This window comes from Clostridium sp. Marseille-Q7071, from assembly GCF_965112025.1.
In genome coordinates, this window is the sequence record NZ_CBCOPR010000001.1 from 1,362,531 (window position 1) to 1,477,873 (window position 115,343).

The 115,343-nt window shown below is 28.5% G+C and carries 95 protein-coding genes, 1 pseudogene, 3 riboswitches and 2 other annotated features (2 of these 101 cut by a window edge); of the genes and pseudogenes, 64 read left to right on the forward strand and 32 right to left on the reverse strand.

What is annotated here, in order from left to right; genetic code table 11:
• Positions 1–1,756: the 5' portion of a threonine--tRNA ligase gene (gene thrS / locus ACWPW7_RS06440; RefSeq protein ID WP_454052840.1), read on the reverse strand. Its footprint begins 152 nt before the window's first position; the window shows 1,756 of its 1,908 coding nt (coding positions 1–1,756); the start codon lies at positions 1,754–1,756; the stop codon falls past the left edge of the window.
• A gap of 113 nt (positions 1,757–1,869) precedes the next feature.
• Positions 1,870–2,079 (reverse strand) — a binding site (T-box leader).
• Positions 2,080–2,253: 174 nt separating this feature from the next.
• Positions 2,254–2,463: a binding site (T-box leader), on the reverse strand.
• Between the two features lie 354 nt (positions 2,464–2,817).
• On the opposite strand from thrS, the gene ACWPW7_RS06445 reads away from it, so the two are divergent.
• The 10 genes from ACWPW7_RS06445 (at position 2,818) to ACWPW7_RS06490 (ending at position 14,198) form a co-directional block, all read left to right on the forward strand.
• Positions 2,818–4,149 carry an SH3 domain-containing protein gene (locus tag ACWPW7_RS06445; RefSeq protein WP_454052841.1) on the forward strand — a complete coding sequence of 444 codons (1,332 nt, stop codon included), beginning with the start codon at positions 2,818–2,820 and terminating at the stop codon, positions 4,147–4,149.
• A 247-nt stretch (positions 4,150–4,396) separates the two neighbouring features.
• Positions 4,397–4,936: a phosphatase PAP2 family protein gene (locus ACWPW7_RS06450; protein ID WP_454052842.1), complete on the forward strand. Its 540-nt coding sequence runs from the start codon at positions 4,397–4,399 to the stop codon at positions 4,934–4,936.
• 275 nt (positions 4,937–5,211) lie between these two features.
• Positions 5,212–6,993: a sigma 54-interacting transcriptional regulator gene (locus tag ACWPW7_RS06455; protein WP_454052843.1), complete on the forward strand. Its 1,782-nt coding sequence runs from the start codon at positions 5,212–5,214 to the stop codon at positions 6,991–6,993.
• Between the two features lie 260 nt (positions 6,994–7,253).
• On the forward strand, positions 7,254–8,546 hold the full coding sequence (gene prdC / locus ACWPW7_RS06460; RefSeq protein ID WP_454052844.1) for a proline reductase-associated electron transfer protein PrdC: 1,293 nt from the start codon (positions 7,254–7,256) through the stop codon (positions 8,544–8,546).
• A 101-nt stretch (positions 8,547–8,647) separates the two neighbouring features.
• Complete coding sequence (gene prdA, locus ACWPW7_RS06465) at positions 8,648–10,762, forward strand: D-proline reductase (dithiol) proprotein PrdA (RefSeq protein ID WP_454052845.1); 2,115 nt, start codon at positions 8,648–8,650, stop codon at positions 10,760–10,762.
• A 24-nt stretch (positions 10,763–10,786) separates the two neighbouring features.
• Entirely contained in the window at positions 10,787–11,038 is a 252-nt protein-coding gene (locus ACWPW7_RS06470; RefSeq protein ID WP_291565104.1) for a CBO2463/CBO2479 domain-containing protein, read from the forward strand.
• 1 nt (position 11,039) lies between these two features.
• Positions 11,040–11,765, forward strand: a complete 726-nt coding sequence (gene prdB / locus ACWPW7_RS06475) for a D-proline reductase (dithiol) protein PrdB (RefSeq protein ID WP_454052846.1) — start codon at positions 11,040–11,042, stop codon at positions 11,763–11,765.
• 172 nt (positions 11,766–11,937) lie between these two features.
• A complete protein-coding gene (gene prdD, locus ACWPW7_RS06480; protein WP_291565108.1) occupies positions 11,938–12,696 on the forward strand; it encodes a proline reductase cluster protein PrdD in 759 nt (252 codons plus the stop codon).
• 20 nt (positions 12,697–12,716) lie between these two features.
• Positions 12,717–13,187 carry a glycine/sarcosine/betaine reductase component B subunit gene (locus tag ACWPW7_RS06485; protein WP_291565110.1) on the forward strand — a complete coding sequence of 157 codons (471 nt, stop codon included), beginning with the start codon at positions 12,717–12,719 and terminating at the stop codon, positions 13,185–13,187.
• Between the two features lie 3 nt (positions 13,188–13,190).
• Positions 13,191–14,198, forward strand: a complete 1,008-nt coding sequence (locus ACWPW7_RS06490) for a proline racemase (protein WP_454052847.1) — start codon at positions 13,191–13,193, stop codon at positions 14,196–14,198.
• Positions 14,199–14,513: 315 nt separating this feature from the next.
• On the opposite strand, the gene ACWPW7_RS06495 is transcribed toward ACWPW7_RS06490, so the two are convergent.
• From ACWPW7_RS06495 to ACWPW7_RS06525, 7 genes are all read right to left on the reverse strand, one after another.
• Complete coding sequence (locus ACWPW7_RS06495; protein WP_454052848.1) at positions 14,514–19,403, reverse strand: hypothetical protein; 4,890 nt, start codon at positions 19,401–19,403, stop codon at positions 14,514–14,516.
• A gap of 142 nt (positions 19,404–19,545) precedes the next feature.
• On the reverse strand, positions 19,546–20,001 hold the full coding sequence (locus tag ACWPW7_RS06500; RefSeq protein WP_454052849.1) for a hypothetical protein: 456 nt from the start codon (positions 19,999–20,001) through the stop codon (positions 19,546–19,548).
• Positions 20,002–20,125: 124 nt separating this feature from the next.
• On the reverse strand, positions 20,126–20,575 hold the full coding sequence (locus ACWPW7_RS06505; RefSeq protein WP_454052850.1) for a hypothetical protein: 450 nt from the start codon (positions 20,573–20,575) through the stop codon (positions 20,126–20,128).
• A gap of 99 nt (positions 20,576–20,674) precedes the next feature.
• On the reverse strand, positions 20,675–21,250 hold the full coding sequence (locus ACWPW7_RS06510; protein WP_454052851.1) for a hypothetical protein: 576 nt from the start codon (positions 21,248–21,250) through the stop codon (positions 20,675–20,677).
• A gap of 69 nt (positions 21,251–21,319) precedes the next feature.
• Positions 21,320–21,670 (reverse strand): hypothetical protein, encoded by a 351-nt coding sequence (locus ACWPW7_RS06515; protein WP_454052852.1) that lies wholly within the window; start codon positions 21,668–21,670, stop codon positions 21,320–21,322.
• Between the two features lie 529 nt (positions 21,671–22,199).
• Complete coding sequence (locus ACWPW7_RS06520; protein ID WP_291559581.1) at positions 22,200–22,334, reverse strand: hypothetical protein; 135 nt, start codon at positions 22,332–22,334, stop codon at positions 22,200–22,202.
• A gap of 74 nt (positions 22,335–22,408) precedes the next feature.
• A complete protein-coding gene (locus ACWPW7_RS06525; RefSeq protein WP_454052853.1) occupies positions 22,409–22,576 on the reverse strand; it encodes a hypothetical protein in 168 nt (55 codons plus the stop codon).
• Between the two features lie 563 nt (positions 22,577–23,139).
• A riboswitch (cobalamin riboswitch) is annotated at positions 23,140–23,313 on the forward strand.
• Positions 23,314–23,609: 296 nt separating this feature from the next.
• Positions 23,610–23,785, forward strand: a riboswitch (cobalamin riboswitch).
• A 370-nt stretch (positions 23,786–24,155) separates the two neighbouring features.
• Here ACWPW7_RS06525 and ACWPW7_RS06530 point away from each other — a divergent pair.
• The 11 genes from ACWPW7_RS06530 (at position 24,156) to ACWPW7_RS06580 (ending at position 33,731) form a co-directional block, all read left to right on the forward strand.
• Positions 24,156–25,604 carry an ABC transporter substrate-binding protein gene (locus ACWPW7_RS06530; RefSeq protein ID WP_454052854.1) on the forward strand — a complete coding sequence of 483 codons (1,449 nt, stop codon included), beginning with the start codon at positions 24,156–24,158 and terminating at the stop codon, positions 25,602–25,604.
• A gap of 35 nt (positions 25,605–25,639) precedes the next feature.
• Positions 25,640–26,668 carry a FecCD family ABC transporter permease gene (locus ACWPW7_RS06535; protein ID WP_454052855.1) on the forward strand — a complete coding sequence of 343 codons (1,029 nt, stop codon included), beginning with the start codon at positions 25,640–25,642 and terminating at the stop codon, positions 26,666–26,668.
• Complete coding sequence (locus ACWPW7_RS06540) at positions 26,665–27,906, forward strand: ABC transporter ATP-binding protein (RefSeq protein ID WP_454052856.1); 1,242 nt, start codon at positions 26,665–26,667, stop codon at positions 27,904–27,906. Before ACWPW7_RS06535 ends, ACWPW7_RS06540 begins: the two co-directional genes overlap by 4 nt.
• Positions 27,906–29,054: an adenosylcobinamide amidohydrolase gene (locus ACWPW7_RS06545; RefSeq protein ID WP_454055476.1), complete on the forward strand. Its 1,149-nt coding sequence runs from the start codon at positions 27,906–27,908 to the stop codon at positions 29,052–29,054. Before ACWPW7_RS06540 ends, ACWPW7_RS06545 begins: the two co-directional genes overlap by 1 nt.
• The gene (locus ACWPW7_RS06550) at positions 29,047–29,436 is read left to right on the forward strand and encodes a hypothetical protein (protein WP_454052857.1); all 390 of its coding nucleotides are present in this window, start codon (positions 29,047–29,049) and stop codon (positions 29,434–29,436) included. Before ACWPW7_RS06545 ends, ACWPW7_RS06550 begins: the two co-directional genes overlap by 8 nt.
• Complete coding sequence (locus tag ACWPW7_RS06555; RefSeq protein ID WP_454055477.1) at positions 29,370–29,627, forward strand: cobaltochelatase subunit CobN; 258 nt, start codon at positions 29,370–29,372, stop codon at positions 29,625–29,627. The genes ACWPW7_RS06550 and ACWPW7_RS06555 overlap by 67 nt, the downstream gene beginning before the upstream one ends.
• The gene (locus ACWPW7_RS06560) at positions 29,567–30,697 is read left to right on the forward strand and encodes a cobaltochelatase subunit CobN (protein ID WP_454055478.1); all 1,131 of its coding nucleotides are present in this window, start codon (positions 29,567–29,569) and stop codon (positions 30,695–30,697) included. Before ACWPW7_RS06555 ends, ACWPW7_RS06560 begins: the two co-directional genes overlap by 61 nt.
• Before the next feature lie 20 nt (positions 30,698–30,717).
• Complete coding sequence (locus ACWPW7_RS06565) at positions 30,718–30,996, forward strand: cysteine-rich small domain-containing protein (protein ID WP_454052858.1); 279 nt, start codon at positions 30,718–30,720, stop codon at positions 30,994–30,996.
• A complete protein-coding gene (locus ACWPW7_RS06570; protein ID WP_454052859.1) occupies positions 30,990–31,955 on the forward strand; it encodes a TIM barrel protein in 966 nt (321 codons plus the stop codon). Before ACWPW7_RS06565 ends, ACWPW7_RS06570 begins: the two co-directional genes overlap by 7 nt.
• Positions 31,956–32,523: 568 nt before the next feature.
• Complete coding sequence (locus tag ACWPW7_RS06575) at positions 32,524–33,219, forward strand: DUF421 domain-containing protein (RefSeq protein ID WP_454052860.1); 696 nt, start codon at positions 32,524–32,526, stop codon at positions 33,217–33,219.
• 290 nt (positions 33,220–33,509) lie between these two features.
• Positions 33,510–33,731: a sulfurtransferase TusA family protein gene (locus tag ACWPW7_RS06580; protein WP_291579988.1), complete on the forward strand. Its 222-nt coding sequence runs from the start codon at positions 33,510–33,512 to the stop codon at positions 33,729–33,731.
• Between the two features lie 89 nt (positions 33,732–33,820).
• On the opposite strand, the gene ACWPW7_RS06585 is transcribed toward ACWPW7_RS06580, so the two are convergent.
• On the reverse strand, positions 33,821–34,723 hold the full coding sequence (locus tag ACWPW7_RS06585; RefSeq protein WP_454052861.1) for a LysR substrate-binding domain-containing protein: 903 nt from the start codon (positions 34,721–34,723) through the stop codon (positions 33,821–33,823).
• 810 nt (positions 34,724–35,533) lie between these two features.
• Between ACWPW7_RS06585 and ACWPW7_RS06590 the strand changes: the two genes are divergently transcribed.
• The 10 genes from ACWPW7_RS06590 (at position 35,534) to ACWPW7_RS06635 (ending at position 45,372) form a co-directional block, all read left to right on the forward strand.
• On the forward strand, positions 35,534–36,193 hold the full coding sequence (locus ACWPW7_RS06590) for a YeeE/YedE thiosulfate transporter family protein (RefSeq protein WP_454052862.1): 660 nt from the start codon (positions 35,534–35,536) through the stop codon (positions 36,191–36,193).
• 54 nt (positions 36,194–36,247) lie between these two features.
• Entirely contained in the window at positions 36,248–36,475 is a 228-nt protein-coding gene (locus ACWPW7_RS06595; RefSeq protein WP_454052863.1) for a sulfurtransferase TusA family protein, read from the forward strand.
• 33 nt (positions 36,476–36,508) lie between these two features.
• Complete coding sequence (locus ACWPW7_RS06600; RefSeq protein WP_291559617.1) at positions 36,509–37,042, forward strand: YeeE/YedE thiosulfate transporter family protein; 534 nt, start codon at positions 36,509–36,511, stop codon at positions 37,040–37,042.
• A gap of 84 nt (positions 37,043–37,126) precedes the next feature.
• Positions 37,127–38,353, forward strand: a complete 1,227-nt coding sequence (locus ACWPW7_RS06605) for an FAD-dependent oxidoreductase (RefSeq protein ID WP_454052864.1) — start codon at positions 37,127–37,129, stop codon at positions 38,351–38,353.
• 909 nt (positions 38,354–39,262) lie between these two features.
• Complete coding sequence (locus tag ACWPW7_RS06610) at positions 39,263–40,999, forward strand: peptide ABC transporter substrate-binding protein (protein WP_454052865.1); 1,737 nt, start codon at positions 39,263–39,265, stop codon at positions 40,997–40,999.
• Between the two features lie 60 nt (positions 41,000–41,059).
• Positions 41,060–42,016 carry an ABC transporter permease gene (locus tag ACWPW7_RS06615; protein WP_291559623.1) on the forward strand — a complete coding sequence of 319 codons (957 nt, stop codon included), beginning with the start codon at positions 41,060–41,062 and terminating at the stop codon, positions 42,014–42,016.
• A gap of 13 nt (positions 42,017–42,029) precedes the next feature.
• A complete protein-coding gene (locus tag ACWPW7_RS06620; RefSeq protein ID WP_454052866.1) occupies positions 42,030–42,947 on the forward strand; it encodes an ABC transporter permease in 918 nt (305 codons plus the stop codon).
• 14 nt (positions 42,948–42,961) lie between these two features.
• A complete protein-coding gene (locus ACWPW7_RS06625; RefSeq protein ID WP_291559625.1) occupies positions 42,962–43,993 on the forward strand; it encodes an ABC transporter ATP-binding protein in 1,032 nt (343 codons plus the stop codon).
• Positions 43,953–44,945, forward strand: a complete 993-nt coding sequence (locus tag ACWPW7_RS06630) for an ABC transporter ATP-binding protein (RefSeq protein WP_454052867.1) — start codon at positions 43,953–43,955, stop codon at positions 44,943–44,945. Before ACWPW7_RS06625 ends, ACWPW7_RS06630 begins: the two co-directional genes overlap by 41 nt.
• A 76-nt stretch (positions 44,946–45,021) precedes the next feature.
• Positions 45,022–45,372: a hypothetical protein gene (locus ACWPW7_RS06635; protein WP_454052868.1), complete on the forward strand. Its 351-nt coding sequence runs from the start codon at positions 45,022–45,024 to the stop codon at positions 45,370–45,372.
• Positions 45,373–45,590: 218 nt separating this feature from the next.
• On the opposite strand, the gene ACWPW7_RS06640 is transcribed toward ACWPW7_RS06635, so the two are convergent.
• Complete coding sequence (locus tag ACWPW7_RS06640) at positions 45,591–45,734, reverse strand: hypothetical protein (protein WP_454052869.1); 144 nt, start codon at positions 45,732–45,734, stop codon at positions 45,591–45,593.
• A gap of 239 nt (positions 45,735–45,973) precedes the next feature.
• Positions 45,974–46,657: a Bax inhibitor-1/YccA family protein gene (locus ACWPW7_RS06645; protein WP_454052870.1), complete on the reverse strand. Its 684-nt coding sequence runs from the start codon at positions 46,655–46,657 to the stop codon at positions 45,974–45,976.
• Between the two features lie 859 nt (positions 46,658–47,516).
• On the opposite strand from ACWPW7_RS06645, the gene ACWPW7_RS06650 reads away from it, so the two are divergent.
• Positions 47,517–49,025, forward strand: coding sequence for a Na+/H+ antiporter NhaC family protein (locus tag ACWPW7_RS06650; protein WP_454052871.1), 1,509 nt, complete (start codon positions 47,517–47,519; stop codon positions 49,023–49,025).
• Positions 49,026–49,175: 150 nt separating this feature from the next.
• Here the strand turns inward: ACWPW7_RS06650 and ACWPW7_RS06655 are convergent, their stop codons facing one another.
• The 6 genes from ACWPW7_RS06655 to ACWPW7_RS06680 form a co-directional block, all read right to left on the reverse strand.
• A complete protein-coding gene (locus ACWPW7_RS06655) occupies positions 49,176–49,949 on the reverse strand; it encodes an ABC transporter ATP-binding protein (protein WP_454052872.1) in 774 nt (257 codons plus the stop codon).
• On the reverse strand, positions 49,949–51,037 hold the full coding sequence (locus ACWPW7_RS06660) for a FecCD family ABC transporter permease (protein WP_454052873.1): 1,089 nt from the start codon (positions 51,035–51,037) through the stop codon (positions 49,949–49,951). The genes ACWPW7_RS06655 and ACWPW7_RS06660 overlap by 1 nt, the downstream gene beginning before the upstream one ends.
• A 1-nt stretch (position 51,038) precedes the next feature.
• Positions 51,039–52,052, reverse strand: a complete 1,014-nt coding sequence (locus ACWPW7_RS06665) for an ABC transporter substrate-binding protein (protein WP_454052874.1) — start codon at positions 52,050–52,052, stop codon at positions 51,039–51,041.
• 36 nt (positions 52,053–52,088) lie between these two features.
• Positions 52,089–52,409, reverse strand: coding sequence for a CGGC domain-containing protein (locus tag ACWPW7_RS06670; RefSeq protein WP_454052875.1), 321 nt, complete (start codon positions 52,407–52,409; stop codon positions 52,089–52,091).
• Between the two features lie 121 nt (positions 52,410–52,530).
• Positions 52,531–52,718: riboswitch (cobalamin riboswitch) on the reverse strand.
• Positions 52,719–53,219: 501 nt separating this feature from the next.
• Positions 53,220–54,032, reverse strand: coding sequence for a hypothetical protein (locus ACWPW7_RS06675; protein ID WP_454052876.1), 813 nt, complete (start codon positions 54,030–54,032; stop codon positions 53,220–53,222).
• On the reverse strand, positions 54,019–54,555 hold the full coding sequence (locus ACWPW7_RS06680) for an RNA polymerase sigma factor (protein ID WP_454052877.1): 537 nt from the start codon (positions 54,553–54,555) through the stop codon (positions 54,019–54,021). The genes ACWPW7_RS06675 and ACWPW7_RS06680 overlap by 14 nt, the downstream gene beginning before the upstream one ends.
• 524 nt (positions 54,556–55,079) lie before the next feature.
• On the opposite strand from ACWPW7_RS06680, the gene ACWPW7_RS06685 reads away from it, so the two are divergent.
• The gene (locus tag ACWPW7_RS06685) at positions 55,080–57,122 is read left to right on the forward strand and encodes a thioredoxin domain-containing protein (protein WP_454052878.1); all 2,043 of its coding nucleotides are present in this window, start codon (positions 55,080–55,082) and stop codon (positions 57,120–57,122) included.
• A 31-nt stretch (positions 57,123–57,153) separates the two neighbouring features.
• On the opposite strand, the gene ACWPW7_RS06690 is transcribed toward ACWPW7_RS06685, so the two are convergent.
• From ACWPW7_RS06690 to ACWPW7_RS06705, 4 genes are all read right to left on the reverse strand, one after another.
• Positions 57,154–58,044 (reverse strand): polysaccharide deacetylase family protein, encoded by an 891-nt coding sequence (locus ACWPW7_RS06690; protein ID WP_454052879.1) that lies wholly within the window; start codon positions 58,042–58,044, stop codon positions 57,154–57,156.
• A 19-nt stretch (positions 58,045–58,063) separates the two neighbouring features.
• A complete protein-coding gene (locus ACWPW7_RS06695; RefSeq protein ID WP_454052880.1) occupies positions 58,064–58,339 on the reverse strand; it encodes a hypothetical protein in 276 nt (91 codons plus the stop codon).
• 429 nt (positions 58,340–58,768) lie between these two features.
• The gene (locus tag ACWPW7_RS06700) at positions 58,769–58,930 is read right to left on the reverse strand and encodes a DUF1540 domain-containing protein (RefSeq protein ID WP_291568386.1); all 162 of its coding nucleotides are present in this window, start codon (positions 58,928–58,930) and stop codon (positions 58,769–58,771) included.
• Positions 58,931–58,982: 52 nt separating this feature from the next.
• Positions 58,983–59,141 (reverse strand): DUF1540 domain-containing protein, encoded by a 159-nt coding sequence (locus ACWPW7_RS06705; RefSeq protein ID WP_291568388.1) that lies wholly within the window; start codon positions 59,139–59,141, stop codon positions 58,983–58,985.
• A 176-nt stretch (positions 59,142–59,317) separates the two neighbouring features.
• Between ACWPW7_RS06705 and ACWPW7_RS06710 the strand changes: the two genes are divergently transcribed.
• From ACWPW7_RS06710 to ACWPW7_RS06730, 5 genes and pseudogenes are all read left to right on the forward strand, one after another.
• Positions 59,318–59,563, forward strand: coding sequence for a FeoA family protein (locus ACWPW7_RS06710; RefSeq protein ID WP_454052881.1), 246 nt, complete (start codon positions 59,318–59,320; stop codon positions 59,561–59,563).
• A 10-nt stretch (positions 59,564–59,573) separates the two neighbouring features.
• Entirely contained in the window at positions 59,574–61,700 is a 2,127-nt protein-coding gene (feoB, locus tag ACWPW7_RS06715; RefSeq protein WP_454052882.1) for a ferrous iron transport protein B, read from the forward strand.
• Between the two features lie 322 nt (positions 61,701–62,022).
• The gene (locus ACWPW7_RS06720) at positions 62,023–62,238 is read left to right on the forward strand and encodes a transposase (protein ID WP_454052883.1); all 216 of its coding nucleotides are present in this window, start codon (positions 62,023–62,025) and stop codon (positions 62,236–62,238) included.
• Positions 62,239–62,278: 40 nt separating this feature from the next.
• Positions 62,279–63,339: pseudogene (gene tnpB / locus ACWPW7_RS06725) on the forward strand (IS200/IS605 family element RNA-guided endonuclease TnpB).
• Between the two features lie 164 nt (positions 63,340–63,503).
• Positions 63,504–65,198, forward strand: coding sequence for a phospho-sugar mutase (locus tag ACWPW7_RS06730; RefSeq protein ID WP_454052884.1), 1,695 nt, complete (start codon positions 63,504–63,506; stop codon positions 65,196–65,198).
• 41 nt (positions 65,199–65,239) lie between these two features.
• On the opposite strand, the gene ACWPW7_RS06735 is transcribed toward ACWPW7_RS06730, so the two are convergent.
• The 3 genes from ACWPW7_RS06735 to atoD are packed head-to-tail and all read right to left on the reverse strand — an operon-like array spanning position 65,240 to position 66,852.
• Positions 65,240–65,515 (reverse strand): late competence development ComFB family protein, encoded by a 276-nt coding sequence (locus tag ACWPW7_RS06735; RefSeq protein WP_454052885.1) that lies wholly within the window; start codon positions 65,513–65,515, stop codon positions 65,240–65,242.
• A gap of 22 nt (positions 65,516–65,537) precedes the next feature.
• On the reverse strand, positions 65,538–66,197 hold the full coding sequence (locus tag ACWPW7_RS06740) for a CoA transferase subunit B (RefSeq protein ID WP_454052886.1): 660 nt from the start codon (positions 66,195–66,197) through the stop codon (positions 65,538–65,540).
• Between the two features lies 1 nt (position 66,198).
• On the reverse strand, positions 66,199–66,852 hold the full coding sequence (atoD, locus tag ACWPW7_RS06745; protein ID WP_291559745.1) for an acetate CoA-transferase subunit alpha: 654 nt from the start codon (positions 66,850–66,852) through the stop codon (positions 66,199–66,201).
• A 440-nt stretch (positions 66,853–67,292) separates the two neighbouring features.
• Between atoD and addB the strand changes: the two genes are divergently transcribed.
• The 7 genes from addB (at position 67,293) to ACWPW7_RS06780 (ending at position 85,223) form a co-directional block, all read left to right on the forward strand.
• Positions 67,293–70,739: a helicase-exonuclease AddAB subunit AddB gene (gene addB, locus ACWPW7_RS06750; protein ID WP_454052887.1), complete on the forward strand. Its 3,447-nt coding sequence runs from the start codon at positions 67,293–67,295 to the stop codon at positions 70,737–70,739.
• Positions 70,729–74,451, forward strand: a complete 3,723-nt coding sequence (gene addA, locus ACWPW7_RS06755) for a helicase-exonuclease AddAB subunit AddA (protein WP_454052888.1) — start codon at positions 70,729–70,731, stop codon at positions 74,449–74,451. The genes addB and addA overlap by 11 nt, the downstream gene beginning before the upstream one ends.
• A 252-nt stretch (positions 74,452–74,703) precedes the next feature.
• Entirely contained in the window at positions 74,704–75,069 is a 366-nt protein-coding gene (locus ACWPW7_RS06760; RefSeq protein WP_454052889.1) for a hypothetical protein, read from the forward strand.
• A gap of 138 nt (positions 75,070–75,207) precedes the next feature.
• Positions 75,208–75,444, forward strand: coding sequence for a hypothetical protein (locus tag ACWPW7_RS06765; RefSeq protein ID WP_454052890.1), 237 nt, complete (start codon positions 75,208–75,210; stop codon positions 75,442–75,444).
• Between the two features lie 308 nt (positions 75,445–75,752).
• The gene (locus tag ACWPW7_RS06770; RefSeq protein WP_454052891.1) at positions 75,753–76,916 is read left to right on the forward strand and encodes an exonuclease SbcCD subunit D; all 1,164 of its coding nucleotides are present in this window, start codon (positions 75,753–75,755) and stop codon (positions 76,914–76,916) included.
• Position 76,917: 1 nt separating this feature from the next.
• Entirely contained in the window at positions 76,918–80,067 is a 3,150-nt protein-coding gene (locus tag ACWPW7_RS06775) for an AAA family ATPase (protein ID WP_454052892.1), read from the forward strand.
• 1,067 nt (positions 80,068–81,134) lie between these two features.
• Entirely contained in the window at positions 81,135–85,223 is a 4,089-nt protein-coding gene (locus ACWPW7_RS06780; RefSeq protein ID WP_454052893.1) for a glycosyl hydrolase family 18 protein, read from the forward strand.
• Positions 85,224–85,292: 69 nt separating this feature from the next.
• On the opposite strand, the gene ACWPW7_RS06785 is transcribed toward ACWPW7_RS06780, so the two are convergent.
• Positions 85,293–86,135: a 4Fe-4S binding protein gene (locus ACWPW7_RS06785; RefSeq protein WP_454052894.1), complete on the reverse strand. Its 843-nt coding sequence runs from the start codon at positions 86,133–86,135 to the stop codon at positions 85,293–85,295.
• A gap of 181 nt (positions 86,136–86,316) precedes the next feature.
• Between ACWPW7_RS06785 and ACWPW7_RS06790 the strand changes: the two genes are divergently transcribed.
• From ACWPW7_RS06790 to ACWPW7_RS06815, 6 genes are all read left to right on the forward strand, one after another.
• Positions 86,317–86,970 (forward strand): DUF2628 domain-containing protein, encoded by a 654-nt coding sequence (locus ACWPW7_RS06790; RefSeq protein WP_454052895.1) that lies wholly within the window; start codon positions 86,317–86,319, stop codon positions 86,968–86,970.
• Positions 86,971–87,316: 346 nt separating this feature from the next.
• Entirely contained in the window at positions 87,317–87,952 is a 636-nt protein-coding gene (locus ACWPW7_RS06795; RefSeq protein ID WP_454052896.1) for a zinc-ribbon domain-containing protein, read from the forward strand.
• Between the two features lie 111 nt (positions 87,953–88,063).
• Entirely contained in the window at positions 88,064–89,104 is a 1,041-nt protein-coding gene (locus ACWPW7_RS06800; protein ID WP_454052897.1) for a M42 family metallopeptidase, read from the forward strand.
• Complete coding sequence (locus tag ACWPW7_RS06805; RefSeq protein WP_454052898.1) at positions 89,095–90,126, forward strand: M42 family metallopeptidase; 1,032 nt, start codon at positions 89,095–89,097, stop codon at positions 90,124–90,126. The genes ACWPW7_RS06800 and ACWPW7_RS06805 overlap by 10 nt, the downstream gene beginning before the upstream one ends.
• A gap of 13 nt (positions 90,127–90,139) precedes the next feature.
• Positions 90,140–91,132: a M42 family peptidase gene (locus tag ACWPW7_RS06810; RefSeq protein ID WP_291567885.1), complete on the forward strand. Its 993-nt coding sequence runs from the start codon at positions 90,140–90,142 to the stop codon at positions 91,130–91,132.
• A 452-nt stretch (positions 91,133–91,584) separates the two neighbouring features.
• Positions 91,585–91,794: a hypothetical protein gene (locus ACWPW7_RS06815; protein WP_454052899.1), complete on the forward strand. Its 210-nt coding sequence runs from the start codon at positions 91,585–91,587 to the stop codon at positions 91,792–91,794.
• A 73-nt stretch (positions 91,795–91,867) separates the two neighbouring features.
• Here ACWPW7_RS06815 and ACWPW7_RS06820 read toward each other — a convergent pair whose 3' ends face one another.
• Entirely contained in the window at positions 91,868–92,725 is an 858-nt protein-coding gene (locus ACWPW7_RS06820; RefSeq protein ID WP_454052900.1) for a 4Fe-4S binding protein, read from the reverse strand.
• Positions 92,726–93,055: 330 nt separating this feature from the next.
• Here ACWPW7_RS06820 and ACWPW7_RS06825 point away from each other — a divergent pair, with 330 nt between their 5' ends.
• The 4 genes from ACWPW7_RS06825 (at position 93,056) to ACWPW7_RS06840 (ending at position 95,286) form a co-directional block, all read left to right on the forward strand.
• The gene (locus tag ACWPW7_RS06825; RefSeq protein ID WP_454055479.1) at positions 93,056–93,454 is read left to right on the forward strand and encodes a GntR family transcriptional regulator; all 399 of its coding nucleotides are present in this window, start codon (positions 93,056–93,058) and stop codon (positions 93,452–93,454) included.
• Positions 93,438–93,929 carry an ATP-binding cassette domain-containing protein gene (locus ACWPW7_RS06830; protein WP_454052901.1) on the forward strand — a complete coding sequence of 164 codons (492 nt, stop codon included), beginning with the start codon at positions 93,438–93,440 and terminating at the stop codon, positions 93,927–93,929. The genes ACWPW7_RS06825 and ACWPW7_RS06830 overlap by 17 nt, the downstream gene beginning before the upstream one ends.
• Positions 93,930–94,076: 147 nt before the next feature.
• Positions 94,077–94,322, forward strand: coding sequence for a hypothetical protein (locus ACWPW7_RS06835; RefSeq protein WP_454052902.1), 246 nt, complete (start codon positions 94,077–94,079; stop codon positions 94,320–94,322).
• Positions 94,312–95,286, forward strand: coding sequence for a hypothetical protein (locus ACWPW7_RS06840; protein ID WP_454052903.1), 975 nt, complete (start codon positions 94,312–94,314; stop codon positions 95,284–95,286). The genes ACWPW7_RS06835 and ACWPW7_RS06840 overlap by 11 nt, the downstream gene beginning before the upstream one ends.
• A 167-nt stretch (positions 95,287–95,453) precedes the next feature.
• Here the strand turns inward: ACWPW7_RS06840 and ACWPW7_RS06845 are convergent, their stop codons facing one another.
• From ACWPW7_RS06845 to ACWPW7_RS06860, 4 genes are all read right to left on the reverse strand, one after another.
• Positions 95,454–96,449: a phage lytic cycle repressor MrpR family protein gene (locus ACWPW7_RS06845; RefSeq protein ID WP_454052904.1), complete on the reverse strand. Its 996-nt coding sequence runs from the start codon at positions 96,447–96,449 to the stop codon at positions 95,454–95,456.
• Positions 96,450–96,740: 291 nt separating this feature from the next.
• Entirely contained in the window at positions 96,741–96,917 is a 177-nt protein-coding gene (locus tag ACWPW7_RS06850; protein WP_454052905.1) for an HTH domain-containing protein, read from the reverse strand.
• Positions 96,918–97,433: 516 nt separating this feature from the next.
• Positions 97,434–98,819: a radical SAM protein gene (locus tag ACWPW7_RS06855; protein ID WP_454052906.1), complete on the reverse strand. Its 1,386-nt coding sequence runs from the start codon at positions 98,817–98,819 to the stop codon at positions 97,434–97,436.
• A gap of 270 nt (positions 98,820–99,089) precedes the next feature.
• Complete coding sequence (locus ACWPW7_RS06860; RefSeq protein WP_454052907.1) at positions 99,090–99,896, reverse strand: nitrilase-related carbon-nitrogen hydrolase; 807 nt, start codon at positions 99,894–99,896, stop codon at positions 99,090–99,092.
• A gap of 559 nt (positions 99,897–100,455) precedes the next feature.
• On the opposite strand from ACWPW7_RS06860, the gene ACWPW7_RS06865 reads away from it, so the two are divergent.
• The 4 genes from ACWPW7_RS06865 (at position 100,456) to ACWPW7_RS06880 (ending at position 103,536) form a co-directional block, all read left to right on the forward strand.
• A complete protein-coding gene (locus tag ACWPW7_RS06865; RefSeq protein WP_291567867.1) occupies positions 100,456–101,292 on the forward strand; it encodes a YihY/virulence factor BrkB family protein in 837 nt (278 codons plus the stop codon).
• A 161-nt stretch (positions 101,293–101,453) separates the two neighbouring features.
• Complete coding sequence (locus ACWPW7_RS06870; RefSeq protein ID WP_291567865.1) at positions 101,454–102,389, forward strand: type I phosphomannose isomerase catalytic subunit; 936 nt, start codon at positions 101,454–101,456, stop codon at positions 102,387–102,389.
• Between the two features lie 18 nt (positions 102,390–102,407).
• A complete protein-coding gene (gene galU / locus ACWPW7_RS06875; RefSeq protein ID WP_291567863.1) occupies positions 102,408–103,274 on the forward strand; it encodes a UTP--glucose-1-phosphate uridylyltransferase GalU in 867 nt (288 codons plus the stop codon).
• Positions 103,275–103,350: 76 nt separating this feature from the next.
• Positions 103,351–103,536 (forward strand): hypothetical protein, encoded by a 186-nt coding sequence (locus ACWPW7_RS06880; RefSeq protein ID WP_291567861.1) that lies wholly within the window; start codon positions 103,351–103,353, stop codon positions 103,534–103,536.
• Between the two features lie 178 nt (positions 103,537–103,714).
• Here the strand turns inward: ACWPW7_RS06880 and ACWPW7_RS06885 are convergent, their stop codons facing one another.
• Complete coding sequence (locus ACWPW7_RS06885; protein ID WP_454052908.1) at positions 103,715–104,731, reverse strand: LCP family protein; 1,017 nt, start codon at positions 104,729–104,731, stop codon at positions 103,715–103,717.
• A 248-nt stretch (positions 104,732–104,979) separates the two neighbouring features.
• Between ACWPW7_RS06885 and ACWPW7_RS06890 the strand changes: the two genes are divergently transcribed.
• Complete coding sequence (locus ACWPW7_RS06890; RefSeq protein ID WP_454052909.1) at positions 104,980–107,037, forward strand: PAS domain-containing sensor histidine kinase; 2,058 nt, start codon at positions 104,980–104,982, stop codon at positions 107,035–107,037.
• 1,240 nt (positions 107,038–108,277) lie between these two features.
• Positions 108,278–108,619: a single-stranded DNA-binding protein gene (locus ACWPW7_RS06895; protein WP_291567856.1), complete on the forward strand. Its 342-nt coding sequence runs from the start codon at positions 108,278–108,280 to the stop codon at positions 108,617–108,619.
• A 215-nt stretch (positions 108,620–108,834) separates the two neighbouring features.
• On the opposite strand, the gene ACWPW7_RS06900 is transcribed toward ACWPW7_RS06895, so the two are convergent.
• Positions 108,835–111,387, reverse strand: a complete 2,553-nt coding sequence (locus ACWPW7_RS06900) for an FAD-dependent oxidoreductase (protein WP_454052910.1) — start codon at positions 111,385–111,387, stop codon at positions 108,835–108,837.
• A 341-nt stretch (positions 111,388–111,728) separates the two neighbouring features.
• Here ACWPW7_RS06900 and ACWPW7_RS06905 point away from each other — a divergent pair, with 341 nt between their 5' ends.
• The 3 genes from ACWPW7_RS06905 to ACWPW7_RS06915 all read left to right on the forward strand — a co-directional run.
• Entirely contained in the window at positions 111,729–112,982 is a 1,254-nt protein-coding gene (locus ACWPW7_RS06905; protein ID WP_291567853.1) for a GntP family permease, read from the forward strand.
• Positions 112,983–112,999: 17 nt separating this feature from the next.
• The gene (locus ACWPW7_RS06910) at positions 113,000–114,148 is read left to right on the forward strand and encodes a glycerate kinase family protein (protein WP_454052911.1); all 1,149 of its coding nucleotides are present in this window, start codon (positions 113,000–113,002) and stop codon (positions 114,146–114,148) included.
• Positions 114,149–114,440: 292 nt separating this feature from the next.
• A protein-coding gene (locus ACWPW7_RS06915) for an AAA family ATPase (protein ID WP_291567896.1) crosses the window boundary here: on the forward strand, positions 114,441–115,343 show its 5' portion. 48 nt of this gene lie beyond the right edge of the window; the window shows 903 of its 951 coding nt (coding positions 1–903); the start codon lies at positions 114,441–114,443; its stop codon lies off the right edge, out of view.

Below are 115,343 nucleotides of genomic sequence, written 5' to 3' on the forward strand. Positions count from 1 at the left end.
CATTACGTGCTTCTCTAATTTTATACCCTATTTTTTCAGTGCGTTCGTCTATTTCCACCTTTATACCAAAACTTTTTAATTTATTTACTATCTCTTCACCATAATTATTGTATTTTTCAGAAATAGGAAGTACTTTTACTTGTATAGGTGAAAGCCAAGTAGGGAAAGCACCAGCAAAGTGTTCAGTTAAAATTCCTATAAAACGTTCTATACTTCCAAAGACTACACGATGTATCATAACTGGTCTGTGTTTTTCACCATCTGAGCCTATATAATGAAGACCAAATCTTTCTGGAAGCTGGAAATCTAGTTGTATTGTACCACATTGCCATGTACGTCCTAAACAATCTTCTAGGTGAAAATCTATCTTAGGACCATAAAATGCACCATCGCCTTCATTAACTTTATAGTCATATTCAAGTTCTACAAGAGCCTCTCTAAGCGCTTCAGTTGCTCTATTCCATTCTTCATCGCTGCCCATACTATTTTCTGGTCTTGTAGACAATTCAACATGATATTTGAAGCCAAATACGCTGTAAACTTCATCTATTAGTCTTATTACTCCTTTAATCTCATCTTTAATTTGCTCAGGAAGCATAAATATATGAGCATCATCTTGAGTAAAGTTACGAACACGCATTAATCCATGTAGTGCACCGGATAATTCATGACGATGTACAAGGCCTAATTCACCAATACGAAGAGGTAAATCCTTATAGGAATGGAGACTTGTTTTATATACTAACATTCCTCCAGGACAGTTCATTGGTTTTATTGCATAATCCATTTCATCTATTTCAGTTGTATACATGTTTTCTCTATAATGTTCCCAATGACCACTTCTAATCCATAAATTCTTATTTAATATAACTGGAGTAGAGATTTCTTTATAGTCAGCTTTTTTATGGACTTCTCTCCAAAAATCTATAAGAGTATTTTTAAGCTCCATTCCTTTAGGCAAAAAGAAAGGAAAGCCAGGACCTTCATCAAGCAATGTGAAAAGCTCTAGTTCTTTACCAAGTTTGCGATGGTCACGTTTTTTAGCTTCTTCAATTCTTTCTAAATACTCATCTAAATCAGATTTTTTAGTGAAAGAAGTTCCGTATATACGAGAAAGCATTTTATTTTTTTCATTTCCTCTCCAATATGCACCAGCTAATTTAGTTAATTTTATAGCTTTAATATATTTTGTAGACATTAGATGAGGACCTGCACATAGATCTACAAATTCACCTTGTTTGTAAAATGAAATTATAGAATCCTCAGGTAAGTCATTAATTAATTCAACTTTATAAGGTTCATTCATTTCATTCATTAATTTAAGTGCTTCTTCTCTAGGAAGCTCAAATCTTTCAATTTTTAAATCTTCCTTAACAATTTTTTTCATCTCAGCTTCAATTTTTTCTATATCTTCAGAAGTAAATGGTTTTTCTAGATCAAAATCATAATAGAAACCATCTTCAATTGAAGGACCTATAGCAAGCTGAGCATTAGGATATAATCTCTTAGCAGCTTGAGCTAATATATGTGCCGTTGTATGTCTAAAAGCATTTCTCCCTTCTTCATCATTAAAAGTAAGAATGCTTAATTCACAATCTTTATCAACTATATAACGTAAATCTACAGTTTTATCATCAACAAATCCAGCGGTTGCTACTCTTGCAAGCCCTTCAGAAATATCCTTAGCAATATCTAAAACTGATAATGAGTTTTCATATTCTTTTATTGAGCCATCTTTTAATGTAACTTTAATCATTTTTGTTTACCTCCTTAAAACTATTGACAATTATAGATAATTCTCAGTAAAGCATGAGAATTATTAATTTATTTTTTAAATAAAAAACTCGCCTCTTTTCTATAAATAATTAGAAAAGGGACGAGATACTATACCCGCGGTTCCACCCAAATTGTATATCAAAATTATGATATACCACTTTAAAAATTTTAACGGATTTATCCGGACTTTATTAGAGTCACTCAGAGGCGGTCTTCAACTGGTTCTATTTAAGAATACTTTCAGCTAATGTATCCTCTCTCTGTAAATATAAGGCAGTTTACTCTTCTCTTCACAGCTTTATACTATTATTACTATATTTAAATAAACTTATTACTACTAAAATTATATAATATAAAAATAAATTTAAGAGAAGTATTCTAAAGTATTATATAATTTTTTATAGTTATTTACTTTTTATTTCTTTAAGAATTTTTTCAATAAAATAAAAAAACTCATCTCTTTTCCAAAATAATTAGAAAAGGGACGAGATAATTACCCGTGGTTCCACCCAAATTGTATATCAAAATTATGATATACCACTTTAAAAAAATTTAACGGATTTATCCGGACTTTATTAAAGTCACTCAGAGGTGGTTTTCAACTGATTCTATTTAAGAATACTTTCAGCTAATGTATTCTCTCTCTGTAAATGTAAGGCAGCTTACTCTTCTCTTCATTGCATTTATTATTTATTTAATAATAGCATATGCATATTATTAAAATTTGTATATTACAAATATATATTTATAATATTATATCACTTATAAATTTGATGTCAATAATAATTTCAATGAGAGATATAATCAGCAAGTATGTTATAACTATAGGATTCCACAGTAAAAATTTAATTTATACAATAATTCGACTTCTAAAATAAAAAATTGTACATAGTAATTAAGCATTAAAAAATAATACTTTTTGTATAAATTTAATCTTAAAAATATACTTATTTTTAAGATTAGTAAATATTAATCTACCATTAATGGTTTTATAATCCATGAAAAATTAATACAATATATAATAATATTGTATATAAAGAGGTGAGTGTACTGTTTACTCAATTTTCTTCAAAAGTTGCTAGGGTAAAAACAGAGATGTTATATCCTGAATTTTGGATAAATAATAGCAATACTTCAAAGAGGATAATAATATGTGATGATGAGATAAAGAGATATAATGAAAGATCTATGAAAGGTAATATAGTAGAGGATATATTTTTATTACAAAATTTTCTTGGTGGACAGGAATTACGGAACTTGATTTTATCTATAAGTAAACCTCATTCTACAATTAGATATAAAAATAGTCTTATTTTAGAAAAAGAATATTTTCTAAAATTAAGTAAAAATTTAAATTTAGAAGCTATAAAAGAAAAAAACTTAATACGGTATGGAATGGTTACAAGAAGATCACATATAAAATCTTATCCTACAGAGGATAGAATTTTTAAAAATCCAAAGGATTATGACTTAGATAGATTACTGGAAACGGCGATTAATATTTGCGATCCTTGTGTAATTTTACATGAAAGCAAGGATAAAGAATGGTATTTTATAAAAGCATATGCGTATAAAGGATGGATTAAAAGAAAAGATATTGCTATAGGAGAAAAGGAACCTATATTAAAATATACAAAAGCTAAGGAATTTTTAGTAGTTACAGGTAGAAGAATTTATACTGGATATAATCCTTTTGATGAAAGCATATCTATGATTCCTATAGATATGGGAGTAAAACTTCCATTAGTAAAAGAAGAAGATATTTTAGAAACTATTTATGATATGTATCCTTGTGGAAGTTATGTGGTATGGCTTCCAGTAAGGTGTTATGATGAAAGTTTAAAGTTTACACAAATATTAATTTCGAGAAGTGAAGATGTATGTTATGGATATTTACCTTATACAGAAGAGAATATTATAAGGCAAAGCTTTAAATGCTTAGGAGAAAGGTATGGATGGGGAGGAGAATTTTTTGGAAGAGACTGTTCCAGTTTAGTAGTAGATGTATTTAAGACTATGGGACTAATGCTTCCTAGAAATTCATCTCAGCAAGAGAAGAAGGCCATAGGAATAACTAAGTGTATAGAAAATATGACTATTGAAGAAAAGAAAAAAGTATTGGATACGATGACTCCAGGATGTCTTATGTATCTAGATGGTCATGTTGTAATTTATTTAGGTAAATATTATGATGAATACTTTATAATACATGATACTATAGGTTTTTATATCTCTAGAATATGTAGTGAGAAAAAAGGAGATTTATACCATGTTTCAGCTAAAGGAGTCGCTGTAACGCCGTTAACTTTAATTTATACTTCTGATGGAGAAAGTTATTTAAGCGCTATCAAAACAATAAAAATTTTCGGTTAACATAGTTAAGAATTTATAGTAAAATAATAATAATATATTTTACTATAAATTATGTTAAAAATCTTAAAAAAATAACAAGCCAGTATGTTAGTATATTTTGAATCATATTCCGTTGTTAGCGTATGTTCATAGTACAACTATGAGTAGAATCTGACAGCTTGTCTGATATAAAATACAATATATCTTTAATTTGTTATTTTCTTTTAGATAACTTATATGAGAATTTAAATGGGAGAAAAGATTAAATATGCTTAAGAGTATTCATGCTATTGATAAAATACTAATTGATTTTATACACCATGGATTAAGAAATCCATTATTTGATAAACTAATGCCAATTATAACTCATTTAGGTGATGGAGGAGTTATATGGATAATTATATCTGTAATATGTTTATTTAAAAAAGATTATAGACATATAGGACTGCTTTGTCTTAGCTCCTTATTATTAAGTACTATTTTAACAGAGGGTATAATAAAAAATGTGGTGGAAAGAGTTAGACCAATTATTAGATATCCTATATCAGATCCATTGATACACATACCTAAATCTTTTTCTTTTCCATCAGGACACACTTCATCATCTTTTGCAGTAGCTACAATATTATTTATATTATTACCTCAATACAAAATAATTCCTATAGTGCTTGCTGTACTTATAGGTTTTTCAAGAATTTATTTATATGTTCATTATCCTAGTGATGTATTTGTAGGTATGTTAGTAGGAATTTTAAGTGCCTTTATTATACTTTTAGGGTATAATTTAATAAGAAAAGATAAAGTTTAAATAATTATTATGAATTTTAAAAGCTTAAATAAAATCGTGACTTTGTCACGATTTTATTTAAGTATATGAATTTATAAAATTTTATTTTTGATTCAATATAAAAATTAATTTTACTCAATTTTTTATTTTATATAAAACTAGCTTAAAGCTAGTTAAATTATTGTAATATTTTTAATTTTAATTTAAAAGCAATTAGTAGTATTCTATAGTAACTAAGGGATATAGATTTACTATATAAATGCTAATTGAATTTATAAGGGTGGTAGGAGAAGAAGATGAACATTGGGGAATTACTTTATAAAGTGAAAGATATAATGAATATAGAATTTAAAGAGGTTCTTTATAGTGACACTGTTAAACAGGTTTCAGATATGATGATAACACAGAATTTAGATGAAGTTATAGTGGTTAATGAAAAGCACAAGTTAATGGGGATTTTTACTAGAAAAGATTTAGCAAAAATAAGTACTGAGAGAGAAAATCTATTAGAAGATAAAATTATAAATTATGCTATAAAAGATGTAGTTACTATAAATCCTTATAAATTTGCAAGAGATGCAAGAGATATTATGATCTTAAATAATATTGGACGTCTTCCGGTAATGGAGAAAGATAAGATTATTGGAATAATAACAAACAATAATTTAAGAGATAGTTTTTATCTAAAAGTAGATGAGATATTTAATCTCCAAAATAATATTTTAGATAATATTCATGAAGCTGTATGTATTTGTGATATTAATGGAATAGTAACTTATTGGAATAAAAGTTCAGAAAAACTATATAAGGTTAAAGCTAAGGATATTGTTGGATTGAAAGTAACAGAACATTTTAATAATCCGCTAATACCTAAAGTGTTGAAAGAAGGAAAAGCTATAGAAAATATAAGACATGAGCCTATGAGAGGAAAGTCGGTAATTTTAAGTGTAATTCCAATATATAATCCCCAAAAAGAAATGGTGGCAGTAGTATCTACAGATAGAGATGTAACAGAAGTTGTATCACTATCAAGAAAATTAGAAAGCGCTAATGCTAAAGTAGAAATGTTAAGTAATGCCTATAATAAAGAAATTGCTAATAATTATAGTTTTTCTTATATAGGAGGAAAGAGTAAAAAGATAATTGAGGCTATTAATCTTTGTCAAAAGGTAGCACCAAGCTCAGCTTCTGTACTTATTACTGGAGAAAGTGGGACGGGAAAAGAAGTTTTTGCGAAAGCAATTCACGAAGCTAGTGGAAGAAATGGGCAATTTGTTGCAATAAACTGTAGTGCTATACCTGAAAATCTTTTAGAAAGTGAGCTTTTTGGGTATGTAGAAGGAGCTTTTACTGGTGCTACTAAAAAAGGAAAAATGGGAATGTTTGAATTTGCAAATAACGGAACTTTGTTTTTAGATGAAATTGGGGACATGCCTCTTGGTATGCAAAGTAAACTTTTAAGAGTACTTCAAGATGGCGTAATATATAAATTGGGTAGTGGCAAACCTGTTTATACTAATACAAGAATTATAGCAGCTACTAATAAAGATTTAAAAAAGTCTATTAAAGAAGAAACTTTTAGAAATGATTTATTTTATAGATTAGCAATTGTACAAGTTGAACTTCCTCCACTGAGAGAGCGGAGAGAAGATATTAAAGATTTAATCAATTTATTTATCAGTCAAGTGTCAAAGAATGAGAGAATAGAGATAAAGGAAATAGATAATAGAATCTATAACATATTATCATCCTATAAATGGGAAGGAAATATAAGAGAACTAAAAAATGTAATTCAAAGGATGGTTCTATTATCTAATGTGGAATGTATATCAGTAGATAGCATTCCAAAATATATATTAAGTTATGAAGAGGAAAAATATTTTATAAATAAAGATATTGATTCAGAGGACAAATACAACTTAGAAAAAATGGTTAAAACTTTGGAGTGTGAAATAATAAGGGAAGTTATGAATATTACTGGCGGCAATAAAGTTAAAGCAGCAGAAATTTTAAAAGTAAAAAGAAGCACACTATATTATAAATTAAAGCAATATAATATGTTAGACACCTGTCAATAAGTTGACAGGTGTGTTGATTTTTTGACATATATATAATGATTGAAAATCTTTATATAATGGGAGATTAAAAGTATTCTAATAAAATCGTAGTGAAAAAAATGTCAGTTTTTTGACTAAAAGGAAAAATAAATAAAATTTATTAATGAAGCGTTTTGTATTTATTAGGGCTATTTTCCAATGCTTAACTATAAATTTTCATAATATTAATGATATTGGCATGGTTTTTGCTGGTAAATAGAGTAAGAAAAGGAGGGGAATCTATGAGTAATATGTTTAATTTTCCTTTAAAAATGCATATAGGCGAAGCTTGTGAACCTATTGTGAAAGAAGGACAAAAAGTAAAAAGAGGAGAATGTATTGCAAATCCTACAAAGGGATTAGGTGCTAAAATTCACAGTAGTGTTAATGGTGAAATTTTTAAAATAACAAATAGAGAAATAATAATTTTATGTGATAAAAATCAAAACAAAGATTATGTAAAGATTAAAGAATGTAATAATATTGTTGATACTGTATTTGAAGCTGGTATAGTAGGGGCTGGTGGAGCAGGATTTCCCACCCATATAAAACTTAAAGCTGAAATACCAGATGGATATATAATAGCTAACTGTGTAGAATGTGAACCATTACTAGAACATAATATAAGACTTTTAGAGGAAAATCCTCAAATAGTTATAAAAGGAATAAAATATGCAATGGAAGCTACTAAAGCTAAAGGTGCATACATAGGAATAAAGGCTAAAAATGAAAAGGCTATTGCTTCTATTGAAAAAGAGATAAATGGAATTGATAATATAAAAATAAAAAAGCTTAAAGACATTTATCCTATGGGAGAAGAAAGAGCTTTAATTCATGGGATTTTTGGAAGATGGTTAGAACCAACGGAACTTCCATTAGCAGCTGAATGTGTTGTATTGAATACGGAAACATTAGCAAATATAACAAGAGCTGTAGAAGATAAAAAACCTGTTATAGATAAAGATATAACTATAGCTGGAAAAATTAAATGTGGTAAAGAATCTAAAGTGTTTTTTGATGTTCCTATAGGAACTCCTATAAAGGAGTTAATTGATCAGTGCGGTGGAATAGATGGGGAATATGGTGAGCTTGTAATAGGTGGACCATATACAGGAAAAGCAGAAGAACTTGAGGAAGCTACTGTAACAAAAATATCAGGAGGAGCTATAGTAACTATAGAATTGCCTGAATTTAAAGGCAATTTAGGATTGTTAGTCTGTGCTTGTGGAGCAAATGAAGAAAGATTAAGAGACTTAGCAGGTAAAATGAAATCAAATGTTGTTAAGGTAGTACAATGTAAAAATATAGTCAATGTTAAAGGCGCTAACAAATGTAAAACTCCTGGAGATTGTCCAGGACAGGTTGCTGTAATTTTAGACCTTAAAAAGGCTAAAGCAGAGAGAGTATTGATTTCTAATTGTAGTGATTGTTCAAACACTGTTATGAACTGTGGACCTAAGGCTGGTTTACCTGTATATCATCATACAGATCATATATTTAGAACTGTAGATCACAAATTAACTAGAAGACTTTAATTATGTATTTTTCACTTGTTATTTTATAAGGACTACATTTGTTGAATATTCATAATTGTAAAACTACATTAAAATAGTAGATTAAAAGGAGGCCTTTGATTATGTCAATGAGTAGGGAACATGCAGAAGCTTTAAAAGATGAAGTTGCGGTTGTATGTTGTAGAACAGAAGCTGGAACTATAATCTCAGCAGATAATTTAGAAGATCCAGAAATTTTCCCTGATATGGTTGATTCAGGATTATTAAATATACCAAAGGATTGTTTAAAAATAGGTGAAGTTTTAGGAGCTAGGTTAATTAAAACTATAGATTCGTTAACACCTTTAACTTTAGAATTATTAGAAGGGCTTAAAAGCTTATCTACAGATGCTGAAAGCAAAATGAAAGAAAGCATAGATGAAAATGCTAAAGCAGTACTTAAAGTTAATAAAAAGTTAGGTCAAATTATTTCAAGTGATGATTTAGAAAATCCAATGCATTTTGAACAATTAGAAGATTCATTACTTATAAAATTGGAAGAAGATGTATTAGCTATAGGAGAAGTTGTAGGAAAAAAATTAAAGGTTGATGCAGTTGCATTAACTTCAGTTACAGGAAACATGCTAGAGGGATATGATGAGGCGGCAGTAATACCAAATCAATCAGAAACCATTACAAGCTTTAACGGTGGAGTTCTCAAAATTAAAATAGCTGAAGGTAAAGGAATTGATATTGAAGTTCCACTAACAATGACATCAATGTCAGAATCTCCAGCAAAAATGACAACTACTAAGACTCAATTATCAAATATCAAAGCACAGGAAGTAAAAATAGAAGATAAATGTCAAGTAAAAGAAGTGATTTTAGAACCTAGAAAAGTAAGAAATCTAACTAAAAAACACTTTAAAATAGATGAAGTTAAGTTTGGAGAAGAAACTAAAATTGAAGGGACAACTCTTTATATAAGAGAAAATATTTGTGAAGATGCAGTAAATGAAAGTGAGTTAGTGAAATCAATAAAAGTAGATATAATAACTCCAGAAAAATATAATATCTATTCTGAAACCATAATGGACGTACAGCCAATAGCTACAAAAGAAGCAGAGTCAAAACTAGGTACAGGGATTACAAGGATATTAGATGGAGTAATTGTAATGGTTACTGGAACTGATGAAGATGGAGTACAAATAGGTGAATTTGGTTCATCAGAAGGTATATTAGAAGAAAATATAATGTGGGGAAGACCAGGTGCTCCAGATAAAGGTGAAATTTTTATAAAAACAGAAGTAGTTATAGCTAGAGGAACTAATATGGAAAGACCAGGACCGTTAGCAGCACATAAAGCAACAGATTTTATAACTCAAGAAATAAGAATGGCACTAAAAGATTTAGATGAAAGTTTAGTAGTTAATATTGAAGAATTAGTTCAATATAGAAGACCAGGAAAGAAAAAGTTGGTTATAGTTAAAGAAATAATGGGACAAGGTGCAATGCATGATAATTTAATTTTACCAGTGGAACCAGTTGGAGTTCTTGGAGGGAAACCAAATGTTGACCTTGGAAATGTTCCTGTAATGTTGTCACCATTGGAGGTATTAGATGGAGGTATACATGCATTAACTTGTATAGGGCCAGCATCTAAAGAGTGTTCAAGGCATTATTTTAGAGAACCATTAGTAATAGAAGCAATGAAAGATGAAGAAATAGATTTGGCAGGAGTTATTTTTGTAGGTTCTCCACAGATTAACTCTGAAAAATTCTATGTATCTGAAAGATTAGGAATGATAGTAGAGTCTATGGACGTAGATGGAGCTATAGTTACTACAGAAGGTTTTGGAAACAATCATATAGATTTTGCTTCTCATATAGAGCAAATTGGGATGAGAGGAGTAATTTGTGTCGGTATGTCTTTCTGTGCTGTACAAGGAGCACTAGTTGTTGGTAATAAATATATGAAATATATGGTTGATAATAACAAGTCAGAAGCAGGAATAGAAAATGAGGTTCTTTCCTGTAATACCCTTTGCAAAGAAGATGCCATAAGAGCATTAGCTATGGTTAAGTCTGCTATGTCAGGTGAGGAAGTTAAAGCTGCTGAAAGAAAATGGAATCCAAATGTTAAGGAATCTAATTTAGATGAAGTTGAAAAAGTTTCTGATATAAAAGTTGATAGAGTAGAAAATGAAACTTCAATACCTATGAGTCAAAAAAGACTAGAAAAATATGCTACAAAATAGTGATTTTATGTAATGAGGTAAAAGATGCGGTACGGAGATAAAATTATTGAAATGCAAGGAATAATAGTAGAAGTACAGGATGGAGCCGTTGGGATTGATTTAAAAGGTAGGCTTGGTTACATGAAGATACCTATGAGAATGCTTATAACAGATTACCCTCTTAAATTAGGACAAGAGGTTGGGTTTAAAATGAGTTTTCCAGAGGTTTTATCAGAAGAAGCAAATGAAAAATATGTAAGTAATATTGAGAAAAGAAATAGAAAGGCGGGAAAGTAATATGGATTATTCTATTGTTAAGAACTTACAATCAGAAATATTTGTACCTATAACACCACCACCAGTATGGTCACCTGTTACAAAAGAGCTTAAGGATATGAAGGTAGCTTTTGCAACTGCAGCAGGAGTCCACTTAAAAACGGATAAAAGATTTAACCTAGCAGGGGACTTTACTTATAGAATAATACCAGGAGATACACCATCATCTGAACTTATGGTATCACATGGTGGTTATGATAATGGGGATGTTAATAAAGATATAAACTGTATGTTTCCTATAGATAGATTAAAAGAATTAAAAGAAGAAGGATTCATAAAAGAAATTTCATCAATACACATTGGATTCATGGGTGGTGGTGGAAATCAAGAGAAGTTTTCTAATGAAACAGGACCAGCGATAGCAAAAATGTTAAAGGAAGAAGGAGTAGATGCTGTAGTATTGACTGCAGGTTGAGGAACTTGTCATCGTTCAGCTGTATTAGTACAGAGAGCGATAGAGGAATCAGGGATTCCTACAATTTGTATAGCTGCATTACCACCTGTTGTAAGGCAAACAGGAACACCAAGATCTGTAGCTCCACTTGTACCAATGGGAGCTAATGCTGGTGAACCAAATAATAAGGAGATGCAAAGAGATATATTAAAAGATACATTAAAACAGTTAATAGTTATAGATACTCCAGGAAAAATAGTAAGTCTTCCATATGAGTATATAGCTAAAGTTTAGAATATAAAATCCGACTTTCTTTTAAGGAAGTCGGTATTTATAGTTAATTAAGGTATCAAAGAAGAGTGATAAATTAAAAATTTCATTTAATTATGATTTTAGTTTAATAATATTTATTTTGTAATTTTAAAATATAATTAAAATTTAAGATTATTAAAAAATGGTGAGTTTTATGAGTGATTATAAAGAATTAAGAAAATTAATAATTAAAGCTTTTCATATTAAAGAAGTTAAATTTTCTACCAAAACTTATATAGAAGAAGGTATTTTATATTTAAGAGAAGATCTAGGGAATATATCCTTTAATAAAGAATACATTAAAGATATAAAATTAAATATAATCTTCCCACAGGATAGAGATATTTTTGTAAATTCTATTATGGATTTTTCTCCAATTGCCACCAAGGTGCTAGGTAATATAGGAGAAGGAATAACTCATGTGCTTACAGGAGCTATAGTTATGGTTAATGGTGTAGATGAAGAAGGTGTACAGGTTGCAGAGTTTGGATCATCAGAAGGTATACTTAATGAACAAGTTAAATTTAATAGAGCTGGTACGCCAAGAACAGAAGATATTATTATACAGATGGATTTTACCTTAAGATCTGGTATGGGTGTTTATAGGCAAGCTATAACTGAAGTTCATCGATGTTGTGATCTAGTAGTACAAGAGATAAGGGTAAACTTGAAAACACTCAATGGAAGACTTTCTACTGAAAGGTATGAATATTATGATAAAGTCAAGAAAGATAGAAAAAGGGTAGTAATTATAAAACAAGTTGCTGGACAAGGTGCAATGTATGACACTTGTTTATTTGGAAATGAACCCTGTGGAACAATTGGAGGTAGGTCAATAATTGATATGGGGAACATTCCTATAATTGTATCACCTAATGAATATAGAGATGGAGCTTTAAGGGCAATGCATTAATGTTTAGGAGGAATTTAATTATGGGAGTAGGACCATCAACAAAAGAGACTACGCTACATCATTTTAGAGATCCATTAATTGATGTAGTAGCTAATGATGAAGATGTAGATTTACTAGGAGTAATTATAGTTGGAACCCCACAGGCTAACGAAGATAAAGTATTTGTTGGACAAAGAGTGGCTACTTGGGTAGAAGCTATGAGAGTGGATGGAGCAATAATTTCTGTAGATGGCTGGGGGAATAGTCATGTTGATTTTGCTAATACCATTGAAGAAATAGGGAAAAGAAATATTCCTGTTGTAGGATTAAGTTTTATTGGAACTCAAGCTAAATTTGTAGTTACTAATAAATATATGGATACTATAGTTGATTTTAATAAGTCAAAAGAGGGAATAGAAACAGAAGTTGTAGGTGAAAACAATATTTCAACTTTAGACAGTAGAAAAGCACTGGCTTTTTTAAAATTAAAGATGAGAAAAATGGGGGAGTAAATCATGAAAATTATAAAGTCTATTCAAGCTATAGATTCTCATACTATGGGAGAACCAACCAGAATAGTTGTAGGTGGAGTTCCAGTAATAAAAGGGGATACTATGCCAGAGAAGAAAGCTTATTTAGAAAGGCACATGGATTACATAAGAACAGCTATAATGCTTGAACCGAGAGGACATAAAGATATGTTTGGCTCTATAATAACTCAGCCGGTATCTAAAGAAGCTGACCTTGGAATAATATTTATGGATGCTGGAGGATATTTAAACATGTGTGGTCATGGATCTATAGGTGCTGCAACTATGGCTGTTGAAACAGGTATGATTGATATTAAGGAACCATATACTGATATAGTTTTAGAAGCACCGGCAGGGTTAATTAAAGCAAGAGTAAAAGTTGAAGATGGTAAGGCCATTGAAACTTCCATAGTTAACGTTCCATCATTTCTATATAAAGAAGGAATAGAAATAGAAGTGCCAGAAATAGGGAAAGTAATAGTAGATATAGCTTTTGGAGGAAGTTTTTTTGCACTTGTTAAGGCAGAAGAACTAGGAATAGATATTAATCCTAATAATGCTACAAAGCTTAGTGCAGCGGGAGTAATTATAAGAGATATAATCAATAAAACAGTAGAAATAAAGCATCCAACCTTATCACATATAAATACAGTAGATTTAGTAGAGATATATGGATTACCTAAAAACCCTAATGCTACACTTCAAAATGTAGTTGTATTTGGCGAAGGTCAGTTAGATAGATCTCCTTGTGGAACAGGAACAAGTGCTAAAATGGCAACTTTATATGCAAAAGGAAAGCTCAAAATATCAGAGGAATTTATATATGAGAGCATTTTAGGAACTATGTTTAGAGGAAAAGTCATTGGAGAAACTAAGGTAGGGGAATACCCAGCTATAGTACCTGAAATAACCGCAAGTGCATATATTACAGGATTCAACCATTTTGTAATTGATGATAAAGATCCAGTAAAATTTGGATTTAAACTTTCTTAATATAAGGTATTTTATTAAGGTATATGAGTAAAGGATATCTAGTTTTGATAAAGTATGGATAAGAATTTTTTAAATGTAAAAGTAAAATATTAATTAGGATTTAATGTGATTATACTAGTATAATCATAAATATAGTCAATATTCCGCTCTACTTTATTATTTTACAATAATAATATTAGAACAAGAATATTGACTATTTTCATGTCTAAAATTATAAAATTAAAAAAATATTATGCCAAAAGTTTGGAAATGGAAATAGAAATAGAGGTTAAATATTAATGAATTTTTATAATAATTATTAGAGTATACTACTCTTTATTCTTTTTTGCGTTTTTTAAAGTGATTATATTCATCATATTCTTTATCAAACTCATCTTTAGACCATTCTGCTTCAATATCTTTGCCATTTATTTTAATAATAATTTTTGGTGAGAATACTGGATTAAAGGTAATATTACTATTGTTATCGTTAGTAACAGTAAAGTCATTGCTAATATCTATATCATTTTCGTTTTCGTTTTCGTTATCATTATCATTTTCGTTTTCATTGTCGTTATCATTTTCGTTTTTATTTTCATTGTCGTTATCGTTGTCGTTGTCGTTATCATTTTCATTATGGTTATCATTGTCGTTATCGTTATCGTTGTCGTTATCATTATCATTATGGTTATCATTGTCATTATCATTGTCATTATCGTTGTCGTTGTCATTGTCATTATCGTTGTCGTTATCATTTTCATTATGGTTGTCATTGTCATTATCGTTATCGTTGTCGTTGTCGTTATCATTTTCATTATGGTTATCATTATCATTATCATTATCGTTATCGTTGTCGTTATCATTATCATTATGGTTATCATTGTCATTATCGTTGTCGTTGTCATTGTCATTATCGTTGTCGTTATCATTTTCATTATGGTTGTCATTGTCATTATCGTTATCGTTGTCGTTATCATTGTCGTTGTCATTATCATTTTCATTATGGTTGTCATTGTCATTATCGTTATCGTTGTCGTTATCATTATCATTATGGTTATCATTGTCATTATCGTTATCGTTATCGTTGTCGTTATCATTTTCATTATGGTTATCATTATCATTATCGTTATCGTTGTCGTTATCATTATCATTATGGTTATCATTGTCATTATCGTTGTCGTTGTCATTGTCATTATCGTTGTCGTTATCATTTTCATTATGGTTGTCATTGTCATTATCGTTATCGTTGTCGTTGTCGTTATCATTTTCATTATGGTTATCATTATCATTATCGTTATCGTTGTCGTTATCATTATCATTATGGTTATCATTGTCATTATCGTTGTCGTTATCATTTTCATTATGGTTGTCATTGTCATTATCGTTATCGTTGTCGTTATCATTATCATTATGGTTATCATTGTCATTATCGTTATCGTTATCGTTGTCGTTATCATTTTCATTATGGTTATCATTATCATTATCGTTATCGTTGTCGTTATCATTATCATTATGGTTATCATTGTCATTATCGTTGTCGTTGTCATTGTCATTATCGTTGTCGTTATCATTTTCATTATGGTTGTCATTGTCATTATCGTTATCGTTGTCGTTGTCGTTATCATTTTCATTATGGTTATCATTATCATTATCGTTGTCGTTATCATTATCATTATGGTTATCATTGTCATTATCGTTGTCGTTATCATTTTCATTATGGTTGTCATTGTCATTATCGTTATCGTTGTCGTTATCATTGTCGTTGTCGTTATCATTTTCATTATGGTTATCATTGTCATTATCGTTATCGTTGTCGTTATCATTGTCGTTGTCATTATCATTTTCATTATGGTTGTCATTGTCGTTGTCGTTATCATTATCATTATGGTTATCATTGTCATTATCGTTGTCGTTATCATTTTCATTATGGTTGTCATTGTCATTATCGTTATCGTTGTCGTTATCATTGTCGTTGTCGTTATCATTTTCATTATGGTTATCATTGTCATTATCGTTATCGTTGTCGTTATCATTGTCGTTGTCATTATCATTTTCATTATGGTTGTCATTGTCGTTGTCGTTATCATTATCATTATGGTTATCATTGTCATTATCGTTGTCGTTATCATTTTCATTATGGTTATCATTGTCATTGTCATTATCGTTGTCGTTATCATTTTCATTATGGTTGTCATTGTCATTATCGTTATCGTTGTCGTTATCATTTTCATTATGGTTATCATTGTCATTATCGTTATCGTTGTCGTTGTCATTATCATTTTCATTATGGTTGTCGTTATCATTGTCGTTGTCGTTATCATTATCATTTTCATTATGGTTGTCATTGTCGTTGTCGTTATCATTGTCATTATGGTTATCATTGTCATTATCGTTATCGTTGTCGTTGTCATTATCATTGTCATTATCGTTATCATTATCATTATGGTTATCATTGTCGTTATCATTTTCATTATGGTTATCATTGTCATTGTCATTATCGTTGTCGTTATCATTATCATTATGGTTATCATTGTCATTGTCATTATCGTTGTCGTTATCATTTTCATTATGGTTATCATTGTCGTTGTCGTTATCATTGTCATTATCGTTGTCATTATCATTTTCATTATGGTTGTCGTTATCATTGTCGTTGTCGTTATCATTATCGTTGTCGTTATCATTTTCATTATGGTTATCATTGTCATTATCGTTATCGTTATCGTTGTCGTTATCATTGTCATTATCATTATGGTTGTCATTGTCGTTATCATTGTCATTATCGTTGTCGTTGTCATTATCATTATGGTTATCATTGTCATTGTCATTATCGTTGTCGTTATCATTGTCATTATCATTATGGTTGTCATTGTCATTATCGTTGTCATTGTCATTATCGTTGTCGTTATCATTATCATTATGGTTATCATTGTCATTATCATTGTCGTTATCATTTTCATTATGGTTATCATTGTCATTGTCGTTGTCGTTATCATTGTCATTATCGTTGTCATTATCGTTGTCGTTGTCGTTATCGTTATCATTGTCATTATCGTTGTCATTATGGTTATCATTGTCATTATCGTTGTCGTTATCATTGTCATTGTCGTTATCATTGTCATTGTGGTTATCATTGTCATTATCGTTGTCATTATCGTTGTCGTTATCATTGTCATTATCATTATGGTTATCATTGTCATTGTCGTTGTCGTTGTCGTTATCATTGTCATTATCGTTGTCATTATCATTATCATTATGGTTATCATTGTCATTGTCGTTGTCGTTGTCGTTATCATTGTCATTATCGTTGTCATTATCGTTGTCGTTGTCGTTATCATTGTCATTATCGTTATCATTATCGTTGTCATTGTCGTTGTCATTATGGTTATCATTGTCATTATCGTTGTCGTTATCATTGTCATTGTCGTTATCATTGTCATTATCGTTATCATTATCATTGTCATTATCGTTGTCATTATGGTTATCATTGTCATTATCGTTGTCATTATCATTGTCATTATGATTATCATTATCGTTGTCGTTATCATTATCATTATCATTATCATTTTCGTTGTGATTGTCATTATCGTTATCGTTGTCGTTATCATTTTCATTGTGGTTGTCATTATCATTATCGTTGTCATTGTCATTGTCATTATCGTTGTCGTTATCATTGTCATTATGATTGTCATTATCGTTATCGTTGTCGTTATCATTTTCATTATGGTTGTCATTATCATTTTCATTATGATTGTCATTATCGTTGTCGTTATCATTTTCATTATGATTGTCATTTTCGTTGTGGTTGTCATTATCATTGTCGTTATCATTATCGTTATCATTTTCGTTGTGATTGTCATTATCGTTATCGTTGTCGTTGTCGTTATCATTTTCATTATGGTTGTCATTATCATTGTCGTTGTCGTTATCATTTTCATTGTGGTTGTCATTATCATTATCGTTGTCGTTATCATTTTCATTATGATTGTCATTATCGTTATCATTGTCATTGTCATTATCATTTTCGTTGTGGTTGTCATTATCGTTATCGTTGTCGTTATCATTTTCATTATGGTTGTCATTATCATTGTCGTTGTCGTTATCATTTTCATTGTGGTTGTCATTATCATTATCGTTGTCATTGTCATTGTCATTATCGTTGTCGTTATCATTTTCATTATGATTGTCATTATCGTTATCATTGTCATTGTCATTATCATTTTCGTTGTGGTTGTCATTATCATTATCATTATCGTTGTCGTTATCATTTTCATTATGGTTGTCATTATCATTGTCATTGTCGTTATCATTGTCGTTATCATTTTCATTGTGGTTGTCATTATCATTGTCGTTATCGTTGTCGTTATCATTTTCATTATGGTTATCATTGTCATTATCATTGTCGTTGTCATTTTCATTATGGTTATCATTATCATTGTCGTTGTCGTTATCATTTTCATTATGATTGTCATTATCGTTATCGTTGTCGTTATCATTTTCGTTGTGGTTGTCATTATCGTTATCGTTGTCGTTATCATTTTCGTTATGGTTGTCATTATCGTTGTCATTGTCGTTATCATTTTCGTTGTGGTTGTCATTATCATTTTCGTTGTGGTTGTCATTATCGTTATCGTTGTCGTTGTCATTATCATTTTCGTTGTGGTTGTCATTATCGTTATCATTATCGTTGTCATTTTCATTATGGTTATCATTGTCGTTGTCATTATCGTTATCGTTGTCGTTATCATTTTCGTTGTGGTTATCGTTGTCATTGTCATTGTCGTTATCATTGTCGTTGTCATTGTCGTTATCATTTTCGTTGTGGTTGTCATTATCGTTATCATTTTCGTTGTGGTTGTCATTATCATTATCGTTGTCATTGTCGTTATCATTTTCATTGTGGTTGTCATTATCATTGTCGTTGTCGTTATCATTTTCGTTGTGGTTGTCATTATCGTTATCGTTGTCGTTGTCGTTATCATTTTCGTTGTGGTTATCGTTGTCGTTATCATTTTCGTTGTGGTTGTCATTATCGTTATCGTTGTCGTTGTCGTTATCATTTTCGTTGTGGTTATCATTATCATTGCGGTTGTCGTTATTATTGCCAGTGTCATTATCATTGGTATTATCCATACCACTATCTAAGGCTAAATAGCTATAAACATCGAAATCATTAATAAGATCTATAGCTAAATCGTCTTGTTTTATTTTCATTTTATTATTAGCCATATTATTATTTACCTCCTAATAAATTATTTGCGAAGCTTGAATTTAATACACTTTAAAGTGTATCACGCTTTATAATTGTCATCTTTATGATGGTTATTTTCTAAAGATGAATAGCTATAAGCATCAGAGTCATCAATAAGCTCTACTCTAAATCGTCTTGATTACTGTAGTGATGGTTATTATGAGAATAGTGAGATTGATGATTAGATGTCTTATTTCTATATGGGTTTGAATTAGCAGTTTGATTCGCAGTGTTATTTCCATCTTTAATTTCTTTATCTAGATTCATTTTTCTGTTCTTTAGTTCTTCTTCTTTTCTTTTTAGTTTCGCTAGTTTTTCTTCATTCTTTCTAGCTTGCTTTAACATTTTTTCATTTTCTTCTTTTTCTTTTAACTTCATTAATTTTTCTTCATTTTTTTTAGCTAGTTTTAACATTTTTTCTTTTAAATTTTCTTCTCTTCTTTCTAGTGTTTTTAGCATTTCTTCAGGAGTTATAGGAGTCTCATCTATTTCAGGATTTGTATTATTAACCGTATTCTTAGGATTTTTATTTTCATCAATATTTGTTTCTTTTGTTTTTATTTCATTGTTAGCCATAGTAATATTACCTCCTGATATTTAATACATTTTAAAGCTAGCGGCTACGTTTTATAATAGCCATTTTCATAATGGCTATTATCTAGAATTGGATAGTTATAAACGTTAGAATCATCAATAAGGTCTATTCTAAATCGTCTTGATTACTGTAATGATGATTATTATGAGAATAGTGAGAGTGGTAATTAGATGCTTTACTTCTATATGGGTTTGAATTAGCGATTTGATTTGCAGTGCCATTTCCATCTTTAATTGCTTTATCTAGATTCATTTTCATTTCCTTTACTTCTTCTTCTTTTCTTTTTAGCTTCGCTAATTTTTCTTCATTCTTTTTAGCTAGTTTTAACATTTTTTCATTTTCTTCTTTTCCTTGTAGTTTCATTAATTTTTCTTCATTTTTTCTAGCTAGTTTTAACATTTTTTCTTTTAATTTTTCTTCTTTTCTTTCTAATATTTTAAGCATTTCTTCAGGGGTTATAGGAATTTCATTTATTTCAGGATTTGCATTATTAACCATATCCTTAGAATTTTTATTTTCAACAATATTTATTTCTTTTATTTCATTATTAGCCATTTAATATTACCTCCTAATATTTAATACATTTTAAAGCTAGCTGTCGCGTTTTATATTATTTATAAATATTTTTTCATTTAATAATTTTTCTCATTTTTGTTATTTCATTGATTGTTCTTTAATTTTTTCGTTTGAGAGTTTTTCAGGTTTTTGCTCTTTAATTGGTTGTTCTTTAGTTTTTTCATTTGAGAGCTTTTCAGGCTTTTGTTCTTTAATTGGCTGTTCTTTAATTTTTTCGCTTGAGAGCTTTTCAGGTTTTTGCTCTTTAATTGGTTGTTCTTTAATTTTTTCGATTAAGAGTTTTTCAGGCTTTTGTTCTTTAATTGGTTGTTCTTTATCCTTTTCATTTAATAATTTTTCGTCTTCCTGTTCTTTTAGTAGCTGTTTTTTATTTTTTTCATTTAACTTAGCTTCTTTTTCATTTTTTTTCATTAGTTTCTTTTTATTTTTTTCATCTAGTTTCAGATTTTTTTCATTTAACTTTTCTTCTTTTCTTTGTTGTTTCATTATTTTATCTTCATTCTTTTTAGCCAATTTTAAATTTTTTTCATTTAGCTTATCTTCTTCTCTCTTTAATTTTCTTAGTTTTTCTTCAGTTTCTATAAGATCTTTTTCTATTTCAAGATTTGTTTTATCAATTATATTTTCAGAATTTTTTATTTGTTTATTAGCCATATTAATATTCCCTCCTAAAATTGTTTCACTAGTTTAAACTTCATATATTTTAAAAGTAATTAATGCATTTTAAATTATTTTTTCTACAGCATCCTTATCTGGTAAATTTTCCTTTTCTTGTTCTTTCATCAGTTTTTCTTCTCTTTTTTTATTTAATCTATCTTCTTTTTCGCTTTCTTTCATTAATTTCTTTTCGCTTTTTTCATCTAATTTTAGTTTTTTCTTATTTAACTTATCTTCTTTTATTTGTTGTTTCATTAGTTTATCTTCATTTTCTTTAGTTAATTTTGAATTTTCTTTATTTAAAGCGTCTTCTTTTCTTTTTAGCTCTGCTAGCTTTTCCTCAGTTTCTGCAAGTTCTTTTTCAAGTGCAAGTTTTTTATCAGTAAGTTTTTTCACAGAATCTTTTATCTCATTCATAATTATTTCATTTTCTTTATCTAATTTTAATTTTTTTCAGTTAGCTTAGCTTCTTTTCTTTCTTGATTACTTAATTTTTCCTGGTTTTTTTGGAAGCTTGTCCTATTTCTAGTTTTGTTTCATCAATTTTCATTTTTTCAGTACTCATAATATAATTTTCACTCCTCGTTATTTAAACAGTTTAAAATTTAGCACTTTAAAAGTAACTAACTCTACTGTAGTCTATTCAAATTCCTATTAAATGATAGTTAATTATAACCAGTAATTTACTGGAGATTATGTATTAATATATTAGTAAAAGAAAAAATAGCATTAATGAAAAACTATTAATGGATAATTATATAAATTAATAAAGATATATTAAAAAAACAATATTAAAATATAAAAACTTTATCTAAACTTATATAACTAAAATTATGATTTATGGATCAAACTCCAGGAATTAAAAAAGCCTCTATATTTAAAAAAATATAGAGACTTGGTAAATCAAAAAGATGTTTTCTAGATTTATATCTAAACATATTTCAATTTACTTACAACAACCAATATTAATATTTACTACATCAGTATAAATTTTTACTTTATCATTTTCTTTACAGAAAAAAGTATATTTTTTACTATTTTTATCCTTATCATTATCATGAGATTTATTTGAGTTACTCATTAAAATCACCACTATTAATTATATTAACAATTAATTTTAGAAGTAAAAATCTAATTATATAATAGTGTTTTTTACTAAGAGTTTCTACAACAATTAATATTAATATTTACTACATCAGTATAAACAACTATTTTACCACAATTGTCACTGCATTTTTTTTCAGGACGTTTATTGTTGCTATTGTTATTATTAGATTTTTTTTCAGTATTAACTTCTTGAGTATATTTATTATTTTCAGACATATTTAACACCTCGTATATCAGTTTTTTATTTTAATATAACTTTGAAATAATTATTTCAAATATATAAAGGCAAGAAATTAAGGTTATAAAGTTCAGTTAACAAAAGAAATGAAAGTTTTATATGAAATTCAAATCTATGGCAACTGTAAAGCTTAATTAGTATCTCTAATAATAATATAATAAAAATATTAAAAGATGTGATAGAAAAATTACATATTTGTCAATATATTTAAGGTATATGTAATTAATGCTATTATAAATATGTTTTTTTATTATTAAATATTGATTTATATTTAATAATAAAAAGTTTCTTGTAAAAAGTTAATAAGAAGAAAAAATTATATATAACTAATTTAATTTCAACATTTAGCAATGAAATTTTCTATGAAAACTATAAGTTAAAAAGTATAAAACAGCATACTTATAATATCCTTTTATATCAAAATATGTAGAAAATTAAATAGATATCACAAGAGATCATTTATGTACTAATATAATTTTATGGTGAAATTGTTGAAATATACAGAATAAACTGTTATAATGACTGAGGTAGTAAATATAAAATTAAATATTTCGTTTTGGGTACCTTAATAAGGTTTAATAGGGAAAGTGGTGAAAATCCACTGCAGCCCCCGCTACTGTAGACGGAGACAAAACCAAATCCACTGGAGCAATCTGGGAAGGATGGTGGAGAATGACCCGTGAGCCAGGAGACCTACCTAAATCAGTATATGGACTTCGGAGGGAAGTAAAACCATAGAATATAACAGATAAATAGTTGTAAATTTTATATTTTATAATTTTTACATGTTATGTTGTTTTTTATGTGATTACAATAGTATTATAAGCCTCCGTTTTACGGAGGCTTTATTTATTTACTAGGAAATTATACAAATCTTAGCCATCTTCAAAAATAATTAATTACTACTAAAATATGTTTTAAGTAATAAATAAAGGTCATAGTTTTCTTTTATTTAATAAAAATAATATGAAATAAAGTTTTAAATATTTATAAATTTACTTTGTTCTAAAATTTAATATTGTAACATTAGGTTTCTTAATAGAATTAATAGGGAAAGTGGTGAAAGCCCACTACAGCCCACGCTACTGTAAATAGGAAAAAGTCTTAATAACCACTGAAAGTATTTCGGGAAGGTAAGATGAAATAAATCTATAAGTCAGGAGACCTGCCTAATGGGTGACATAGTTTTCGATGGGAAAATATTTTGTTCTTCATAGTAAAGCATTTTAAATAAAATGTTTTACATTAAATTGCAAAAAACTCCTCTAGGAGTTTTTATTTATATATAAGATATCTTCAACAAAGTAACTAGTCATTATGTTGGAATATTTTACATTATATTGCACCCGCTAATTTTATTGTTAATATAAATAAACAATGAAATTGGTGCCCTTATATGATGGAAAATATTTACAATATCTTTGGCTAGTTATTTTCGTATGTTTTATGAAATTTTGCATTGAGGTAATCAATAAATGGGATGGTTATTTATTGAATTTTTAACTAGTTATTTTTTAAAGATATCTTAAAGAATTTTATATTATAGGGGGAAGACTTATGAATTTAAAATCTAAGAAAAAAAATAGTAAGTGCATTTTATTAATTATGCTAGTTACAGTTTTACTCGTAGTATTTACTGGATGCTCCAATAATACAGAGAAGGGTGATAAAGTTGAATTAATAATTGATAGTAATCATACTAAAAACACAGTTAGTACTAAAATTGAAAATGAAAAAGTTTACGTATCTTTGAAAGAAGCATTTGAATTTTTAGGTGGTAAATGCGACATAGAAGGAAATAATGCTAATATAACAAAGGATAAGGATACGGTAAAGGTGGATTCAACTAGTAAGGATGCTTATGTTAATTCAATTAAAGTAACAATGAGCGATATGCCTAAAGTTATAAATAAGGATATATATGTTCCAATTGATTTTTTAAATGAATCAATGGACGCCAGAGTTACTTACGATAAAGAGAATAAAACTTTAAACATAAGGACAGAAATGCCACTACTTTATACAAAATCATTTAGTGTACAATACCTTAAAGGTGGATTAAAAAAAGTAGTAGACGGAGATGAAAGAACTTTTATTTTAGTTCCAGATGGAAAAACTGTCCCAAAAGAGTATAAGAACGAAGTAGCAATAAAAACCCCAATAAAAAATGTTCTTACTGCATCCACAACCCAAGCTTGTCTATTAAGGCCGATAAATGAATTATCAAGTATATCTGGAGTTACAAGTGCTGCAGATCAATGGCAAATAGAAGAAGTGAAAAAAAATATAGAAAGTGGCAAAATAGCTTTTGTTGGTAATAGTAAGGCGCCAGATTATGAAAAGATTTCTTCATTAAAGCCTGAAATAGTGTTTGTATATTCAGGACCAGCTGGACAACAAGCTATGATGGAAAAACTTGATGAGTTAAAAATAAACTATGCTGTGGATAATGAATATCTTGAGGAAAGTCCTTTTGGTAGAGTTGAGTGGATGAAATTTCTTGCCGCATTCTATGATAAAGAAGAAGCAGCAGAAAAATACTTTAATAAGGCTATAGAGACAGTAAAAAAAGAAACAGAGAAAATTGCTAATATGGATAAACCTAAGATAGCATGGGGATTTATAAGTAAAGGAGAGGTGTATGTTCCAAAATCAGGCTCATATGTTGCAGAAATGATTAAAATGGCTGGTGGTGAATATATATTTGATGATTTAGGTGTAGGAAATGGCAAAATAAGTATTGAGGAATTTTATGCAAAATCAAAAGACGCAGATATACTTATCTATTCTTCAACGTCTCAGTGGAATCCAACTCTTAAATCTATAATTGAGCAAGCTCCAACTCTTGAAAAATTGGACGCAGTAAAAAATAAGAACGTTTGGTGCTTTCACCCAGATTATTGGCAGTCAACAGATAAGGTTGATGAGCTAATAATAGACCTTGTTAATATATTCCATAATCAAAAAGATAATAAGGAAATAAAACATTATATTAAATATGAATAGATAAATTTTTAATATTAGAAATGTGGGGAGGACTTATGGATTTTTTAAAAAAGATAAAAGCTAGGTATTATATAATTTTTTCCTTACTTATAATTAGTTTAATTTTAATTTTTGGATTTTGTATAGGATTTGGTTCTGTGAAAATAAAATTAGATGAAGTTTTTAATATATTATTTAATCATGCAGCTACTGACAGTACCTTTTATGATATTGTGTGGGATATAAGATTTCCTAGAGCTTTAGCGGCATTGATTAGTGGAGCAGCTCTTGCAGTATCTGGACTTTTACTTCAAATATTTTTTAAAAATCCAATAGTTGAACCATATGTGCTTGGAGTATCTTCAGGGGCTACTTTATGCGTAGGTCTTGTAATGTTAGGTGGAGTAAAATTTGGTTTTGAGAGTATATCTCCATTTTTATTATTTACTGCAGCACTTATAGGATCACTGCTAGTTATGCTAGTAGTGGTTCTATTTGCAGGTAGAGTAAAAAGTATAATAACTCTCCTTGTAATAGGATTGATGGTTGGATATCTTTGTAGTTCAGTTACAAGTATTTTAACTGCTTTTGCTGATAAAGAACGTCTTCAGGGCTTTACACTGTGGAGAATGGGGAGTTTTTCTGGCTTTACTTGGAGAAGTATAAAAGTATTAATGGCCATGGGAATTCCTACAATTCTATCTTCACTTTTTATAGTTAAACCTTTAAATGCTTTTTTATTAGGTGAAGAATATGCAAAAAGTATGGGAGTGAAAATAAAAGCATTTAGAATTACTATTGTTATTATATCAAGTATACTTGCATCAGTAGTAACCGCTTTTGCAGGCCCAGTGGCTTTCATTGGATTAGCAGTTCCACATATAACAAGACTTATTTTTAGAACATCTGATAATAAAGTTTTAATACCTGGAACAATTTTATTAGGCGGTGTTGTTACTTGTATTTGTGATCTTATAGCAAGAACAATATTCGCACCGGTAGAGCTTCCGATAAGTTCTGTAACATCAATTATTGGAGCTCCCATAGTTATATTCCTTATATTAAAAAGGAGGACATCACTATGACCATTTTAAAAACTGAAAATCTTTTTGCTGGTTATGGAAAGAAGTCAGTAGTTGAAAACATTAATATTAGTGGGATAAAAGGAGAGGTAGTGTGTTTTTTAGGTCCAAATGGTGCTGGTAAAACAACTATTTTAAGAACTTTATCAGGCTTGCTTGAGCCTGTTAAAGGAGAAGTATATATAAAAGAAGAAAAACTTTCAAATATAAGTAAAAAAGATTTATCAAAACAGTTAGCCGTTGTTTTGACAAAAAAATTTGAGGGTGGATTAATGACTTGTTATGAGGTTGTATCAATGGGAAGATATCCACATACTGGTTTTTTTGGGCGCTTGTCTGAAGCGGATACTGAAAAGGTTTTTGAGGCTTTAAAAACTGTAAATGCAGAAAAACTAGCAGAAAGATATTTTGATGAACTAAGTGATGGAGAAAAGCAAAAAATACTTGTTGCGAGGGCTTTAGTTCAAGAGCCGGAAGTTATTATTCTTGATGAACCTACCACTCATCTTGATATACGTCATAGATTAGAGCTCATTGATATTCTTAAGAAATTAAGCAAAGAAAAAGGAATTACCGTTATTTTATCATTACATGAAATTGATATTGCAATAAAGAGTTGTGATAAGGTAATTCTTGTAAAAGATAATAAAGTTTTAGCTTATGGTGTACCAGAGGATGTGGTAAATGAACATATAATTAAAAAATTATATGATATAAAAGATGCAAGCTTTAATAATTTACTTGGCTCAATAGAACTTTCGAATAAATTAAAACCACAAGTATTTGTTATTGGAGGAAGTGGATATGGTGCTCCTATATATAGAGCATTAACAAAACATAGTATTGGGGTATCAACAGGAATAATACATGAGAATGATATTGATTATGAAATAGCAAGAACCATAGGAGTTGACATACAAAGCGAAAAACCTTTTAAAGCTATAAATGACATTTCATTTGCAAAATCTTTAAGCATCATTGACAAAATAGATATAGTAATAGATTCGGGCTATCCAATAGGAGAGATAAATAAAAGAAATCTAGATTTAATTTATTATGCTTTAAATAAAGGGAAAAAAGTTTTTACACTAAGAGATAAATTTGAAAGTATTGAAATTTATGGAGATAAAAGCAAGAGATTAATACATTGTGACAATATAGCCAAAGTTATAGAGAACTTTTATAGCGTTAAGAAAGATAGATATTGCGAAAATGAAATTCCAAGGAGTGATTTATATTGATGATATACACATTATCTACAGGTGATAAAGTACATAAATATGATAAAAATATAGTTATTCAATTTAAAGATGATAGAAAGGTTCTAAGTACATCTCCTATAAATGGAGGATATAGAGAAGATCTAAAGACTGTTTTTAATCATGATGAGAATCCTGGAGCAGGTATAGCTTGCAAATTAAAGGCACCTACTTATAGTGAGCATATGTATTTAATAGTAGAACAATTGGGTTTGAATCCTAAAAAAACTGCAGGAATTTCTACTGCAGCGTCTATGGAAAATCTGTCTATTAAGAGTGAAAGCTTTGATGAGGTTACAGTAACAGCAATAGTTACAGGTGGGGTTGAAGTAAATGGTGGAAGAGTTGGAGATCCTGCTTCATATTATGAGAAAAATTGTAAAGTTGAAATGATAAAACATGGAACAATAAACATTATCTTAGTGATAGATGGAAATCTGCCACCTGAAACAATGACTAGAGCATTAGTAACCTGTACAGAAGCTAAAACTGCAGCACTTCAGGAACTGATGGCAGGAAGCAATTATTCAAGAGGAATTGCTACTGGATCTGGAACAGATGGAACTATTATTGTTTGTAATAGCAGATCAAAGATTAAATTAACAAATGCCGGCAAGCATTCCAAGTTAGGAGAATTAATTGGAGTTGCAGTAAAAAAGGCGGTAAAGGAAGCACTTTTTTTACAGACTGGATTATGTGCTGAAAGCCAACATAGTATGTTGAAAAGAGTGAAGAGATTTGGTATTGATGAAAACAAGATATGGAATAAGTATGAAGAAATATATTGTGAATATTTAAGTGAAGAAAACAAAGAACAGCTTGCAAAACCAGAATTCATACATAATCTTCACATAATAGATAGAAGAGAAGATTTAGTAATATTAACTTCATTATATGTACATATTATGGATCAATTAGACTGGGGACTGTTATCATCAAGTGAAGCTATAAATGGGGCAAATGAAATCTTAAATAGGATATTAGAAAAGTTTAACATAGAAAATAGCTTAATTAAAATATTTAAATTAGACTATAGTAAAGATAAATCTGTTGAAGAAGTAGTTGAGATTATTGTAGATAGATTTATATTAATAATGGTACAACTATCAGGAGGAATTAAAAATGTTTAGGCTTATTTTTATAATGTCAGGGTTTGATTCTACGTATAAATTAAAGGAAACCAATATATTTATTAAAAAACATTATAAAGAGAGTATTGGTATAGATTTCATAGGTAGCTATAAAATGGATAATAACATAGAAAAATATAAAATTTGCAGGGAAAAAATTGAAAAATCTGATATGGTTTTTATTTCAATGCATGGAGGAGTAACTCATTTTAAAAGCTTAGAAAAAATGATTGAGGATTGGGAAACACCATCTGGAAATTTAATGGTGCTTGAAGATAAAATGCCAGTACTAGGTATTATTAATGAAATATATTTATTGGTCTTCAACCTAGTAGAGGGGTACATGAAAATCCTGAAAAAGCTTATCATGATAAAGAATTGAGTCTTCATCATCAATATATTGCTTTTTATAAATATATAAGAGAAGAATTTAAAGCAGATGTAATAGTTCATTTTATCAATTTTATTCAAGAATTGTTCCTACAGTTTCAGCTTGTATGTAAGGAAAAAATATTGCAGAAAATACGATTCAATGTTATAAAGAGAAAAGTGGGATTTATCCTAAAAGTATAGCAGTTGTTTTATGGGGACTTGAGACTTCGAGAACTCAAGGTGAAACTATAGGACAAATACTAACTTACCTTGGTGTAAGAGTTAAAAGCAATAAAAATATTTTTATGCCAGAATATGAGATAATTCCAATAGAAGAATTAGGAAGACCAAGAATAGATGTGGTTATAAATATTTGTGGATTTTTTAGAGATATGTTCCCTAATCTAATCTATGACTTAAATAAAATTTTTAAAATTCTTTGGGAACTGAAAGAAAGTGATGAAGAAAATTATTTTAAAGCAAATTCTACGAAAATATATAAAGAATTGATTTCGAAAGGATATAGTAAAAAAGATGCAGAAGAACTATGTTATTCTAGAATATTTGGACCAGCAGAAGGTGCCTATGGAACAAATGTAACTAAACTTATTGAAACATCTAACTGGAAAGATGAAAATCAAATTGGACAAACGTATCTAAGCAGTCTTAAATATGTATATAATAACAGCTACAGTGGAAAGGAAGTTGAAGGTCTTTTGGAAAAAAGCCTTTCAGCAGTGGATGTAGTATCACAAATTAGAAGTAATCATGAATATGAAGTTACAGATCTTGACCATTATTATGAATTTTTCGGAGGGCTTTCAAAATCTGTAGAAATTGCAAAAGGAAGAAAAGTAGAGATTTATATAAGTGATACCACAGGAGAAAGAGTAGAGACAGGTAGTATTGATAAGTCAATTGAAAGAGGGGTAAGAACCAGGCTTTTAAATCCTAAATGGATTGCTGGAATGCTTCAGCATAAATATCATGGAGTTCAAAAAATTAGTGAAAGATTCGAAAATATACTAGGGTTAGCTGCTACCACTAATCGAGTAAACAATTGGATATTTAGTAGTATGCAAGAGACTTATATAAAGAATAGTGAAATGAAAAAAACTTTGATAGAAAATAATAGGTGGGCTTATTTAAGCATGGTAGAAACTTTAATGGAGTGTAGTAAAAGAGGTTATTATAATGCTACAAAAGAAGAATTAGAAGAATTAAAAAAGGTTTATTTAGAAATAGAAGGAAATATTGAAGAAGAAGTTTAAAACTGAAAGGGGATATATAAATGAGTGAAAATTATAAGTTTTTTCAACATAAAAAATGTGAGTTTTTTCCTTGCCATAAGGTAAAAGATGAGGAGAAGTTTAACTGTCTATTTTGCTATTGTCCACTTTATTTTCTTGAAGAATGTGGTGGAAATAACACTAATTTTAATGGAGTTAAGGACTGTAGTAATTGTATGATACCGCATTCACAAAACGGATATGACTATATATTTAATAAAATAGTAGAGAAGAATAGAGAAAAAACAGAAAAAAATAAAGGAGGCTCAGTTGATTGCTAAAGCTTATTAATTTCTCTACATATAAATATGATACTGAAAGATTCAATTGTGATTATAAAAGATTAGATGAATTCTTAGAAAAAAATGATATAGATGGAATTGAATTATTAAAGCCTATAATGTGGGAGAAAAAAACAATTTCTAAAGATGTTATTAAGGGAATTCACCTATCATATTATCCTAGCTGGATTGGTTTTTGGAACGAAAATGAAAAAGAGCTTTTAAAGCAGTTTGGAGATATAGATAGTATTAAAAAATATTATGGAGATATAAAAAAAGACATTATAGTAGAGAATTATAGAAAAGAAATGGAAATTGCAGATAGAGTTGGGGCAGAATATGTAGTTTTTCATGTTTCTCATGTAGAGTTAGAGCATGCTTATAGCTATAATTTTACTTATTCAGATTATGAAATTATAGAAGCTACAGCAGAATTAATAAATGAAATTTTTAAGGGATTAAACACAAACATAAAACTTTTATTTGAAAATTTATGGTGGCCGGGTCTTACTATGTTAGATAAAAACATGGCATTAACTTTATTAGAAAAGATTAATTATTCAAATAAAGGTTTTATGCTAGATACTGCACATTTAATGAACACTAACCATCATTTAGAAGATGAAGAGCAGGGAATTAAGTATTTATTAAAAGTAGTTAATGATCTTGGAGATTTAAAAAACTTTATTAAAGGTATACATCTTAATTGTTCATTGTCAGGGAAATATATTATAGAACAGATAGAAAAGAATAATAAAAATAAATTGACTTTAAAGGAAATGAATGAAAATATACATAGGCATATTATTAATATAGATAAACATGAACCTTTTTCAAATAAAGGTATAAAATCACTTGTTGAATTAATAAATCCTGAATATGTTATATATGAATTTATAACATCATCACTTAATGAGCTTGAAGAGTATATTAAAATTCAGCACAATGCTTTAAGTTAATTATTATCAATATGTAAATAAGTTAAGGAGTCACCTCTAATTATTAAGGTGGCTCCTTAATTTGTATTTTATTGTGAAGTATATAACTACATCTGATATCTTACTAAGATTTATAATTTCAAGTAAAGAGTTACATATTTAATTTTAGAATAGACATACTATTATTACAGATAAACTATCTTAAAAGTTAATGTATAGTTAATAACTATGCGATTAACTATTTTAATTTGTAACTTTAACCAATGGAGAACTGAGAATGGACAATTGACAATTATGGTGGAAATTAATTTCTTAAAATAGATTTTTCAATAAAAATGATTCTATCATTTTAAAAAGAAATAAATTCAAAACTTCTCTTATAAAAGAGAAGTTTAAATATTAATTAGATTTAACTTTTAAATATTATCTTAAACTATACTGCATCTTAGGGGGAGCCCAAAGGGATTTATTACTGTTTCTTAGAGGTGAAGAAACTAATAATTAGATTATTGGTAAAAAACAATTAACTTTTTATGTGGTTTATCTATATATAGAACTTATTAAAATTAAATTTTAGGTGGTGTCTAATATGGACGTTAGTTTTATGGAGATCTTAATATTACTTTTAAAAACAACTTTATCTTTTTTGTCTCTACTTATATTAGCTAGAATGCTTGGAAAAAAGCAAATGAGCCAACTATCATTTTTTAACTATGTTACAGGTATAACCATTGGTTCCATTGTAGCAAATATTATAACTGTAGATAATGAACCTTTTATTGATGAAATAATAGGATTAGCTTGGTGGTGTATTTTAGCAGAAGCAACTGCATATATTACTGTTAAATGTCATAAATTAGGAAGGATAATTGATGGGGAGCCAAGTATTGTTATTAAAGATGGTAAAATTATTAGAAAAGTAATGGTTGATTTGAGAATGAATGTGGAAGATTTAACTATGATGCTTAGAGAGCAAAGTATATTTTCTGTCAGTGAAGTTGATTATGCTATTCTAGAACCAAATGGAAAATTAAGTGTACTTAAAAAGCATGATTATCAAGAAGTTGCTAAAGAAGATATGAAAATAAAGCCTACACCTAAAAAGTATCTACCAACGCAGTTAATATCTGATGGCTCTATAGTAGAACACAATTTAAAAGAAGTAAATATTACTAAAAAGTGGTTAGAAAAACAATTAAAGAATTTTGGAGTAAAATCTATAGATGAAGTTTATTATGCAGAAATTCAAGATGATGGAACTTTATTTGTAAATAAGAAAGATTAGAGAAATAAATATTAAAGTTGAAAAAGGTTTATAATAAAATTTTATAATAAAAAACTCCTATCAATTTATTGAAATTCAATAAATTGATAGGAGTTTTTTACTTAATATATATGATATAATTATCTGTATTTTAATTAAGGTATAATAATATATTTTAATCTTGAAGAGGTAATGTTAAGATAAAAATATAGCACATAATTTATTATACTTTCAATATCATAATACTAGTAAGTTAATATTTAGTGGAAAAAATACATAGAAAAATTATAAAGAATGATGAGGTGGTATAATTGTCAGAATTTTTAGATTGTGTTGGTTATATCTGTCCTGTGCCAGTAGTAAAAGCACAAATTAAATATAAAAAAATAGGTATTGGAGAATGTGTAACTGTAATTTCAGATCATAGTTGTACACCTCAAGGACTTAAAGATGGCTTTAAAAAATACAATTGTGAAATAACCGTTGAAGAAGAGGATGGCATATGGGAAATAACTATTAAAAAATTAGGTTAATAAAAAGTTTTGCTATTATATTTTAATAAGTTGGATAGAACATAATAAAACTCATAGCTGTAAATTTCTACAGTTATGAGTTTTATATGTTAACAAAAAGTTTCTCTACCATATTTCATTATATATTGTATAAAGTTTTTTATATGCGGTTGTGAGGCTTTACTTTTTGAAGATATTAAGCATATCTTACATTTAGGTTTGGCATCTATTATAGGTAAAGTCCTTAAAATACCAGAATGGATTTCTTGTTTTACAGAAGTATTAGGAAGAATTGATACACCATGATTTGCTATCACAGAGGCTTTTATAGATTCTATTGTATCAAGCTCCATTTCAATATTTACCTTTTTTTTTGTTCCAGTAATATTTGAAAACATATCTTCAATAGAGTCTCTTATGCCACTTCCTTTTGAGCCTATTATGAGAGGGAGAGCAGCAATTTCATTTAAAGAGATAGAATCTTTTTCCATATCAATTTTACTTGAATGCACAAATAATAGATTATTATTGCATATGTTAAAGCATTCCACACCATCTATATTTATTTCACAATCTATAAATCCTATATCAGCACTGCAATCTAAGACATGCTCTATTACTCGCTTTGTATGTTCATTTTTTAAAACAAACCTAGCATCATCATGGCTCTTTTTATATAAATGTAAAGTACAAGGAAGGAGGTATTCTCCAACACTATTGCAGGTAGATATTTTTATATCTTGAATTAGTGAGTTCTTGCACTGATCTAATTCTTTTACCATATTTTCATATAGATTTACTAGGGTCTCAGCATAACTTAACACTATCTCACCTTCATCAGTTAAATCTACGCCTTTATTACTACGTATCAAAAGTTTTGAGTCAAGAGACTTTTCTAATGCTTGAAGCTGTTGACTTAAAGCTGATTGAGTCATATGAAGTTTTTTTGATGCCTTTGATATACTATCTTGTTTTACTGTTTCTATAAATGAGATAAAGTAGTTTATGTTCACTTTAAGTACCCACCTTTCTTTATTTTATATAAAGAAACCACTTTAATGTTTAAAAGAATGGCTTCTTGAAAAGAGATATACAAATTCTAATATTAATGTATAGATGAAATAACTATTATTCTTTAGTACTTTATAAATATCTATTAAATATATATCTAGATAATTATGAATACTTTTCTTTTATGGAAGAAGATTTAAATTGCACCTTAAATTTTGTTGATTCTTCGTTTATTAAAGTTTTGAATTGAAAAGTTTACGGGAACTATATTTAATTACACATTAACCTTTAAGATGGCGTATCTATATACAATCTTATTATAACTTTTATAGTGTCATATATAAAGCATAACTTGTTAATAAATTAACCTATCATTGTAAAAGCGAATTCTCTACATACACAAGAGATAGCGTATATAGATATTTCAAAGTCAATGAATATAATCATATAGTTATCTTACTTTTATTAGTTCAATTTATAGAATGAATATTTAGATTATACAAAGTGAATTTAATAGGCTATGAATTCAAAGAGTAAAAAAATAATAATCATTTTAATGAATTTGTTAATTTTTATAACTTCTATATCTATAATTATCATTGTTTAGTGAAATTTATAACTATTTAAATTATAAGTTGTAATAATATTTCTACATAAATATAAAAAATATTAATCATGTATTAGAAAAACTAATTACTAAATAGTAGATAATTGTTATAAAATTATAGTGTAAATATTTTAAATATTTTAATTAGTTAATTAATTATCGTTAAGTTTGTTAATTAACTAACTTAATTTAAGGGGGTGGAAAAATGGCTGAAATTAAAACGAATATAACTAGAAAACCAAAAAAGAAGAAGGTAAATCAAATTCCTTTTGGAGTAGCACTTTTAATTGCTATTGGAGGAGTAGGATTCTTTATGGCTAACAATTCACCTAAATCTGCTCTTATGTGGGTTTTTGGTGTTACAGCAGGATTTACACTTCAAAGATCAAGATTTTGTTTTACAGCTTCATTGAGAGATCCAGTTCTAACGGGAGGAACTTCGTTAACTAAGGCAGTTGTAATCGCAATTGCTACTGCTACAGTTGGATTTGCTGCTATACAATATGCAGCAGCTTCAAAAGGGACACCGGTGCCTGGAAATATATCACCCATAGGTGTACATGTAGCTGTTGGTGCTATTATGTTTGGGATAGGAGCAGTAATTGCAGGGGGATGTGCTTCAGGTACTCTAATGAGGGTTGGGGAAGGTTTTACAATGCAAATGTTATCTCTGGTATTTTTTATTATCGGATCACTATGGGGAGCAAAAAATTTTGGGTGGTGGTCAGAGACATTTATGCCTGAAAAAGGTGTATTTTTACCAGATGTAATGGGATGGCCATTAGCAATATTTTTACAATTTGCACTATTACTAGGAATTTATATATTTGCAGACTGGTTTGGAAATAGGAAATCAAATGAGTAATTAAAAATTACAATAAATTTTAAGTAAATTAATAATTAAAGGGAGGAATTTATTATGGCAGAATTAAGATTAGATTGTTTAGGTGAGGCTTGCCCAGTACCACTAATTAAAACTCAAAAGAAAATGGACAATATGAAAGTAGGAGAGGTTGTTATAGTTGAAATAGATCATAGTTGTGCTATGAAAAATATACCGGAGTGGGCGAGAAAAGAAGGACATAATGTTGATATAGAAGAAGTAGATGACGGTCAATGGGAAGTTTATATTGAAAAGGCAAAATAGTTTTCCCTTAAAAATTAATATGGGGTGAATTTTATGGATATTAAAAAGAATGTTTATTATAAGAAGTTTTTAAAAGACCCATGGTCATATACTGCTGGAGCAGTTGTTTTAGCACTTATAAATATTGCAATGTTTGCGTCTACTGGTAAGGCGTGGGGAGTAACAACTCCGCTTTCTTATTGGGGAGCTTGGTTATATCAATTAATAGGTGGTCATCCAGAAAAATGGTTTTACTTTCAGCAAAAAGGTCATGCTGCAGCTTTAAGTGCAGGTTTTTTAAATGATCCTCATTCTATTTCTAACATTGGAATTATAGTTGGTGCATTTTTAGCTACATTACTTGCATCTCAATTTAAAATAAAGAAAATAAAATCATGGAAACAAGTAATAGCAGCAGTACTAGGTGGACTTTTAATGGGATATGGTGCAAGGATTTCCTTCGGATGTAATATAGGAGCGCTATTTAGTGGAATTGCATCTATGTCTCTTCATGGCTGGATGTATTGGATATTTATATTTATTGGCGCATGGATTGGAAGTAAACTATTAGTTAAATATTTTATGTAACATATTATGGTGGCTTAATGCCACCATATGTTTTAACTATCTATATAATGAGTAGAATTTATAGGCAGTGGGGAGGAATTTATAGTGGAGAAAAAACATGAATATTATGATGTGGTAATTATTGGTGGAGGTGCCTCTGGTTTAACTTCAGCAATATATTGTGGAAGAGCTAGACTTAAAACTCTTTTAATAGAAAAATCCTTAGTTGGTGGACTAGCTACTTATACAAATGAAATGGCAAACTATCCAGGTTTTCCAGAAGGAACCACTGGAACAGAACTTATGAATCTTTTTCATAAACAAGCTAAAAATTTTGGAGTTAACTTTAAGCTAACAGATGTTAAAGCTGTTAATCTTCAAGGAAAAGACAAATTAGTAGAAACTTTTAGAGTAACTTATCATGCTAAAACTGTTATCATATCTACAGGAGGAAAGCCAAGACTAACCAATGCTGCTAATGAAGAAAAATTCCTATATGACAAAGGTATATCTTTCTGTGCTACTTGTGATGCAGCATATTATACAGATAAGACTGTTATGGTTATTGGAAGTGGCGATGCAGCGATAGAAGAGGGAATGTTTCTTACTAAATTTGCAAAAAAAGTTGTAGTTTCTGTAATTCATGATGAAGGTATTATGGATGCAAATAAAATAGCTCAAGAACAGGCTATGAAAAACCCAAAAATGGAATTTATGTGGAATACTGTAGTAAATTCTTTTGAAGGAGAAGATAGATTAAATAAAGTTGTTTTAAAGAATACTAAAACTGGATATTTATCAGATGTTTCAGTAGATGGATGTTTCTTATTTATAGGTTATCTACCTAACACTGAGATATTTAAAGAACAAATTACTTTAACTAAACAAGGATATATCACAACAAATGAGAAAATGGAAACAAATATTGAAGGTGTATTTGCAGTAGGGGATGTTAGAGATAAATTTCTAAAGCAAGTTGCTACAGCAGTTGGAGATGGTGCTATAGCAGGAGTTGGAGCAGAAAAATATATGGCAGAATCAGAAGTGTTTGAAAGTGAAATTATGCAGAGTGAAAAAATAGGATTAATATATCTATGGTCTCCAATTGATGAGGAAAGTCGAACATTGCTTACTGAGATAGAAGAAGTAGAAAAAGAAATGTCAGACATAGTTAAAGTAAGCAAAATTGACGTTTATAAAAATGCAAGTCTTGCTTCAAGGCTTGGTACTGTAGAAGCACCTCTTTTAATATATACTAAAAATGGTGAAGTTGTAGCACAGGATAAAAATATAAGTAAAGAAAATATTATTAATATAATAAAAAATATATAGCTTAAAATTAATTATTATAAATTAATGTGAAAACTTAAAAAAAGTTATTCTAAAAACTCTAAAGCCTTTAAGAATGGAGGTTTAAATATAATATTTCATTTTTTATCATTAATTTTTAATTCAAAGTAAAAAATGTTATCGAAATTAAATCATGTATAAGTTAAATCTTCATTATTGAACCATATAGTTATAGACTCATAATTATAAATTTTATAGTTATGAGTTTATTTTATTTCTATAAAGTTTTCAGAAAGAGTTATTAAAAAACTTTCTTATATGTAAGATTATGTTATATAAATTCGAATTAAATTTTAATTAAAAGCAGCTGTAAAGTCAAAAAAATAGATATATTTTCAATATAAATACATATAATAAAAATTTACTCGAATATATATTATTTGAATATAGAGAAAAATATGGTATTATAGTATTAAAGTTCAAAATATTATCAATTTTGTAAAAATAGATAAAAAATAGATTTTAATTTTCATTTATCATAATTATTTCTATTTTAATTTTTTAAAAGAATATCTGAATTAATATTTAGAAATTAAATTCATATTATTAAATTATTTGAGTTGGTAATTAGACATTTATTAACGAAGATAATGATTTTTAGGGATATATACTAATTTAAATACATATAATTGAATAAATTACAAAATGTATGGAAAATATTAATAAAAAATTCATTATGATAAACAATAAAATATAAGTTGAAATTATTGATCTTTAAATAGGTTTTGTAAATTGAAGATATTCAAATGCAATAAATTATTTATTATGTGGATAAAATTGCTAGTTTTATTAACCATCTAAAATTTTAAAGCTTTGTTTTAAACTCTGATAGAAATAGAGGATAAGTCTTCAGGGTTTAAATATATTTTATTTTAAAGAGGGGGTAAAAAAATGAAATCAAAAAAATGGCTTAGTATTTTATTAACAGCTATTGTGATGGCAGGATCTTTACTAGCATTTTCTGGTTGTAGTAAAGACTCTGATAGTGGGGAAAAAACAGAGCCAAAAAATACAACAGAAGTAACTGAAGGTAAAAAAGATGAGGAGCAATACTTAAAGACTATACTATTTGACCCTCAAACATTTGACCCTAATGAATGTCAAGACACATCTTCCCATACAATACTTGCGGCAACTCAAGAGGGATTAGTTAGGGCAAAGGTTGTAGATGGAAAGGATGTACTAGAACCTGCGGCGGCAGAAAACTGGTCCGTTTCTGATGATGGGCTTGTTTACACTTTTAAAATAAGAGACATGAAGTGGAGTGATGGAGTAAAGTTTACTGCTCAGCACTTTGTGGATTCTTATAGAAGAATATTAGATAAAAACAATGCATTTCCTTATGCGTATTTCTTATACGATATAAAAGGTGCAGAAGCATATAATAAGGGAACAGGAAAGGTGGAAGATGTAGGAGTTGAGGCTAAGGATGACAATACCTTAGTTATAACACTTGAAAGACCAACTGTTTACTTTGAAAAGAAATTAGTCCATTCATCTTTCTATCCAATTAGACTCGATATTATTGAAAAAGGCGGAGAAAATTGGAATACAGATTATACAAAACAAGTTTATTCTGGACCTTATAAAATAACAGATCTAATTAAAAATAATTCATTAGTTTTAGAGAAAAATCAAGATTATTGGGATGCAGAAAATGTATTTATAGAAAAAGTTGAAATGAACAAAATCGAGGAATTTTCAACTCAAGCTCAATTGTTTGAAGCTCACGAATTAGATGTCACAGGTTCTACACAAGAGTACATCAAAAAATGGACAGAAATGGCTGAAGAAGGTAAATTTCAAGCAGCAACAGGAGAAGCACCAGGTAATTGGTATTTTGGATTAAATGTTAAAGGCGGTCCAAGTGGAATAATGAGTAATAACAAAATAAGGCAAGCGGTATCATTATCAATAGATAGAGAAGATTATGTAAATACACTTAGTGGCAGATTTACTCCTGCTTATGCTTTTGTTCCAAAAGCTATAGATATAGGGGAAGATAACTATAGAGAAAAGGCTACAGAGTCATTAAAAGAAATGTCAGATGAATATAAAAATAATCCCGAAAAATTACAAGCATTATTTAAAGAAGGCCTTAAAGAATTAGGAAAAGACATTAATGATTTAAGTCAAATAAAACTTAAATATCTTGCTCGTGGAACTTCAACTGCTTCTAAGCAAGAACACGAATGGTATCAACAACAACTTGAAAAAAATTTAGGTGTAAAAGTAAATGTTGAAGTTGCCCCTGACTATGGAATTTGGAAGAAAGCAGTACTTGATTCAGATTATGATATTTCATTCTTTGGATGGAGCGCAGATTTTAATGATCCAATAAATTTCTTAGACCAGTTTGAAACTAATAATGGTAATAATGATATAAAATTCAGCAATGCAGAATACGATAAGATATGCAGAGAACTTTTAACAGAAACAGATCAAAATAAGAGACTAGAAAAACTTCAAAAGCTTGAAGATATATTAATAAAAGATGAAGCTGCAGTATCACCACTATATTATACTGATACAAGGAGATTTACACAAAATTATATTAAGAATTTTATGACTCCTAAATTTGGACCAGATTACGAGTGGAGATGGGCATATACTGAAGGTAGAAATTAATAATATATATGCACAGGGTATAAAAAGTCCTGTGCATTAATTAAATAAGGAGGGTGCTTTATGATTCGTTATACCATTAGAAGGTTTTTAGAAATGTTACTTATATTATTTATAATAGCAACAGCTACATTCTTCTTGCTTGAAGCAATTCCTGGAGATCCACTCATGCAAAAAGTTGAAAGATTGCCAGATAATATAAAAGAAGCAATGTATGAAAAATATGGATATAATAAGCCGGTTGGTGAGAGATATATGAAAACTATGAGTGGAATACTTCATGGAGATTTTGGACAATCAATAGTCTATCCAGGGCAGACTGTTAAATCTGTAATAAAAGAAAAACTTCCTGCATCTGCAAGACTTGGTATACAACAAGTTATAGTAGGACTTAGTTTAGGACTTATATTAGGAATTCTTGCTGCAATGAATAGGGGAACATGGATTGATCGTACCATAGTAACAGTAGCAATTTTATTTATATCTGTTCCAAGTTTTATTTTTGCTCTAGGGCTTCAAAAAATATTTGCAGGAAATTTAAAATGGTTTCCGATAATAGGTTGGCCTAGAGGTAAAGATTTATGGTTTGGAGGATGGAAATACACAATTTTACCTACACTTTCTGGATGCTTTGGATATATTGCATCCTATTCAAGACTTTTAAAGACATCTATGTTAGATGTAGTAAATCAAGACTATGTATTAACGGCTAGATCTAAGGGATTATCAAATACAAAAGTAGTAACAAGACATATACTTAGAAATTCTTTTATACCATTAGTTACCTATTTACCTATGACATTAGCTCTATGTATAACAGGTGCTTTCTTTATCGAAAGAGTATTTTCAATACCAGGATTAGGGCTTTACTATATAACTGCGGTACAAGCTCAGGATTTACCAATGGTTATGGGACATACCATAATCATCACAGCAATGTATATTATATGTATATTTATAACAGATATTTTATACACTGTGGTAGACCCAAGAATTAGAATTACTGGTGGAAAGAGATAGGGAGGGAAGCTGTATGGCTGAATTTAAGGCTGACGATTTTAAAGTAATTGGATGTGAAAATGCAGACAGTGATGTGATTAATAGACCTAATATAAGCTATTTTCAAGATGCCTGGAGAAGACTGAAAAAAAATCCTGTGGCAATGACTTCACTAGTGGTGTTAGTACTTTTAATGATTATGGTTATAGTAGGACCATATATCAATGGAAAAGAATTCATACAAATGAATAGTGAATTAGGAGACATGCCTCCTTCTGCAGAACATTGGTTTGGTACAGATAGAACTGGAAGAGATTTATTTTCAAGAGTTTGGTTTGCTGGCAGAATATCTATTGCCATAGGAGTTGTAGCAACTATAATACAGGTAATTTTAGGATCATTATATGGCGGCGTAATGGCATATTTTGGAGGATGGATTGATGAAGTTATGATGAGAGTCATAGAGGTAATCACAAGTGTTCCAGAGCTATTATTAATAATTCTTATGACGATGGTGTTCGGTAATGGTTATGTACCATTAACTATTGCTTTAACCATTACTTCATGGTGCGGTACAGCTAGGCTAATAAGAGGACAGTTAATGCAGCTAAGGGAAAGTGAATATGTTTTAGCAGCACAGGTTTTAGGAGCATCTCCTAAGAGGATTATAATAAAACACTTTATTCCTAATACCATAGGAGTATTAATATTAAATATAGCATCTAGTATACCATCATATATTTTTGCAGAGGCAGGTCTTAGTTTCCTTGGTATAGGACTTCAAGCTCCAAATACAAGCTGGGGTTCACTTATAGCTTATGGAAGAGATGTTATGGCATTTTATCCAACACAGCTTTTATTTCCATCACTTGCACTATGTATTACAGTACTTGCTTTTAACTTGCTTGGTGACGGCCTTAGAGACGCACTTGATCCAAGACTTCGTCAATAATAGGAGGGGAAATTATGAAAAAACAATTGGAAGTTAGGAACTTAAGAGTATCATACCACACCTATGCTGGGGAAGTTCAATCAGTTAGAGGTATGTCCTTTGATGTAGACAAAGGGGAATGTATTGCAATAGTTGGAGAGTCAGGATGCGGTAAAACAGTTACAGCAAAATCTATAATGGGCTTAATTCAATCTCCTCCAGGAGAAATAAAAGAGGGAAGCGAAATTATTTATAAAGGTGAAAATATATTAAATTTTTCAGAGAAGCAATGGCAGGATTTTAGAGGAGAAGAATGCAGCATGATTTTTCAGGATGCATTGACGGCTCTAAATCCAACCATGAAAGTGGGAAAACAAATTGCTGAAAATTTGATGATTCATAGAAAATTGAGTAAGGCAGAAGCATTAAATGAAGCCCAAAAAATGTTAGAGTTAGTAGGTATACCTAATGCAGATAAGAGAATTAATCAATATCCCCATGAGTTTTCTGGAGGTATGAGACAAAGGGCTATGATTGCAATAGCACTTGCCTGCAGTCCTAGCATACTTATAGCAGATGAACCAACCACTGCATTAGACGTTACTATACAAGCTCAAATAATAGATATTTTAAAAAATCTGCAAGAAAAATTAGGAATGTCTATTATATTAATTACTCATGATCTTGGGGTAGTGGCAAATTTAGTTGATAGGATATTTGTTATGTATGCTGGTAAATTAGTAGAAAAAGGAAGTTATGAGGAGATATTTTATAATCCTAAGCATCCTTATACTTGGGCGTTACTTAAAGCGGTACCAAGGCTTGATAGTGAAGGGAATGAAGAACTAGTATCAATACAAGGTACACCACCAGACTTAATTAAACCTCCTAAGGGATGTGGATTTGCGTCAAGGTGCAAATATTGCATGAATATATGCTTAAGGGAAGAACCACCATTAACAGAATTTGAGGAAGAACATACTGCTTCATGTTGGATTTATCATCCAATGGCTCCTAAAATAGAGAATGGTTTTAAAGCGGAGGTGTCTATTAGTGGAAGCAAATAATAATCTAATAATGGAGGTTAAAAACCTTAAGAAATATTTTAAAGTAGGTAAGAATGCTGTTTTAAAAGCAGTAGATGATGTAAGTTTTGATATATATGAAGGTGAAACTATAGGACTTGTTGGAGAGTCTGGATGTGGAAAAACCACCTGCGGAAGAACCTGCACAGGAATGTATAACAAAACTGATGGAAGTGTTATCTATAAAGGAAGGGATGTACACAAGCTATCAGGAAAGGAAAAGAGGCTTTTTGCTAAAGAAGTACAAATAATTTTCCAAGATCCATATGCTTCTTTAAATCCAAGGATGACAGTAGGAGATATAATAGCTGAAGGTATAGATATACATGGATTAGCATCAAATTCCAGTGAAAGAACAGAGAGGGTAAACGAACTATTAAAATTAGTTGGACTTAATAAAGAACATGCTAATAGATTTGTTCATGAGTTTTCAGGAGGACAAAGACAAAGAATAGGTATAGCAAGAGCCTTAGCAGTAGAACCTAAGTTTATAATGTGTGATGAACCAATATCTGCTTTAGATGTATCTATACAGGCACAAGTTGTAAATCTTTTAAAAAGATTACAAAGGGATATGGGACTTACCTATTTGTTTATTGCTCACGATTTAGCTATGGTTAAGCATATATCAAATAGAGTTGCAGTTATGTATCTTGGAGCTGTTGTGGAATTTACAGATAGTAAAGAACTATATAAAAATCCAGTTCATCCGTATACTCAAGCACTTCTATCTGCAATACCAATACCGGATCCTTTAGTTGAAAGAGCAAGAGAGAGAATTATGCTTGAAGGAGATGTACCTAGTCCCATAAATCCTCCACAAGGATGTAAGTTCATGAAAAGATGTAAATATGTGAAGGATATATGCAAAAAAGAAGCGCCAAAACTTAAGGAAGTAGCTCCCAATCATTTAGTTGCATGTCATTTATATTAGCTATAAGCAAATAAATAATTAACTAGTGAATATTTTTTTGTATTTTATATACAAAGGATGGGGATAAGATTTTATTATGAGTAAAGTTATGAGTTATTTTAAAGATATAATTAAATCGATTTTAGTAGGTATGATTGTTTCTTTAGTATTAATAATAATATCCGGCTTAGGCTCTATTTTAGTAAATGGGATTGATATTAAAGGTACCTTAGATATTATGAAAAGTACCTTATTTATTATAGGAGCATTTGGATTATTAATATTTTCAGGACTTATACTAAAACGGGATTCTAGGAGACCGTTAATATATGAGAAACAATGGAAAGAAAAGTTTAAGGTAATTAAATTTCAAAATGTATTAATGTTCATAGCTATAATGATTTTATGCTTTGGAATAATATTAGATAGAATTAGTTACTATTTTTAATCTTATAGTTTAATTCATGTGAAGCCCATAACTAGTCAACATGCTGATTAGTTATGGGTTTTACATGAATTATTATAAATAGGACTATTAAATTATTTATAATTTAGCAGTGTAGCAAATTTAAGTGATTACGATCATAAACTTATAATTAAATGAAAAATTAAATTATATATCAATTGAAACTATGTAAATTCATTGAGTCTTAAGGCTGAGAAGAATTATTTTCTTAGAATTCTAGGAAGTTCTTCTAATAATTTTTCCCTTGTAAAAGCATCTTCAGAATTCCATTTCATATTATCAACAAGATATACATATCCATTTTTAACAGCAGGTAAATTGTACCACAGAGTACTATTCAGCAATTCTTGCTATGGTTTTACAGATTCAACACTATTAAGTATTAATATGAAAATTCAATTTCCTAAAATTGTGAATATAGTTGATTATTCAGATACTAGTTTTAGTAAATATATGATTGTAATTTCTTATCTTAAAAAATTATAGAGCATCCCTTAGTTTAAAAAATAAATAATATTTAATACTATTTTATCTATTCAATAAAAAAATGTCCTAAATTCAAAAATTTAGGACATTTTTTATCTTATCTTCGTTTTCCTATTAATCTTAAAAGATAAATAAATAAGTTTATTAAATCAAGGTAAAGTTCTAGAGCAGCAACTATAGCAAATTTATTTAAATTTTCTTTATCAAATTCATAAGAATCTTGATGTATAAGTTTAATTTTTTGCATATCATATGCTGTTAAGCCACAGAATAAGAATAATCCTATATAACTTATTGAATTATAAAGTCCAGTTGAACCTATAAAAAAATTTGCAATACTTGCTACAATAATTCCTACAAGTGCCATAATACAAATTCTTCCTACAGTTGATAAATCTCTTTTTGATGTTAAACCAATCATACTACAACAGAAAAACATTATCGCAGCTATAATAAACACCGTTATAATAGAACTTAAGTCATAAAGAGCAAATATTGTTGCAAAAGTTATTCCACTAACAGCTGAATATAATAAAAACAATGCAAGCGCTGTATTAGTAGAAATATTTTCTAACTGTTTGTTTATTATTACAACTAATCCGATCTCTATAGCACATACTACAAAAAGTGAAGCACCACTAGAATATATTAAATTCATACAAGCTTCACTACTTGATACTAAATATGCAATAGCAAAAGTTATAACTAATCCCATAGTCATATAAAGAAATGTTTTACTAATAAATTTGTTTTCACTTTTTTTGTAAGAAACTTCTGTCATAAAAATCTCTCCTTTATAAATTATATTCAAAAAAATAACTAGTTAATATGCTTGTCTATTTTGTAGAATGTTTCCATCATAAGGATTAATAGTAGCTAGGCCATCATTTAGTCCCCATTTTCTTATGTGACATTAAATATACTTCCTATATTTTAACAGTTATTTTTTATATATTTAAATTAATATTACCATTTATTACATAAAATTTCAATGTTATATAAATTAAAAAATGGATAAATCAAATTTTCGCTAAATTTTGACTAAATAACCCTATAGCAATTGTATAAGTTTTATCAATATAATAGGAAAAATATAATGATTATAGTAAGAAACTTAAAACAATTTAAAATTTATTGAAAAAATTCTTGCTAAATTTTAAACTTTTAATTATAATTATAAACGATAAATGTATAAAAATATTTGAGACATAAAATTATATGAATTTTTTTTAAATAAAAAATGAACTATGGATAATTTTCTTTAAAATTTGTTGAAAACATAATTTTTTCACAATTATGAAATTTATTTTTGGCATTTTTACTTATTTATATGAGGTATTGCAATTAATAATACAAATATTTTAAATTTTATATTCTAAAATTTTTAATTAAAATTATACTTGATATTATTATGAAATTATATTTATAATAATATTTTATACCATTTAATTGAAAGAAATGTTGTTTTTTTCATATTATGTATACAAATTATTAACAAATTATTAGAATTCTTATAAAATATTGAATTATTTTATTTATACTAATATAATGTATTTATACAAAAATTTTAATTGTGAAAAATATGTAAAAATATTTTCATTTAAGTTGACGATTTTTGTTGACAAAAGGAGGAATTTGAATTGACTTTTTTAAGCGGGATTATGAAACTTTCGCCAATTGCAGTTTTAGTAGGCTTGATGATGGGTGGAATGGATGTTTTAATAGCAGCTCCACTTGCAACTTGCTGGGCTGCAATTATGGCATATGTAACAGAAAAAATCAAATTTAATGAGATTGTAGACTGCTCAGTTGAAAACGTTAAATCTATGCAATTAGTATTCTTTATACTAATGTTTGCGTATGCGATGGCAGCTGCGTTTATGGCGACTGGAGTTGGCGCAGCTATAGTTAATGTAGCTTTAAAACTTGGACTAACAGCAAGAACTGTTGCTGTTACAGGATTTGCGGTTACTGGAATATTGTCAATAGCAACAGGAACATCTTGGGGAACTTTTGCAGCATGTGCACCAATTTTTCTATGGCTTTCTCACATAGTTGGAGGAGATATTCTAGTAACAGTAGCTGCTATAGCAGGAGGAGCTTGTTTTGGAGATAATATAGGATTAATATCTGACACAACAGTTGTTAGCTCTGAAATTCAAAAAGTAGAAATAATTGATAGAATAAAAAGACAAGTTGGCTGGGCTGGTTTGTGTTTCGTTCTCGGAGCTATAGGTTTCTACATATTAAGTGTAGTTCTAAATCTTCCAAATGATTCAACTGTTAATGCAGCTTCTGCAATAGATGCAATTCCAAAAGAGGTTTGGGCTACTTTAGGACAAGAAAGACCAGCAGCAGTAGATTTGTTGAATCAAGTTAAGGATGGAGTACCTATATATATGGTAATACCATTAATCCTTGTTATAATAGCAGCTGCTAAAGGAATATCTACATTAGCATGTTTATCTATAGGTATAATATCTTCATTTATTCTTGGATCATTTGCAGGAACTACTGCATTACCAGAGTTTTTAGAGTTAGTAAAAGGTGGTTTTTCTGAAGCTGGACAAAGTGTAATCGTTATGATGATGTGGGTTGGTGCATTTGGAGGTATAATGGCAAAAATGAAAGCATTTGAGCCAATATCGAAGCTTGTTATACGTATCTCTAAAAATGTTAGACAACTTATGTTCTGGAATGGATGTTTATCAATACTTGGTAATGCATTGCTTGCAGATGAAATGGCACAAATTGTAACTATAGGACCTATAATTAAAGAATTAGTAGATGATAATGTTGAAGGTAGCGAAGAAGCAATATATGAGTTAAAAATAAGAAACTCTATATTCTCGAGTTCATTAGGAGTTTTTGGATCTCAATTGATTCCATGGCATGTATATTTAAGCTTTTATGTAGCTATTTCAAATGCTGTATATCCATTGTATACATTTACACCATTCTCATTTATTAAATACAATATAATGGCAGTAATTACAGTAGTATCATTATTATTACTTACTTTAACTGGACTTGACAGACTTATTCCGAAATTTGGATTACCTAGAGAGCCAGAAGTTAGACTTAAGAAGAAAACTAATATTAAAAATGACGATAAATCTTATGATGAGCCAATGAGAGCATCATCATAAAACAAAAGCCCATCTATATTTAAATAGATGGGTTTCTTATATTTTTTAATAATAGTTATTAAGAAATGATTATATAAAAATGCAAAAGGTATAATATTAAAAAAGTAAGAAGTCAATGTCATAAAACTCAAGGCTTATTACTAAAGTTTATTATTTTATATAAGGCGACCTATATATGATATTTAAAATGTCAGTTTCTTTATCGATCATAACCTTAGCATCGACCTCATACAAAGATTTTATTAGCTCCACAGTTAGAACTTCCTTTGGAGCTCCATAGCTAACAATTTTTCCTGATTTCATAGCATAAATTTTATCACAATATAAAGCCGCAATATTTAAATCATGGATAGCAGATATAACTGTGATACCAAGTTCTTTTACAGTAGCCATGAATTGAAGCTGATATTTTATATCTAAATGATTTGTAGGTTCGTCTAAAATAAGACATTCTGTTTTTTGTGCTAAAGCCCTTGCAAGGATTATTCTTTGCTTTTCTCCTCCCGATAAACTTGAAAAGCTTCGATTAGCATAACTTGACATACCTACCTTAGCTAAAGACTCTTCCATAATTTTGTAGTCTTCAGCATTATCTTTTTCTATAAATTTTTTATGGGGTGATCGTCCCATTAAAACCATGTCTGAAACAGAAAAATCAAAATTATAATTATTATGTTGAGACACCACAGCCATTTTTTTTGCACTTTCCTTCATAGAAAAATCTTTGATATTCTTATTATCTAAAAATATAGCGCCTGTAGAAGGTTTTAAAGTTCGATATATACATTTTAAAAGTGTGCTTTTACCACTACCATTAGGTCCTATAATGCCTACAAATTCCTTTCTGTCTGCATGAATGTTTAATCCCTTTAAGATATGATTTTCTCCTAAATGAGCTTCTAAATCTAAAGTTTTTACTTCCATTAAGCATTACCTCCAAATCCATATGACTTACTTACCATAAGATATATAAATACTGGAGCACCTATTATAGAAATCAATATTCCTATTGGTAGTTCATTCCCAGGTATTATGATTCTAGATAGTACATCTGCCCAAACCATAAATATAGCTCCTATCAATGCCGATAATATAATAATTCTTTTGTGATCCGTTCCAAATACCATTCTTGTAAGGTGTGGGATAATAAGTCCTACAAATCCAATCGTTCCTGACGAGTATACTATAAACCCAATTATTATAGATATGATGATTAGATAAAGTTGGCGATACTTATGTAAATCTGTACCTAAAGTTATAGAAACTTCATCACCAAGTAACATCAAATTAAGTGTTCTATATTGGGTAATAAAAAATAATGTAGCCAATATTACAAGTGGAAAAATTATTATTATATTTTCCCATTTTGCACCAGCAAGACTTCCCATCAACCAATAGGCTATAGTTTGCGCAGCATCTTTATTATTAGAAAAATATACAATAAAACTTGAAAATGCTGAGCACACAGTACTTAATGCCATACCAGCTAAAAGAAGTTTTGTTGAATTGGCTCTTCCATTTACATTTGCAAGGGTTAATACCAGTATTGATATTGCAAATGCACCTATAAAAGCACATATACCTACATAATTACTACCCAAAAAGATACCTACCCCAAGCATAATAGCTAATGTAGCTCCTAGAGATGCACCAGAAGAAATTCCTAATATATAAGGATCTGCTAGAGGATTTTTTACAATTGCTTGCATGGTTACTCCAGATACTGAAAGACCTATGCCTACAGCAACTGCCAAAATAATTCTTGGAAGCCTTATAAACCAAACAATATCATATACAGGGCCACTTGATAAAAGCTCCGGATTTCCAATGCTAAATAGTTTGTACATTATAATCTCATATACATCTTTTACGGAAATATCCACAGAACCCATAGTTACAGTTATTAGAATAGAAAAAAACAATATAATTACAAGTATAATGGAAACACCTATATAAGCAGGTGTTCCATTAAGTAATCCATTTTGTGTATTATCTTTACAATTTTTTTTCATTTTATTTATTTCCGTATAACTCAGGATATAATCCTTTTGAAATTGTTTTTATACCATCTAGTGTTCTTATACCACTAGAATAAACTTCACTTAACATTATAGAATTAACACGTTTTGATTTTACAGCAGAAACGCTTGAAAGTGCAGGATTGTGCATAATAGATTTTAATGCAGAATCTCTATCAATTGCTTCTCCATAATAAACAGTAAAAATTACATCAGGGTTAAGTTTTACTAAATCTTCATTTCCTATTTTACCATTAGATTTTGCAACTAAATCTGCTCCAACTTGTTTTGCTATGTCTCCACCTATACTATCTTCTCCATAAATTCTATATACACCATCTTTTTGTACTTCTAAAATCACTGCTTTAACAGACTCTTTGCCTTTAACAAAATCTTTAGCCTTGTCTATTTCACTTTTCATTGTGTTAACTATTTCATTAGCTTTGTCTTCTACATCAAAAATTTTACCCATGTTTAAAATATCATCATATTCATTTTGTAGTGTATTTGGGCTAATAACACCACTGTTTTGAGACATATATGTATTTACATTTCTTTCATGCCAGAAACCTACATCTCCAAGTCTTTTTTCATCAAACAGAGAATACCAGCTCAATATGAAGTCAGGTTGTAAACCAATAACTTCTTCTTTTGTAGGTACTTTTTCATAATATTTTATTTTGCTAAAAGCATCCTTATATTCTTCTTTAACATCGTGATCTAATCCAGAAGCAGCAACAATTTTATTTTGTAATCCTAGTGCTAGTAATGTCTCTATTGAATTTTGATATACTGCAACAACCTTTTCAGGTGATTTTTCAAATGTAACTTTTACAGGTTCTTTAGCATAATTATAAGTTGTAATTGTAACAGGATAATGTGAAGATTGTTTGTTGTTATCTTCTACCTTACTTTCTGTTTTAGGTGTAGTTTCTGTATTTTTATTACTACATCCAGTTGCTCCCAATACCATAAGTCCCACTAAAATTGCGCTTATTACCTTTTTCATCTAATTTTTCTCTCCCTTGTACATTTATTAATATTTTTAATGAGTGCCTTCTACTACTTCTATATGATGTTCTTCAAATATTGCCTTTATTTCTTTAGTTCTTTGACTTTCACATCTAACAACACAAACACCAAAATGAAGTCTTTCTACTCCTGCTTGTTCTAATTTTTTAGCAATATTCATTAAATTTTTATCAGAATTATTCGAACATGCATCGCAGGTAAAGAAGGACATAAGTTCTAAATTTTCATTTTTATATGTACTAAAGTGTTTTTCTCTATTATTTAAAGCTTTAAAACATCCCATGGTTGTACATATTCCATTAATTTTTTCACATACCCCAATAGCTATTTTCATTTTTTCCTCCTATAAAATAAATTGTTTCCTCATAAATAATAGCCCTTTAACGACAGTTAAAGGGCTATTTATTCAAAAAACATTTTTTAAACATTTATACCACCCCATCGCTCGTAGAGTTATTAGTACATTAAAATAGGCAGGTCTTCTGGCTTAAGCATCAACATTCCTACAGCCTTCCCAGTTTCCCAGTGGCATAATTGCAGGAACTCATCTATTACAGTGGCGAGACCGCGTGGGATTTTAACCCACTTCCCTTTTAATCAATAGATATTAAAAATCTATTAAACCTATTTCATAATTATTCGATTTTACACACTCATTTTAGCATTAATAATTGCATTAAGCAAATATTTTTCGACATTTTATCATAAAAAATTATTAAATAATCAGAAGTGGGTAATTTATATTATTTAATTTAATTATGATTTTAATATAATAAGAATTTATAGAGTTAATAGATTATCTGAGAAAATAGGAGTAATGTTCATGAAATGAGGTAAATATGCTGATGAGATATGTATGTGATAGCCAATGATAATACATGTTTTATAATTAGGGATGTAGTATATTAGATTCAAGAATATATTAAAGTAAATTACAGGTGATGAATATTATCACCTGTGGATAACCATAAGTTAATACAATTTTAATATCCTACTAATAATTGATTTATTAGTATCTCTTGATAATTGAATAGCAGCGGATTTCTGATTTTAATATTTTATGGACACGATTATTGTAATAGTATTTGTAAATTTTTTCTCGATTAACTGCTATTTTTTCACTAGTTTTAAAATTTACTTTTGCTTATTTTAATAATTCTTGTAGATATTTTTCAGCTTTTTTATTATTAGCTTTTGTTACATCAAGAGGTAAGTTGAATAGAGCGTTAGCACCATTGTAATCAGTATTAGGAGTGATTTCACCAGTTTTTTCATTATAGTTAAAAGCATTCACATCATAGAAACTGCTAGTGCTTATGCAAAGATAAAGTCCTCTGTCGGCAAACATTTCAACATCGTCACATTCAATTAATCTGTACATAACTCCATCAATTACAAATTCGCTATATCCACCATTCATAGAGGCTATGTTAACTAGCCATGGCTTTTGACCTTTTATTAGAGAAGAAATAAAAAATGGAACTTTACCATACTCTTCATCTTGGGTATTAGGCATTTTACTACCATCTTGCTTTGTTATTGACACTACGGCGTAGGTTCTATCTGGATGTATATCCTCTGCGGAACTTCTAAAGTCGCTTAAACCTCTACCTGATACGATTCCAAGCAAATTAAAATTATATCCACCTGAAACGACTGATTCGTTTATTTTAATTGCATTTTTACTGTCAAATGCATGAGCAAGCTTTTGATTTCCAAGGTGCTCAGTAACTTGTTTTGAGTTGAGAAGATGTAAGGCAGCAAATGCTGTTATAGACATTGCAAGGGTAAGTGCAGCAGCGATTAGTGCAACGGATATCCTTTTTTTATAAACTGGTTTCATAATATTATTCTCCTTTAATTGGTTTATAATTTTTTGATTTAAATCTTCACTGGGTTCAACTGTTGGAGAAAGAGCTTGCTTCAACAGCTGATCTAATTGCTCAGAGTTCTTCATATTTACTAACCTCCATTAAATTGCCTTTTAAGACTCTTCGAGCCTTATGAAGCCTGCTTTTTACGGTTCCAAGCGGAATCTTTAGTGCTGATGCTATTTCTTCATTTGACATTTCTGCAGTATAGTACATATACAAAGGAATTTTTAATTTATTATCCAGTTTATCTGTTGCAGTCCGTATCATAATGCATAGTTCATTGGATATAACTATATTTTCAGGGGTTAGTGTATCCTTGAATACGTAACCATTGTTTATATCTTCACTAAGTTTCTCTATTGGAGCTATTTTTTGTCGCCGGGCATATTTACGGCGATTGTTTTTCCATAGCCCTATTGCAATGGAAATGAGAAATCCTTTAGGATTATTATCTTTATCAATTTTATGGCACAACTCCATCGCTTTCAGAAATGTTTCTTGATATAAGTCATCTGTATCAGACTGGTTTTTCGTAAGATTGTGACAAAAGCTATAGATGGCTTTACCATGCAATTCAATAAGATCATTTAAATCTGCAATGTTCACGTAAATCCTCCTTTCAGTATAATTAAACTTTCCTTTCTAAATATGTTTTCATATATATATTGTCGCGACATAATAAAAGGTTCATTTTTATGTTTGGAATTAGAAGTTTTGTATATTATTCCTTGGTAAAGTGCTCTATAAAATTTTCATTGGAGTTGAACAAAAGATATGTGTTTATCAAAGGTTATATATGATGTCAAATATAAGCATAACATTGTATGGGGGTTAATCAAGTTATTAGTATTACTAGTTAAAAAATCCATTAAAGAAATTATTTTGATTAAAAATAATTTCCACCTTAATTGTGAATTTTGCATTGGAAATTGTAAATTAGAATACTTAAGGGTGTAGCTATATTAGTTATACATTAATTTTAAAAGTAGTTTATCTATAGTATTTAATGTTATCTACAAGGAGTTTAAAGTAATTGAAGTTTGAATAATGTGGCATTTTTATGTTACTGAATACTCAGATTGAAACGTTGGAATACTAAAACAAAATATGAAAAAATGGAGGGGCATATAATGACATTATCTGAAAAAGAACAAACAGAAGTAAGAAAGGCAAATAGATTGATAAATGAAAAATCACCATACCTATTACAGCATGCTTATAACCCTGTAGACTGGTATCCATGGGGTGAAGAAGCTTTTGAAAAAGCTAAGAGGGAAAATAAACCTATCTTTTTGAGTATAGGTTATTCTACCTGCCATTGGTGCCATGTTATGGAAGGAGAATCTTTTGAGGATGAGGAAGTAGCAAAGGTATTGAATGACAATTACGTTGCTATAAAGGTTGATAGGGAAGAAAGACCAGATATAGACAGTATATATATGAATTTTTGTCAGGCTTATACTGGTAGTGGTGGATGGCCACTTAATATAGTCACAACTCCAGATAGAAAACCTTTTTTTGCAGGTACATATTTTCCTAAAAAAAGCAGGTTTGGTATAAAAGGAATTATTGAAATTTTAAATTCTATAAATCAATTATGGACAGAAGACAATAAAAGGGTATTACAATCTAGCGAAAATCTCTTAAATTATATGAGAAATCACTCTAGTAATATAGAGGAAGGAAATTTAAGTAGAGAGGTTATAGATAAAGCAGTAGATGAATTGAAAGAACATTTTGAAGGACAGTATGGTGGATTTGGAAAAGAACCTAAATTTCCAACCACTCATTATATATTATTCTTATTAAGGTATTATGAGAAGAATAAGGATGAGGAAGTCCTAAGAATTATAGATAAAACTTTAGAGGGAATGTATAAAGGCGGTATTTTTGATCATGTAGGATTTGGCTTTGCTAGATATGCTACAGATATAAGATGGTTACTTCCTCACTTTGAAAAGATGTTATATGATAATGCTCTTTTAGCCATGGCTTATGCAGAAGCTTATAAACTAACTGGAAAGGAACTTTATAAAAAAGTGGCAGATAATATATTTACTTATGTTTTAAGGGATATGGTTTCTTCAGAAGGTGGATTTTACTCTGCGGAAGATGCTGATTCTGAAGGAGTAGAAGGTAAATTCTATTTATGGAGTTTAGAAGAAATAGAAAATATATTAAATGAAGAAGAATTTAGCTTATATACTAGACTTTATGATATAACAAGTGATGGAAACTTTGAAGGAGCCAATATACCAAACCTTATAGATACAGATTTAAAAGAGTTAAGTCCATATAGAGAACAATTAGAAACTATAAGAAAAAAGCTTTTTAATTATAGAGATGAAAGAATTCATCCACATAAAGATGATAAAATATTGACTTCTTGGAATGGATTAATGATAACTTCATTAGCTTTAGGTGGAAGGCTCCTAGATAATAAAGAGTATATAGAGTTTAGCGAAAAAGCATTGAACTTTATTTTAAATAATTTAATAGATGAAAAGGGGCGCTTATATACTAGATATAGAGATAAACATAGAGCGCACAAAGGTATTATTGATGACTATTCTTTCTTAATTTGGGCTATTATAGAATGTTATGAAAGTACTTTTAAAATAGAATATTTAGAAAGTGCAATAGAATTAAGTAATGAAATGATAGAACTATTTTGGGATGAAGAAAATGGAGGATTCTTCTTATATGGTAGTGATGATGAGGAATTAATTGTAAGACCTAAGGAAATCTATGATGGAGCTATACCTTCCGGAAATGGAGTAGCCTCATTAGCTCTTTTAAAGCTTTATTATATTACAGGGAAGGATAAATATATAGATATAGTAGATAAAAACTTTAAAGTCTTTGGAGGAAAAATAAAGGAAAATCCTATGTATTATTTATTTTCAGTAATAGCTTATATGTATAGAGAATATAGTGTAAGAGAAATAACTATTGTAGGAGATAAGAAAGAAGAAATTGATAGTATTTTAAAGGAGATAAATAATAAATATAATCCTTTTACTTTGGTAACTTTAAGAGGAAAAGAAAGCAACATGATTTTAGATTCAAAAGAGATGATAGATAATAAAACTACTATTTATGTATGTGAAAATTACAATTGTAAAACTCCTATAACAGATATAAATGAATTAAAAAACATATTAAATAATTAAAACTAAGAAAGCCCCAATATTGGGGCTTAAATTATTTCTTTTCAATAACTTCTGTAAATTGTGCTTTAGGTGATTCATGGTTTAGTGATTCAAATATAAAGCCTTGAGCTTTCAATCCTTCAATTATTTCAGGAAGTGCTTCTGGCGTAGTGTCTTTTGGATCTAAATCATGCATTAATATATTGGCGTGCTTAACATATTTAGCATCTTCTAATACTCTATTAACAATTATATTTTTATCTTGTCTAAAGGTGGCTGCATCCATTGAGTCTACATTCCAATCATAGAAGGTGTAGCCTAAATCAGTCATATGCTGAGCTAATTCCTTCATGAAATTTGCACCATTATTATAGTTTAAACTTATTGTATTATTTGAACCACCCGGAAATCTTAAAATTTTAGAAGGTTCTTTTCCCGTAATTGTTTTGAGTTCATTATCGAGTTTTTGTACGTCTTCTACAAAACTTTCTTTTGTACGATAAACTTTGCTGTAATTATGAGAAGAAGTATGATTTGCTAAAACATGTCCACGATTAACAATCTCTTTATATAAATCATCCATACCATCTTTATGATTTACAAAGAATGTAGCCTTAATGTTATACTTATCTAAGGTGTCTAAAATATTTTTAGTATGCTTAGATGGACCATCATCAAAAGTTAAATAAGCAATTTTAACTTTTGAAAGTGCTTGTTCATAATTTTTTTGTTTATTTTGTACTTCAATTTGTAAATTTTCATTTTCTTTTGTTAGAGTTTCTTTAGAAACTTTTATTTCTTCAATTTTATTATGTAATCTTTTATTTTGAGATACGGCCATTATAACTCTTACTTGACTAAAAATAGTAACAGATAGGGTTAATAATATGAAAGATAATAGCAATATTTTTTTTATGTTAAAGCCTGTACTCTTTTTCCCCATAACGCATCCTCCTTAATATTTAATTTGAACTCTTCGGAAGAGAGTTAATTTTATTTTCCAATTCAGTTTTAGATTGATTTAATTTACTATTTTTAGATTTTAAATCAGTAGCTTCTTTTTCAAATTTTTCTATTTCCGTTTTTAATTTATTATTTTCTTCATTATATTTTTTTATTTTAGAATTAGTAAATGGAAATAGTAATAATAAGATAGCACATAAAGTAGCTACAATTATTCTTCTACGCTTAGAAGATTTTTTTCGTCTAGATGCTCTACGTGATGATACCTCTAACATAACAACTCTCCTTTTAATTTATAGTTTGTACATATTTAAGAATATTCAAAAAGTAATTAACCAGTTATTTCATTTCATAGGTCTCAATCAACATTTAGTATAAATAAATATTGATTATTATGGTTTACAAATTAGTTACAAGCACCAAAATTACCAACTTTATATAAGAATAATTTTAATATTTTATAAAGCCTTGCATAAAAATACTCTCTTAAAGACATATGCATTCTTGGATACTTATATCCTAGATTTTCAATATAAATATTTAAAATAAATCATCAAATTTTTACATAGAATTAAATCAATAATTTAATTCTATTAAAAGCACCAATATCCTATTGGTAATTATATCATATAAAGTAGAATTTTATAAATTAAGGTATCTAAAAGAAAATAAAAAATAGCACTTATCATGCTATTTTTTATTTATTAATGATCTTTTTCAAAGCTTCCACAGTCAGTACATTCAACTACTTTAGCTTCAGGTTCGTGTTTAACAATGTGAATTCTATTTAACGTGCAATAGTTATCTTCTTTATAATGATATTTACACTCACTTACTGTACATCCTATACTTGAATTCATATCCATAAGAATATCTCCTTTATCATATTTAAAATTTAATTACTAATAGTTTTGTTAATTATTGTTCTTTTTCAAAGCTTCCGCAATCTGTACATTGTATAGTTTTTGCATCATTTTCATGTTTTACAACTTCTATTTTGTTTAATGTACAATAATCATCTTCTTTATAGTGATATTTACATTCACTAACTATACACATAATACTATCATTTTTCATAATTACACCCTCTTTCTAAATTCAAATATTGTTATGTTCATAATCATAGTGTGTGTATTTAAAAAAGCATTTATTCTTATAAATTTATATTTGAAATCAATAAAATATGTAATTGTAGCCATATACATTATTTTACATATTATAAAATAGAGATTAAATTTAAAGAAGGTGAATAAATGGAAAAATATTTTAAAAAATTAAGCGAAGTTAAGGTTGGAACTGTAGTAGTAATTTCAGAAATTTTATCAAAGGGTCTGTCAAAACAAAGATTATTAGACTTAGGTTTTGTTCCTAATACAGAATTATATGTATTAAGAGAAGCACCTTTAGGTGAACCAACTGCTTATTTTATAAGAGATACCTGTATAGCTTTAAGAAGAGAAGAGGCAGATAATATATTAGTATGTGAAGAAAAGCTTTAGGAGGTATATTATGGGATTAACCTTTGATTCTACTAAAAAGAAAAATTTAAAAGATATTCAAATAGTTAATAAGAAAAATGGTAACCAAAACGTTATTGCAGTAGCAGGCAATCCCAACACAGGAAAAAGTACAGTTTTTAATGCTCTAACAGGACTTCGACAACATACAGGTAATTGGCCTGGAAAAACAGTAGTTAATTTTCAAGGTAGTTTTAATTATAAGGAGAAAGAATTCATCTTAGTAGACTTACCAGGAACTTATTCTCTTTTAGCTAGTTCGACAGAAGAAGAGGTAGCTAGAGATTATATTTGCTTTGGAAATGCAGATTTAATTGTGGTAGTTTTAGATGCTACTTGTATTGAGAGAAATTTAAACTTGTTGCTTCAAATATTAGAAATTACTCCTAAAGTCTTAGTTTGCTTAAACCTTATGGATGAAGCAAAAAAGAAGAATATAAAAATAGACATAGATGAATTAAGTAAAAAACTAAAAGTACCTATAATACCTACTTCTGCAAGAAGTGGAATAGGCATAGGAGATTTAAAAGAAGCTATATATGAAAATGTACTTAAAGAAGAATGGGAAGAAACTTTAAAAATAAATTATAGTGAAGATATTAATAATGAAATAGATAAAATATCTTCGTTACTTGAAAAAAAATATGGTGGAATAAATTATAGATGGACTGCACTTAGATTGTTAGATGGAGATGAGAGTATAAAACAATCTATAAGAAAATATGTAAGTGAAGATTTTATTGTAGACGATAAAGAAATTGAAGAGGAAATTAAAAATTTTAGAGAGAAACAAAATAATAAGGTAAGGGATATAATTGTATCCGATATATATGAGCAATGTGAAAATATAGTAAGAGACTCTGTTAATAAAAGTAAAAATAAAATATTACAACAACAAAAAATAGATAATATATTAACTTCTAAAGCAACAGGTATTCCTATAATGCTTTTGATGCTAACTTTAATCCTATGGATAACTATTGAAGGAGCTAATGTACCCTCGGAGCTTTTAGCTAAGGTGCTATTTTCTTTTGAAGATAAACTTATGAATTTACTTATTACAATAAAATTGCCTATATGGCTTCGTGAAATTTTAGTTTTAGGAGTATATAAAACTTTAGCTTGGGTAGTTTCAGTTATGCTTCCACCTATGGCTATATTTTTCCCTCTATTCACTATATTGGAGGATAGTGGATACTTACCTAGAGTTTGTTTTAATTTAGATAAAGCATTTAAAAAAGCTTGTTGTCATGGTAAGCAAGTCTTAACTATGTGTATGGGTTTTGGTTGTAATGCAGCAGGAGTTATTGCTTGTAGAATCATTGATTCACCTAGAGAAAGGTTAATAGCTATATTAACTAATAGCTTTGTTCCTTGTAATGGAAGATTTCCAACTTTAATAGCTCTTTCTATAATTTTTGTAGGAGGCACTTTTGCATCTGATAGAGCTAATTCTATAGTAGCAGCATTAATGGTAGTGGCTTTAGTAGTTCTAGGAGTAGTAATTACATTAATAAGTTCCTTTATTTTATCTAAAACTATATTAAAAGGAATTCCTTCTTCCTTCACTTTAGAACTTCCACCATATAGAAAACCTCAAATAGGTAGAGTTATATATACTTCAATAATTGATAGAACTATGTTTGTATTATTTAGAGCAATGGTAGTAGCAGCTCCAGCAGGACTTATAACCTATATATTAAGTAATGTAATGATTGGAGATATGAGTATAGTAGCACATATTGCTAATTTTTTACAACCTTTTGGAAAACTAATAGGTCTTGATGGATATATATTAATGGCTTTTTTATTAGGACTTCCTGCAAATGAAATAGTTCTTCCTATACTTTTAATGGGATATTTATCAAATGGCGTTATGATTGAACATGACAGCATAGAGCAGCTTAAGAATATACTAGTTAACAATGGCTGGACATATCTAACATTATTGAATACCATGTTATTTTCTTTATTACATTTTCCTTGTGGTACAACTATTTGGACTATTAAAAAAGAAACCGGCAGTAATAAATGGGCATTAGTATCATTTTTGATGCCTACTGCCATTGCAATAGTGGTTTGTTTTATAACAACTCTTATAAGTAAAATAATTTTTTAAAGTAATAAATTATGAGATATAGAGTTTTTACAATTGATAATTGACGATTGTTGTGACTTCTCCTTTAAAGGAGAAGTTTTCAATTATTTTAAATATTAATAGTTAAGAAACGTGACAATCATTCACAATTTTACTTTTTACTTTAAGTAATCTTATTAATTTTTAACGTAACTAGCAGAAGTCCTCATCTTCAAGGAAGTAAGGTGGGGATGAATGCGTAAAAACAACATGCTTATACTATATTAAATTACAGAAAATAGTGATACTAATGGATTTAGATAGTAACAATTATTAAGTATTCTCAGTATATTACCACCTATTATTGGTAATATACTGTAGAAGAGAAGTTATCAATGATGTAAGTATAAGATTAAAAGATATATTTGATAATATAAGTAAAAATTATAATATAACAACTGTAGAATGGGAATATTATAGAAATCATGTTCAGATATTATTCAAAGCACATTCTAATAGTGAGTTATCAAAATTCATAAATGCTTATAACAGTCGGGAGCGTGACCATAGATATAGTTAAAAAATATATAGAAAATCAAGGGATGAAATGAGGTGAGGATATATTAAAGGCTTATAGATATAGAATTTGTCCAAATGAAAAACAAAAATTATATTTAGCTAAAACATTTGGTTGTAGTAGATTATCTATAATAAAATGTTAGCGGATAGAATTAAATCCTACGAAGAAAACAAAGACTTAGATATTAAACAAATTAAGTATCCTACACCTGCACAATATAAGACTGAATTTTCTTGGTTAAAAGAAGTTGATAGTTTAGCTTTAGCTAATGAACAATTTAATTTAGACAAAGCTTATAAGAACTTTTTTAGAGATAAGTCAGTAGGATTTCCTAAATTCAAAAGTAAGAAAAGTAATTATCATAGTTATACAACTAATAATCAAAAAGGTACTGTATACATTGAAAATAATAAAATAAAAATACCAAAATTAAAAACTATGATAAAGATAAAACAGCATAGACAATTTGATGGATTAATTAAGAGTTGTACTATATCTAAAACACCTAGAGGCAAATACTATGTTTCTATATTAGTTGATACAGAAAATATTAAATTGACTAAAATTGATAAAAAAATAGGTGTAGATATGGGACTCAAAGAACTTGCAATATGCTCAGATGAATATAGAGAGCATAATCAAAAGTATCTTAAAAAATCAGAAAGAAGATTAATTAAGTTGCAAAAAGACTTAAGAAATAAAGCAAGATTAAAAGTAGCTAAATTACATGAAAGGATAGCAAATCAAAGGGCAAATTTCTTACATAAGTTATAAATAAAACTAATTAGAGAAAACCAATCTATAGTTATTGAGGACTTAAAAGTTAAGAACATGCAGCAAAATCATAAATTAGCAAAAGCTATAAGTGAAACTAGCTGGTCAGAATTTAGAAGGATGTTAGAATATAAAGCTGATTTGTATGGGAGAGAATTAGTTATAGCACCTAGTAATTATGCTAGTAGCCAGATATGCTCTGAATGCGGCTATAAAAATGAAGAAGTAAAAAATCTAGCCCTTAGAGAATGGACTTGTCCAAATTGTGGTGTTCACCATGATAGAGATATAAATGCTAGTAAAAATCTACTGAAATTAGCAATGTGATTTTGGTATTATAAAGAGGTTGGTTCGACCTTTTGAGCGTGGGTAAACTTGCTCCGTTGGGAGTATTGACCACGAAGCGACTACTTCAATGAAGTAAGTGGTAGTAGTTCACTCTATACTAGGATATAATAAAGGTATATCTTAGGAAAGAAGGGTTTAGAGGTATGAAATATAGAGATATATATAAATCATGGATAGAAAGTGATTATTTTGATGAAGCTACAAAGAAAGAACTTATAGATATAGAAAGTAATGAAGAAGAAATAGAGGATAGATTTTATAAAGATTTAGAGTTTGGAACTGCTGGGTTAAGAGGTAAGATTGGAGCAGGGACCAATAGGATGAACAGATATATAATTGCTAGAGCCTCACAGGGTCTTGCAGACTATATAAATGATGTAGAGAATAAGTCAGCAGATAAATCAGTAGCAATAGCTTATGATTGTAGGCACTTTTCCGAAGAATTTGCAAGAACTGCTGCTAGTGTTTTAGCAGCCAATAATATAAAAGCTTATATTTTTGACTCTTTAAGACCTACACCGGAGCTATCTTTTGCAGTAAGAGTTTTAGGATGTACTGCAGGAATTGTGGTAACAGCAAGTCATAACCCAAAAGAATATAATGGATTTAAAGTTTACTGGAAAGATGGAGCACAAATATTATCTGATATAGCCGATGGAATACTAAATAAAATTAATCAAATAAATGATTTTAAAGCTATTCCAAGTATGGAAATTCAAAAAGGAACAGAAGAAGGACTTATTGTATTTTTAGAAAGGGATATAGATGACTTATATCTTCAAAAAGTAAAATCATTATCTTTAAGTGAAGATATTGATAAAGATATAAATGTAGTTTATACACCTCTAAATGGTACAGGAATGGTATTTGTACCTAGAGTATTAAATGAAAGAGGATTTACTAATATTCATATTGTAAAAGAGCAGAAGGATCCAGATCCGGATTTTACTACCGTAGGATATCCTAATCCAGAAGATGTGAATGCTTTTAAACTTTCTATTGACCTTGGTAAAAAGGTTAATGCAGGCTTATTGATGGCGACAGATCCTGATTGTGATAGGATAGCCATAATGGTTAGAGATGAAAATAATGAATATGTAGCCTTCAATGGAAATCAAAGTGGTGCTATATTAGTTAAATATATCCTTGAAGGAATGAGAAATAAAAATATACTTCCACCTAATGGAGTTATAGTTAAATCTATTGTTACAGGAGATTTAGGTAAAGTTATAGCTAAAAGTTATGGTGTTCATACCGATGAAGCTCTTACAGGTTTTAAAAATATTTGTGGAAAAATCAATGAATATGAGGCAGAAGGAAGTTATCAATATATTTTAGGATATGAAGAAAGTATAGGATACAATGTAGGCACATTTGTAAGAGATAAAGATGGAGTAACTGCATCTATGCTTCTTTGTGAAGCAGCTGCTTACTATAAAAAAAGAGGAAAAACATTAATTGATGTATTAAATGAAATCTATGAAGAATTTGGATACTATAGGGAAAAGCAAATTTCTCTTGTTCTTGAAGGGATAAGTGGACAACAGAGAATAAAGAGAATGATGGAAGGGTATAGAAGAGAATATCCTCATAGTATAGAAAATTTAAAGTTAATTGAGACAATAGATTATACAAAACCAGAAGAAACTAATATGCCATATTCAGATGTGTTAAAATTTAAGTTTAATGATGGATCATGGTATGCAGTAAGACCTTCAGGTACAGAACCTAAAATAAAAATATATATTTACTCTAAAGGACATACTTTAAAAGACGCGGAAGATAAAATCAATATGATAAAAGAAGTTGTTTTAGGGAAAATAAATTCTATAGAATAAGTTTCACTTATTAAAAAAGCGTGATAAAAATCACGCTTTTTTTAATCATGTCTGGGATTAGCTGAAACCACTTCTATTGCCCTAAGCACGGAAGAAGTTATTGCAACCATTTCTCCATGGTTAATTTCTGTTTGAGCCTTTGTATATAACTGACCTTTTTCAGAAACTACATAACGAGGCTTTACATAATTAAGTGAAAGTGCCATCATATCAGCTTTACACTTTTCACATTTACATATGTCAGAATAGCTTAGTAATAGTTTATCTAAAAGATTTCTAACTATTACTTCTGAATAATTTAAAAACTCCCGTGACATCTTAGTTAATATCTAGAAGGAATTAAAATTCCATCTTTTTAACATTGTCTGGTATTATTAAATCAGCTAATGTTGCATTTTTTACATCCTCAATTGTAGCTTGAGGTCCTAGTTCTCTTAATACAAGACCCTCTTTAGTAACTTCCATAACAGCCATTTCAGTAATGATTAGGTTAACTTGATTAGCAGCAGTTAATGGTAGTGTACATTTTTTTAGAATTTTAGGATTTCCTTTTGCAGTATGTTCCATAGCAACTATAACCTTTTTAGCTCCAACTACGAGGTCCATAGCGCCACCCATTCCAGGAACTTTTTTTCCTGGTATCATCCAGTTAGCAAGGTTTCCTTCTTGGTCAACCTCTAATGCACCTAGTACAGTTGCATCAACATGCCCGCCTCTTATTATTCCGAAAGATATTGCGCTGTCAAAAAATGCAGCACCAGGTAAAACGGTTACAAATTGTCCGCCAGCATTAACTAAGTCTTTATCTTCTTTTCCTTCAGCAGGAGCAGGTCCTATTCCTACGAATCCGTTTTCAGATTGTAGTGTTACGTCTACTCCTTCTGGTATATAGTTAGCAACAAGAGTTGGAAGACCTATACCTAAGTTTACAACGTCTCCATCTTTTAATTCTTTAGCAACTCTTTTTGCGATTACTTCTCTTATCATATTTTTATCCATATTATTTGTCCTCCTTTACGATGTAGTCAACAAATATTGATGGTGTCATCACTATGTTTGCATCTAATTCTCCAGCTTTTACTAATTCTTCAGCTTCAACGATTACAATATCAGCAGCTGCAGCCATTAATGGGTTAAAGTTTCTTGTAGATTCGTGATAGTATACGTTTCCTTTTTCATCAACTTTAGAACCAAATATTAATGCTATATCAGCTTTTAGCGGAGTTTCAAGAAGGTATTCAGTACCGTTAACAGTTATTTTTTCTTTTCCTTCTTCAACAATTGTTCCAAGACCAGTTGGAGTTAAAAATCCGCCAAGTCCAGCACCACCACATCTAACTCTTTCAGCTAGTGTGCCTTGAGGAACAAGTTCCACTTCCATTTCTTTTTCATTCATTTGTCTTCCAGTTTCAGGGTTCGTTCCAATGTGAGAAGCGATTGTTCTCTTAACTTGCTTATTAATTATTAGCTTACCAATTCCTCTATCAGGGAATCCAGTATCATTAGCTATGATAGTTAAATCTTTAACACCCTTTTCTACTAGCGCATCCACAAGCTTTTCAGGAGTTCCAACAGCTAAGAAACCACCAATCATTAATGTCATTCCATCTTGAACATGTGCTAGAGCTTCTTCTACAGTAACAATTTTTTTCATATTTCTACCTCCATTGAATTAAACTTTCTTTAAAAATTCATCAAATAAAAAATTTGTAGAATATTAGAACTATATAAACATTCTACATATATTCGTTAAATCCTCTTTTTATTTGAAATTTCATAAAAAATTTAATTATATTTATTTTATTTAAGAGTTTTTTTGCAAAATTTAAGAAATTTGTAGAATAATTTTTTTATCTTAATGAAAAAGTTTTTGAATTTAAGGTAAAATATATAGTAAATAGAATTGGGAAAAAATATGCAAGCTAATACAGATATGATAGGTATTTAAATTTACAATGTAAAGTACAAAGTTTACAATTTGAAAAATAATCATATAATTGCTTAAAAATTAACTATGAATTTTTAAATGACATAATGATTGTTCCCTTTTTATAATAAATTTATGAAACTAATTACAACTTTATTACAGAGGATGTGAAAATATTGAGTTTAAGATTTATATTTGGAGGAGCTGGTAGTGGAAAAAGCTATCGTTGTATTGAGGAAATAAAAAGAAAAAAAGAAGATGGAGTAGACCATCCCTTAATTTTATTAGTACCAGAGCAGCTTTCTTTTAGAGCAGAAAAATTGTTAATAGAGAAAATAGGGGCTACAGGAATAAATAATGTATATGTACTTAGCTTTAAGAGAATGGCATATACCATTTTCAATGAGGTAGGTGGAATTACTCATGCTCATATGAGTTCAACAGGGAAGGCAATGATTATAGATAGAATAATGAAGGAAGTGCATGAAGATCTAAAAATATTTTCTTTAGCTTCAAGACAAAAAGGTTTTGTAGAAACTATTTCTGAAATGATAAATGAATTTAAAAGATACAATGTTTCCGTGGAGACCTTAAATATATTAAAAGAAGATGTAAGTCATAGTTCTTTACTTACAGATAAACTTTCAGATATATCATTAATTTATAGTAAGTATGAGGAAATATTAAAGAGTGGATATTTTGACCCAGAAGATGATTTAACTATTCTTTATGAGAAAATAGATGAAAGTAAGTTATTTAAAGGAGCAGAAATATGGATAGATGAGTTTTCAGGTTTTACTCCACAACAATATAAAATTATTGAAAGACTTTTTAAAAACTGCAGAAGAGTTAATATAACTCTTCCTTATGAAGGTAGTGATGTTAAAGGTGTAAGAGAAGGTGAAATAGATAGTACAGATGCTTTTTATACTGTGTATTATACAGAAAAAACTATACTGAAAATAGCAGGAGAAAATAATATTGCCTATGACAAACCATTAGTTTTAAAGGGAAATCCACGAAATGAATATAACTATAGATTTATAAATTCGGAGGAATTAGGATATTTAGAGAAAAATTATTTTTCAATAAACTCCAAGCCTTATGAAGGTGATACAAAGGATATAAAGATTTTTAAAGCCTTAAATACATATTCAGAAGTGGAGTATGTAGCTAGAGAAATATTAACACTTTGTAGAGAAAAAAATTATAGATTTAATGACATAGCTGTAGTTGCTAGAGATTTGAATTCATATGAAGAAATAGTGAAAGTTATTTTTGATGAATATGAAATACCACATTTTTTAGATAGGAAGAAAGATATAGATAATAATCCTGTTATTATATTGATAAAATCTTCTCTTGAGATATTTACAAAGAATTTTAGTTATGAATCAGTATTTAGATATTTAAAAAGCGGACTTTTAGATTTAACTTATGATGAAATTGATACTTTGGAAAATTATGTATTAGCTTATGGAATAAAAGGTAAGAAGAGATATGTAAATGATGATTATTGGAAGGATGAGACAGTAAAAGAGATTAAAGATAAATTTATAAATCCACTTATTAACTTTAGAAATAAGATTACTAATAGGAGCTATGTTAAAGATATTTGCAAAGCAATCTTTGAATTTTTAGAGGAAATTGAAATTCACGAAAAGCTTACTATATGGATTGAAAATTTTAAAGAAGATAAAAATTTAATAGCAGTAAATGAGTATAGTTCAATATGGAACTTGCTAATTGAGCTTTTAGATCAATTTGTAGAGGTTTTAGGTGAAGAAATATTACCACTAGGTGAGTTTATAGATATTTTTTCCATGGGAATATCAACTCATGAGATAGGATTAATTCCCCCTGCATTGGATCAGGTTATAGTAGGTAATATAGACCGTATAAGAACTCATGAGATAAAAGCACTTTATGTTATAGGAGTTAATGATGGAGTATTTCCTAAAATTATAAATGAAGAAGGTATTTTTAGTGATATGGATAGGACTGTTTTTGAAGGTAATGGTATTAAACTTGCCAATGATACTAAAGCACTAGCCTTTGCAGAACAGTATTTAATATATGCAACTTTAACTGTACCTAGTGAAAAGTTATGCCTTAGTTATCCTATTGCAAATTTTGAAGGTAAAACTCTTAGACCGTCTATAATCATTCCTAGAATGAAATCTATATTTAAGGATATTAAAGAAGAAAGTAATATATCAGAATTATGGGAACAACATAATAGTATAGAAAAAGTGGCAGCAAAACTTCCTTCTTTTAATGAACTTATTATGGAAATAAGAAAATTTATTGATAATAATGAAATTTCTCCATTATGGGAGGAAATATATAGATGGTTTATGGAGGAAGAGGAATTTAGAGAAAAAAGTAAAACTATTTTTGAAGGTTTTTCTTATACAAATGTTATTAATGCTATTAGTAGTGAAAAAATAAGAAAACTTTATGGTGGAAACAATTATTTTAGTGTTTCTAAAATTGAAAAATATGCTCAATGTCCCTTTGCTTATTTTATTCAATATGGCTTAAAAGCAAAGGAAAGGAAAGTATATAATTTTTCAGCACCAGACTTAGGAACTTTTATGCATAATGTACTAGATACTTTTTCAAAGAAAATTGAAAAGGATAATCTTAAATGGAAAGATTTAAATAAGGAATATTGTGAAAAAACCATAGAGTATATTGTTGAACTTATGGTTAGTGAAGATAGAAGCTTTGTTTTAAATAGTTCTGCTAGATATAAGTATATAACTGAAAGATTAAAAAGAGTTTTAATTAGAGCTGTACTAGTAATTGTTGAACAACTTAGAGTAAGCGGATTTGAACCACATGGCTATGAAATTTCCTTTGGTCTTAAGGATACAGATTACCCACCTATAGTACTAAAACTTTCAAGTGGAGAAACTGTAAGACTTATGGGAAGAATAGATAGAATCGATAAGTTCGTAGGTAATAATGAGGTTTATTATAGAATTATAGATTATAAGTCTGGTAATAAAGAATTTAAACTTAGTGATGTTTATTATGGACTTCAAGTGCAGTTATTAACCTATCTTGATGCAATTTTAAGTAATGAAGAGAAAAACAATACATTTTCAAAACCAGCAGGAGTCTTGTACTTTAAGATAGATGATCCTATTATTGCTATTAAAAAAGGAGCAAGTGATGAGGAGATAGAGAAAGAAATTCTAAAAGAATTAAAGATGAAGGGGCTTCTAATTAAAGACATAGAGATTTTAAGACAAATGGATAGCACTATGGATAATGGAAATAACTCTTCAGTAATACCGGTAGGGATTAAAAAGGATGGAGAACTTACATCTGCATCTTCTGTTATATCTTATGAAGGATTTAGTGCACTTAGAAATCATGTAAAACAGGAATTAGCTAAAAATTGTGAAGAAATGCTCAGTGGAAAAATTGGTATAAAACCTTATAAAAGAGGAGGAGAAAATCCATGTAGTTTTTGTAAACTTTCTCCTATATGTCAATTTGATTTATCCTTTGAAGAAAATAAATTTAGATTAATAAAGGAAAAAAAGGATAAAGAAATATTAGAAATACTAGAAAAGAAAGGAGATAGCAGTGATGAGCAGTAAAGAAGAAACAAAAGTAAGTTGGACTAGAGAACAGTTGGCTGCAATTAGTACAAGAGGAGCAAATTTATTAGTTGCAGCAGCTGCTGGTTCAGGAAAAACAGCAGTTTTAGTTGAAAGAATAATAAAGATGATAACAGATAGAGATAATCCTGTTGATATAGATAGACTTTTAGTTGTTACTTTTACAAATGCTGCTGCCTCTGAGATGAGAGAAAGAATAGGAGAAGCAATTTCAAAAGAAATTCATAAAAACCCCAATTCTAAGAGCCTACAAAGACAGCTAACTCTTTTAAATAAAGCAAGTATTACTACTATACACTCATTTTGTCTTGAAGTAATAAAAACAAATTTTCATATGATAGATTTAGATCCAGCCTTTAGAGTTGCAGATGAGACAGAGGCAATTCTTTTAAAACAAGAAGCTTTAGATGAGGTTTTTGAGGATATGTATGATAGGGATGACAAGCTGTTTTTAAAGCTAGTAGAATGCTATTGTAACAATAAAAATGATGGTCAGCTTTTTGATATGGTGTTGAATCTCTATAACTTTGCTATGAGTAGTCCTAGTCCTATAGAGTGGCTTAAAGAAAAAGCTGATGTATTTAATGTAAGTGATAACTTTTCCTTTCAAGATTCAAAGCTAGGGCAAGCGCTACTTAAAGATGTGAGAATAGAATTAGAGAGTGTTGTAAGTTCTATGAATATTGCTAGGGAAATAGTTAATAATACTCCTTCATTATTAAGTTATCAGGAAAATATAACTCCAGAGTATGAAATAATTAAAGGATTATATGAAAGCTCCAATTCCTTTGAAGATTTAAAGCATGGCTTTGAAGATGTAGCTTTTGGAAAGCTTACTACAATAAGAGGATGTAAAGATAAAATAGAGCAAGAAGAAGTAAAAAAAATAAGAGATAATGCTAAGAAAAAAATAGGTGAGCTTTCAAATATGATAATTCAAGCTTCTTCAAAGAAGAGTATAGAGGATCTAAAATATTTATATCCCCTTATGAATAAGCTTTCAGAGCTTGTGATTAAAATGAAGGAAGTCTATGATAAAAAGAAAAAAGAAAGAGCATTAATAGATTTTAATGATTTTGAACATTTTGCATTAGACATCTTAACGGAAAAGGATGATGAAGGAAAAATAATTCCTTCTAAAGTTGCAGAAGAATTAAGAGAAAAGTATGGAGAAATTTTAATAGATGAGTATCAGGATTCTAACTATGTTCAAGAGTATATTCTTACTATGATTTCAAGAAATCCCCTAGGAGAAAATAATATGTTTATGGTAGGGGATGTTAAACAGAGTATTTATAGGTTTAGGATGGCTAAGCCGGAGCTATTTCTTCATAAAAAAAATACTTATAGTGAAGAAGAAGATGCAGATGAAATAATAATAAAACTATATAAAAATTTTAGAAGTAGAAAAGAAGTTATAGATGCTACTAATTTTATATTTAAACATATAATGTCAAATAATGTAGGAGAGCTTGAATATACAGAGGAAGAGGCACTAAATTTAGGAGCGGATTATAAGCCTTTAGAAGATGATGGTATAGTAGGTGGACCTGTAGAAATAATGCTTTTTGAGAAAAATAAGGATATTGAAGAAGTTGAAGAAGAAGATAGTGAATCATTAACCAATATTCAAATAGAAGCTAGAGCAGTAGGAAATAGAATTAAGGAACTTACCAATATAGAAAGTGGTTTTAAAGTTTTTGATAAAAATAACAAAAACTATAGAAATGTAGAATATAAAGATATAGTAATATTACTTCGTGCTACCTCTGAGTATGCACCGGTATTTAGTGAGGAACTTAAAAATTTAGGTATTCCCGTATATGCAGATACTTCAGAAGGATATTTTAATACATTAGAAATTCAAATTATGATAAGTCTTCTTCAAATTATAGATAATCCAAGACAAGACATTCCATTATTAGCAGTACTTCGTTCTCCTATAGGTGGATTTTCAGCAGAAAATCTAGTAGATATAAGAGTAAATAGTCCTGAAACTACAGTTTATGAAGCTATGAATAGCTATATAAATGATGAAGGAAACTTAGATCTTAAGAAAAAAGTTGAAAAATTTTTAGAAAGGCTAGTTCATTGGAGAAATAAAGCTTTAATAACTCCTATTGATGAGTTTATTTGGTATTTATATATGGATACAGGATATTATGGGTATGTAGGTGCCATGCCAGCAGGAATTCAAAGACAGGCAAATTTAAGGATTTTATTTCAAAGGGCAAGACAATATGAAAATACAAGCTACAAGGGATTATTTAATTTTGTTAATTTTATTAATAAGTTAAGAGTAAGTAGTGGTGATTTAGGAAGTGCTAAAACCATAGGAGAAAATGAAAATGTAGTTAGAATTATGAGTATTCACAAAAGTAAGGGATTGGAATTTCCTATTGTATTTTTAAGTGCTATGGGTAAAAACTTTAATCGTATGGATAGTAGGAAAAAAGTACTTTTTCATCATGATTTAGGCTTTGGGCCTGAACTTGTTGATATAGAAAAAAGAATCTCTTATTCTCCTACTGTAAAGGAAATATTAAAAAGTAAAATCAATATAGAGAGTCTTTCTGAGGAGATGAGAGTTTTGTACGTTGGATTTACAAGAGCTAAGGAAAAACTAATATTAACAGGTACTTGTAGGGACTTTGATAAGTCTATAGAAAATTGGTCTTCGATGGCAAGAAATAGTGAAGATAAGATTTTAGAAGGGTATTTATTAAAAGGGAATAGCTATCTAGATTGGGTTATGCCTTGTATTATAAAGCATAGAGATGGTGAGCCATTAAGAAATTACCTAAAGATTAATGAGGAATCGGTAAGAGTAGTCCAAGATGATTCTAAATGGAGTGTAAAACTTATGAATTACAAGGATTTAGACATAGAAGAGGGCATAGCTAAGCTAGAAACTATAGATATTAAAGAAAAGTTAAAGGAAATAGAATTAAAAGAAATTAATATTCATTATAGAGAAGAAATAGAAAAAAGACTTAATTTTAAATATAAATATGAAGCTTCTACAAAGATACCTACTGTACTTACTGTATCAGAATTAAAGCGTACCTATAATCAAAACTTAAATGATGAATTTGTTAATACAAATTATATACCTAGCATTGTTAGAAAACCTATGTTTTTAGAAGAGAAGAGAGGATTAACAGCTTCAGAAAAAGGAACTGCAATGCATAGTGTGATGCAAAGGCTAGATATTAATAACATTAATTCGAAGGAAGATATAATATCTCAAATTGAAAATATGGTTATAAAAGAACTAATTACAGAAGAGCAAGCTAAGTCTATTAGAGTAGAAAAGATATTGAAATTTTTTAATACCAACTTAGGCGAAAGAATTTTAATAGCACATAACAAAACTAAGGTTTATAGAGAAACTCCTTTTAGTATTGAAATAAGTAGTACAGAAATAGATGAAAGCTTAGATAAAAAAAATTATGAAAAAGAAAATATAATAGTTCAAGGTATAATAGATGGATACTTCGAAGAAGATGGAGAAATAGTGTTATTTGATTACAAAACAGATTATGTACCTAATGGTAATACTGCTTCAATAGTGGAAAAATACAGAGTTCAAATTGATTATTATACTAGGGCATTAGAAAAGATATTAGGAAAAAAAGTTAAAGAAAGATATCTATATTTATTCTCTATTGATAAGGAAGTAATACTTTAATTTTATTTAGAAAAATCTATTTGCTGTAAAGTGAAAATTTATGTAGGAAGAGATACTTGTATTGATTGTAGTTTAATATATTGTAAGTTATGTAAAATCAACAAAAAAAGAAATACCTGGCACTTTAGATAAAATTTTAGTTAAAGAAGTCCTTTCAATTGTAAAAATTAATAATAGTAAAGTTGCTAAAAACTTTAATGGAGATAGTGTCCTACTGGAATATGATACAATTAAATAATAGGGGGAGTAATCATGAATATTAAACCAAATGCAGAAAATGAGAATGAAAATGTAGAAACTATTGAAACTAACTCTGAAATAAAAAAGAATATGAGTTTATATTTAGTTTTTCAGCCTATAGTCGGACTTCTTATTTCTATTGCTTTAGTAATTATTTTTTTAATACGTAAGGTTACATGGTCTATTCCTACGTTATTATATTTGCTTATGCCACTAGGAGTCTTAACTTTGATATATGTTTTGTTATGCATCCCGTTTCATAAAGCCCTTGATTTATCTCCAATTTTTTTAAGAGGTAAATTAAAATATTTAACAATTGCCCTAGTAGTAGTTTTTATAGGATTAAATGTATTACTTTTTAAGGTTAACCCTATATGATTGTAAATTAAGACTAATTGAAAATAAATCACAAAGAATGTTATTCATAGGTCATAGATATGAATAATTTTATGATTTCCCTTTCCATAGTAATTAAAAAAGTCTTTAGAAATATATTTACAGTGGGAGGGGATATTTATGAAAAGAAAAAATTTATTTATTACTTTATTGGCAATATTATTAATAATTTTTATAGGAAGTCTAAACTATGTAAAGTTAATAAAAGATAATAAAATAGCGCTATATCATAGCCATAAAATAAAGTCAGAGTTCCAAAAGTATACCTATAATGAAGAAAATAAATATAGGTCTTATAGTTTAAAATGTAAGTGTGATGATAATATATTAAAAATACATTTATATAGTAGGAGATAAAGAATTTTAAAATAAACAAATTTAAGTTAAAAGATATGTTTAATTTAAATTTGTTTTAGGAAACAATTATAATATAAAAAATCGTGATATCTAGTCACGATTTTTTTTTATAATAACTACTTCAAAATTATTTTTTAATACTAAATTCATAATATAGATTTGATAAATATAAAATGGATGTTAGAATTTATTTATATATAGAAATAACATTATATTTTAAGAAAGTATTTATAGCTTGAGATATAAGATATAAAATAGTATGTTAATTTTGTTGTAAAGAGAGTATTTGTTGTTAGGAGGAGATTTATATGAAAATATTACATACTGGGGATTGGCATATTGGAAAATTAGTTCATGGATACCATATGACTGAGGATCAAGATTATGCATTAAATTCACTATGTGATGTTATTAAAGAGGAGAAGCCAGATGTTTTAGTTATTGCTGGAGATATATATGATAGATCAAATCCTCCTGTGGAAGCGGTAGCACTTTTAAATAAATATCTTAATAAAATTCTTATGGAATTAGAAACTCCTATTATTGCTATTGCAGGAAATCATGATAGTGCAGATAGACTTCATTTTGGAAGCGATATATTTTCAAAAAATGGATTATATATAGAGGGTGTATTTAGAAAAGATATAAAAAGAATAGTTTTAAAAGATGAACATGGCCCTGTAAATTTTTATTTACTTCCATTTGTTGAGCCAGCCATAGTTAGAGAGGTTTTTAATGTAGATGTAAGAAATTATGAGGATGCTACAAAAATTATTTTAGATTATATAAAAGAGAATATGAATAAAGAAGAACGAAATGTATTAGTTACTCATGGCTATGTTACAGGAATAAATGAACTAGAAATCTGTGAATCAGAAAGGGCATTATCTATAGGGGGAACTGACTACATAAAAGCTGAAATTTTTGAGGAGTTTCATTATACAGCATTAGGTCATTTACATAAATGTCAAAAGGTAAGTGATGATAGAATTAGATATTCTGGATCACTTTTAAAATACTCTTTTTCAGAGTGTAATCATAAGAAATCTGTTACCGTGGTTACTTTAGATGAGAAGGGAGAAGTTGAAATAAATTTAAGACCTGTAAAGACCCTAAGAGATATGAGAAAAATAAAAGGAAATTTAGAAAATCTTTTAGATATGGAAGTGTATAATGACACTAATGTAGACGACTATATTCATGCTATTTTAACAGATGAAGGTGAGCTTTTAGAACCTATGAGAAAATTGAAATCTATTTATCCCAATGTTATGTCATTAGAGAGGGAAAATAGAATTAATAATTTAGGAGACATTAAAACTTCTGCAGGAGAAGGTGCAAAATATAAATCTAAGATGGAGCTTTTTGAAGAATTTTATGTTTCTATAACGGGAAAAGAATTTACTGAGGAGAAAAAAGAAATTATGTCATCCATTATAGAAGAAGTCCAAAGAGAAGAGAGGAGGAATTAGTATGAAACCTATAAAACTTACCTTAAATGCCTTTGGACCTTATAGAGATAAGACAGTTATAGATTTTACCTTACTTGAAAATAGAAATATATTTTTAATTACAGGAAACACTGGAGCTGGAAAGACAACAATTTTTGATGGAATAAATTTTGCACTCTATGGAGATGCTAGTGGCTCAGAAAGAGATGGAAAAAGTCTTAGAAGTGACTTTGCAGATATAGATGAACTCACTTATGTAGAATTAGAGTTTAAACTTAGAAATCATATATATTTTTTAAGAAGAGTACCACCTCAACTTACTAAAAAGAAAAGAGGAGAAGGTACAACAGAATTTAAGGGAGAGGCAGAGTTAAAGTCTTTAACTAATGATAAATTTGAAATCATAACTGGTCTTGACAAGGTTACTAAGAAAGTAGAAGAATTTTTAGGGATTAATAATAAACAGTTCAAGCAAATAATTATGATACCTCAAGGGGAATTTAGAAAACTTTTAACTGCTGATAGTAAAGAAAGAGGAGATATACTTCAAAAGATTTTTCGAACAGAGTGCTATAGAAGTATACAAGAAAAGCTTAAAAGAAAAGTACAGGATATAAGTAAAAATACATCTATGGCTAATGAAAGAAGAAATGTATATATAAAAAGCATTGATGCTTATGAAAATACAGTTTTAAAAGAGCTTATGCTAGAGCAAAACCCTAATATGGACAAAATTAAAGAAAGCTTAATTTTATTATTACATGAAGATAAAGGTTTAGAAGAAAATATATTAAAATATATTAAAAAAATTGAAAAAAAGATAAGTGAGAAATCTAGAGAAATAGGTAATGCTGAAGAGGCAAATAAAAAATTAAAAGAAAAAGAGGAAATAACCTTAAAAAAAATTCAACTTGAAAATGAAAAGGAAGTCTATGAAAAATTAGAAATAGATTTAAATAGAGCAAGAAATGCAGAAAGTATTAAACCTATAGAAGAAAATTATATTCAAAGAAAAGATAGCGTAGATAACAGAGTAAAAGAAATAAGTAATTTAGAGAATACACTAGTAGAGTACGAAAAACAATTAAAAATCTCTGAGGAAAAGTATAACCTTGAGAAGTCAAAGGAAGAAGAAAGAAATTCTCTTATAGAATATGGCACAACACTTAAGTCTTATATAGATAAAGTGAAAAAAATAGATGAGCATAAAATTTCTGTAAATCGTTTAAACGCTATGTTGAAGAACATAGAGGGAGAGTTAAAAACTTCTAATGAAAAGCTAGAAAAGATTAAAATGGATGAAGTAAGTATAAGAAAAAAAGTAGAAGAAGGAACTAAGGCTTCTATTGAAATCGCCACTATAAATTCTCTATTAAAAGAAAAGGAAGCAATTAGAAAAAAATTATTAAATCTTCATGATGATAATAAAGAATTTTTAGCTTATAGTACAAAATTTAAAGAGTTTAAAATAGAATATGATACTGCTGAACAAGAATTTAAAGTAGCTAAAGAAAATTTAGATATGTTACAAGAAAAATTCTTAAAAGGACAGGCAGCTATAATGGCTATGGCATTGAAAGACGGAGACGAATGTCCTGTATGTGGAGGTACAAGTCATCCTAAAAAGGCAGTTAACAATGTGAATGTACCAAAAGAAGAAGAAATAAACCTAGCTAAAAATCATTTTGAAAAGCTTGATACGAGATATAGAGAAGAATTAGAGAAGTATAATAAATTGCAAGAAAAAATTAAACTTAAAAAAGAAGAAATAGAAAAGAAAAAGCATGAAATAGAAGAAGAAAAAATAGCAAATTTTGGTGAAATAATAGGAATTAAACTTACAGAATTGATAATTGATAAAGGTAAGTCAATAAAAATTGAAATTGATGAGTTAAATAATAGATTTATACAATTAAAAACTAAGTCAGAATTGCTGAATAAGCTAAAAATAGAAGAAGAAAATCTTATTAGAGAAAAAGAACAGTTAGAGAAAAACATAAAAGTTTTAGAAGAAAATAAAGTAGAAACTTATGGGGAAAATGAAAAGGTTAAAGAAAAATTAGAAGGAATCTTAAGAGAAGTACCTAGTGAAATACAAAGTGAAGAAGCGTTAGATATTGTTATAAATGCAACTAGAAATAAATTTTTGATACTTAAAAAATTATTTGAGGAAGCAGAAGAAAATTATAATAAATATAAAACTTACTATGAGAAGCTTAAGACCTCACAAGATGAAAAGATAAAAATATTAGAAGAAGAAAAAAAATTATTAGAAAAAAGCAATAATCAATATTTAGAAAGTATATTAAAAGGTGGATTTAGTTCTGTAGATGAATATAAAGCTTGTAAGAAAAATAGTGAAGACATAGTAAGGCTAGATACAGCTATTCAAAATTATAAACAAGAGTTAAAATCTATAGTTGATAGATATGAAATCATAATTTTACAAACTAAAGAACTGCAAATTATAAATATTGAAGAATTAAAAAAGGAACTTGATTTGCTTATATTAGAAAAAGAAAAGATTACAGAGGAAAGAAACAAAGTATTTGCTAGAATTAAAAATAATAGTGAAGTTTTAGAAAATATAAGAAAAATAAATGAAGAACTAAAAGACTTTGAAGAAAAATATAGAGTTATAGCAGATTTATCTAACGCAGCCAATGGATTTACTACCATCAAAACTACTTTTGAAAGATATGTACTTGCTTCTTTTTTTGAAGAAATCATAGGAGCAGCTAATATTAGATTAAGAAAAATGACATCTAATAGATATGAGTTAAATAGAACGGATGAAGGAAAAATTGCTAGTAGCCAAAGTGGACTTGATATAGAGGTTTTCGATAACTACACAGGAAAGGCTAGACCAGCAAAAACTTTGTCTGGTGGAGAAGGATTTAAAGCCTCTTTAGCTTTAGCATTAGGACTTGCAGATGTAGTAGAGGGTAATGCTGGTGGAGTAAATATAGACACTATGTTTATAGATGAAGGTTTTGGCACATTAGACCCAGAATCCTTAGATGTCTCTATAAATTGTTTATTAGAACTACAAGATGCAGGTAAATTGGTGGGAATAATATCTCATGTACCAGAATTAAAAGAGAGAATAGAAGGTAGATTAGAGGTTATATCTACTTCAAGGGGAAGTAGTGCAAAATTCAATATAAAATAAAAAGAAACGCAGTATAGCAATTTTATTTAAAATTATATTTATAATTAGATTGAACAACAAAAACACTATCAATATTATGAAATTTAATAATATTGATAGTGTTTATTTTATTTTTAAATAAAAAACACCAAAATATGTTAGTTGAATTAATAGAAATTAAACTTTAAAAAATATCATAATATCTTAAAAAAATCTATAGATACACAATATTCGACAATTACTGATAAAAATATAGTATAATTTTAGAAAAAATATATTCTTATTGAAGTTTAGTAAAATTTTATGCAATTCTTTAATCATACCATAAAAAATTCTAAATTTTTAGACTTGTATTAAATTTATGCATAATTTATAATTAAATTATAGCAATTTGAAAAATAAGGATATTTAGAGATTATATAATTCATATATAAATTACAGCTTATTACATAAAGTCCTCATTACGAAAATCAATTAAACATAAGTTAGCAAAGATTTTAAATTTTGTTTAATTTTTGTATGAACAAAGCACTATTCCTTTAAGATATAGATAAATTAAGTATATAATTTTCGATAGAACTTTAGAGAAATATTTAAATTTTCTCTATCATTTATTACAGTTTTTTGAATTTTAGATATAAGTATTCCATTTTTGTGTTTTTATCAATAATTAAAAGATAGATTAAATTCTTTAATATATGCTTTACAATTTATTTTATTAATTAAATCTTTAGATAGAGCGTAATTAGACTTTCAGAAAATGAGTTTAATAATGACAATGAAATAATTAAATATATCGTAAAAAATTAAATTTAAAAGTTAAAATTGGTGAGAATTTTTATTAAACTCACCAAAAAAATTTAGCTTAGATAGATAATTTTTTAACATTTATAAATATTGCAGATATGAACTTAACTTTTAAAATTGAATCATAAAGGATATTTATTCATGCACATTTTTGCTATCAAGTTATATTAAAAATTAAATGAAGAAAATCCTTTTTGAAATAAGTTTAAAAAGCTTTAAATATAATGGTCATAAAGCTTTGAAAACTATTAAATTGCTATGTTATATAAGGGGGAGAAAAAATGAAAACTACTAAAGGTAAAGGTAAAAAAGGTACAGTTACAAAAAGAGTTGTATCAGCTACAACGGCAGTATCACTTTCACTAGGAATACTAGTTGCAGGTATAAGTCCTATAGAAGTGAAAGCAGTAGACTTAAAAAATTCTAAAAATGTTCAAAAATTTTTAAGTTCAGCAGGAAAACGTAATGTTATGTATTATGGAGATTGGTCTATCTGGGGCGGTGAGGGAAATTTTTACCCTAAAGATATTCCAGCAGATCAAATAACACATTTAAATTTTGCATTTTTAGATTTTGATGCAGAAGGGAATTTAATATTTACGGATAAAGACGCTGCCACAGGTTCTCCGGCTGGAGAATCAAATGTTCAATGGGGAGATGCAAATGCAGGTATATTGCCAGCATTACAAGAACTAAGAGCAAAGAATCCCAATTTAAAAATAGGAGTATCCTTAGGAGGATGGTCTAAATCAGGAGATTTTTCAGTTGTAACCGCAAGTCCACAAAAACGTGCAAAATTTGTGGAAAATATTATAAAGTTTATTGAATATACAAATATGGATTTTGTAGATGTTGATTGGGAATATCCAAGCTCAGTCCGTCAACCAGATTTAGTTGATAATAAAAATGATGAAGGTACACCTAATGCTAAGCTACAGGATAAAGAAAATTATATATTATTGTTACAAGATTTACGTAATGCACTAAATAAGCAAGGTGATAAATTAGATAAACAATATGAGTTATCAGTAGCATTGCCAGCTCCAAAAGCAACTCTTGATCTTGGAATTGACATTGATGCTTTATTTAATATTGTTGACTTTGCTAATATTATGACTTACGACCTAAGAGGTGCTTGGGATGACACAAGTGGTCACCTAACTGGATTATATTCAAATCCAAATGATCCACTTGCAGGAAAAGGATTAAGTGTTGATGAAAGTGTTAACTATTTAATTAGCCAAGGAGCAGAGCCGGAAAAAATAGTCGTTGGTGCAGCATTCTATACTCGTGGATGGGAAAAGGTAAGTAAAGGACCAGATGCTAGTACACCAGGATTATACGGCGAAGCATCTATAGTAGGAACTGATGCAGATCAATCTCCAAGTCGTGGAGCAGAAAATGAATCACCATTAATATCAGGAGACAGAGGACGCCGTGGCGGAGTATGGGCACATCGTAGCTTTGATAAATTAAAAGCAAAATATCCAGGAGTTAAAGAGTACTGGGATGATGTAGCTAAAGCACCATATCTTTATGATGAAAACTCAGGAGCATTCTTTACTTATGATAACATACGTTCAATTACAGAAAAAACAAGTTATGTTAATGAAAATAATTTAGGTGGAATGATATCATGGATGTCATCACAAGATGCTCCAACAAATTCTAGCAAACGCGATGAATTAACAAAAACTGCAAAAAAAGGTCTTTTTGGTGATGGGGAATTACCAGCTTATGAAATAAAATATGCAGACTTAGATATAATGGCGACAATAGAACCATACAAAGAGTCATGGGGATCAAGTGGTGGATATAAAATAACTATTAAAAATAATGAAGTAGTAAATGAATCTGGTGAAGTATTAAGGGCTGTGGAAAGATCAGCAGAGACAATTAAATTTCCTAAATTATATATTAAGAATAATGGTGGAAACTTAACCTCAGGTGATTATCAGGCAGGTACTGTAACAAATAAAGATGGCTATACAATGGTAGACCTTAAAGGCGTATGGGAAGGTAAAATGATAGACCAAGGCAAAAGTTATAGTTTTAAGCTAAAATCTACTGAAGCACCTCAAGATACTTCAGCTATTGAAAGTATAGAAATCACTCAACGTATTACACCAAATGGAGTGGAAATGGTAAGACAAACTATTTTTGGAGAGGCAACAGGACCTTCTGATGTAAATACTAAGCCTACATTAAAGGGAGTATCAAATAAAACAATAACTGTTGATGATAACTTCAATCCAATGGCTGGTATAACAGCTTATGATAAAGAAGATGGAGATTTAACAAGTAAAATCTTAGTAAAAGGAACTGTTGATACAACAAAGGTTGGAACTTACAAATTAGTATATAGCGTTACTGATAGCAAAAATGAAACTACTACAGAAGAATGTACAATAACAGTAAAAGCAAAAGATGTAAATACTAAGCCTACATTAAAGGGAGTATCAAATAAAACAATAACTGTTGATGATAACTTCAATCCAATGGCTGGTATAACAGCTCATGATAAAGAAGATGGAGATTTAACAAGTAAAATCTTAGTAAAAGGAACTGTTGATACAACAAAGGTTGGAACCTACAAATTAGCATACAGTGTTACTGATAGCCAAAATGAAACTACTACAGAAGAATGTACAATAACAGTAAAAGCAAAGGAAAGTACTGTTATTGACTTTGGAGTTGGACAAGGTATAGAATGGCCAGCACAAGTAAATGCACCATTTGTTGATATGGTTGCATGGGTAACAAAACCAGATTATAGCAATGATGGAGTAGCAAATTTAGAAAGGTTATCTCTTGATACAGGAGTTAAATTTTTCAACCTTGGATTTGTACAAGCTACCTCAAACACTATTAAAGATGGAAAAGTTCAATGGGGGTGGGGTGGACACTCTGTTCTAAGTGAGGAACATAAAGATAATACACAGTATCAAGGAATTAAAAAATCAATAAAAGAATTACGTGAACTTGGAGGAGACGTTGCAATTTCACTTGGAGGTTTAAACGGAACTCCATTCTGGGAAGCAACTCAAGATGTAGAAGTATTAACTAATACTTATATGGACATTGTTCAAGGTTACGGATTAACTAGATTAGATTTAGATATTGAAGGATCCGCACAAGATAAAGGTAAAAATACTGCAAATGCTAAAGCGATTAAAAAAGTTCAAGATGCAACAGGAGTTGATATTGTTTTAACTGTTCCTGTATTACCAAGTGGACTAACTTGGAATCAACTTGATGTTTTAGAGGCATATCTTTCAGAAGGTGTTGATGTTGAAGTTGTAAACATAATGACTATGTGTTATGGCCCAGGAACGTTATTACCAGGAGAAAATTATGGAACAGGATCAGTAAGAGCAATAGATAGTACAAAAAACCAGTTAAAAGATTACTTTAAGAAATTTGCAAATATAGAGTTAACAGATAGACAAGCCTATGGCAAAATAGGTACTACTTCATCAATAGGCTTTGAAGGAAGTGCACACCCTATATTTACAAAAGAATGGTCTAAGTTGGTTGTTGATCATGCTATTGAAAAAGAAATAGCTATGACGTCATTTTGGTCAATGAATAGAGACGCTATGTTAGAAACAAATGCAGGAGTATCTAGTCAATATGAATTCACAGAAGTATTTAAGAAGTTTGAAGAAGGTGATGAAGGAACAAATCCTCCAATAAACACTTCACCAATATTAAAAGGAATAGAAGACAAAAAAATATTTGTTGGCGAAGCCTTTGATGCTATGGAAGGTGTTACAGCAATTGATAAAGAAGATGGTAATTTAACAGATAAAATAATAGTTACAGGTAATGTTGATAATAACATTGCAGGAGCGTATACATTAATTTACACCGTTGAAGATAGTGAAGGACTAATTACCACAAAAGAACGTATAATAACAGTTAAAGAAAAACCTGACATTACAGATGATAATTTCGATCCAAACAAGATCTACGTAGAAGGAGATACTGTAATATATAAGGGTGAAAAATATACTGCTAAATGGTGGACTCAAGGAGGAGTTCCAGAAAACAATCCTGCATGGGAAAAGGAAGTTATCCCAAATGAAGATGGTAGTACAGAATATATAGAAGGAAAAACTTATGTAGGTGGAGATGTTGTTTTATACCAAGGTAAAAGATATCAAGCTAAATGGTGGACAAAATCAACTCCAGGTAGTGATGAGTCATGGGAGGCATTAGATAAAGATGAAAATGGCCACATGGATTATGTAGAAGGGAAAGCTTACGTAGAAGGAGATATTGTTTTATACCAAGGCAAAATGTATCAAGCTAAATGGTGGACAAAATCGACTCCAGGTAGTGATAATTCTTGGCAATTAATTAACTAAGTACTATTTTAAATAATTAAAATGAGAGGATGTCTTAAAAGTATAATTTTTAAGACATCCTTTTAAACATTATTTTAATAATGTTTCTATCCCAACTCGATCTATAGTTTCATTAAACTTTTCATTTTCTAAGGCATTTGCACAATAAAAATCTAATATTTTTGAGATTACCTCTGGAATTTCTTCTAATTTAAATTTTTTATTTAGAGCAGTTCCAAGCTTTTGCTTTTTACCAGATTTTCCTCCAAGATAAATCATTAAGCCTTCATTATCTATGGATATGGCATCAAATTTACATGCTTTGAAGCATTTACCACAATCTTTACATAGCTCATTGTTTAAAATTAATTTATCTTTAATTTCTAAAGCTTTTTTCTTACAAATCTTAGTACACGCACTGCATAACTTACAATTTTCTTCATTAATTTTTATGGGACTTGTAGCAATAATTCCTATATCATATTGATTTGAAACTACACAATTATTAGGACATCCAGATATACCTATTTTTACTTTATTAGGAAGAGATTTTGAATAATTTTTCTCATATAATTTGGACGTAAGGGCATAGGTATCTATAGTACCATTAATACATATACTACCTCTACAGCTAACTATATAGCTTAATTTTTTATTGTTTATATTAATATGTAAGTTCATAGAAGCTATTTCTTTTCTTACTGTATCTATATATTCGCTTTTAATATCAGGTATTTCAATACTTTGATAGGTAGTAAGAGCAATTTTGCCACTGCCATATTTATGGGAAAGTTTTGCTAATTCATTCATTTGTTCATAAGTAAACATATTATCATAACTTATAACTCTTACAGAAAAAAGATTTTCATTTTTTTGACGTAGAAATCCCTTCTCTTTTATTTTTATCAATTGTAATTTTGCTTCATTATTCATCTTATGATAACTCCTTATAAATTTTTTAACTTACGCATCTTCAAGAAAATAGATCAAAAGTTTTAACTGGTAATTTTCTTTAAGATATCTTAATTATATTATAAAGTATAAATTATTAACAACTAAGTGATGAAAATGGTATAATATCCTATGAACCTAATTTATTATAGGAGGAAAATTTATGCAATGTAACAATTGTGGAAGTGAAGTTAAAAATGAAGAAAGTTTTTGCAGTGAATGTGGTGCAAGAATATTAACCGAACAAGATTACATAGATATTTTTAGAAATAAGAATAATGAAATGATAGATGAATCTTACATAAAAGAAGAAAATGTAATTGATTATAATAAAGTTTTTGATACTATTACTAAAGAAGAGATAGAGACATTTATAGGGAAAAAAAGTAACAGCTATTATTTAGATAAATGGGTTAATTTAAAGCTTTCAAATAAATATGTTAGCTGGAACTGGTGGGCATTTTTTTTATCTTCTTATTGGTTGCTATATAGAAAGATGTATCTATGGGGATTTATTACTATAGTTATAAATTTTGTTTCTATTGGTGGTGTTGTAATTGGAGAAACTATTATACCACCTCTAGTATTATCTATTATATTGGGGCTTTTTGGAAATAGCATATATTATAATCATGCTAAAGAAAAAATATATAAGGTTAAGAAAAAAAATCTGCCAAAAGAGAATGAACTTAAAACAATAAAAAAGCGTGGGGGAATTAATTTAGCGCTTGCATTAATTATGTTTATATTAACGTTGTTACTTTTTTATGCTAGCATAGTATTATTTATATCAATAGTGTCAGAAATAGCGAGTTAGATATATAAAAAATAACTAGTTAATATGTGAGTTATTCTTTATATGACTTAAGTCTTTATAAGGTTTCATTGAAAATATTTAAAAATTATACTTTTAAAATAAATTAACTTATCAATAACTAATCATCTAACGAATTTTAAACTAGCAATTTTATTGCTAGTTTTTTCATTTTAATAATTTAATAGCATGATTATATGAAAGCATAGATTAGATTTAAAAGTAATATATATATAATGTACAGGTCTATTAACACAGATTATAAATATGATATAATAATTTGGTGTCTTGTCTAATTTAGGCTAAATTAGGTTAATTTTAGATATTTTACAGAGAAAGGAGGAAGAGTATGTATTGTTCACAGTGCGGAAAAGAAATTCAACAACATGTAAAATTTTGTCCTAATTGTGGAAAAGAAATTTTAAGTAATAATATAAATAATGAATTTTCACACTTTAAGGATGAAACTAATTATAATTATTCGACCAATATGAATAACGGTATTGGAGATAGTTTTAGTAGAGTATCAGAGAATGAATTAAGAACTTTTATTGGTGAAAAAAACACAAATTATTACATAGAAAAATGGAATTTAATCAATCAAACTAATAAAAGCGTTAGTTGGAATTGGGCATCATTTTTCTTAGGATCATTATGGTTATTATATAGGAAAATGTATGTATGGGGAACTTTAATGATAGCAGTTTCTATGGCAATATCATGGATGGGAATACCTTTTGGATGGCTTTTATTAGCTATATTAGTGGGCATGTTTGGAAATAAGCTTTACTTAGAGGAAACTCGAAAGAAAATTATTGAAATTAAGGCTATTACTAGTGATTTAAATAGCCAATATCAAATGATAAAATCAAAAGGTGGTACAAACTTAGCATTACCGATAACAATAGCAGTTATAGGATTTTTAATAACAATATTTTTAATAATTTTAGGTACAGCAATAGCTATGGAATTTTATTATATGTAATAATTAAGAAGGGTATTTACAAAAGTAAGGTTAAGGTACATTTGTAAATACTCTTTTGATTTGATAAGATATTATTAGAAAATTCAGAATAAATTGAAAGGAGCTAAGGTTATGGATGAAAAAAAGCTTTTAAAAAGCTTATGTGAAGGACATGGACCTAGTGGTAGAGAGCATTGGTTATTTGAGAATATTAAAGAAGCTTTTTCAGAATTTGGTCAGGTTACTTTAGACAATTTAAATAATACTATTATCCATAAGAAAGGTAATGGAAAAGGAAAAATAATGCTTATGGCTCATGCTGATGAAATATTCATGGTAGTTACAGCTGTTAGTGAAAATGGATTTTTGGAGTTTAAGGAAAATGGTTTAGATCCTAAGGTGTTAGTTTCTCAAGAAGTTATAGTTCATGGGGAAAAACAAATTTTAGGTATAATTGGAGTAAAACCTCCTCATTTAATGAAAGAGGAGGATAGAAAGAAAGCAGTTACTATCGATAATCTTCGAATTGATACGGGACTTTCTACAGAAGAACTAAAGAAAGTAGTTAAACCAGGAGATTTTGTAACACTAAAAAGAGAAGTTAGAGAATTATTAAATGATAATATTGCTTCAAAGGCAAGTGATGATAGGGCTTCAATAGTTTCACTTTATACTTGTGCAAAAGAACTTAAAAATATAAACCATGATTTAGATGTTTATTTTGTTGCTTCAGCACAAGAAGAAGTTGGGCATAGAGGGGCTAAAACAGCTAGTTTTGCTATAAGACCAGATATAGGAATTGCAATAGATGTTGGATTTGATGATAGTAAGCTTGGAGATACTGGTTGTGGAGTTAAATTAGGTGGTGGTCCTATGATTACTGTTGGACCTAATATACACCCAAGATTAAGAAAGCATCTTGTATCAATAGCAAAGGAATACAATATACCATATCAAGTTGAGATATGTCCTGGATCTACTGGTACTGATGCTTGGGACATACAAGTAACTGCTGATGGTATTCCTACATTGCTTCTTTCAATTCCTCAAAGATATATGCATACTTCTGTTGAAGTTGTAAATATGAATGACATTAAAAATACAGGAATACTTTTAGCAAAATTAATAGAAAAGTTAAAATATGAAGATTTGGAGGGAATACTATGTTTCTAACAGAGGAACTAAAAAAAGGTGGATTACTGGATAAATTATGTTCTGCACCGGGCCCTTCAGGTTATGAAGGTAAAGTTAGAGAAATTATAAAAAAGGAAGTAAAACCTTATGTAGATGAAATAAAAGTGGACAAGATGGGTAATATTGTAGCACATAAAAAAGGTAATAGCAAAAAGATAATGATAGCTGCTCATATGGATGAAGTAGGGTTTATTATTACTGGATATAATGATGATGGTACTTTAAAGTTCAGAGCATTAGGTGGAATTAGTACTAATGTTATTCCTGCTAAAACAATACTAATTGGTGATGGGAAGTTACGAGGTATTATAGGTGCAAAGGCAATACATCTTCAATCAAAAGAAAATAGAGAGAAACCTTTTGGCTATGATGACTGTTGTATTGATATTGGAGCTATAGATAAGGAAGAAGCAAAAAAACTAGTTGAGCTTGGAGAATATGCAGTATTTGATACTGAATATGATAAGTTTGGAGATAAACTACTTAAAGGAAAAGCTTTTGATGATAGAATGGGGTGTTTACTACTAATTCAAGCATTGAAAGAAAATTATAATGGAGATATTTATGGAGTGTTCAATGTTCAAGAAGAAGTTGGAGAAAGAGGGGCATATATCTCAGCTTTTAATTTACAGCCAGACATTGCAATAGTTTTAGAGGGAACTATATGTGCAGATATGCCTAATGTCTCAAAAGATTCAAGAGCTACAGAAATAGGGAAAGGGCCTGCTATTTCCATAATGGATAAAACTAGTATTTTTGATAGTAAGCTTGCAGATGAAATTATGAAAGTAGGAGATGAAAAAAATATTCCTTATCAAAGAAGAAGAGCAATAGCTGGAGGAAATGATGCAGGAATAATTCATACAGTAGGAGAAGGAGTTTCTAAAATTGCTACTATTTCAGTACCTTGCAGATATATCCATTCATCAGTATCTGTAGCTTCACAGGAAGATTATATAAATGCTTTAAAATTGTTAAAAGAATATTTAAAAATATTATAGGGAGGATAGATTTATGGACATATTATTAGAAAAGCTAATAAAAGCTTTTGGTACAAGTTCTCATGAAGAAGGCGTAAGAAATGTTATTTTTGATAAACTAAATGAATTAGATATAAATTATGAAGTTGATAAAATGGACAATGTTATAGTTAAAATGGGTGCAAAAGTACAATGTGAAGAAGATAAGCTTATGTTTGTTTCTCATATGGATACAGTAGGCTTAATTGCAACAGTTATTGATGATAAAGGGTTTGTGAAAGTTGGGAATTTAGGAGATTTTAAAATTAATAATATTATCGATAGCTTAGTAGTTTTTGAAAATGGAACTATAGGAAGAGTTTGTAGTGATAAAAAGTCATCAGAGATAGATGATGTATATATAGACTTAGGAGTAAATAGTAGGGAAGAAGCACTAAAGAAAATAAAAGAAGGAGATGTGGCAGTATTTAAAGGTGAAATAGTAAAAATAGGAGATAATATATCAGCTCCAGCATTAGATAATAGAATTGGATGTTATATGTTACTAAAAATAATAGAAGGATTATCTAAAGATAGAGAAAAACTAGGTGAATTAAATAAAGAGTTTTCTTTTGTATTTTCTACTCAAAATATATTAGATGGTAGAGGAGCAAGAGCAGCAGCATACTCTATAAATCCTATGTATTGTATAATTGTAGATGCTGAAGAATCCAGTGATAATTTAGAAGGAAAGGGAAGATTTAAGCTAGGAAATGGTGTAGGACTTCATGTTTTTGATGGAAATTTAATAATACATCATGAAGCCAAAGAAATGCTTGAAAATGCTTGCAAAAAAGCTAATATTGAACCTCAGTATGTATTTAGTGAGAAAGGCACAGATGGTGGTAGAATTCATAGAGAAACAAATGGAATAAAAACGGGAGTACTTTCCGTTCCTGTAAGATATAAAAATAGTATAGCAGAAATGGCAAATATTAAAGATATTGAAAAAGGAATAGAAGTATTATGCAACGTAATATTTAATTAAATTTTATACTAAGTTACATTAAAAAATAATTATATAGTAAGAGCAATTGAATATATTTTTGTAATAATATTTATTTTTTTAAGTATAAAAATTTAATATTGGTATAAAATAATTTCATAAAGATTTTGCATGGTAATCAACATGTTACACAAATATCTATAGTTAAATATTTAAAAAGATATTCTAATTTTTAGGATATCTTTTTAAACGTTTAAAATTATAATTTTTTTGAAAAGTTTATTATAAGATATTGAGTTTAAGCTAATTAGCTATTTAAAATTTGTTATTTATCTATAAGTTTGTTTTAAAAGTAGATAAATTTACTTTTTATAAAGTCAAATAAAAATTTAATATTCTTTACACTATAACCATTAATTTAATAGTATTTTTACTATTAAAAATCACAAAATAATAGAGAATGAAATTTATTAAAGAAATAGGAGTGTAAAGTAATGAAAAATGAAACTAAAAATAGGAAAAATGATTTAGAAAGTTATGATAATAATTCCTCTACTGAAGAGCAATTAAAAAATTTAAAGGGAAACTATGAAAAAGCAAATAAATATATAAAACATAATAAAGAACATATGAATGATTCTGCATTGTCAAATATAAAGAAAAAACAAGATAATAGAGAAAATCAAATGGATCAATTACAGTAATTAAAAACTCCAAGAAATTTTTCTTGGAGTTTTTAATTACTGTAATTTTATCTAAAACAAAAATTTTAGATTTCTATAATAAATTTTTTTCTACTTCTTCAAATCCTATTCTTTCTATCATTGAAGAAAGTCTTTCTAGTGGATTGGCATTTTCATTGTAGTAAGTCATAATTTTATCTAACATTGGAAGTATTTCTTCTTCCTTAAATAATTTATTCAGTGGTTCACCCATTTTAGCTCTTCTGCCAAATCTTCCCCCTAGGTATAGTTTTACACCTTCAGATTTCTTTTTAATAGCTCCAAGCCCACAGGCAGTTGCACATTTACCACAGTGCACACAAAGGTCTTCTTTATAAACTAATTTTTTATTTTCCTTTACTAAAGCACCTTCTCTGCATACTTTAATACATTTTCCACATAGTACACAGTTATTTTCATTGATTTCAATATTAACGTGAGGTATTATTCCTATGTCATTTAATTGTGCCTTACCACAATTATTAGGACATCCTACAACTCCTATTTTAAATTTTGCAGGCAGTTCTCTTCCAAAGTATTCATTATGTATATTAGAAGCTAAACTTTGTGTATCTAAAAGTCCGTGAACACATACCGTGCCTTTACATGCTGTAATTGGCCTTACTTTCTTACCAGTACCTCCATTAACTAAGTTATTTTCTGCAAGTTCTTTTTTAACAGCTTCTATATCTTCATGTTTTATGTATGGAATTTCAATACATAACCTAGTAGTTAGTCCTAAATATCCTTTTCCATATTTTGAAGAAATTTTTGATAGTGCTGATAGTTGATCAGAAGTAAAATTACCTGCATTACTTAATATTCTAATTGAATAATATCCTTCTTGCTTTTGAGCTAGAATAGCTTGTGATTTTAATACTGCTTTTTCTTCAGTAGAAACCTTAATATCCATAAAAAACCCATCCTTTTACGTAATATAAAAAATAAATTTAATACTAAAGATTAATTAAATTTAAGTTTCTTAGGTAAATTTATAGCCTTAATATAATAGAAACAATATAAAATTTATATTTACACAATAATATGAACCCATAAACTCAAAATTAATATCTATATTTATTTTAACATATTTAATTTATTTAATAAATGTAGCTAACTCTTAATATAATTTATGCCTATATAATAAAAATTTATATTGACAAAAGATCATATTGATAATAATATGAATGTATTAAGTGTATTAGTTGATATAGTACACTTAATACAGAAAGGTGGTGAAATATTGATAAATATAGATAGTAGAAGTAGTATACCTATTTACGAACAAATAGTGAATGGAGTTAAAGAAAATATATTTAAAGGTATTCTTAAACCAGGAGATAAATTACCTTCAGTAAGAGAAATGGCTTCAATGATTACCACTAATCCCAACACAGTAAGTAAAGCTTATTCAGAACTTGAAAGAGAAAAGATAATAGAAACTATAAGGGGTAAAGGGACATATGTATCTTTAAGCTATAAACCTAAAATAGATGAAGATAAAATAAAAACAATTAAGGAGAATTTAAAAAAGACTATACTAGAAGCTCACTATATGGGAATGGATAAAAAAGCAGTAATTGACATGCTAGAAAATATTTATGACGAATTTAGGGGGGATTTAAATGATAGAAATAAGTAACCTGTATAAGAATCTTGGCAATAAAGAAATTTTAAAAAATATAAATTTGAAGATTGAGAAGGGAAGTATATTTGGAATTATAGGTCCTAATGGTTCAGGAAAGATCACTTTAATTAACACTATAGTAGGAGCTTATAAAGCAGATAGTGGAAGTGTAGAGATGATGGGAGAACATATTTATGAGAACATTAATATGAAAGAAGAAATAGCTTTTGTGGAAGATGAAAATAGTATTTTTTCTAATTATAAAGTAAAAGATGTTATAAGTTTTTATTCAAGAGCTTATAAAAATTTTAATAAGGAAAGATTTAACACTTTAAATGATATTTTTAAGATAGATGAAAAATATAGAATTTCAAAACTTTCTAGAGGAATGAAAAAAATTCTCTTTATCATGATAGGTTTTAGTATAATGCCTAAGATAATAATTTTAGATGAACCTACTATAGGATTAGATCCATTGATAAAAAATTAGTTTATAAATTTAATTCTAGAGGAAGTAGCAGAAAGGAATACTACGATTTTAATTACATCTCATAATCTAGATGAACTAGAGAGAATTTGTGATTCAATAGCTATAATTAATAAAGGAGAAATTAAATATACAAGCTCTTTAGATAATATGAAGGAAAATATTAAAAAGCTTCAAGTTATGTTTAAAGAAGATACGTTTTTAGATTTAGAATCATGGAATGAAGTAATTAAGGTAAAAAGAATAGGTAGGGTTCATAGTATAGTGGTTAAAAACTACACTAAAGAATTAGAAGCAAGGCTGAATAAGTTTGGTGCTACTTATATTGAGGAAGTAAGCTTAGGTCTTGAGGAATTATTTATAGATACCATGGGAGGTGAAGGGCTTGATAAATAAATATTTTAATAAAGCAATATATTTCCAGGATATTAAAGCCTTAACTATATATTCAATGATTATTTTAATTATTGCTCCAAGGTCATTTTCTTCAAATGATCACTATAAAAATATAATAAGCCAACCAATGATAATACCCTTAGCAGCAATATATATAGCTATGATAGCTGCAGCTTTTGGATGGGACAAATTTAAAAATATGAGATTTCTGTCTGTCCTTCCTACATCAAAGCTTCAAATATTAATAACTAAGATTATAGCAGTATTAACTGCTATATGGATACCTTTAATATTTGATTATGCTATAAGATTATTAACATACTTTAATGATGTGGAAAAATATAAAGCAATTAATATAACATTTCATAATATAAATTTATTTCTTTTATCTCAGCTAACTCTAGCTTTTATAGTAGTAACTATAGCATTATTATTTCAAGGTTTAGTTGGAAATAGTATTTTAGCTTTAATTTTAAGTTTTGTATGGGTACCATATAGTGCAATTACTCCAATAATGCTTTCAGATTTGCTTTATAATAAAGTAAAGTCTATAAGTGAAATATTTGCATATTTATTTACTCGGCCACTAAGGTTTATAGAAATATTAATGTTGAAAGGCCCATCAAATAAATTTTCATTAAAGATTATATGTTTATTATTAATTATTATAGCAATGTGGATAGCAATTATATGGTTATTTAAGAAAAATACTGTAGAAGATTATGATAAGGCATTTACTGTTAAGTTTAGTGAAGTAGTATTTAAGCTTTGTACAGGAATCTTTTTATCTATTATAGTAATGATTATTATATCGATAATACTAACAGCAAGTAAAGGTAAAGGAAGTTATATTAATCTTTTAACAGAGAGCAATAAACTTGTAGTAAACTTAATAGGAGTAATCGTATTACTGATTTCTTATAGAATTCAGGGAAGATTAATAAATAGATATAATAATAAATAACTTGTATGGCAATAATTTCTAGTTTCTTTTCTTAGGAGAAGAAATTAGAAATTTATTTTTTAAGCTAAGAAGTAGTTAAAAAATAAAAAAGAATAAAAGAGGGAAAAGTCTCCCTCTTAGCTATATACTTAATTTAAATGTAGTATTAATAGATGAATTCATATGTCTTAATAAAATGATATTTCTATTTTATGATTTAAATCCTTTAAAATTTTTTCCCTCATTAATTTTAAAATACGTAACATATCACCGGTTTCAACGGTCTCATTATTATCACTTAAGAACTCTCTTATTTCTCTAGTATTTAATTTTCTATTTATAGTTATTTCATGTTTTACTATTCTTTCTGCTAGACCACTTAAATAAATAGTACGTCCTGTAAGTAAGGGCTTTTCCATTATATCCTTTAATACATCTAATCTACGCTTTAATCCTGCAACTTTCATTGGTTGAGGAGTAAGTTGATTTTTTTTAGGTCTTAATCGTATTAAATAGGGACTATTTATATCTAAAGTATAACTTTCATTTGTGCTACAAATATCTCCAAGATACTTATAGTATACATCTTCATCTATAGTTTGAAGAATGGTATCTTTAGTATAATTAGAGATATTAATAATTTTATTTTTTAGATTGATTATTTTATTATCTAAATCAATTTGATGAGTTTTTAATGTAAGTAATTCAGAATATTCTTTTCCCATAACTCCTTCAAATAATAAAATAAATATTGCTTTATCACTTCCATTAATTAGTTTTCCAGATAGAACTTTTTTCAATTCATTTCGCGTACAATATCTATTTTTTAAGGCTTCACTAGATATGAGATTTCTAATTTCATCTGCTTTAATTGAAAAGTTCATAATACCTTTTTTTATGTTCATCTCTTCTGCATATTGTATGTATTTTTTTATAAGACTGTATTTAGAGGTAATAGAATTATAGGTTTTTGCGTTAAAATTTTTTAGTGTATTTTTAATTTCATCTTTAGTAAAGTCATATAAATCCTTTTTAAACACACGTTCTTCAAGCTCTAGTACATTTTTAAATATATTAATATACTGGAGTTTCATAGTATTACTATATTTTTTTTCAATTTCAGCAATAAAATGTTCTTTAAAATTACTATTTGCGTATTTTAAATTATCTTTTAAACTGGTCATCCATACAATACCCCTTTCATTATGTTGCCAATCATATGTAAACCAAATTATAATCAATTATACATTATAATAAAGGACTATTCTATATACTAAATTTAAAATCAATGTATATTTCACAATTTATAATTGTGGAAAATTCTTCTTAATAGCAGAAGTCCTAGATAGATCTCTTTTTTAGTTATAGATTAGCTTCTTATGATAAAAACTAACAATGTAATTGCTAGTAAATAAAAAAAGGACTGATAATATAAAAATATTATCAGTCAACTAAAATAAAATTGTAGATTACAGCTACTTAGCTGCATAATAACATCTCTTTGGAGATTCTATTTTCTCTTCATCTTTTAATTTTTTTATTGCTTTATCAACGTCTTTTTTGTCTATTCCAGCTTTTTCTGCAATTTCTCCAGATTTCATAGGTTCTCCATTAGTTTTTAGAGTTTCTAAAATTTTTTCTAAAATATCCATATCTAAACCTCCAAACAATAATAATTATTATTTAATAATTATTTCGATAATTATATTATAGCATGGATTTTTACAATATCAATATTTTTGATGAATATGTAATAAATTTCATAGAATTTTATGTGAGTAAATTATAAGTAGATCATGAGACTTTTTAAATTAATAAAATACTAATTATAAAAAGAATTCAAAATGATTTATAAATTTTTTATAACTGATACATGTACAGATGCAATGAGTCTTGGATTGATATGTACATAAAAATATTTGATATTCTTTAGTGTTTTCATTAGTTTTATTCAATTTAAAATGTGTATTTCATAATTTACAATTGTGGAAACTTCTCCTTAATTGGAGAAGTTTTGAATTGATTTCTTTCTTTAGTTATGCAATAAATTCTTATAATAAAAATTAGTAATTGTATTGTCATTAAAAAAATCAATTAAAGAAATCAGTTTGATTAGAACTAATTTCAACCACAATTGTCAATTTCCCATTGTCAAATCTCCATCATTATTAGCCTTTAGACATATCATAATTTCCTGTATTATTAAATTCTTCTTTAAAAGCTTTATTTGCATATGGCTCAAATTCTTCTGCTAATTTATCGAGCTTACTCATAAATTCACTATCTTTAATCATCATTTCTGCACTAGGATGAGTAGGTTTAGCACCAGTTAAAGCTACAATTTCTCTAATTTCTTTTGGATTGTCTATCATAGGACAAGGCAATAATAAATTTTTATTATAAGGATGTCTTTTTCTAAGCTCTTTAAAGTAATCATTTTTAAGTGCTTGTAGTAGAGGTTTATCCTTTACATTTTCCGTAGCAAAGTGAGAGAATATACAAGGTTCCAAATCTTCTTTAGAATTTATATGGCAGTAATACTTACCAGCAATACATCCACCTACGTAAGGTGCATCATTAAAGAAGTCAATAGGAAATATTTTTTTACTGCCCCTTATATTTCTAGTTCTTTCACCAAGTTTCAATCGCTGCTCTGGAGAAAGCATATACTTCATATCATTTAGTGGATTATCACCTATAGGCATAAACATAAAATACCATATCATTCTAGCACCTTTTTCTATAAGTATATCTATAAATTCTTCTGAAGTAACAGAATCTATATTATTGTTAGCTGTAGCCGCAGAAGCACCAAAAGGTATACCTTTTTCTTTTAATAAATCCATACCCTTCATTACAGAATTAAAGGTTCCAATGCCTCTTCTACTATCTGTACTAACTCTATCTCCCTCAAGAGAAAGCATAGGCATAACATTTCCAAGCTCGGCAAGTGTATCTACTAGTTTTTCATTAAATAAGCTTCCATTTGTAAATGGCATAAAATACATATCGTTGTACTTTCTATAAATATCTATCATATATTCATTGAAGAAAGGTTCGCCACCTAGAACAACTATATAATATATTCCAAGATCTCTAGCTTCTTTAATTAGTCTATCAACTTCTTCAAAAGGAATATCATCTTTTTTACTGTAGTTAGCAGCGTAACAACCTGTACACTTTAAATTACACCTCATAGAAGGACTAATTAAAATTGTAAAAGGAATTTTAGTATTGTTATCTTCACCTAAAGATTCTCTTTTAGGAACACCATACCAAAGAGCATTTCCTACCATATTAGTAAAGAATTTTTTTAAACAGTTTTTATTAGTATTTTCTAAAATATCTACCATAAATTCTTGAATTTGTGGGGAGGTGGAATACATATCATAAACATCTTCTACTATTTTTTTACTAAATTCGTCTCTAGTTGCTTTTTTAACTATACCAAATAGTTTATCAATATTTTTTTCAGGATTTTTATCCAATAGTTTTATTGCAGTTTTACAAACTGTCTCCTTTGCTTTTCTTTCAAAATTATCCTTAAATTCCATTACATATACCCCCTAAGGAAATAATATTATTATATTTTTAAAATATTGGATCAAATATGTATAACCATAATTTAAGTAAATACTAATATTTATGACCCAAAGTCATTTTTAAGGACTAACTTGTATTTTATATTAAGTATATGATTGAAATGTAAGAATAATTAGTAATAAAATTTTTAATGTATGATATAAATCTAATACCAAATACTTATAAAAAATAAAAATGAAGAATTGATTTGCAGATCAACTCTTCATTTTTATTTTTTATACTTAATCTTTTAGTGTATCTTTAAATAATTTATAGTATAATTCTTCTTTTCTATCATTTTTTAATTTAAAATTTTCTCTTACTTCATTAACCAATTTTTTATCAATTTCTCCTATTAACAGTCCTTCTATGTCTTTAAGATTACATACTTCTCTTCCAAGGGGATCCACTATCATGGACCAACCATTATAGATTAATCCATTTCCTTCTCCTACACGATTTATTCCTGCAATATAGCATTGAGTTTCAATAGCCCTTGCTTTAAGTAATATCTTAAAATGTTCTATTCGGCTTTCAGGCCAATTAGCTGCTACTGTGATGAGGTGAGAGTTTTTAGAAGCTATTTGAAAAATTTCAGGAAATCTTAAATCATAGCAAATAAAAGGTGAAATAGTTATATCACCTATATTACATGTATTTATTTTTTCTCCACTTATATAATGAAAACTTTCTTCACCAAAAGAGAAAGGATGAATTTTACTATAACTAGTTAATACTTCACCATTGTTTGAAATTATTGAATAAATATTTTTCCCCATAATTTTATTCTCTAATAATACTTTCTCAATATGACCAAAACCAATGGCGATATTATATTTTTTTGCAAGAAGTTTCATTCTTTTTACAGAGAAATTATCATCTTCTCCTAATTTTTCTGTATTCATTGTAAAACCTGTTAAAGTCATTTCAGGAAAAAGAATTAAATCTACAGATTTAGCTTTTCCTTCAGATATAAAAGTTTCGCATAATCTTAAATTTTTTTCTTTTTCTTCCCAAGCAATATTAATTTGCGCTAAGGCTAATCTCATATAAATCTCTCCCTTTAAAAATTAACAACTAAAGCTTATATATACTAGTTGTAAAATTAACATATATGTAAAATATTTATGGTTTTAGTATTACAATTAAAACTGTTGAATTTACAATTCATAATGTAAAATTCACAATTGTGGATATTTCTCAGCAGAAGCTGAGAAATTTAAAATTGATTTGTTTTAAAGTGATATAGTTAGTTTTTGTGATAAAAGCTAGGAGTTGTACTACTATTAAAAAATCCATTAAAGAAATTAGTTTAATTAAAACTAATTTTAACTTTAATTGTGCACTGTGAATTTTGAATTGTGCATTATTTTAAGTTGTCAATTGAAATATTTAATGGCATAGTTAATTAGTTATAAATTAACTTTTTAGGCAGTTTATCTATAAGTCACCAGGCTACTATATCCGAGAGTATTATAAAAATGTCTTTATTATACTATAAGAATAATTTAGGAATGTTATAATAAAAATATATTATAGTATCATTATATTATAAGGACTTAATTTATTTAATGGTTTTAGACAGCTTTTCTAGATAAGGAGTGTGTTATGTGTATAACTAATTATATAATCAAAATGATTTTAAAGTATAAGCAGCATAATGTATCGGCTTTGGCTTCTCAATTAGCCTACGATATGCTACTTTCCTTTTTTCCCTTTTTAATATTTTTATTAACACTTTTAGGACATAGCTCACTTGATGCTAATAATGTTTTAGTGGCACTTCAAACCATAATGCCTACAGAGGCATATGTATTGGTTGAAAATACAGTAAAACAAGTATTACTAACAAGAAATAGTGAATTATTATCTTTTTCACTTATATTTACCCTATATACTGCATCTAGAGCTTTTAGGGCTATAATATATGGGCTAAATAGAGCTTATGAGGAAAAAGAAACTAGAAGTTATTTTAAAATACTTCTGATTTCAGTAATCTTTATGATTGGACTAGTATTTGTAATTATATTTATATTGAGCTTTTTAGTTTTTGGTCAAATGATAAGTGATGCAATTAAGAAGTGGTTAGGCATAGAATTGGCCTTATTTAATTATGTCCATCTGCTCAGATATCCATTTTCATTAGTCTCTATGACTTTTGTTTTTGCGGCTATATATCATTTTATCCCTTGCAGAAAATTAAAATGGATAGAAGTTTTGCCGGGAGCAATTTTCACTACTATAGGATGGATAATTTCAAGTTTAGGATTTTCCTACTATGTGAATAACTTTAATAACTATTCAGCTATTTATGGTAGCATAGGAGTTATTATAGTTTTAATGATATGGCTTTATATAACTTCTATAATAATTTTATTAGGTGGAGAATTAAATGCTATTTTAAGTCATGAAAAAGAACTAAAAAGAAAACTGTCTATCAAGTAATTTTATATTTTATAAGGGAATATATTATTAATAGGCTATCAAATCATATGATTTGATAGCCTATTTAAATTATTAAATTGATAAATATCCATAATTATTGTGCTAATAATAAAATCTTTAAGCTAGTTTTATAGTTGTAAGCAATTTATAAGGGGGAGGGCATGTATCCATTAAAATTCAAGCCTGTTTACTTTGAAAAGATATGGGGAGGACGTGGACTGGAAAAGTTTAAAAAAGATCTTCCTAGAGGAAATATAGGTGAAAGTTGGGAGCTATCTTGTCATAAAAATGGATTAAGTATAATAGAAAATGGAATTTATAAGGGAAGAACTTTAAAAGAGATTATAGAAATTGAAGGAGAGAAGCTGTTAGGAGGAAATATAGATTTAGAAAATTTTCCTATACTTATAAAATTTATAAGTGCAGAAGATAATTTATCTATACAAGTACATCCTAATAATGAATACGCTAGAGCTGTAGAAAATGAAAATGGTAAGTCAGAGTTATGGTATATACTTAAAGCAGAGGAAGGCTCTAATATAATTCTTGGAAATAGAGCTTGTAGTAAAGAGGAATTTAAAAGTGGAGTAATTAGTGGAGATCTGGAAAAATATTTAAATATAATTAAAGTAAAAGAGGGAGAGGCTTACTATGTCAATGCTGGATTGCTTCATGCTATAGGAAATGGAATAGTACTAGTGGAAATTCAGCAAAGTAGTGATGTAACATATAGGGTTTATGATTATAATAGGGGAAGGGAAATTCATGTAAATAAGGCTTTAGATGTAATAAATTTAGACATAGTAGGAGAGCGGTTAAAAGAAAGTAAAGAAAATTTTAAAGGATATAATAAAATTAATTATGGGGATATGGAGTATTTTTCTGTGGAAAAATATGAAATAAATAATATTTTAGAACAGGAAAGTTGTGAGGAAAGCTTTTATGTATACATTTGTATAGAAGGAAAAGGCGTTGTAGCTTATAATAATAGTGAAGAGTGGCTGAATAGTGGAGAAGTTGTATTAATACCAGCTACTTTAGGGAAATACTATATAAGTGGTGATTTAACAATTCTTAAAATAATCATGAATGTATAGATTTAGGAGGAGTTATATATGAAAGTTAAAAAAGCTATTATTCCAGCAGCAGGACTAGGAACTAGGTTTTTGCCTGCAACTAAGGCAATGCCAAAAGAGATGTTACCTATAGTTGATAAACCTACAATTCAATATATTATAGAGGAAGCAGTGGAAGCTGGAATTGAAGAAATACTTATAATAACAGGACACAATAAAAAGTCTATTGAAGATCACTTTGATAGAGCTGTTGAGTTAGAGTTGAACTTAAAAAATAGTGGCAAAGAAGATTTGTTAAAATTAGTAAATGATATAACAAATTTAGTAAACATATATTATGTAAGGCAAAAAGAACCTAAGGGATTAGGTCATGCTATTTCTTGTGCTAAAATTTTTGCTAAGAATGAGCCTTTTGCAGTGCTTTTAGGAGATGATGTAGTAGATAGTAAAACTCCTTGTTTAAAGCAGCTTATAGATGAATATGAAAAATATAATTGTACAATATTGGGAGTACAACAAGTAAATAAAGAAGATACTAATAAATATGGTATAGTTAAGGGAATAAAGCTTTCTGATAGACTTTATAAAGTAGAGGATTTAATTGAAAAGCCTAAAGTGGAGGAAGCACCTTCTAATGTGGCTATATTGGGAAGATATATAATAAACCCAACTATATTTGAAATCTTAGAAAATACGAAACCAGGTAAGGGTGGGGAAATTCAGTTAACAGATGCACTAAAAACTCTTATATCTAAAGAAGATATGTATGCGTATATTTTTGACGGAAGAAGGTATGACGTAGGTGATAAGCTAGGATTTTTACAAGCTACAGTAGAATATGCACTAAAAAGAGAAGAATTAAGAGAAAATTTTATGGATTATTTAAAAAGTATAGTTAAATCATAGTCATAAAATTACCCCATAAGCAATAATATTTTATAGAAAAGAAAATAAACTATAAAAGTAAAGTGGGGGAATTAAAATGGGAAAACAATATCGTGGAAAAGCATTATGGAAATTACCATCTAGAGGTAGAGGAACTTGTCCTATATGCAAAGCTGAAAGAATAAAAGTTTTATATGATATAACTTTAGAAGACGGAAGTAAAATAAAAGTTTGTAAGAGATGTCAACATAAAAAAGTTGACACATTGCCAATAGTTAATTAATACTAGATAATTATCATTAGAATTGAAAGTTTAAAATTGTATTAAAGTGTTAATAATAACAATTTAATATTTGCTAATTATATATTAATAAAACCGTAGCTTTTAGCTACGGTTTTATTAATTGAAGAGAAAATCAAATGGTGAGTTTAAAAAAGTGTGACAATTTGTCACACTTTTTTTAGAATAATGGATCCTTAGGTTTTGGTGCTATATCAAAGAATAAGTAATCAATCATTTGATTTACAGTTTCTTCTTCATCAAATTTTAAATACCATACATCATCAATAATCTCAGATTTGCAATATCCATCCACTGGAAAACGCTGTTGCTCTAAGGCTATGCCAGATTTAAGTACAGAAGTTCCTAAAGACATCATTTCTGTTTTTGTTAAGCTTGTAGTAAGCATAGGTGCAATACTAGAGATAGTTTTTGGAAGTTGTGTTACATCAGACTTTAATGCTTTATTTAAAGTGGTTTCTAAAACTTTTCTTTGTCTTTGTGTTCTAGCAAAATCTCCGTCATCTAAGGCTCTAATTCTACTATAAGATAAGGCTTGCATACCACTTAATTTAACTTTTCCAGATCCATACAAAGTATCTACTTGTTTACCTGTAATTTGAGAAGCATCACTTTGATATTTATTTATTAGATCTGCTTCTTCAGCTGTTACTTCAAGTTCAATACCTCCGAAATAATCTATTACGTCAACTACTGATTCAAAATTAACTGCTACATAATCCGATATGTCTGTACCAAAGTTTTGATTGATAGTCTTAATAGCTAATAATGGTCCACCATAAGCATAAGCATGATTTAGTTTATCATATCCACGATTTTCTATGTTCACATAGGAATCTCTCATTAAAGAAGTAAGTTTAAGCTTATTATGCTTTGTATCTACAGTAAGTATCATAATAGCATCTGAACGACCTTTATCTTCTGTAGACCTACTATCAATACCAAATATTGCTATATTAGTAATACCTTCAGTATGATCAATGTTACCGTCGCTATCATTATTCTTAGGTTTAATTTTTTCAGTATTTATTCCAAGTTCTTTTTTGTCATTGGTAAAGTCTACTGTTTTAATTTTATCTAATAATGAATAACTATAAACATAAACTGCACCTAAACACAGTAATAAAACAGATAAAGTTATAAATATTATTTTCTTAATACTCTTATTTTTTTTCATAATATAAACTCCTACTTTTATTATTATATTTTTATATTACTACAAATTTGAATCTAAAAATTATTTTTTTAAAATATCGATACTATTATTATAATACAAATTTCGATAAACAGCGAAAAAAATGTTGAAAAATAGATAAAAATTTTTCTAAGTACATTGTTAATTTTATTGTAAAATATAATATGTTATAAAAATATGATATTTCATAGTCGTAATATAATTAAATACTATGTGGGGGCCGAGAGGATATGGTTTTAACAGAAAGCAAAGATATAGAGTTATTTGAGTTCTTATCAGAAGCTGTAATAATTTTAGGTGAGAATGACAAGCTTTTATATTGCAATACAATAGCTAGCAACTTAATAGGATACAATAACTTTGTAGATATAGAAAAGCAGTTGCTATATGAAGTTATGACTATTGATAGTAGTGACGGAATAGTTATAGATTACGGTACCTTAAGAAAAAACAATATTTTAAATAAGGTCACAAAAAATATAATCTTTGAATCAGGAGAAAAGGGAAAGTTTAGTATTATATCTAGGAATATTAAGTATAATGAAGAAAATGCTTTTATAATAATTATGCAGAAAATTTCATCAATAGAAGAGGAACAGTATAATAGTAAAACATACATAAACTCTATAAATAAGGTAATAAAAGAGGATGAAAAGCTTCAAAATATTTATAAAAGTAAAGAAGATATAGACAATTTAGGAAAAAGTTGCAGTTCATTAAACTGCGATATGATGAGAAAAATTTTGGTATATTCTCCAAATATAATTATCATTAAAAAGGATGAAGAAATTATTTTTGCAAATAAAGAAGCACAGCATTTTTTAAATGTAAACAGTGAAGAAGAGATAATAGGTAAAAAATTTTACGACTTAATAACCTTTGATTCGACATTAAAATTAGATTATAGAAGTATTTTTTCTGAACTTAATCATTCAAAGAGTCAGCTTCCAATATCGCAAGTTAAGCTTAAAACTTATGATGGCAAAGAAGTATATGGAGATATATTTTCAATGTCCTTCTTTGAGAATGATGAAGAGTTTAGTGTGTTAATAGCTAAAGACATAAGCAAAAGGGTTCATATGGAAGAAAAGCTTATAAAAAATGAGGAATATTATAAAAGGTTATTAGCATTTTTACCTTACGGAGTAGCTATTCTCAATAATGGAAAAATTACGTTTGTTAATGAATCACTCGTAAATATGCTTAATGAAAAATCTATGAATGACGTGATAAATAGTAATGCTTCCAAATATATACCAGATGAGTATAAGCATTTAATGTATGAAATGGGAGATCATATATTTAATGAATTAAAACAGATAGAATTTAGACAATTAAGTTTAATGAGAGCTGATGGAACTGAATTAGAGGTAGAAGTAGGGGCATCGCCTTTTATATTCGAAGACAGCTTATCTGCTATTATAGTTATTTATGATGTTACAGAAAGAAAGAATGCACAAAGAGATAAATATAAGCTAGAGCAAGCTTTAAAATATGATAGACTTAAAACTGAATTTATAGCTAATGTTTCTCATGAATTAAAAACACCTTTAAATATCATATTAAGTGTTGTGCAATTGCTTCAGCATAAGCATAGGGAAAACGGTTTAGTTGGAGAGGAATCAACAACTAAGAGATATTTATCTGTAATGAAGCAAAATTGTTATAGGTTATTAAGACTTATAAATAACTTAATAGATATTACTAGAATAGAAGTTGGATATCTAAAAATGGGTTTTGGAAACTATGACATAGTGAAAGTAGTTGAGGATATTACTATGTCAACAGTAGATTATATTGAAAGCAAGGGTTTAAGTTTAATTTTTGATACAGATATAGAAGAAAAAATAATTGGAATAGATAGAGAAAATATGGAAAGAGTCATATTGAATTTGTTATCTAACGCTATTAAATTTTCTAAAGAATGTGGACATATATGGGTAAGTATCTATGATAAGGGAGAAACTATAGAAATATCTGTAAAAGATGATGGAATAGGTATTTCAGAAGAAATGCAGGAGAGTATATTTGAAAGATTTGTTCAAAGTGATCCATTATTTACAAGAAACCATGAAGGAAGTGGCATAGGATTATCATTGGTAAAATCAATTGTTGAGGCTCATGGTGGACAAGTTTATGTTAAAAGCAAAGAAGGACATGGTAGTGAATTTATAGTAGAACTTCCAAATATATTGTCCAAAAAACAGCCTAAAATTATTGAACATAATTGTGCTCATGATTATAACGTAGAAAAAATTCAAATAGAATTTTCAGATATATATAGTTAAAGACACTATATATCTTTATCCTAAATTTAATGTATATATCAAAATAAACGTCATTTTTTAGTATTTTAGTTGGAACTATTAAATTCACAATTATGGATATTTCTCAGCAAAAGCTGAGAAATTTAAAATTATTTATTTTTGAAGTGATATAATCAATTCTTATAGAGATGTGGCAATACATTGTTAGAAAAATAGTCTAAGAAATTAATTCATAAAGAATTAATTTCAACCATAATTGTGAATTTTACATTATAAATTATGAATTGAAGAAAGGTATTAATTAAAATATTTTTACATTATAAACACATAACTACAGTTTAAATAAAAATTCTATAAATAATTAAAAAAAGTTTTAAATAAGTATTGACATTGATAATCATTATCATATATAATTTAACCATAGAGATTATCTTGATGTTTAAAAAGTTAATAAAGTTAATTATTAACTGAATTAAATAGGTGAATTTAGTGTACGCCATAACCACTAAGTTTACCCCCTAAATAGGAATACAAACAAGTTCTTTAAACACTAATTCAAAAATTGTTATATGTTCAAAGTTAAACCCATAATTAAAACCCTATACTTTTTAAAATATAAAGGAACTTGTTTGTATTAAAATATTTAGAATATCTTATAAGATGATTTAGCAATTCTTCCCAAATCGTTAATCGTGAATTTAGCTTTATACTTAATAGGGATTCTAAAAATTAATTAACTGTAAAGATAATACCTAATAAATCTTTAAAAAACATGATAAAATATTTGTTACGAATAAAAAAGCCTTCTCAGTGAAGGCTTTTTTGTTGGCAAAAAACGAGTTGTAATACAATTAAGAGTTCAGTAATATAATTTGTTGTCATATACATATCCACTTCTTAAAATAACTGCTTAGGTATCTCCAAAAAATAACTAGTTAGTATACTAGTCCAGCATAATTTGTTCACAACTTCACCTATTAACATATTATACTTTCTTATCTTGTACAAAATATCCCTTCTATCTTTAGCTAGTTATTTTACTTAAGACGCCTTATATAAAATATATAGTTATAATCAATATCATACTATTCAATAAATGCTAAAAAATAAAAAAATATTTTTCTAAACTATAGATAAGAAAATTTAATTTTAATTAATATATTAATAATGTTTATAAAGATAAAATATGGATATAATTTTAGAAAAATGAGAAATACTTAATGAAAATTCATTTAGTATTAAAGTAAGTTGGAGGGAAATTATGAATAGGATTGTTTTAGTTGGAAGAATAACCAAAAAACCAGAAATAAAAGCTCTGGATGAAAATAGCAAGGTTTTCACTAGAATTATGCTAGCAGTGGATAGACCATATAAAACTGCGTCTGGAGAAAAACAAGTAGATTTTATTCCAATAGTATTATGGGGTAAAAAAGCTGAAATTGTTTGCGAATACTTAGATAAAAATAGTATGATAAGTGTAACTGGAAGGCTTCAAACTAGAGTTTTTGAAAATCATGAAGGACAAAGAAAATTTATATCTGAAGTTATTGCAGATGAGTTCCAATTTATGAGTTACAAAAAACAAAATGAAAATATAGGATAAAAGAAGAAAATAGTACTAAAGCTTTATTAAATAATGATAAGTATTTAATAAAGTACAAGAGTTTTTTGTAAAATGCCCTTAATAATTACACAAATAGATATTTTTATATGTTAACTGTAATTTAAAAAGGCAGTGATATTGTCGCTGCCTTTTTAAATTGTATGAAATAAAATAACTAGTCAATATATATACTGACTAGTTATTTTTGAATATACCTAATATATGTTTTCTTGCAATATTTCTTTTAGAGCCATGTAATTTTCAATAGCATTTAGTAGTTTAACAGATTTACTTGTATCTCCCATTAATATTCCACCAATTACTATATCATCTTTAAAAAATAATTTTTTATAAGTTTTATTTTTTGTATCCTTAAGTTCTAAAGCTTTACCTTCAGTTTGAGGGATTGTTCCACAAGAGAAAATTTCTAAATTCATAGCATTAAAACTAATTGGGCTTTGAAAACCAACAAAATTTTTATTATCTCCTACTGCATTAGCTCCAGCAGTTTTTCCCATTTCTATAGCAGCAGGCCAGTTTCCATAAACTATTCCGTTAATTTCTGCTATATCTCCACAAGCATAAATATCCTTAATAGATGTTTCCATTTTTTCATTAACTATTATTCCTCTATTTAATTTGATCTCTGTACCTTCTGCAATAGTTTTATTAGGTACAATACCTACAGAGAATAGAACCATATCTGCTTCAATTTCTTCACCATTATTTAACTTCACAATCTTTTTATTATTTCTATCTTCTATTACTTCAGCAGCAGCACCTAAAACCACATTAACTCCAGAGTTAATTACTGCTTCCTCTAATATAATACTACCTTGAGTATCTAGTTGCTTTGTTAGCAGATGTTTTGCAAATTCTACCACTGTTACTTCTTTATTATCTCGTTTAAATTCCCAAGCTGCTTCAAGTCCTAATAATCCTCCACCTATTACAACAATTTTGTTGGAACTAGTTAATTTATTCTTAATAGTATTAAGGTCATCTAATCCTCTTAATGTGAATACATTAGATGTATCGGCGCCTTTAACAGGAGGAATAAAGTTTTTACTACCATTAGCTATAATTAACTTATCATATTTTATAATAGCATTATCACTAGTTAATACAGTTTTTTCATTAGGATTAATTTTTTCTACTTTAGTATTTAATGTTAATTTTATATTATTTTCTGAATACCATTCATATGGAGAAATATAAAAATCTTTATCATCAAGTACATCTACAATTCCATCTGAAAGAGCAGGTCTATAATAGGTTAGATATGGTTCAGAAGAAATTATTTCGATATCACAAATCACATTTCTTTTTCTTATAGCTTCAGCAGCGTAGTATCCTGCAATACCATTTCCAACTACTACATATTTATCATTGCTTTCTGATTTAAAAGTGATTAACTCTTCAGTAACTTCAACAAATTGTTCAGAATTAGCTCCACATACAGGACAAATTTCTGGTGCAGTATCTCCTTCGAAAATTTCTCCACAAATTACGCATTTCCAACGTTTTTTGCTAGTAGGTCTACTATTCTTAACACCTTTTTTTATATTTTCTTGAATTCTTGCTGCAAAACTTTCACCAAAACTATAAGCTTTAGTTAAATCTTCATCAGTAGGTTTAAAAGATGCCCTAAGTGGCGGTAAGGTATTTAGTCTTAATTGTTTAATTCTCTCCATGACATTAGGAACACCTTCTCCACTCCATCCATATGAACCGAATGCAGAAGCTATTTTTCCGCCATGAACTAGAGGATTTAATGAAACTAATACATCCCAAATTGGTTTTAGTGCATCTCCATTTATAGTTGGGGTACCAAATAATACTCCTTGAGAAATATTTATTTTATCTAATATTTCATTGATATCATGATGAATTACATCAAAAATGTGGACATTAAAACTTCCAGAAGCTTCAATTGCCTTCTTAATTTCTATAGCTAAACTTTCTGTGTATCCATAAGCAGAAACATAGCAAATAGTTACATCAAGCTTGTCATTCCCAGCTTTAATTTCTTCACTCCATATTTTATAAAGGTCGACTATTTTTAATGGGTCATCTCTAAGTATAGGCCCATGTCCAGGACAAATCATATCTATTTTTAGATCTTTAATTTTACCAATAGCAGATAATACATGGCTTTTAAAAGGTCCCATAATTACATCGAAATAATATTTTAAAGCTTCAAGATAGTCATTATTATTTTTATTTAGATCATTAAAAACTTCTGGATTACAATAATGACAGCCAAAAGAGTCACAGGTTATTAATAATTTATCTTCTTCTACATAAGTATATATGGTATCTGGCCAATGTAAGAATGGAGCGGAAATAAATTTTAAAGTTTTATTTCCAAGATTCAAAGAGGCACCATCTCCCACAGTAATTGAATCAAAATTTCTATGAGCTATGTTTTTTAAAAAGTTTAAAGCAGCAGGACTTCCTACAACTTTGGCATTTTTCGCTATTTCTAATAGTTTAGCAACACTTCCAGCATGGTCAGGCTCAGTATGACTTATAACTATATAATCTAGTTTTTCTACATCTACATTTAAAGATTTTAATCTTTCAAGGTACTCATCGAAAAATTTAATTTTAACTGTATCAAATACAGCTGTCTTTTCACTGCCTTTAACAACATAAGAGTTGTATGTTGTACCGAAAGGAGTGTACATAACTACGTCAAAAATTCTAAGATCAGGATCTAATGCTCCAACCCAATAAATATCATTTTTTACTTCTAAGGCTTTCATAAACATATCTCTCCTTACATTTATTACACTATTATAAATATACATGTATTTAAACGATTACTACTTGTGCTATATATTTAAGAAAATTGTTGTTAGTAAATATTATAAATAAATTGAGAATATTTAATTATATTATATAACTATTTGTTAATAATTAATAGTATTTAAGTATTTTTTAAATACTATTAATTATTAAGAAAAATATACAGATTGACAATGTCCTATAGCAAAATGCTAAAATATTATTTTAGAAAGGAAGTGAAGAATCTGGTTTTTGAGAGAATTTTATTAATCTCTATAGTTTTTAAAATTAATTTAATATTTAAAAATCAGATATATTTATGGAAATAACAATTTCAACCATAGGTGCATTAATTGCATTAACGATTTCAATATTTCTTATATTTAAAAAGCTTCATCCTGCCTATAGTTTAATGTTAGGAGCTATAATAGGTGGCTTATTAGGAGGAGGAGGCCTAGAAGGAACTACTAATCTTATGATTGATGGAGCAAAAAATATAATGCCAGCAGTACTTAGAATTATATCCGCAGGAGTTTTAGCAGGAGTACTTATAGAATCGGGAGCAGCTGTTAAAATATCAGAAACCATAGTACAGACTATAGGAGATAAAAATGCCCTTATAGCATTATCTATTGCAACCTTAGTATTAACTGCTGTGGGAGTTTTTATTGATGTTGCAGTTATAACTGTAGCACCAATTGCACTATCCATTGGTGCTAGAAGTGGTTTTTCAAAACCATCTATATTACTTGCTATGATAGGTGGAGGAAAAGCAGGAAATATAATATCACCAAATCCCAATACTATCTCAGTATCACAAAATTTAGGAGTACCTTTGACATCAGTTATAACTTCAGGGATAATTCCTGCAATAGCTGGATTTATTGTAACTTGTATATTAGCGAGAATACTAATAAACAAAGGAAGTAAAATAGCATCTTCAGAAGGAAAAGATAGAGATGGTAGTATGCCTAGTTTCTTTTCAGCTATCATAGGTCCATTAATATCAATATTTTTACTTGCGTTAAGACCTATAATGAATATATCCATTGACCCACTCATAGCGTTACCATTTGGAGCAATATTAGGAACGATAGTTATGGGTAAAACAAAGCAATTAAAACTTTATGCAGCTAGGGGATTAGAAAAGATGAGTTCTGTTGCAATACTTCTTATAGGAACAGGGGCGTTAGCGGGAATAATAGCTAATTCGCAGCTAAAAGACTCCATAATAGGTATAGTAGATACACTAGGACTGCCAGCTTTTTTATTAGCGCCTATAGCAGGAATATTAATGTCTGGTGCTACAGCATCAACTACTTCAGGAGCAACAGTGGCATCTTCTGTGTTTGGGTCTACTTTAATTAACTTAGGAATTAAACCACTAAATAGCGCGGCTATGATTCATAGTGGAGCTACAGTATTAGACCATCTTCCGCATGGGAGTTTTTTTCATGCAACTGCAGGAAGTGTATTTATGGATACCAATGAAAGATTTACTTTAATTGCATATGAAAGTATTATAGGACTTATAATGACTATTGTTTCTACAATTATTTATGGAATATTATAGAATTTGGAGGATGTTTTATGACTTTAAAATTTGTTTTAGCTCCAGATTCCTTTAAAGAAAGTATGAGCTCAAAGGAAGCCTGCGATGCTATGGAAAGAGGTATTAAAAAAGTTATAAATGATGTAGAGTGTATAAAGGTACCTATGGCAGATGGAGGAGAAGGTACATTAGAAGCATTAATAGAAGCTACAAATGGTGAAATTTATGATGTAGAAGTGATGTCACCACTAATGGAAAAAATTACGGCTCAGTTTGGTATATTAGGAAATAGCAATACAGCAATTATTGAGATGGCAAGTGCTAGTGGTATTATGCTTGTGACTAAGGAAAAAAGAAATCCTCTAATTACAACTACCTATGGTACAGGGCAACTTATTAAAGCAGCATTAGATAAAGGAGTTAATCATTTAATTATTGGAATTGGTGGCAGTGCAACTAACGATGGTGGTGCAGGAATGATCACAGCATTGGGAGCAAAACTTTTAGATGATAATGGAAGGGAATTAGATGTAGGAGGAGGAGAACTTTATAAACTTCATAAGATAGATATTTCTAATATTGATTCTAGAATTAAAGATTTAACTGTAGAAATAGCTTGTGATGTAAAAAATCCTCTTATAGGTTCCAAAGGTGCATCCCAGGTATTTGGCCCTCAAAAAGGTGCCACAAAGGAAATGGTTGAAATTTTAGATAGATCATTGGAGCATTATGCAAAGAAAATAAAAGAACAGTTGGGAGTAGATATATCAACTACTCCTGGTGCTGGTGCTGCAGGAGGATTAGGAGGAGGATTACTTGCTTTTTTAAATGGTGAGTTAAGAAGTGGAATTGATCTTGTAATTCATCATACAGGACTAGAAGAAAAAATAAAAAATTCAAATTACGTCATTACTGGTGAAGGAAGTGTGGATGATCAAACTATTTTTGGAAAAACTCCTGTAGGTGTAAGTAAAATAGCTAAAAAATATAATGTCCCAGCTATAGTTGTTGCAGGGAGAATAGGTAATGATATTGAACCTATTTATCATGAGGGAGTAATATCAATATTTAGTATACTTCAAGAAGTAACAACTCTTGAAAAAGCTTTAGAACATGGAAAGGAAAATTTAGAAAAAACTTTAGAAAATATAGCAAGACTATTAGTATTAAATAAAGCTGGACATTAATGTCCAGCTTTATTTTGTGAGAATTGATGGGAAATTTTTGTTAAAGCTCAAGATTTACAATTCTAGTTTTTATATTTTAAGGTACTATTAAGAATCAATGATATGTTTAAGAATGTATAGCAAATAATAATTAAGCAATTTAATAAACCAATTCTTTTAATTGTTGGAAAATACTATTAAATCAGAAAAAGACAAGGTATAATAGTAAATATATAATTAAATATTTATTAACTTTTTATATACAAAGATAAATTTTAATGTTTTTTAAAGCAAAGTTTAGGAGGGAATAACATTGGAGGTTCTAAGATTTCAGCAATTTAGAGAAAAAATCAGAGATAACATAGGAAAAGTAATTATAGGTAAAGAGGGCAATATAGATAAAATTGTAACAGCATTCATAACTTCTGGACATGTTTTATTAGAAGATGTTCCTGGACTAGGAAAAACTAAACTTGCTAAAAGTTTAGCTAAAACTATGAATTGCAGCTTTAAAAGAATTCAATTTACACCAGATTTATTACCATCAGATTTAACAGGAATTTATTTTTATAATCAAAAAGATTATGAATTTGAATTTAGACAAGGACCACTTTTAAGTCAAATAGTGTTGGCAGATGAAATAAATAGAGCAACTCCTAGAACTCAATCAGCATTACTTGAATGTATGGAAGAAAGACAAATTACTGTAGAAGGACATACAATTAAACTAAACAAACCATTTTTTGTTATAGCAACTCAAAATCCTGTAGAACAATTTGGTACATTTCCACTACCAGAAGCACAATTAGATAGATTTTTCATGAAACTTTCTATGGGATATCCTAATTATGATGAAGAGAAAAATATGATGAATAGATTTATGGAATCTGATCCATTAAATGATTTGCACTCGGTTATTACTATGGAAGAAATAGAATATGTTCAAAACAATTATAGTAAGGTACATGTTAGCGAAGAAATTAAAGAATACATATTAAATATAGTAATTGCGACAAGAAAGCATAAAGGTATTGAATTAGGGTGTAGTCCAAGAGCAACATTAAATTTAATGAAAGGTTGTCAGGCCTATGCAGCAATTAATGGTCGAGATTATGTAATACCTGAGGATGTTAAAATTTTAGCGCCATCTATTATGAGTCATAGAATAATTTTAAGAAGCGAAATAAATATAGATGATAATAAAGCTGAAAAATTA

What these genes read in the sequence shown, in the direction of transcription:
- ACWPW7_RS06450 (WP_454052842.1), top strand. Translation starts at nt 4,397, where the DNA reads ATGCTTAAGAGTATTCATGCTATTGATAAAATACTAATTGATTTTATA.
- ACWPW7_RS06455 (WP_454052843.1), top strand. Translation starts at nt 5,212, where the DNA reads ATGAACATTGGGGAATTACTTTATAAAGTGAAAGATATAATGAATATA.
- prdC (WP_454052844.1), top strand. Translation starts at nt 7,254, where the DNA reads ATGAGTAATATGTTTAATTTTCCTTTAAAAATGCATATAGGCGAAGCT.
- prdA (WP_454052845.1), top strand. Translation starts at nt 8,648, where the DNA reads ATGTCAATGAGTAGGGAACATGCAGAAGCTTTAAAAGATGAAGTTGCG.
- ACWPW7_RS06470 (WP_291565104.1), top strand. Translation starts at nt 10,787, where the DNA reads ATGCGGTACGGAGATAAAATTATTGAAATGCAAGGAATAATAGTAGAA.
- prdD (WP_291565108.1), top strand. Translation starts at nt 11,938, where the DNA reads ATGAGTGATTATAAAGAATTAAGAAAATTAATAATTAAAGCTTTTCAT.
- ACWPW7_RS06485 (WP_291565110.1), top strand. Translation starts at nt 12,717, where the DNA reads ATGGGAGTAGGACCATCAACAAAAGAGACTACGCTACATCATTTTAGA.
- ACWPW7_RS06490 (WP_454052847.1), top strand. Translation starts at nt 13,191, where the DNA reads ATGAAAATTATAAAGTCTATTCAAGCTATAGATTCTCATACTATGGGA.
- ACWPW7_RS06495 (WP_454052848.1), bottom strand. Translation starts at nt 19,403, where the DNA reads ATGGCTAATAATAAAATGAAAATAAAACAAGACGATTTAGCTATAGAT.
- ACWPW7_RS06500 (WP_454052849.1), bottom strand. Translation starts at nt 20,001, where the DNA reads ATGGCTAACAATGAAATAAAAACAAAAGAAACAAATATTGATGAAAAT.
- ACWPW7_RS06505 (WP_454052850.1), bottom strand. Translation starts at nt 20,575, where the DNA reads ATGGCTAATAATGAAATAAAAGAAATAAATATTGTTGAAAATAAAAAT.
- ACWPW7_RS06510 (WP_454052851.1), bottom strand. Translation starts at nt 21,250, where the DNA reads ATGGCTAATAAACAAATAAAAAATTCTGAAAATATAATTGATAAAACA.
- ACWPW7_RS06515 (WP_454052852.1), bottom strand. Translation starts at nt 21,670, where the DNA reads ATGAATGAGATAAAAGATTCTGTGAAAAAACTTACTGATAAAAAACTT.
- ACWPW7_RS06520 (WP_291559581.1), bottom strand. Translation starts at nt 22,334, where the DNA reads ATGAGTAACTCAAATAAATCTCATGATAATGATAAGGATAAAAATAGT.
- ACWPW7_RS06525 (WP_454052853.1), bottom strand. Translation starts at nt 22,576, where the DNA reads ATGTCTGAAAATAATAAATATACTCAAGAAGTTAATACTGAAAAAAAA.
- ACWPW7_RS06530 (WP_454052854.1), top strand. Translation starts at nt 24,156, where the DNA reads ATGAATTTAAAATCTAAGAAAAAAAATAGTAAGTGCATTTTATTAATT.
- ACWPW7_RS06535 (WP_454052855.1), top strand. Translation starts at nt 25,640, where the DNA reads ATGGATTTTTTAAAAAAGATAAAAGCTAGGTATTATATAATTTTTTCC.
- ACWPW7_RS06540 (WP_454052856.1), top strand. Translation starts at nt 26,665, where the DNA reads ATGACCATTTTAAAAACTGAAAATCTTTTTGCTGGTTATGGAAAGAAG.
- ACWPW7_RS06545 (WP_454055476.1), top strand. Translation starts at nt 27,906, where the DNA reads ATGATATACACATTATCTACAGGTGATAAAGTACATAAATATGATAAA.
- ACWPW7_RS06550 (WP_454052857.1), top strand. Translation starts at nt 29,047, where the DNA reads ATGTTTAGGCTTATTTTTATAATGTCAGGGTTTGATTCTACGTATAAA.
- ACWPW7_RS06565 (WP_454052858.1), top strand. Translation starts at nt 30,718, where the DNA reads ATGAGTGAAAATTATAAGTTTTTTCAACATAAAAAATGTGAGTTTTTT.
- ACWPW7_RS06575 (WP_454052860.1), top strand. Translation starts at nt 32,524, where the DNA reads ATGGACGTTAGTTTTATGGAGATCTTAATATTACTTTTAAAAACAACT.
- ACWPW7_RS06590 (WP_454052862.1), top strand. Translation starts at nt 35,534, where the DNA reads ATGGCTGAAATTAAAACGAATATAACTAGAAAACCAAAAAAGAAGAAG.
- ACWPW7_RS06595 (WP_454052863.1), top strand. Translation starts at nt 36,248, where the DNA reads ATGGCAGAATTAAGATTAGATTGTTTAGGTGAGGCTTGCCCAGTACCA.
- ACWPW7_RS06600 (WP_291559617.1), top strand. Translation starts at nt 36,509, where the DNA reads ATGGATATTAAAAAGAATGTTTATTATAAGAAGTTTTTAAAAGACCCA.
- ACWPW7_RS06610 (WP_454052865.1), top strand. Translation starts at nt 39,263, where the DNA reads ATGAAATCAAAAAAATGGCTTAGTATTTTATTAACAGCTATTGTGATG.
- ACWPW7_RS06615 (WP_291559623.1), top strand. Translation starts at nt 41,060, where the DNA reads ATGATTCGTTATACCATTAGAAGGTTTTTAGAAATGTTACTTATATTA.
- ACWPW7_RS06620 (WP_454052866.1), top strand. Translation starts at nt 42,030, where the DNA reads ATGGCTGAATTTAAGGCTGACGATTTTAAAGTAATTGGATGTGAAAAT.
- ACWPW7_RS06625 (WP_291559625.1), top strand. Translation starts at nt 42,962, where the DNA reads ATGAAAAAACAATTGGAAGTTAGGAACTTAAGAGTATCATACCACACC.
- ACWPW7_RS06630 (WP_454052867.1), top strand. Translation starts at nt 43,953, where the DNA reads ATGGTTTTAAAGCGGAGGTGTCTATTAGTGGAAGCAAATAATAATCTA.
- ACWPW7_RS06635 (WP_454052868.1), top strand. Translation starts at nt 45,022, where the DNA reads ATGAGTAAAGTTATGAGTTATTTTAAAGATATAATTAAATCGATTTTA.
- ACWPW7_RS06645 (WP_454052870.1), bottom strand. Translation starts at nt 46,657, where the DNA reads ATGACAGAAGTTTCTTACAAAAAAAGTGAAAACAAATTTATTAGTAAA.
- ACWPW7_RS06655 (WP_454052872.1), bottom strand. Translation starts at nt 49,949, where the DNA reads ATGGAAGTAAAAACTTTAGATTTAGAAGCTCATTTAGGAGAAAATCAT.
- ACWPW7_RS06660 (WP_454052873.1), bottom strand. Translation starts at nt 51,037, where the DNA reads ATGAAAAAAAATTGTAAAGATAATACACAAAATGGATTACTTAATGGA.
- ACWPW7_RS06665 (WP_454052874.1), bottom strand. Translation starts at nt 52,052, where the DNA reads ATGAAAAAGGTAATAAGCGCAATTTTAGTGGGACTTATGGTATTGGGA.
- ACWPW7_RS06670 (WP_454052875.1), bottom strand. Translation starts at nt 52,409, where the DNA reads ATGAAAATAGCTATTGGGGTATGTGAAAAAATTAATGGAATATGTACA.
- ACWPW7_RS06675 (WP_454052876.1), bottom strand. Translation starts at nt 54,032, where the DNA reads ATGAAGAACTCTGAGCAATTAGATCAGCTGTTGAAGCAAGCTCTTTCT.
- ACWPW7_RS06685 (WP_454052878.1), top strand. Translation starts at nt 55,080, where the DNA reads ATGACATTATCTGAAAAAGAACAAACAGAAGTAAGAAAGGCAAATAGA.
- ACWPW7_RS06690 (WP_454052879.1), bottom strand. Translation starts at nt 58,044, where the DNA reads ATGGGGAAAAAGAGTACAGGCTTTAACATAAAAAAAATATTGCTATTA.
- ACWPW7_RS06695 (WP_454052880.1), bottom strand. Translation starts at nt 58,339, where the DNA reads ATGTTAGAGGTATCATCACGTAGAGCATCTAGACGAAAAAAATCTTCT.
- ACWPW7_RS06700 (WP_291568386.1), bottom strand. Translation starts at nt 58,930, where the DNA reads ATGGATATGAATTCAAGTATAGGATGTACAGTAAGTGAGTGTAAATAT.
- ACWPW7_RS06705 (WP_291568388.1), bottom strand. Translation starts at nt 59,141, where the DNA reads ATGAAAAATGATAGTATTATGTGTATAGTTAGTGAATGTAAATATCAC.
- ACWPW7_RS06710 (WP_454052881.1), top strand. Translation starts at nt 59,318, where the DNA reads ATGGAAAAATATTTTAAAAAATTAAGCGAAGTTAAGGTTGGAACTGTA.
- feoB (WP_454052882.1), top strand. Translation starts at nt 59,574, where the DNA reads ATGGGATTAACCTTTGATTCTACTAAAAAGAAAAATTTAAAAGATATT.
- ACWPW7_RS06730 (WP_454052884.1), top strand. Translation starts at nt 63,504, where the DNA reads ATGAAATATAGAGATATATATAAATCATGGATAGAAAGTGATTATTTT.
- ACWPW7_RS06735 (WP_454052885.1), bottom strand. Translation starts at nt 65,515, where the DNA reads ATGTCACGGGAGTTTTTAAATTATTCAGAAGTAATAGTTAGAAATCTT.
- ACWPW7_RS06740 (WP_454052886.1), bottom strand. Translation starts at nt 66,197, where the DNA reads ATGGATAAAAATATGATAAGAGAAGTAATCGCAAAAAGAGTTGCTAAA.
- atoD (WP_291559745.1), bottom strand. Translation starts at nt 66,852, where the DNA reads ATGAAAAAAATTGTTACTGTAGAAGAAGCTCTAGCACATGTTCAAGAT.
- addA (WP_454052888.1), top strand. Translation starts at nt 70,729, where the DNA reads ATGAGCAGTAAAGAAGAAACAAAAGTAAGTTGGACTAGAGAACAGTTG.
- ACWPW7_RS06760 (WP_454052889.1), top strand. Translation starts at nt 74,704, where the DNA reads ATGAATATTAAACCAAATGCAGAAAATGAGAATGAAAATGTAGAAACT.
- ACWPW7_RS06765 (WP_454052890.1), top strand. Translation starts at nt 75,208, where the DNA reads ATGAAAAGAAAAAATTTATTTATTACTTTATTGGCAATATTATTAATA.
- ACWPW7_RS06770 (WP_454052891.1), top strand. Translation starts at nt 75,753, where the DNA reads ATGAAAATATTACATACTGGGGATTGGCATATTGGAAAATTAGTTCAT.
- ACWPW7_RS06775 (WP_454052892.1), top strand. Translation starts at nt 76,918, where the DNA reads ATGAAACCTATAAAACTTACCTTAAATGCCTTTGGACCTTATAGAGAT.
- ACWPW7_RS06780 (WP_454052893.1), top strand. Translation starts at nt 81,135, where the DNA reads ATGAAAACTACTAAAGGTAAAGGTAAAAAAGGTACAGTTACAAAAAGA.
- ACWPW7_RS06785 (WP_454052894.1), bottom strand. Translation starts at nt 86,135, where the DNA reads ATGAATAATGAAGCAAAATTACAATTGATAAAAATAAAAGAGAAGGGA.
- ACWPW7_RS06790 (WP_454052895.1), top strand. Translation starts at nt 86,317, where the DNA reads ATGCAATGTAACAATTGTGGAAGTGAAGTTAAAAATGAAGAAAGTTTT.
- ACWPW7_RS06795 (WP_454052896.1), top strand. Translation starts at nt 87,317, where the DNA reads ATGTATTGTTCACAGTGCGGAAAAGAAATTCAACAACATGTAAAATTT.
- ACWPW7_RS06800 (WP_454052897.1), top strand. Translation starts at nt 88,064, where the DNA reads ATGGATGAAAAAAAGCTTTTAAAAAGCTTATGTGAAGGACATGGACCT.
- ACWPW7_RS06805 (WP_454052898.1), top strand. Translation starts at nt 89,095, where the DNA reads ATGTTTCTAACAGAGGAACTAAAAAAAGGTGGATTACTGGATAAATTA.
- ACWPW7_RS06810 (WP_291567885.1), top strand. Translation starts at nt 90,140, where the DNA reads ATGGACATATTATTAGAAAAGCTAATAAAAGCTTTTGGTACAAGTTCT.
- ACWPW7_RS06815 (WP_454052899.1), top strand. Translation starts at nt 91,585, where the DNA reads ATGAAAAATGAAACTAAAAATAGGAAAAATGATTTAGAAAGTTATGAT.
- ACWPW7_RS06820 (WP_454052900.1), bottom strand. Translation starts at nt 92,725, where the DNA reads ATGGATATTAAGGTTTCTACTGAAGAAAAAGCAGTATTAAAATCACAA.
- ACWPW7_RS06830 (WP_454052901.1), top strand. Translation starts at nt 93,438, where the DNA reads ATGATAGAAATAAGTAACCTGTATAAGAATCTTGGCAATAAAGAAATT.
- ACWPW7_RS06835 (WP_454052902.1), top strand. Translation starts at nt 94,077, where the DNA reads ATGAAGGAAAATATTAAAAAGCTTCAAGTTATGTTTAAAGAAGATACG.
- ACWPW7_RS06845 (WP_454052904.1), bottom strand. Translation starts at nt 96,449, where the DNA reads ATGACCAGTTTAAAAGATAATTTAAAATACGCAAATAGTAATTTTAAA.
- ACWPW7_RS06850 (WP_454052905.1), bottom strand. Translation starts at nt 96,917, where the DNA reads ATGGATATTTTAGAAAAAATTTTAGAAACTCTAAAAACTAATGGAGAA.
- ACWPW7_RS06855 (WP_454052906.1), bottom strand. Translation starts at nt 98,819, where the DNA reads ATGGAATTTAAGGATAATTTTGAAAGAAAAGCAAAGGAGACAGTTTGT.
- ACWPW7_RS06860 (WP_454052907.1), bottom strand. Translation starts at nt 99,896, where the DNA reads ATGAGATTAGCCTTAGCGCAAATTAATATTGCTTGGGAAGAAAAAGAA.
- ACWPW7_RS06865 (WP_291567867.1), top strand. Translation starts at nt 100,456, where the DNA reads ATGTGTATAACTAATTATATAATCAAAATGATTTTAAAGTATAAGCAG.
- ACWPW7_RS06870 (WP_291567865.1), top strand. Translation starts at nt 101,454, where the DNA reads ATGTATCCATTAAAATTCAAGCCTGTTTACTTTGAAAAGATATGGGGA.
- galU (WP_291567863.1), top strand. Translation starts at nt 102,408, where the DNA reads ATGAAAGTTAAAAAAGCTATTATTCCAGCAGCAGGACTAGGAACTAGG.
- ACWPW7_RS06880 (WP_291567861.1), top strand. Translation starts at nt 103,351, where the DNA reads ATGGGAAAACAATATCGTGGAAAAGCATTATGGAAATTACCATCTAGA.
- ACWPW7_RS06885 (WP_454052908.1), bottom strand. Translation starts at nt 104,731, where the DNA reads ATGAAAAAAAATAAGAGTATTAAGAAAATAATATTTATAACTTTATCT.
- ACWPW7_RS06890 (WP_454052909.1), top strand. Translation starts at nt 104,980, where the DNA reads ATGGTTTTAACAGAAAGCAAAGATATAGAGTTATTTGAGTTCTTATCA.
- ACWPW7_RS06895 (WP_291567856.1), top strand. Translation starts at nt 108,278, where the DNA reads ATGAATAGGATTGTTTTAGTTGGAAGAATAACCAAAAAACCAGAAATA.
- ACWPW7_RS06900 (WP_454052910.1), bottom strand. Translation starts at nt 111,387, where the DNA reads ATGAAAGCCTTAGAAGTAAAAAATGATATTTATTGGGTTGGAGCATTA.
- ACWPW7_RS06905 (WP_291567853.1), top strand. Translation starts at nt 111,729, where the DNA reads ATGGAAATAACAATTTCAACCATAGGTGCATTAATTGCATTAACGATT.
- ACWPW7_RS06910 (WP_454052911.1), top strand. Translation starts at nt 113,000, where the DNA reads ATGACTTTAAAATTTGTTTTAGCTCCAGATTCCTTTAAAGAAAGTATG.